Source organism: Agromyces humatus, assembly GCF_021228295.1.
Lineage (GTDB): Bacteria > Actinomycetota > Actinomycetes > Actinomycetales > Microbacteriaceae > Agromyces > Agromyces humatus.
The window spans coordinates 451,044-564,208 of record NZ_JAJQPD010000002.1 but is presented as its reverse complement, the minus strand read 5'-3'; the positions used below and the strand labels follow the sequence as shown (position 1 = coordinate 564,208).

Sequence of the window (113,165 nt, the reverse complement as noted above, 5' to 3'; positions counted from 1 at the left end):
GCAGAGGAGGTCGCGATCCCCGAACTCGCTGCGGCATAATCACAAACAGCTGATCCCGCACGGTGTCGAGAAACTCCACCACACAGCGGGACGTCACCGAAGTTGTGTGCTCTTCACCAAACAAGGAGGCCGCGAACTCGCCGATCGTTGTCGATCTCCGACATGGCGGCGACCCTGATGCTCGTCGACTTCCGCTCGGCCGCCTGATGACGGGTGTTCAGAAGTCGATCGTGTCACCCGGTTCGAGCGGGAGGTATTCGCCGCCTCCCTGCTCGGTCGCCCAGGCGAGCCGCGTGTTCGACAACGCCTTTCCGGCTTGCGAGAGCAGCATCTCGTGCGTCGGGAAGGCGCGACGCGGCGCGACCGCCTCGACATAGTCCATGGCCTCGCTGATCTTCATCCATGGTGCCGCCGCTGGTGCCGCGAGTACCTCGACCGCGACGCCCTCGGGTAGCGCGAACGAGTCGCCCCCGTAGTACAGCGCGTCGTTCACGAGCACGCCGACGTTGTCGATGACCGGGATCGACCGGTGGATGACCGCGTGCTTCCCGCCGAAGAATCGCAGTCGGAACGGTCCGGCCTCGACCTCGTCTCCGGCGTCGACGACCTCGACATCGAAGTCGGATGCCGCAGCCGCGACCCCCGCCGGACCGAATATCCGTACCGCCGTGTTCGCCTCGAGGATGCGACGGAGTTGGTCGGGAGTCCAATGGTCGTCGTGCTGATGGGTGATGACGACGGCCGCGGCGCCCGCGGACTCGGTGATCGGCGTCGTGAACTTGCCGGGGTCGATGAAGAGCAGGTCGCCCGAGTCCTCGATGACGAGGGCGGCGTGTTCGAGTTTCGTGAGGCGCATGCCTCGAGCCAACACCCGCGCGGCGACGCGGCGCAAGCCGTTGCCGGGCGCGGTCCCGCGTGCCTGCCAGAATCGCACCATGTCGCAATCGCCGAAGCGCCTCGTCGTCGCCGTGAACCCTGCGGCGTCGTTCGGGCGCAATCGGTGGGTCGGTGCAGCCGTCGTCGAGCGGCTCATCGCCGAGGGCTACGAGGTGTCGATGCTGCGCGAGGCGAACTTCGAGCTGCTGCGACGCGAGGCCGAGTCCGCGGTCGCGCAGGGCACTGACGGCGTCGTGGTGGTCGGCGGTGACGGCATGGCGTCGCTCGGCGTCAACCTCGTCGCCGAGACCGGGATCCCACTCGGCATCGTCGCGGCGGGCACCGGAAATGACCTCGCACGAGGCCTCGGCCTGCCGTTCGACGATCCCGCGGCGGCCATCGACGCGCTCGTCGACCGCCTCCGGCTTCCGTCGCGCCGTATCGATGCGGGGCTCATCCGCCATGGCGTGGGCTCGACGTGGTTCGCGTGCGTGGTCTCGGCGGGTTTCGACGCGGTCGTCAACGAGCGCGCGAACCGGATGTCGCGCCCGCGGGGGCCGAGTCGTTACACGCTCGCGATGCTCCGCGAACTCGCGACGTTCCGCCCGCGGCGGTACACGCTGACGATCGACGGCGCACGGCGCGAGCAGCGGGCGATGCTCGTGTCGGTCGCCAACAACTCATCGCTCGGCGGCGGCATGCGCATCGTGCCGCACGCCGACCTCGCCGACGGGTTGCTCGACGTGTTCATCGTGCATCCGCTCTCGCGAGCGCAGCTCATCGCCGTGTTCCCCAAGGTCTTCGCCGGCACGCACGTCGACCACCCCGCGGTCGAGTTCCTGACCGGGCGACAGGTCGTGATCGAGGCCGACGACGCCATCGCCTACGCCGACGGCGAGCGCATCGGCAAGCTCCCGATCGAGATCGAAGTCGTTCCCGGTGCGGTCGCGGTGTTCGGCTGACGACGACGGATGGTCCGGGGTGCGTCGATTTTGCGGAGGCAGCGGGCCTGTGTCATACTCTTCAAGTTGTCGATTCGGCCCCATCGTTTAGCGGCCTAGGACACCGCCCTCTCACGGCGGCAGCGCGGGTTCAAATCCCGCTGGGGTCACGCATGTGATTTCCGACAACACCTGAATGCCCTCGCTCCGGCGAGGGCATTCGGCGTTTCGGGGCGGGTCTCGCCCGCGACATCCGCCGCGATGCCGACGCGCGCTCAGCGCACCGTCTCGTTCCCGTGCTCAGCGCACACCCCGTGGCGTCGGATAGACTCGCGGATGCGAAGGGGAGTATCCCGCGGGGCAAGCGCCTCGACCCACGATCGTCAATACGAGCGCCGCTGTCGGCGCTCCGGTCGCGGGGGCCGTCACGGCGGAGCTGGGAGAGACTTTCGGACCTCCGCCGTCCCCGAATCCCCGAAAGGCTCCCTGTGCTCGAACTTCCCGTCTGGTTCGAAGTCGGATCGCTCGTCGTTCTGACCCTGATCCTCATCGCCGATCTGCTGCTCGTCATCAAGCGCCCGCACATCCCGTCGTTTCGCGAGTCGACCCTCTGGGTCGTCTTCTACGTGGTGCTCGCGCTCATCTTCTCCGTGCTGATGCTCGTGTTCGCGGGCGGCGAGTTCGCGGGGCAGTTCATCGCCGGTTGGCTGACGGAGTACAGCCTCTCGATCGACAACCTCTTCGTGTTCGTCATCATCATGGCGCGATTCTCGGTACCGAAGAAGATGCAGCAGGAGGTGCTCATGGTGGGCATCCTGCTCGCGTTGCTCTTCCGAGGCATCTTCATCCTGCTCGGCGCGCAGCTCATCGAGAACTTCAGCTGGGTCTTCTACATCTTCGGCGCCTGGCTCATCTGGACCGCGATCCAGCAGGCGTTCCTGCACCGCGAGGAGAACGCCGAGGAGAACGAGGGCGCACTCATCCGCATGCTCCGCAGGCGCGTGCGCATCTCCGACGACTACGACGGCATCAAGCTCAAGACCACGGTCGACGGCACCCGCATGTTCACGCCGATCCTCATCGTGTTCATCGCGATCGGCACGACCGACCTGCTCTTCGCACTCGACTCGATCCCCGCGATCTTCGGGATCACGCAGAGCGCGTTCATCGTCTTCACGGCGAACGTGTTCGCGCTCATGGGCCTGCGACAGCTGTACTTCCTCCTCGGCGGCCTGCTCGAGCGGCTCGAGTACCTCAAGTACGGCATCGCATTCATCCTCGCCTTCATCGGCGTGAAGCTCGTGCTGCACGCGATGCACGTCAACGAGTTGCCCTTCGTCAACGGCGGGCAGCCGATCGAATGGGCGCCTGAGATCTCGACGTGGGTCTCGCTCGGCGTGATCGTCGCGGCCATGGTCGTCGCCACCGTCGCGAGCCTCGTGAAGGCGCGTGTCGATGCGAACAGCCGCGGGCACAAGCTCATGGACGAGGTGCCGCACTTCACCGCTGAGGCCGATCGCGCCGACGAGGCCGACCGCGCCGAGCGATAGCCGTTCCACAGGGGGCCGCGAGCCCGCGCAGGAGTTGCTAGCGTGTATGGGCGACGCCGGCGGACACGCACCCAGTGCCGGCGTTCGGCAGAATGCCCCGACCCCGTGAAGGAGACCAGTGCCTGGTGACGTCGAGGGCATCGTCTCGCTGGCGCGCGGATCGGCACGCATCGCGCACTCAGCCCGCTCCGATGTCGGTCGCGTGCGCGCGGTGAACGAAGACGCATTCCTCGCCGAGGCCCCGGTGTACCTCGTGGCCGATGGCATGGGCGGGCACGCAAAGGGCGATGCTGCGAGCCAGGCGGTCGTGGCGACCTTCCAGCGGCACCTCGAGTCGGGGGTCCCGCCGACGCCCGCACAGGTGCTCGATGCGATCCACACCTCGAACGACGCGGTACGCGCGCTGAGCGACGAGGGCGAAGAGGGCACCGCCGTCGCCGGCACGACGCTCGCGGGCGTCGTGCTGGTCGACACCGGCGATGGCGTCGGATTCCACTGGATGGTCTTCAACATCGGGGACTCGCGCGTCTACTCGTGGGACGGCCGCCGGCTCGAGCAACTGAGCGTCGACCACTCCGCCGTGCAGGAACTCGTCGACGCGGGGCTGATCAGCCCCGATGACGCCGAGCGGCACCCGGACCGCAACGTGATCACGCGGGCGCTCGGTGCCGACGAGGTCGTCGACCCCGACATCTGGCTCATTCCGGCAGCCGGGCGGCAGATGTTCCTCGTGTGCTCCGACGGGCTCACGAAAGAGCTCGACGACGACCGGGTCGCGTCGATCCTCGCGGGCGACGCGGTGCACGCCGCAGGCATGGCCGGAGAACTCGTCGACGCGGCGCTCGAGCACGGCGGACGCGACAACGTCAGCGTCGTCGTCGTCGAATCGACGATCGGCGAGGGCGACGACGACGATGCCGATGCGACCCGCGACCGCGGACGCGAATCGGTCGAGACGACGAGGCCGCGAGGCGAAGGGGCCGCAGATGGCTGAATACCTGTCCGATGGATCGCGGCGACGCGTGGCCGGTGTGCGGCCGGGCGCCGTGCTGGTCGTCGACGGCGACCACGCCGCCGCGATCGTCGGCGAGCTGTGGCCGACGCTGTCGCCCGACTCGACGACCGCGGTGATCGAGCGGCTCACCGCGGGCGGGCTGAGCAGCACCCCCGACTTCGCGCTCGTCACGTGGACCGAGCACACCGCAGCCGGCGCAGTGCGCGTCCTCGTGCGGGGCGACTTCGAGGTCACCGCCGGGAGTGCGCGGATCTCAGGCGTCGACGTGTCGACGTGGACTGAGCGCCTGCTCGACGAGGCTGCCGAGTTCGAGATCGCGGCGCTCGGTGCCGGTGCCGGTGCCGGTGCCGTTGACGAGTGGAACCCGATCGTCGACGGCGTCGTGCCTGCCGGGCGCGTGGCCGTGCCCGCACGACCGACGTCATCCGCTCGAGCCGATGCGGCGGTGGCCGCGGCGGTGGCGGCGGTGGCGGCGCCGGTGATCAGCGCTGCCGGGACCCCGGCCATGCCGGCGCCGAACACGACCGCTGCCCTCTCGGCCCCGGTCATCGCACCCGCCGAGGTCGCGGCATCCGAGCACACGATCGCCCCCGTCGACGAAGCGACCGTGACCGACTTCATCGAGTCGATTCCCGCGCCGACGATCGCGGCGACGACGTCGAGCGATGAGGCAGCCCCGGGCGACCACGATGGGCTGACCATCGCGAGCGTCGACATCCGGCGGCTGCGTGCCGAGCGCGAGGCGGCGAAGCAGGTCGGTGACGCGACGCCTCTTTCCGCCGTCCGTCGCGAGAGCGCCGAACTCGCTGCACCGCAGCCGCAGCTGCGGCTGCCCGACGGCGCGATCGAGCCCATCGGCCACGAACTCGTGCTGGGCCGGGCGCCGAGCGTCAGCAAGGTCTCGGGCGGGCGGCTTCCGCGCCTCGTCACGATCGGGCACGGCGATCCCGACATCTCGCGCAGCCATGTGCGGCTGGCGCTCGAGGGCGGCACCGTCGTCGTCACCGACCTGCACTCGCGCAACGGCACGCTCGTCGTCGCACCGGGCAGGCCGCCCGTGAAGCTGCGTGCGGGGGAGCCGACGCCCGTGCTCATCGGCACGGTCGTCGACCTCGGTGGCGGCTGCACCCTCCAGGTCGTCGGCGCCTGATGCGCCGGGCACCGTCGTCACCACCGGAACTGCCCGGCTATACCTCGCACGGCCTGCTCGGCTCGGGCGGCTTCGCCGACGTCTTCCTCTACGAGCAGAAACTGCCACGGCGCAAGGTCGCCGTGAAGGTACTGCTCACCGAAGAACTCGGCCGCGACACACGGGCTCAGTTCGTCGCCGAGGCGAACCTCATGGCGCAGCTGTCGGCCCACCCGTTCATCGTCACGATCTTCCATGCCGACGTCTCGACCGACGGGCGCCCGTACTTCGTCATGGAGTACTGCTCGGGGCCGAGCCTCTCGGAGCGCTACAAGCGCCGGCCGTTCACGATCGAAGACGCCCTGCGCACCGGTGTGCGGCTCGCCGGCGCGATCGCCACGGCACACGGCGCCGGCATCCTGCACCGCGACATCAAGCCCGCGAACGTGCTGACGAACGCCTACGGGTGGCCGGCGCTCACCGACTTCGGCATCTCGTCGAACCTCGACGGCGAGCTCCCGGTGCACACCGTCACCGCCCCCGACGCCACGGCGACCGGGTCGGGTCAGTCGGCGGTGGGCATGAGCGTGCCGTGGTCGCCGCCCGAGATGTTCGAGGACGACCCGAAGCCCGACACCCGCAGCGACGTATTCTCGCTCGCTGCCACGGTGTACACGCTCGTCGCGGGACGCTCACCGTTCGAGATCCCGGGCAGGCCGAACGGCTCGCTCGACCTCATGGGGCGCATCGAGCGCGGCGCGATCACGCCCATCGACCGTGCCGACGTGCCGCGCAGCCTGACGGCCGTCCTCGCCAAGGGCATGGCCACGCGGCGCGACGATCGCTTCCCGAGCGCGGTCGAGTTCGCCCGGGCGCTGCAGCGCGTCGAACTCGAGCTCGGGTACGGGGCGACGAGCATCGAGGTGCCGAACCTCGCGACCTCGCGCGAGGCGTCCGCAGACGACGATGCGGCCGATGCCACCCGCGCGCGATCGGTGCGCACGGTCGAGGCCCAGTCGCCGCGCAGCTCGCCGATCGCGCCCACCCCGATCACTGCGCCGGCACCCGTCGACGACGACCGCACGCGTGCCAGGACTCCCCAGCAGATCGCGGCGCAACCCGTGACGGGCGCCGCCGTACCGGCATCCGCCACGCCGGTCGACGACGGCACCGTCGTGCGCGGGCGAGCCACGTCCGTCGGAGCCGACGCTCCCGCCGGCGATGCGCCCGACGCCACCGTGGTACGGCCGCGTCGGGCGTCGGCGTCGCCCGCGTCGCCGACCTTCACCCCGTCGCCCGTGGACCCCGGGTCACGCGACCAGACCGTTCCGCGGCGCTCGAAGATCGGGCTCATCATCGGTGCGGCAGCGGCCCTGGTCGTCGCAGGCGTGGTCGGGGTGTCGATCGCGATGTCGGGGAGCGTCGCGCCCCCGGCTGCCGAGACCGGGCCTGCATCGCCCGGCGAGGATGCCGTCATCGCCGCGACGGTTCCCGCGCCCACCGTCGAACCCGGCGCCGTGAGCGCAGACGGGACATCCGTCGCCTTCGCCGTTACGCATGACGGCGCCGAAGACGGCGACCGGTACCGTTGGAAGCGCGCTGACGGCAGCGGCCAGACCGAGGTGACCGAGGGGCCCACCATCACGGTGGCCGATGCGGGTGCGGCGAGCGTGTGCATCGACGTGCAGGTGCAACGCGGAAGCAAGACGTCAGAGCCGGTGAGGGGATGCTCCGGATGAGGCCGTTGAAGGTCGAGTACTGCGGCGAGTGGTACACCGTCGAGGCAGGGGAGCCATTCACCATCGGCCGCGAGTCCGACCTCACGATCGACGACAACCCCTACCTGCACCGCACGTTCCTGACGCTCTCGTCCGAGTACGGGCTCTGGTGGCTCGCGAACGTCGGGCAACTGCTCTCGGCGACCGTCTCCGACGCCACCGGCAGCGTGCAGGCGTGGGTCGCCCCCGGTGCCAAGCTGCCGCTGGTGTTCCAGACCGTGCACGTCATGTTCAGCGCCGGCGCGACCACCTACGACTTCACCGTGCACGCCGAAGAGGACTTCTACAACACCTCGCTCACGTCGACGAGCTCGGCGGGCAGCACGACGGTGCTGCCGGTGACGCTCACCACGAGCCAGCGTCAGCTCGTCGTCGCACTCGCCGAGAACCTGCTCGCCCAGCCGACCGCGGGCCGCGCCCCGGTGCCGAGCTCGGCCGAGGCCGCGGCGCGCCTCGGGTGGAGCATGACGACGTTCAACCGAAAGCTCGACAACGTGTGCGAGAAGCTCGACAAGCTCGGCGTCGAGGGGCTGCGAGGCGGGCGCGGCAAGCTCGCGACGAACCGTCGTGCGCGCCTCGTCGAGTACGCCGTGGCGACCCGGCTCGTGAGCGCCGATGACCTGGTGCTCCTCGACGGCGCAGGCGACGCCGACCCGTCTGCGGTGAACGATGCGTGAACACGCCCACGGGGAGACCTCCCCATTTCAGGGGACGAATGGCACATGTTAGGTTGAGGCCCGGCCCGCGAGTCTGAGTGGGCCCATCCGACGAGCCCTACCGACGGACGCCCCGGGAGACGATCTTGAGCCGATTCACCGCGTGGATCCGTGCGCGCAAATCGATCGCCTCGGGCACCTCCATCGCGGTGCTCGCGGGCGTGCCGCTGGGGTTCGCGGTGCTGCATCAGGGCTACCCCGTCACCGATCCCGAGCTGCATGCGCGAGAGGTCTGGGTGACGAACGCCGAAGACCTGCTCGCGGGCCGGCTGAACCGGCAGATCGAAGAGCTCGACGCGGCCGTGTCGACCGCATCGAACGAGATCGACGTGTTCCAGAACGGCAGCGACGCGTTCGTCTACGACCCGGGCGTGGGGTCGATCGAGCGCATCGACCCGTCGTTCACGACGCTTGTCGAGCGCATCGACGTTCCCCCGGCTTCGCAGATCGCGTACGGCGGCGACGTGCTGGCCGTGCTGTCGCCGAAGGGCGAGCTCTGGACCGTCGCCGCGGGCGACCAACTGTCGTTCGACTGGCGTGGCAGCGACCCGATCGCCGAGCTCGGCGGCGAAGGACGCGTCGCGGTCAGCCCGAAGGGCACGGTGTTCGCGACCGCCGAGGGCGGTTCGACGCTGCTGCGGTTCGAGCGCGGCGCCGACAAGCCTCAGCAGAGTGCGGTGCCCAAGCTCAGCGGGCACCAGCTCGCGGCGGTCGGCGAGCGCGCGGTCGTGTTCGATGAGGAGTCGAACACCCTCATCGTCGACGACCGCTCGATCGAGCTTCCCGACGGCGGGCTTCGGCTGCAGCAGTCGGGCGCCGACCACGAGGCCGCCTACGTCGCCACGGCTGCCGGCCTGCTCGAGGTGCCGCTCGGCGGCGGCGAGGTGCGAGAGCTCGAGAACGGGGCACCGGGGTCGACGACGAACGCGGCGGATGTCGCGGCGCCGGTGCAACTCGCCGGCTGCGTGCACGGCGCGTGGGCCGAGACCGGCCGCTACCTCGCCGCATGCGGCGGCGCCGAGCCGACGCTGCTCGACATCGAGCAGCCCACCGGCGGGTCGCGCCTCGAGTTCCGCGTCAACCGCGACGTCATCGTGCTGAACAACCTCACCAACGGCAACGCGTGGCTCGTCGACTCCGATCTGCGGCTCGTCGACAACTGGGAGGAGGTGACCCCTCCCGAAGAGAGCGAAGAGGAGGAGGGCGAGGAGAAGAGCTCGCAGCAGACCTTCGAAGACACGCTCGCCGAGCGCACCGACCAGAACCGGCCGCCGCTCGCCCGCGACGACGAGTACGGCGTGCGCCCGGGCCGCACCACGATCCTCGAGGTGCTCGAGAACGACACCGACCCCGACGGCGATGTGCTCACGGTCGCCTCGACGACCGACGTGTCCGAGGCCTCGGGCAAGCTCGAGCTCATCGACGGCGGGCGTGCGCTGCAGTTCTCGCCGGCCGAGGGCGCGGCAGGCTCGGTGTCGTTCCGGTACTCGGTCGACGACGGCCGCGCGGGCGTGGCCGAGGCATCCGTCAACGTGCGCATCGTTCCCGAATCCGAGAACGCGGCGCCCGTCTCGATCCGCTCGGGCGCCGTGAGCGTCGAGCAGGGCCAGAAGATCTCATACAACGTGCTCGCCGACTGGAACGACCCCGACGGTGACGACCTCTACCTCGTGAACGCGTCTCCGACCGGCGGTGACTCCGTGCGGTCGAGCCCCGACGGGTTCCTCACCTTCGAGCACAAGTCGGCCGAGCTCGGCCTCAAAGAGGTGAAGTTCACGGTCAGCGACGGCCAGACGACCGCCGCCGGCACCCTCATCGTCGAGGTGAAACCGGCCGGTTCGCTCAACCCCATCGGCACGCCCGACTTCGCCCAGGTGTTCGTCGGCGAGACCGAGCTCCTCGAGCCCCTCGCCAACGACCTGTCACCCTCGGGCGCTGCGCTCGAACTGCTCGGCGTCGAAGGCGTGCCCGACGGGGCATCCGTCACGCCGAACCTCGAACGCGGCACGATCGCGTTCTCGAGCGGCGATCCGGGCGAGTACATCTTCCTCTACAACCTCGGCGCCGGTGCCACCGTGAGCGTCGGCCTGCTGCGCGTGCAGGTGACCGAACCGCCCGAGGCCGCTCCCGCGCCGATCGCCGTGAAGGACACGGCATACCTGCGACCCGGTGAACCGCTGTCGGTGCCCGTGCTCGCCAACGACGTGTCGCCGTCGGGCCGGGTGCTCGCCGTGCAATCGATCGACGACACCGCGACTGAAGGACTGGTGTCGGTCGAGATCCTGACGAACACCGTGACGCGGGTGACCGCGTCGGCAGCCCTCGACCGGCAGTTGCAGTTCGCGTACACCGTCTCCGACGGCGTCAACTCGTCGACCGCGACCGTCACGGTCGTGCCGGTGCCGCCCCTGGTGAAGCACCAGCCGCCGGTGGCGATCAACGACGGTGTCAACGTGCGAGCCGGCGACATCGTGACCGTGCCGGTGCTCGCCAACGACTACCACCCCGATGCGGCCGCGCTGCACGTGCTGCCCGACCTCGCCGACACCGACGAGCTGGCGGGCCTCGCGTTCGTCGACGGCGACATGGTGCGCTACCAGGCGCCCGAGGAGCCCGGCGTCCACACCGCGGTGTACACGATCGGTGACGACTTCGAGCAGACGGCGCGCGCGACCGTGAGTTTCACGGTGGTCGCGCGCGATGCCGGCGAGAACCGCGCACCGCTGCCCACGCCGCTCACCTCGCGCACGTTCGCCGGGTCGGCGGTCAAGATCGACGTGCCGCTCGACGGTCTCGATCCCGATGGTGACTCGGTCATGCTCACGGGCATCACCGTCGCCCCGAATCTCGGTCGCGTGATCGAGCGAACGAGCACCTCGTTCACGTACGAGGCGTTCTCGGGCTCCGCCGGCACCGACGAGTTCTCCTATGAGCTGCGCGACACGCTCGGCGCCACCGCGACCGGCACGATCCGCATCGGCGTGATCCCGCGTCCGGCTGTGCAGCTGCCCCCGAAGGCCGTCGACGACTCGATCGAGATGAAGCCGGGGCGCACCGCATCGGTCGAGGTGCTGCTCAACGACTCCGATCCGAGCGGGTTCCAGCTCCACGTCGCCGACCTGCCCGAAGTCGACGAGGGGATCTCGGCCGAGATCCGCGACCGTCGACGGGTCGTGGTCGAGGCGCCCGACGCCGAAGGCGCCTACACGATCCGTTACGAGATCTCCAACGGCCACGGCGGTGCCGACACGGCGTTCCTGCAGGTCGCGGTCACCGAAGACGCCGTGATCCTGCCGCCGACCGCCGAAGACCAGGTCATCGAACCCGAGCAGGTCGTCGACGACACGCCCATCACGGTCGGTCCGCTGAACGACGCCACGAATCCCGGCGGCCTCGTCGAAGACCTCGCCGTCACCGTCGAGGGCCCGAACGCCGACCGCGCCGAGGTGCACGCCGACGGCACGATCGACGTGACGCCCGGTCGCCAGCGCTTCGCGGTCGCCTACCGGCTGACGAACGAGCTCGACGACCTCGATGCGATGGCGTTCGTGATCGTGCCGCCCGTGCCGAGTGGCGAAGACGAGCCGGTCGTCGAAGAGACGCAGAAGCCGAAGACCCCTGAGGAGCTCGCCGCCGAAGAGCGTGCAAAGTTCCCCGCACCGTTCCTCAAGGACATCGGCCAGGTCATCGTGCCGATGAACGGGCAGATCGAGTGGAGCGTCTCCGACCTCGTCGAGGTGCCGTCGGGCAAACCGGCCCTCGTCCTGACGGCGTCGTCGACCAACGCCCGCGAACCGGCTTTGGTCGACGGAACGACCCTGCGGTACGCACCCGCCCAGGACTATCGCGGAGAGGCGTCGATGACCTTCGAGGTCACCGACGGTGCGAACGCCGCCGACCCGATCGGGCGCAAGGCGCTGCTCACGATCCCGATCACCGTCGGCGACCCCGACTTCAACGACACGCCGCCGACATTCACCCCACGCTCCGAGACGCTCGAGGCCGGTGAGGCGCCGATCGAGCTCGACCTGCGCTCGTCGAGCGACCAGCCGAACCCCGACAACATCGAGCGCATCACCTACACGAACCTCGCCGGCATGACGGGTGACATCACCGCCGAGATCGTCGACGGCGCCACGCTGCGCGTGTCGTCGCCGCTCGGCGTGCAACCCGGCGCTGCGACGCGACTCACGTTCGACGTGAGCTTCAACGAGTTCACGGTGCCCGGCTACGTCGACGTCAAGGTCGTCTCGTCGACCCGTGCACTGCCGAAGGCGAACGACGACGGCCCCGTGTACATGCAGCGTGGTGAGACGAGCGACGTCGACGTGCTCGCGAACGACTTCAACCCGTTCGAGCAAGACGGAGTGCCGTTGCGCGTCGTCGCCGCGGCGATCGACCAGGTCGACGTCGGGTCGAACGCGTCGGTGAGCTTCACCGAGACCGGCATCACGGTGCGCACGGGTGCGGCGTTCACGGGCACGCTCAGCGTGATCTACCGCATCCAAGACGGCACGAAGGATGCCGCCCGCGAGACCCAGGGCCGCGTCACGGTCGTCGTGCGCGACGAGCCCGACGCACCGAACGCCCCGGTGGTCTCAGCGGCCGCGGGTACTGCGACCGTGCGCTGGGGTGCGCCGGCGACCAACAATTCGCCGATCACCCGGTACGAAGTGCAGTGGAACGGCGGCTCGCAGATGTTCGACGCCTCGGCGGTGGGCGTCGACCAGACCATCCGCGGACTCACCAACGGCACGACCTATCGATTCACCGTTCGCGCCGAGAACGGCATCGGGTGGAGCGCGCCATCGGGCGGTACGTCGGCGACGCCGTACGGGCGCCCGAGCGAGCCGCGCAGCCTCAGTGCGAACGCCGCCGGATACGCCCCCACGACCGTGAACGTCGACTGGAACGCCCCGAGCGACACCGGCGGCGGTGGCGTGCGCTACGAGGCGCGCATCGCGGGCGGCAACTGGAAGGACGTGAGCGGCACGTCCACCTCGTTCGGCGGCATCGGCGCGGGCACGCACCGTGTCGACGTGCGTGCCGTGAACAACAACGGCGGCGGAACGAGCGGCGTCGCGTCGGTCAACGTGGGCGTGCAGAACGCCCCGCCGCCGGTGCCTTCGGGATCGATCGGCAAGGGCGGAAGCCAGGCGTGCGACAGCGGCGGGGGCGGGTGCGCGAACGTGCGCATCACGTGGACGGATATGGATCCGGGCACGTACCGCGTGTATGCGACGGTCAACGGAGCCGGCGTCGGCAGCTACAGGGAGACCGTCACGATCGGCGCGAGTGGCAACAAGGAGCTCCAGAACCACCTCGGCAGGCGCCTGGCAGGGGAGACGATCGCGGTGCGCTTCGAGAACGTCAGCGGCGGCACCTCGCGCACCCTTGGTGCGATCAGCGGATCCCAGTGGAACAACATCGGCTACAACACGTGGTGAACACGCTCACCGACAGCCCTTCGAGCACAACCGACGACGAACGAGTGAACCTCTGACCCGATGATGCGACCCCGTGGGTTCGGCGGGCGGCGGTCGATCGCGACCGTCGCCTGCTTCGCGGTGCTCGTCGGAGGTCCGCTCGCCCTGGCCGTGTTGCATCAGGGGTTCCCGGTGACCGACCCTGAACTGCGCGCACGCGACGTGTGGGTGACGAACGCGGAAGACCTCCTCGCGGGCCGTCTGAACCGCCAGATCGAAGAGCTCGACGCCGCCGTGGCCGTCGGCTCGAACGAGGTCGACGTGTTCCAGAACGGCGACCACGTATTCCTCTACGATCGCGCGGTCGGGGCCGTGGAACGCGTCGACCCCGCATTCACCACGCTCGATGAGCGCATCGACGTGCCGATCGGGTCGCAGCTCGCCTATGGCGGCGACACGATCGCGGTGCTCTCGCCGAAGGGCGAGATGTGGACGGTTCCCGCCGCGGGAGAGCTCGCATTCGACCCCGCCGCGGAACCGGTGCTCGAGCTCGGTGCCGACAGCAGGATCGCCGTGTCCTCCACCGGAACCGTGTTCGCGAGCGACCCCGGCGAGCGGCGCCTGCACACCCTCCGCATCGAGGCTGAGCCGACGTCGGTCGAAGTGCCGAAGCTCGGCGAGCACGAGCTCGCGGCGGTGGGCGACGATGCAGTCATCCTCGACACCGAGGCCGATCAGGTCGTCGTTCGAGGTCGATCGATCGATCTCCCACGGCCCGGCGTGCGGCTGCAGCAGAGCGGCCCCGCGTCGGAGGATGCCTGGGTCGCGACATCCGCCGGTCTGATCGCGGTGCCGCTCGACGGCGGCGCGGTGCGCATCGTGCCCGCCGACGACGCGGACGACGCCGACACCGACAGCCGCGGGCCCACTGACTCGGGATCGGTTGCGGCGCCCGTGCGAGTCGATTCCTGCACGCACGGGGCTTGGGCAGCCGCCGCCCGCTACCTCGCCGCGTGCGACGACGTCGCCGCGCGAGCCGTCGCGATCGACCAGCCGACCACGGCCGGTCGGCTCGAGTTCCGCGTGAACCGCGACGTCATCGCCCTCAACAACCTCACGAACGGCGACGCCTGGCTCGTCGAGTCCGACATGCGGCTGGTCGACAACTGGGAAGAGGTCACGCCGCCCGAAGAAGGCGACGACGAGGAGGGTGAGGAGCAGAGCTCGCAGCAGACGTTCGAAGACACGCTCGCCGAGCGCACCGACCAGAACCGGCCGCCGCTCGCCCGCGACGACGCCATGGGAGCGCGTCCGGGGCGCGCGACGATCCTCGACGTGCTCGCCAACGACACCGACCCCGACGGCGACGTGCTGGTCGTCGAAGGAGTACCCGAGCTCGCCGAGTCCGCGGGGCGCCTCGACGCGATCGACGGCGGACGCGCGCTGCAGTTCACGCCTTCCGACGGTTTCGTCGGCACCGCCTCGTTCCGGTACGGCCTCGACGATGGCCGGGGCGGCCTGGCCGAGGCATCCGTCGACGTTCGCGTCGTTCCCGTGAGCGAGAACGCGGCGCCGACCGCGCTGCGTGCCGCGGGCATCACCGTCGAGCAGGGGCAACGACTCGGCACCAACGTGCTCGTCGACTGGATCGATCCCGATGGTGACGACCTGTCGCTCGTGTCCGCATCGCCGGTCGGCGGCGACACCGTACGGTTCAGCCCCGACGGACAGGTCACCTTCGAGCACCGGTCGGGCACGCCCGGCGCGAAGGAGGTGCAGTACGTCGTCTCCGACGGCACCGTCACGGCGACCGGCACGCTCGCCGTCGAGGTCGCGCCGTCGGGGAGCCTGAACCCCGTCGGCACGCCCGACTTCGTGCAGGCGTTCACAGGCGAGACGGTCGAGATCGAACCGCTCGCCAACGACCTGTCTCCATCGGGCGCCGCACTCGCCCTCGCGAGCGTCGACGAGGTGTCGGCCGATGCTCGAGCCGTGCCCAACCCCGAGCGCGGCACGATCGCGTTCTCGAGCGGCGTGCCGGGCTCGTACCTGTTCCTTTACGACCTCGCGGCGGGACCGGCGGTGAGCAGGGGCCTCGTCCGCGTCGAGGTCGTCGAGGCACCCGATGACGTGCCGCCTCCGGTCGCGGTGAAGGACACGGCGTACCTGCGGCCGGGCGAGCCCGTCTCGGTGCCGTTGCTCGCCAACGACGTCTCGCCCTCGGGCCGGGTGCTCGCAGTGCAGGCCGTCGACGACACCGCCGCCGAGGGTCTCGTCTCGGTGGAGTTGCTCACCAACACCGTCGCCCGCGTCAGCACGACCGAGGCGCTCGACCGGCAGCTGCGGTTCGCGTACACGATCTCGGACGGCGTGAACACCGCGAGCTCCACGGTCACCGTCGTGCCGGTCACGCCCCTCGTGAAGCACCAGCCGCCGGTCGCCGTCGACGATGTCGTCACGGTGCGCGCCGGTGATATCGCGCGGGTCGACGTGCTGGGCAACGACCACCATCCGGATGCCGCGACCATGCACGTCGGCGCCGAACTGAGCGACGCGCTCGTCGGTGAAGGACTCGCGTTCGTCAGCGGCGATTTCGTGCGGTTCCAGGCGCCCGAGCAACCGGGGGAGTACTCGGTGGTCTACACCGTGGGCGACGACTTCGAGCAGCATTCCCGGGCCTCGGTGAGATTCCACGTCGTCGGCGACGAGACCGAGAACCGCGGCCCGATCCCGACGCCGTTGACCTCGCGCACGTTCTCGGGCTCCGCGGTGAAGATCGACGTGCCACTCGACGGGCTCGACCCCGACGGTGATTCGGTCGTGCTCACGGGCATCTCGACTCCGCCCTCGCTCGGCCGCATCATCGAGCGCACGAGCACGCAGATCACGTACGAGGCGCTCGTGGGCAGCGGCGGAACCGACACCTTCGGCTACGAGGTGCGCGACACCCGAGGCGAGACGGCGATCGGCACGGTGCGCATCGGGGTGATTCCACGGCCGGCGGTGCAGTCGCCACCGGCGGCGGTCGACGATGTCGTCGAGTTGCGGCCGGGGCGCACGGCGTCGATCGAGGTGCTGCTCAACGACTCCGACCCGAACGGGCATGCAATCGAGGTCGGCGACCTCGGCGACGTCGACGCCGGCCTCGGCGCCGAGGTGCACGACGACCGACGCATCGTGCTCACCGCGCCCGACCGCGAGGGAAGCTTCTCGTTCCGCTACGAGATCTCGAACGGGCACGGCGGTGTCGACTCGGCGTTCGTGCAGGTGACCGTGAGCGACGACGCCGTCATCGCGCCGCCGACCGCGGAAGACCAGGTCATCGAGCCCGAAGCGGTCGTCGCGGGCGAGGCGGTCAACGTGCGCCCTCTGAGCGACGCGACGAACCCCGGCGGACTCGTCGACGACCTGACCGTGCGGGTCGAGGGCCCGAACGCGTCGCGGGCCGTCGTGCATGACGACGGAAGCATCGACGTCGAGCCTGGCTCGAAGCGGTTCGCGGTCGCCTACCGAGTGACGAACGAGGTCGACGACCTGAGCGCCATGGCGTTCGTCGTCGTCCCCGCGGTGCCCGACGGGGACCGCCCCGCTGAACTCGAGGAGCGTGAGAAGACGCCGGAGGAACTGCTCGCCGAGGAGCGTGCGAAGTTCGCCGCGCCCCACCTCAAAGACGTCGGAGACGTCGTCGTCCCGATGAACGGCAGCATCGGGTGGGATGTCGCGGAGCTCGTCGAGGTGCCGAGCGGCAAGCCCGCCACGATCCTCGCCGCGACGGCGATGCGTGCCGAGTCGTCGCCGTTCGTCGACGCCGAGACCTTGCGCTTCGTTCCCGAGCGGGACTTCCGCGGCGAGGCATCCGTCAGCTTCGAGGTGACCGACGGCGACGGGCCGAGCGACCCGGCCGGGCGCCGCGCGATCCTGACGATCCCCATCACGGTCGGCGACCCGGGATTCCGTGACACCCCGCCGACGTTCACGCCGCGATCCGAGATCATCGAGGCGGGCGAGGCCCCGCTCGAGATCGACTTGCGAGCGTCGAGCGATCACCCGAATCCCGAGATCATCGACCGGCTCGAGTTCACCGGGCTCGATGGTGCGAGCTCCGATGTCGACGCTGCGATCATCGACGGCTCGATCCTGCGGGTCTCATCGCCGATCGGGGTGCAGCCAGGAAACGGCGTGCGGCTCAGCTTCGACGTCGGATTCGACGAGTTCTCGGTGCCGGGCTATGTCGATATCCGGGTCGTGTCGTCCACGCGGCCGAAGCCGCGGGCCGTCGACGACGGTCCGCGAGAGATGGTGCGCAGCGCGACGCTCGCGATCCCGGTGCTCGACAACGATGTCAACCCGTTCGACCCCGACCGGCCGCTGCGCGTGATCGGCGCCGAGATCGACTCGAGCGGGGTCGGATCGAGCGCCACGGTGTCGCACACGTCGTCTGGCATCACCGTGCGTACCGGGCCGATCTTCAGCGGCACCCTCAGCATCATCTACCGCATCGAGGACGCGACGAAGGATGTCGCGCGCCAGGCTCAGGGTCGAGTGACCGTGATCGTGCGAGACCGGCCCGATGCCCCGACGATCACCGGTGTCTCCGACGGCGACGGCACGGTGAACCTGACGTGGCGCGCGAACGCGTCGAACAATTCGCCGATCACCGGCTACACCGTGTCGTACGGCACCTCGAGCCGGGACTTCCCGGCCTCAGCAGACGGCGTGCCGCAGACGATCTCGGGGCTGTCGAACGGCAGCCCATACACCTTCAGGGTCACCGCGACGAACGACAAGGGAGTCTCCGAGCCGTCCGCAGCGAGCCGCACCGCGGTCCCCTTCGGCAAGCCGAGCGCACCCGCGAGCGCCCGTCTCGACGCGTCGAGCGACGGCTCAGGTCGCATCACGATCTCGTGGACCCCGCCGGCGTTCGACGGCGGTCGCCCCGTGACGGACTACAACTGGCGCATGACCCTGAACAGCACGATGAGCGGATCGACGCCCGACCTCGGCCACACCGGTTCGGCGGCCATCGGCGTTCCGCATCGCTTCGAGGTGCAGGCGTGCAACGCCCGCGCGTGCGGTGACTGGACGGCGTCGAACATCGCGACCGCGACGGCACCCTGGACGCCGACGAACCACACCGTCGTTGCGACGGCGGCGTGTCCCGAGCCCGACTCGACCTACAACAACCCGCCGACGAACCTCGACCTCGGGTGCACCATGAACCCGGCCGGGCGCATCCCCGCCGGCAGCGTCATCGACGCCGTCTGCCGCTCGCAGCGCAACGGATCCGACTGGTTCTACCTGCGGCACGAGTCGGGTGTGTACAACGGCTGGTTCATTCGCGCGAGCGACACGAACCGGGCCGGACGGAGCGTGGCAGATTGCTGAATCGCATCGAATGCGCGGTGGGGAGACGTCCCCATTCGGGGGACGGCAGGCGCCGTGTTAGCGTGATTCGCGCGTCGTCCGTGGCGCCGCGACCGCGCGGTGGGGGCCGACCGTGACTCCCGGTTCAAAATGAAGTCGTTCGGCGTGTCCGTCGCGCCGCCAGCATGAGGAGACAACGAACGTGGCAGTGACCCAAGAACAGGCGCAGTGGTTCCAGGACGCCTTCTCGAAGCTCGTCGACAACATCGACCAGGCGATCCTCGGCAAGCGCGAGGTCATCGAACTCGTCGTCACCGCGCTGCTCTCCGACGGCCACGTGCTGCTCGAGGACTTCCCGGGCACGGGCAAGACCGTGCTCGCGAAGGCGCTCGCCAACACCCTCGACGGCACGCACTCGCGCATCCAGTTCACGCCCGACCTGCTGCCCTCCGACGTCACCGGCGTCACGATCTACGACCAGGGCAAGGGACACTTCGAGTTCCATCGCGGCCCGATCTTCGCGTCGATCGTGCTGGCCGACGAGATCAACCGCGCGAGCCCGAAGACGCAGTCGTCGCTGCTCGAGGTCATGGAGGAGGGCCGGGTCACCGTCGACGGCGTGAGCTACGAGGTGGGCAGCCCGTTCATGGTGATCGCGACGCAGAACCCCGTCGAGCAGGCCGGAACCTACTCGCTGCCCGAGGCGCAGCTCGACCGCTTCCTCATCAAGACGTCGCTCGGCTACCCCGACCACGACACCGCCGTGACCCTGCTGCTCGACTCGGCGAACCGCGCGCGCGCATCGAAGGTCTCACCGATCATCGCGGCGAGCTCGGTGACGACGATGGCGCAGTTGGCCTCCGAGGTCTACGTCGACGCGGCGGTGCTCTCGTACCTCAACCACATCGTCGCCGCGACGCGCGCGCACAAGGACTCGTCGCTCGGCGTCAGCATGCGCGGGGCGCTCGCGCTCGCCCGCACGGTGAAGACGTGGGCGATCGCGCACGGCCGCACCTACGTGACCCCCGACGACGTTCGCGACCTCGCCGTGCCGGTGCTCGCGCACCGCATCATCGTCGACCCCGAGTCGGAGTTCGCGGGCGTCGCCGCGGAAGACATCGTCTCGGGCGTGCTCGTCGACGTCGCGCCGCCGGCCTACCGGGCGGCATGACGGCCGAGACCCGTGCGCCCCGAGTCCCCTCGCAGGCGCGCATCGCATTCCGTGCCGCCGGGCGAGCGGTCGCGGCATCCGCTCGCTCCATCGGCGGCCGTCTGGCGGCGACGGCGAAACGGGTGGCCCGGTGGTCTGCGCCGGTCACCGGCGTCGTCTCGACGACCGGATGGCTCGTGCTGGGGGCCGTCGTCGTATCGTTCACCCTCGCGTGGGGCTTCGGCTGGGTCGAGTTCGCGTTCCTGGGTGCGACTCTCGCGGCCGCGCTGCTCGTCTCGGTGCCGTTCGTCTTCGGTCGCATGCAGTACCGGGTCGACATCGCACTGCAGCCGAGCCGCGTGGTGGCCGGCGAACGGGCGCTCGGGCAGCTCGTGGTCGAGAACGTCGGCAGCGCGCCGTCGATCCCGTCGCGGCTCGAACTGCCGGTCGGTGCGGGGCTCGCGGAGTTCGTGATCCCCGCGATCGCACCGGCCGCGCAGCACGAAGAGCTCTTCGCGGTGCCGACCAACCGACGTGCCGTGATCGTGGCCGGGCCGGCGGCGTCGGTGCGCGGCGACCAGCTGGGGCTGCTGCGTCGCGTCGTGCGGTGGACCGATCCCGTCGAGCTCTTCGTGCACCCGGTCACCGCGAGGCTCCAGCCCTCGGCTGCGGGGCTCGTGCGCGACCTCGAGGGCGAGGTCACGAAGACGATCACCGACAACGACATCTCGTTCCATGCGCTGCGCGCGTACGAGCCCGGCGATGCCCTGCGCAACGTGCACTGGCGCACGTCGGCGCGCACCGGCCAGCTCATGGTGCGCCAGTACGAGGAGACCCGGCGGTCGCAGCTCGTGCTGGCCCAGTCGACCGAACGTTCGCACTACGCGTCCGACGACGAGTTCGAGCTCGGCGTCTCGGTGCTCGCCTCGCTCGGCGTCCAGGTCATCCGAGACGGAACACGCCTCGACGTCGTCACCGAGGGCCGCAAGCTGCGTACCGCGACGCCGACCGTGCTGCTCGACGACACCAGTCGCATCGAGGCGGTGAGCGGTGCGTTCGACTCGCTGCGGGAGTTCGTGCGCGACGGCACCAAGCGGCTCGCGGCCCCCAGCATCGCCATCGTCGTGGGCGGTTCGGCCGTGCCCCTCGCCGAGTTCCGATCGGTCGAGACGGTGTTCGGCCCCGACACGCAGATGCTCGCGTTCCGTGTCGAGGCCGGCGCCGCCTCGCGCATCGCGAGCATCGCGGGCACCACCGTCATCACCGTGGGGTCGCTCGCCGACCTGCAGCGACTCGTGCGGAGGGTTCGTCCGTGAGCCGGCTTCCCCGCACCGTCATCACCGACCTCATCGTGCTGTCGGTGCTCTCACTGCTCGGCATCGCCGGGTACGAGACGAGCTTCGGCGACCTCAACTTCCTCGTCGCGGCCGTGGCCGGCATCGTCATCGGCACCGCCGCAGCCGTAGTCGGATCGCTGCTGCGACTCGGAGTCCTGACGACCGTGCTGCTGGGCCTGGCCGTCTACTTCGTGCTCGGCACGCCGTTCACGATGCCCGACCTGGCGCTGTTCGGCGTTCTGCCGAGCCTCGCGTCGCTCACCGGGCTCGCGCTCGGCGCGGTGTACGGCTGGGCCGATATCGTCACCATCGGCACACCCGTCGAGGCGCCCTACTACATCGCCGCGGTGCCGTACTTCGCCGCCTGGCTCGTCTCGATCGTCGGCGCGATGCTCGTCATCCGCTGGCTGCCGAAGCGCCGCACGGTGCTGCGCTCGAGTGTGCTGCTCATCGGCCCGGTACTGCTCTACCTCTCGGGCATCCTGCTCGGCACCGACGAGGCGTACCTCGCCGGCGTGCGCGGGGTCGCGTTCGCGACCATCGCCCTCGTCTGGCTCGCCTGGCGCCGCGGCGCCGATGTCGAGGCGAGCGGCGACGGCGCGAAGCGCCTGCGAGCGCAGAAGCTGCGCGGGTCGGCAGTCGTCGTCGCGGGGGCCGTCGCGATCGGGGCCGTGGCCGGATTCGCGGTGGCACCGGTCGCGCCCGAGCGCTTCGTGCTGCGCGACGAGATCGTGCCGCCGTTCGATCCCCTCGAGTTCCCGAGCCCGCTCGCCGGGTTCCGCAATTACACGAAGGACCTCGCCGAGGAGCCGCTCTTCACCGCGACCGGGCTCGAGCCGGGCGACACCGTGCGGCTCGCCGCGATGGATTCGTACACCGGTCGGCTGTGGAGCGTGGCCGGCCCCGGGGCATCCGCCGCCGACGGCGGCTACGCGATCGTCGGCGAGACGCTGCCCGAGCCAGACCTCGCGACCCTCGGCAGCTCACGTGAGGTCGAGATCTCGGTCGAGGGGTACGGTGACGTCTGGCTGCCCACGGTCGGGTACGGGTCCTCGCTGCGGCTCCTCGACGACACCACCGCGGATCGTGGGGGAGACCTGCGGTACAACGCGGCCGCCGGCACGGCGGTGCTGACGAGCGGCATCGGCGAGGGCGCCCGGTACCGACTCGAGGCGCGGGTTCAGCGGGAGCCCGACACCGAGCAGCTCATCGACACCCCGGTCGCGTCGCTCGACCTCACGCCCGTCGAGAACCTGCCCGACGTCGTCGCGGCGAAGGCCGAGGAGTACGCGGGCGAGGCGACGAGCCCCATCGAGCAGCTGCGCAACATCGAGCGGTCGCTGAAGACCAACGGATTCCTCAGCCACGGCCTCGCCTCCGATTCGGTCGCCTCGCGCGCCGGGCACGGCGCCGACCGCCTCATCGAGCTGTTCACGCGCACCCAGATGGTCGGCGACGAAGAGCAGTACGCGGCGGCGATGGCCCTGATGGCACGTCACCTCGGCTACCCGTCACGGGTGGTCATGGGGTTCGCGCCCGAGATCGCCGAGGGTGACGACGAGGTCGAAGTGCTGGGGGCCGACGTCACGGCGTGGGTCGAGGTGCCGTTCGAGGGCGTCGGGTGGATCTCGTTCCGGCCGACCCCCGACCAGGTCGACGTGCCGCAGGAGCAGACGCCGAAGCCGAAGTCCGAGCCCCAGCCGCAGGTGCGACAGCCCCCGCGATCCGAGCACGTCGAGGACGAACTGCTGACGACGGTCGAGATCGACGAGACCGACGACGAGGATCGCGATCGTCCGTTCCAGGTCCCGGCGTGGGTGTGGGTCACGGCCGTCGTCGTCGGCATCCCCGCCGCGATCGTGCTGCTGCCGTTGTTGTTCGTCGCCCTCGCCAAGCGGCGACGTCGCGCGAAGCGACGCAGTGGCCCGAATGATCGCGGTGCCGCAGGCGCGTGGGACGAACTCGTCGACCGGTACGCCGAGCTCGGGTTCGAGCCGCCCTCGAAGGCGACGCGCCTGCAGACCGCGCACGAGCTCGATCGCCAGCTCGTCGAGCAGGGCGTCGGCACAGCGACCGATGAGGGCCGGCCCCTGCGCCTGACAGCGCTGGCGGCGACGATCGATGGCGATGTCTTCGATGGTGAGTCGGTGAGCGATGAGGCGGTCGCGAAGCGGTGGACCGAAGCGGATGCCGCGGGCCACGCGGTCTCGGCCGCGGTCGGTCGCGTGCGCAGGATCGTCGCCCGATACCGGCTGCGTTCGCGGCGGTAGAGTGGTGGCGTGGTTGCGCCGGACTTCATCGTCCCCCCTCCGGGGCTCATCCCGAACGCGCCCGAACCGGCGACGCCGCCGACATCGACCGAGCCCGAGCGCACGGTCCGCGCGCCCGCGCGGGTGCTGCCGACCTTCACCCCCGTGCCCGCCGGCCCGCCAGCACCGACCCCAGCGGCATCCGCTTCGCCCGGCCCGTTCCGGCTGACCGGACCGGGAGGATTCGAGGTGCTGCTGACCCTGCCGATCGTGATCGGGCGCGACCCGGTCGCGGCCGGCGCTCACGCCGATGCCAGGCCGATCTCGGTCGTCGACCCGGCCCGCTCGGTCTCCAAGACCCACGCCGCCATCGACGCCCGCAACGGCGTCGTGACGGTCATCGACCTGCACTCGACCAACGGTGTTCGAGTGCAGCCACCCTCTGGCGCGCTCGTCGAGTCGTCGCCGGGCACGCCAACCGAAGTGGTCGACGGATCGACCCTGTACCTCGGCGAGCTCGGCCTGCGCGTGGACCGCCTCTCGATCGGCACGGTGTAACCTGAAGAGGTGCGCGTGCCACGACTTCTGCTTCGTCGCCGCGGCGGGGCTTCACTCTGAGGCCATCCCCGTCGCGGAGTCCGTCGTCGGCTGAACCGAGAACCTGAGGAAGACGAACGCATGAACGCACCCATCGACAGCGCTACGACCGCGCGGCCGCGCACCCTGGCCGAGAAGGTGTGGGACGCCCATCTCGTGAAGAAGGGCGAAGACGGCACCCCCGACCTGATCTACATCGACCTCCACCTCGTGCACGAGGTCACGAGCCCGCAGGCCTTCGACGGCCTGCGCATGGCCGGGCGCCCGGTGCGTCGTCCCGATCTCACGATCGCGACCGAAGACCACAACACCCCGACGCTCGCGATCGACCAGCCGATCGCCGACCCCACGAGCCGCATCCAGATCGAGACCCTGCGTAAGAACGCCGCGGAGTTCGGCATCCGCCTGCACTCGCTCGGCGACAAAGAGCAGGGCATCGTGCACGTCGTCGGCCCGCAGCTGGGGCTCACCCAGCCGGGCATCACCGTCGTCTGCGGCGACTCGCACACCTCGACCCACGGCGCGTTCGGCGCCATGGCGTTCGGCATCGGCACGAGCGAGGTCGAGCACGTGCTCGCCACGCAGACCCTGCCGCTCAAGCCGTTCAAGACCATGGCGATCAACGTCGAGGGCACGCTGCGCCCGGGGGTCACGGCGAAGGACATCATCCTCGCGGTGATCGCGAAGATCGGCACGGGCGGCGGTCAGGGATACGTGCTCGAGTACCGCGGCAGCGCCATCCGCGCCCTCTCGATGGACGGCCGCATGACGATCTGCAACATGTCGATCGAGGCGGGGGCGCGCGCCGGCATGGTCGCGCCCGACGAGACGACCTACGCGTACCTGAAGGGCCGCGCGCACGCGCCCGAGGGCGACGACTGGGACGCCGCGGTCGAGCACTGGAACACGCTCGCAACCGATGAGGGCGCGAGCTTCGACGCCGAGGTGTCGATCGACGCCGACACGCTCGAGCCGTTCGTGACCTGGGGCACCAACCCCGGCCAGGGCGTCTCGCTCTCCGAGGCCGTGCCCGACCCGGCGACGATCGACGACCAGCACGAGCGCGCCGCCGCCGAGCGCGCGCTCGAGTACATGGACCTCGCCGCGGGCACCCCACTCAAGGACATCAAGGTCGACGCGGTCTTCATGGGCTCGTGCACGAACAGCCGCATCGAAGACCTTCGCGCGTTCGCCTCCATCATCAAGGGCAAGCAGAAGGCCGAGGGCGTGCGCGTCATGGTCGTGCCCGGCTCCGCGCGCGTGCGCCTCGAGGCCGAGGCCGAGGGGCTCGACAAGGTCATCACCGAGTTCGGCGCCGAGTGGCGCTTCGCGGGCTGCTCGATGTGCCTCGGAATGAACCCCGACCAGCTCGCACCGGGCGAGCGTTGCGCCTCGACGAGCAACCGCAACTTCGAGGGCCGGCAGGGCAAGGGCGGTCGCACGCACCTCGTCTCACCGCTCGTGGCGGCGGCGACGGCCATCCGCGGCACGCTGTCGAGCCCCTGGGACCTGGGTCTCGATACGGGCCCGGCGGCACACTCGACCACCGAAGGGGAGGGGCACTGACCATGGAGAAGGTCACCACCGTCACCGGCGGCGCCGTGCCGCTACGCCGTTCGAACGTCGACACCGACCAGATCATCCCCGCCGTGTTCCTGAAGCGGGTCACGAAGACCGGGTTCGACGACGCGCTCTTCCACGAGTGGCGCAAGGACCCGGAGTTCGTCTTGAACCGCCCCGAGCACCAGGGTGCGAAGATCCTCATCGCCGGCCCCGACTTCGGCACCGGTTCGAGCCGCGAACACGCCGTGTGGGCGCTTCGCGACTACGGCTTCGACGTCGTCGTGAGCTCGCGGTTCGGCGACATCTTCCGGGGCAACTCGGGCAAGCAGGGCCTGCTCGCGGCGCAGGTCGCGTACGAAGACGTCGAGCGGCTCTGGGAGGTCGTCGAGGCCGACCCGGGAATACCTGTGACCGTCGACCTTGTTGCACGAACGGTGAGCACAGGTACGCTCACGGTCGCCTTCGACATCGACGACTACACTCGGTGGAGGCTTCTCGAGGGTCTGGACGACATCGGACTCACCCTTCGAGACGAAGAGGCCATCGCCGAGTTCGAGACGCATCGGGCGGCGTGGCGGCCGAAGACGCTCCCCATCAGGGAGCCGGCAGAATCAGGGAGTCTGTGAACACACTCGTGGATGACGCGAAGCAGCACGGTTCGGCCGTGGGACTGTCCGTCGATCGCATCACGATCAACGGCGGCAAACCCCTCCGCGGGCGGATCGAGCTCAAGGGCGCGAAGAACCTCGTCACCAAGGCGATGGTCGCCGCGATCCTCGGCGACACCCCGAGCGTGCTGAAGGACGTTCCGAACATCAGCGACGTGCGCATCGTGCGCGGCCTGCTCGAGGTGCACGGCGTGACCGTCAGCGCGGGTGCCGAAGAAGGGGAGCTCATCCTCGATCCTTCAGCCGTCGAGACGGCGCACATGGCCGACATCGACGCGCACGCGGGTTCGAGCCGCATCCCGATCCTGTTCTGCGGTCCACTGCTGCACCGACTCGGCGAGGCGTTCATCCCCGACCTCGGCGGTTGCCGCATCGGCGACCGCCCGATCGACTACCACCTCGAGGTGCTGCGCAACTTCGGCGCCATCGTCGAGAAGCTCCCGAGCGGCATCCGCATGTCCGCGCCGACCGGGCTGCACGGCGCCAAGGTCTCGCTCCCGTACCCGAGCGTCGGCGCGACCGAGCAGGTGCTGCTCACGGCCGTGCTCGCCGACGGCATCACCGAGCTCTCGGGGGCGGCCATCGAGCCCGAGATCATGGATCTCATCAACATCCTGCAGAAGATGGGCGCGATCATCACGGTCGACACCGACCGGGTCATCCGCATCGAGGGCGTCGACAAGCTCGACGGCTACACGCACCGTGCCCTCTTCGACCGCAACGAGGCCGCCAGCTGGGCGGCCGCCGCGCTCGCGACCGACGGCGACATCTTCGTCGGCGGAGCCCGCCAGGCCGAGATGCTCACGTTCCTCAACGTCTTCCGCAAGGTCGGCGGTGCCTTCGAGATCGAGGAGGACGGCATCCGATTCTTCCATCCCGGCGGCGAACTGAAGCCCGTCATCATCGAGACCGATGTGCACCCGGGGTTCATGACCGACTGGCAGCAGCCGCTCGTGGTCGCGCTCACGAAGGCGCACGGCGTCTCGATCGTGCACGAGACGGTGTACGAGCAGCGATTCGGCTTCGTCGACGCCCTCGTCGACATGGGTGCGTCGATCGACGTGCACAAGGAATGCCTCGGGGCGGGGGCCTGCCGGTTCGGGCAGCGCAACTTCCAGCATTCCGCGGTGATCTCGGGGCCCTCGAAGCTCTCGGGCGCCGACATCGAGGTGCCCGACCTGCGCGGTGGCTTCAGCCACCTCATCGCGGCACTCACGGCCGAGGGCCGGTCGACGGTCTCGAACGTCGGAATCATCGCGCGCGGCTACGAGAACTTCATCACGAAGCTCGAGCTCCTCGGAGCAGACTTCGAGCTCGAAGCATAATAGGGGAGTGCCACACGACGACAAGTCTCAGAACGCCTCCATGAGGCCACGTTCCGAGACCCGCCGCCCATCGTTCTTCTGGGTGCTCGCCGCGCTGGTGCTGCCGATTCTGAACCTTGCGGTCAAGTACCGGTTCCACCATCGCGAACGCCTGCCGCAGACCGGCGCCCTCGTGCTCGCCCCGAACCACTACAGCGAGATCGACCCGGTCGTCATCGGCGCCGCGACCTGGAAGCTCGGCCGTGCCCCCCGGTTCCTCGCGAAGGCATCGCTCTTCAAGAACCCGGTGCTCGGGTGGTTCCTGCGCACCTCCGGCCAGATCCCGGTCGAACGCGCGGGCAGCAAGAGCCACGCGGCGCTGCGCGCGGCCGAAGAGCTCGTCGAGAAGGGGCGCGTGGTGGTCGTGTACCCCGAGGGATCGCTCACCCGCGACCCCGATCTCTGGCCGATGCGCGGCAAGACCGGGGCGGTGCGCATCGCCCTCGAACGCGACATCCCCATCGTTCCGGTCGCCCACTGGGGCACGCAGGCGCTCATGCCGCGCTACGGCAAGAAGATCAGCCTGTTCCCCCGCAAGACGATCGACGTCATCATCGGCGAGCCGCTCGACTTGAGCGCCTACCGCGGCAAGCCGCTCGAGCAGTCGACCCTGCTGAAGGCCACCGGCGAACTCATGGACGCGATCGCGGCCCTGCTCGCCGAGGTCCGCCACGAGCAGGCGCCCGCCAAGCGCTGGGACCCGGCCGCTCACGGTCAGAAGGAGACCGGTCGACTTGAAGAGTAGAACCCACCCCCGCAAGGTCGCGGGCAAGCGCGTGGCCGTGCTCGGTGCCGGAAGCTGGGGCACGACGTTCGCGAAGATCCTCGCAGACGGTGGCGCCGACGTGGTCATGTGGGCCCGTCGCCCCGAGGTCGCACGTGAGATCCAGGAGGCCAAGCGCAATAGCGACTACCTCCCCGGGGTCAACCTGCCGTTGGGCGTTCGCGCGACGAGCCGACTCGACCTCGCCCTGGCCGGCGCCGAGCAGGTGTACGTGTCGGTGCCGAGCCAGTCGCTGCGCGACAACCTCAAGATGTTCGCCCCGCACCTGAACGCCAACGCGATCGTCATCTCGCTCATGAAGGGTGTCGAGAAGTCGAGCGGCATGCGCATGAGCGAGGTCATCGCCGAGGTGCTGCAGATCGACGAGTCGCAGATCGCCGTCATCTCGGGACCGAACCTGGCGCTCGAGATCGCGAAGGAGCAGCCGACGGCGGCTGTCGTGTCGTCGACGAGCCTCGAGACCGCCCAGGCCGTGGCATCCGTCGCCCGCAACAAGTACTTCCACTCGTTCGTGAACACCGACGTCATCGGCACCGAGTTCGGCGGCGTGCTGAAGAACCTCATCGCCGTGGCGATCGGCATCGTCGACGGTGCGGGCTACGGCGAGAACACCAAGGCGTCGATCATCACGAGGGGCCTCGTCGAGATGACCGACTTCGCCGTCGCGTTCGGTGCGCACCCCGAGACGCTCTCGGGTCTCGCCGGGCTCGGCGACCTCATCGCCACGAGCCAGTCGCCGCTCTCACGCAACAACACCGCCGGGCGGCTGCTCGGTCAGGGCTATCACCTCAACGATGTCGTGAACCAGATGCAGCAGACCACCGAGGGGCTCGCGTCGGTCGGGCCGATCCTCGAGCTCGCGCGGGCGAAGGGCGTCGAGATGCCCATCGTCGAGCAGGTTCGGCAGGTGCTCGCGGGCACCCTCGACCCGAAGGACATCGCGCCGCACCTCACGACCGACGACGAGCCGCAGGGCGAAAGGACCAAGGATGGACAAGCTGAGGGTGGTTCTGCTGTTCGGCGGGCGTTCAAGCGAGCATTCGATCAGCTGCGCCACGGCGGGCGGGGTGCTGGGAGCGATCGACCGTGACCGCTTCGAGGTGATCCCCGTCGGGATCACCCGCGACGGCGCCTCTGTGCTCGAGTCCGACGACCCGGCCCGCTTCGGTCTCGATCCCGCGCACCTGCCCGAAGTCGTCGACAACGGCACCCGGGTGCGATGGCCCGAGAGCGCGTCCTCGCGTGAGCTGACGGTGACCGATGGCTCTGGCGAGCGGTCGCTCGGAGACGTCGACGTGGTGTTCCCGATCCTGCACGGGCGCTTCGGCGAAGACGGGACGATCCAGGGCCTGCTCGAGCTCGCCGGGCTGCCGTACGTGGGCAACGGTGTGCTGGCCTCGGCGGTCGGCATGGACAAGCACTTCACGAAGACGGTGCTCGAGGGCGCCGGCATCGAGGTCGCGCCATGGGTCACGCTCACGCGGTCCGCCCTCGACGAGAACCCCGAGCTGTGGAAGCGCCGGGTGCACGGCCTCGGCCTTCCGGTGTTCGTGAAGCCGGCACGCGCGGGCTCATCGGTGGGCGTGACCAAGGTCTCCGATTGGTCGGCGCTGCACGACGCACTCGACATCGCGTTCGCCGAAGACCGCACGGTGCTCATCGAGGCGGCGGTCGTGGGTCGCGAGATCGAGTGCGGCGTGCTCGAGGGCCGACCCGGCGAGGGCGTTCAGGTGAGCGTCGCGGGCGAGGTCGTCGTGACCGGCCGGGACTTCTACGACTTCGACGCGAAGTACCTCGACGCCGCGGGCGTCGAGCTCATCTGCCCGGCCGACCTCGGTGACGGCGAGCTCTTCGAGCTGCAACGCATCGCGCGCCGCGCGTTCGAGGCGATCGGCGGGCAGGGACTCGCGCGCGTCGACGTGTTCCTCACGGGCGAGGGCTTCGTCGTCAACGAGATCAACACGATGCCCGGCTTCACGCCGATCTCGATGTTCCCGACCTGCTGGATGAACTCGGGGCTGAGCTACGCCGATCTCATCACCGAGCTCATCGAGGTCGGGTACGCGGCGGGGCGCCGCTAGCTCGTCAGCCGATGGCGTCCTCGATCGAGGCGCCGGTGGTCGTGCACTCGCCGGTGGCGGGGATGATCGAGACGGCAGGAGACAGCTCGGCGATCACGGTCGTCCCCGAGACCACCTCGTTGTCGACGAGCACCTCGACTGCGGGCGTCCTGCCGTAGGTCGTGAAGCGGAAGCGCGGGGCATCGGACTCGTCGATGACCCAATCGACTCCGTCGACGCTCACGCAGCGATCGGTCGTGGGCCCGGGGGGCGTGACCCCGCAGCGCAGCAGCACTGAGGCCGGTGATCCCCATGCACCGGTGCCCTGCGCGTTCGTCTCGCGCTCGGCCTGCTCGGCGGAGCTGCCGCTCGCGAGCATGTCGGGTAGGCGCACGCTGACGGCGGCGCAGTCGGCGCTTTCGGCATCGGCAGCGGCGTCCATGGGTACCACCGGGCTGCAGCCCGCGGTGGCGAGCACGATGCCGAGGGCGATGAGGGCGGTGGTGAGCCGCCGGCGACGGGCGGGCGTGACTGCGGGTTCCATCATCCTCAGCGTATCCGGCATTGGCATACGCTGAGCGGGTGTCCGACTCGATGAGCGCGCCCTCCGCATCCGTCGAGCCGTCGACCGTCGCCGAGCTCGGCGAGTCGGCGGTGCTCGCTCGTATCCTGCCGCGCCTCGCGCCAGGTGACTCCGCCATCCTCGGCGCCGGCGACGATGCCGCGGTCGTCCGCGCGGTCGACGGGCGTTTCGTCGTCACGACCGACTTCATGGTGCACGGTCCCGACTTCCGGCTCGCGTGGTCGACGCCGTTCGAGCTCGGCTGGAAGGCCGCCGCGACGAACCTCACCGACGTCGCCGCGATGGGTGCACGTCCGACGGCGCTCGTCGTCGCGATCGCCGCACCGCCTACGACGCCGGTCGCCGTGCTCGAGGGCATCGCCGACGGCCTGCGAGAAGGGCTCGCCCACCTCGCACCCGGGGCCGGCGTCGTCGGCGGCGACCTCTCGGCGTCCTCGGTGCTCACGATCGCGGTGACCGCGTTCGGAGATCTCGAGGGTCGCGCCCCGATCCTGCGATCGGGTGCGCAGGTCGGCGATGTGGTCGCACACGCCGGGGTGCGCGGCGACGCGGCGCGTGGGCTCCGCCTGCTGTTCGCCGAGGCCACGGATGCCTCGGGCGAGCCCGATCGCGAACTGGCCGCGGCCCTTCGTGCGCGGCATCCCGAGCTCATCGCGGCGCAACTCGCCCCGAGCCCGCCGGTGTCGGCGGGTGTGGCGGCGGCGCTGGCCGGCGCGAGCGCGATGCTCGACGTCTCCGACGGGCTCGCCCGCGATGCCCGCCGGCTCGCCGAGGCGAGCGGAGTCGGTCTCGACCTCGACTCCGCTCGCCTCGGCGACGACATCCGCCTCGCGCTCGCGGGCGCGGAAGACCACGGCCTGCTCGCCACGTTCCCGCCGCACGTCACCCTCCCCGCACCGTTCGATGCCATCGGCCTCGTGGTCGACGATGCCGGCAGGCTCTTCGTCGACGGTGCTCCCGTGGCCGCCGAGGGCTGGGACCCCTACGCCGGGTGGGACGGTCGCGCGGGCTGACCTGCCGCGGCATCGTCGGCCGCATCGGCGGCGGCCCACCAAAGGGCGGTCTCGCCGTAGTCGCGACGCCGGTCGGGTGAGATTCCCGCGGGCCACTCGGGCTCGGCGGAGCGCGAGCTGCGTTCGACCACGACGACGGCCTCATCGGCCAGTAAGGGGGCGAGCAGGGCGAGATCGTGAGCGAGCGCTGACTCGGGGAGATCGTACGGCGGATCGATGAAGACCAGGTCGAACGGTCCGCGGGTGCCCTCGAGATAGGCCGCGACGGCACGCTGCACTACGCTCACACGGGGCGCGCTGCCGTGCGCCCTCCGCTTCACGGCGTCGGCGTTGCGCCGGCAGATGTCGGCCGCCGCCTTCGCCCGTTCGACGAGCACGGCCTCGGCGGCACCCCGGCTCACGGCTTCGAGGCCGAGTGCCCCCGAGCCGGCGTACAGGTCGAGCACCGCCGCGCCGTCGATGGCGTCGCGCGCCTCGAGCGCCGAGAAGATCGCCTCGCGCACCCGGTCGCTCGTGGGGCGGGTGCCCGACCGGGGCACCTGCAGGCTGAGAGAGCCGGCGAAGCCGGCGATGATGCGCGTCATGCTTCCGGAAGCATAACGGGGGCCTCACCGCTGCCATGATGGAGGCGTGCCCGCACTGTTTGATGAAGAGACCGGCTCGACCGACACACTGCCCGCCGAACCGTCCAGGCACCGGGGGAGTGAACAGCAGCTGATCGACCGCCTCTGGGATTTCAGCGATCCGAAGGCGAGCGAGGAACGGTTCCGCGAGGCCGCCGACGATGACCTCCACAGCCCGCACCTGCGCGCCGTGTTGTCGACCCAGCTCGCCCGCGCGCTCGGCATCCAGCGACGCACCGACGAGGCGCACGCCGTGCTCGACGCGGTCGCCGCGACGACATCGGCACCCGGCGACCCAGAGTCCTACGCCGCCGAGTTGCGGGCGCGCGTGTCGATCGAACGGGGCCGCATCGCGGCATCCGATCGCAGGCCCGACGACGCCGTGCCCGAACTGACCCGCGGCGTGCGCGAAGCGGCGCTCGCGGGGTCGACCTTCCTCGTGCTCGACGCCCTGCACATGCTCGCCCTCAACGACGCCGGACACGAAGAGGAATGGGCCACCGAGGGGTTCGACGTACTCGACGGGTCACACGACCCCCGAGTGCTGCGCTGGGGGGTCGCGCTGCACAACAACCTGGGGTGGACCCTGCACGACTCGGGGCGGCTCACCGGTGCGCTCCTGCAGTTCGAGCAGGCCGTCGCAGCCGCCGACGCCTACGGCACCGCCGAGCAGCGTCATGTCGCGAGATGGTCGGTGGCGCGGTGCCTGCGCAGCCTCGGCCGCACCGACGAGGCGCTGGCGATGCAGCGCGAGCTCGCTGCAGCACGCCCCGACGACCGGTACGTGCTGGCCGAGATCGAGGCGCTGACGGCGGCGGAGCCTACGATCGAGGCATGACGGCGCGAGAGGCGGATGTCCCGGGCGAGGCGGTGCCGGGCAGCTACACGCTCGACACCAAGCTGTCGGGCGCGCTCGGCGGGCGCACCGCCCAGGCGTTCGAGCGGGCCTTCGGCCACCGCACGGTGGGCGACCTGCTCGCGCACTACCCGCGCCGGTACGCATTGCGCGGCGAACTCACCGCGCTCGCGAGCCTCCCGCTCGACGAGAACGTCACGATCGTCGCCGAGGTGCTCGAGGTCCGGGTGCGCGACATGCGCCAGCGCCGTGGTTCGATCGTCGAGGCCAAGATCTCCGACGGCACCGGCATCCTCACGCTGACGTTCTTCAACCAGAAGTGGCGCGAGCACGACCTCCGCCCGGGGCGCCGCGGCATCTTCGCCGGCAAGGTCGGCGACTACCGGGGCGCGCGCCAGCTGGCGCACCCCGACTACGAGCTCTTCGACGAATCGGTGCAGCCCGACGCGAACGATGCCGCCGCCAGGCGGTGGGTCGAGGCCCCGATCCCGATCTACCCGGCCACCTCGACGCTCGCCAGCTGGCAGATCGCGAAGTCCGTCGCATTCCTGCTCGACGGGCTCGGGGTCGTCGACGACCCGATCCCGATCGAGGTGCGCGCCGCTCGCGGCCTGCACGGTCAGCGCGATGCGCTCGAGGGGGTGCATCGCCCTGAACGCGAGGCCGACTGGAAGGCGGCGCGGCGCACGCTGCGATTCACCGAGGCGTTCGTGTTGCAGACGGCGCTCCTCGAGCGTCGGGCCGAGCTCCGCGCGCACCACGCCGTCGCACGTCGCCCCCGCGACGGAGGCCTCCTCGAGCGGTTCGACGCCGCCATGCCGTTCACGCTCACCGACGACCAGCTCGACGTCGGCGCCCAGATCTCCGACGACCTCGGGCACCCCGTGCCGATGAACCGCCTCGTGCAGGGCGAGGTCGGCTCGGGCAAGACCGTCGTGGCCCTGCGTGCCATGCTCGCCGTCGCCGACTCGGGTGGCCAGTCGGCACTGCTCGCGCCCACCGAGGTGCTGGCGGCACAGCACCTGCGCTCGATCGCCCGCATGCTCGGTCCCGAACTCGCGGTCGAACTCATGCCGACCCTCCTCACCGGCCAATTGCCGGCTGCCGAACGCAAGAAGGCGCTGCTGCGTGCCGCCGCCGGCCAGTCGCGCATCGTCGTGGGTACGCACGCCCTCATCGGCGACCAGGTGTCGTTCGCCGACCTCGGTCTCGTGGTCGTCGACGAGCAGCACCGGTTCGGGGTCGAGCAGCGCGAGGCGCTGCGCCTGAAGGGCGCCGAGCCGCCGCACGTGCTCGTGCTCACCGCCACACCGATCCCGCGAACCGTCGCGATGACGGTGTTCGGCGACCTCGACGTCTCGACCATCCGCCAGCTGCCGGCGGGTCGGGCCGGCATCGAGTCCCACGTCGTGCCGCTCGCCGAGCGGCCAGGGTGGCGGCCGCGCGTCTGGGAGCGGCTCGCCGAAGAGCTCGTGCTCGGCAGGCAGGGGTTCGTCGTGTGCCCCGCCATCGAGCCGAAGGTGGTCGAAGACGACGGCGAGAGCGAGGTGCCGGCCGATGTCGCGGGGCCCGCGACATCCGTGGCCTCGGTGCTCGCCGAGCTCGCGGCGCATCCGCGATTCGCCGACGCGCGCGTGGCGCCGTTGCACGGGCGCATGAGCGCCGACGAGAAGGACGGCACGATGCGCGCCTTCGCCGCCGGCGAGATCGACGTGCTCGTCGCGACGACGGTCATCGAGGTCGGCGTCGACGTGCCGAACGCGAGCGTCATGGTCGTCGTCGACGCCGAGCGATTCGGGGTGTCGCAACTGCACCAGCTTCGCGGGCGAATCGGCCGCGGAAGCGTGCCCGGGCTCTGCCTGCTCGTCACGAACGCGGTGCCCGGTTCGGTCGCGCGGCAGCGGGTCGAGGCGGTGGCGGCGACGCTCGACGGCTTCGAACTGGCGCAGGTCGACCTCGAGCTGCGCCAAGAGGGCGACGTGCTCGGCGCCGACCAGTCGGGCGGGCGGTCCTCGCTCAAGCTCCTCCGCGTGGTGCGCGACGGCGACGTCATCGCCGACGCCCGCGAGGTCGCCGAGACGCTCCTCGCGGGCGATCCGCGGCTCGCCGGGCATCCCGCGCTCGCCGCGGCCGTGCGCCGGCGCCTCGACGACGAGGCGAGCGGCTACCTGAGCAAGGGCTGAGACTGTGCCCGCGTGGGGCAACGGAGGCTGCCGGGCATTACGCTGGGCGTATGCAGCGGATCGCCGTCGTCCCAGGATCGTTCGACCCCGTCACGCTCGGCCATATCGATGTCATCGCACGGGCCGCGGGGCTCTATGACGAGTTGCACGTCGTCGTCGTGCACAACCCCGACAAGTCCGCGCTGCTGCCGATCGCGCAGCGCGTGTCGCTCATCGAGCGCTCGATCGCCGACGCCGGCATCGAGGGGCGCATCGTCGTCGCGTCGTGGAGCATGGGCCTGCTCGTCGACTACTGCACCGACGTCGGTGCATCGGTGCTCGTCAAGGGCATCCGCTCGCAACTCGACGTCGCCTACGAGACGCCCATGGCGATCGTCAACCGCCACCTCGCCGGGGTCGAGACGGTGTTCCTGCTCCCCGACCCGGCCAACGCGCACGTCTCGAGTTCCCTCGTTCGCCAGGTCGCCGCGCTCGGCGGCGACGTCGCGCCCTATGTGCCGACGGTGGTCGGAGACTACCTCCAGGCGGCGATGACCGCATGAGCGAGGCCATCGCAGCCATGGGCGGGCCGGGAACGGCGGTCGCGACCCTGAGCATCGACGACGTGGGCTCGCGCGCGGCGGCGATCGTGCAGAACGTCGAGGCCGTCATCGCCGGCAAGCGCGAGGCGATCACGTCGGCACTCACGGTGGTGCTCGCCGAAGGACACCTGCTCATCGAAGACGTTCCCGGCGTCGGCAAGACCATGCTCGCGAAGGCGCTCGCCCGCTCGGTCGACGCCACCGTCAGCCGAATCCAGTTCACCCCCGACCTGCTGCCCAGCGACGTGACGGGCGTCTCGGTCTTCGACCAGGCGAGCCGGCAGTTCGAGTTCAAGCGCGGCCCGGTCTTCGCGAACCTCGTCATCGGCGACGAGATCAACCGCGCCAGCCCGAAGACGCAGTCGGCGCTGCTCGAGTGCATGGAGGAGCGCCAGGTCACCGCCGACGGCACGACCTACCGGCTCGATGCGCCGTTCACGGTCGTCGCCACGCAGAATCCCGTCGAGATGGAGGGCACGTACCCGCTGCCCGAGGCCCAGCGCGACCGGTTCATGGCGCGCATCTCGATGGGCTACCCCTCGTCGGCCGACGAGCTGGCGATGCTCGCGACCCGTGAGACCTCGAGTCCGATCGACGATCTCACCGCGGTCGTCGGGCTCGACGATCTCCGGGCGATGATCAGCGCCGTGCAGCACGTGTTCACCTCGCAACCGGTCAAGGAGTACGCGGTCGAACTCGCGCGCACCACGCGCGACGACCGCCAGCTGCGCCTCGGGGCGAGCCCCCGTGCGACGCTCCAACTCATCCGCGCCGCGAAGGCACACGCGGCGATGCACGGCCGGGACTTCGTGCTGCCCGACGACGTCGATGCGCTCGCCGTGCCCGTGCTCGCGCACCGACTCATTCCCACGAGCCGTGCGCTCGGGAGCCATGACCGCGACAGCGGGCCGCTCATCGACGCCATCGTGCGCCGCATCGTGGGGGAGACGCCGGTTCCGGTCGGCAGCGCTCGAAGGAACTGATCATGAGGCGCCCCAGCTTCGCCCGAGTCGCCGCTTGGCCGCGACTCACGAGGCGTGGCGGCGCGCTCGTGCTCATGGGTGCCGTGCTCGTGGCGGTGTCGCTCTGGTTCGACCTGCGCGACATCCTGCTGCTCGCGTTCGTCGCCATCGCGATGCCGGTGATCGCCGCGGTGTTCGTCTCGCTGCGCCCGCCGAGGCTGGCGGTCTTCCGTACCTTCACTCCGGCGACCATCGCGGCGGGCACGTCGACCTGGGTGGCGCTCGCGGTGAAGAACCGCTCCAAGCGCACGTTCGACGGTGCTCACTGGCGCGACCGGGTGCCCGACGGCCTTGCAGCGCCGCCCGACGCGGTGCTGCCCGCCATCGGACCGTTCGAGCGGATGCTGCCGTCCGGTGACGACACCGTGCACCTCGAGTACCGCCTCCGCGTCTCACGGCGGGGCGTGTATGTCGTGGGTCCGTTGCGGGTCGGCCTCACCGACCCGTTCGCGCTCGCCCGCATCGATCGCGACGTCGGCAGTGCCCGCGAGCTCATCGTGACACCCCGCGTGACGCCGCTCGACGCCGCGCTCGGCACCGCGGCGAGCGTCGACGGCGTGCTGCACGGGTTGCAGCGTCGCACCCACCCGAACTCCGATGAGCTGATCGCCCGGGAGTACCGATACGGCGACCCGCTGCGCCGCGTGAACTGGGCGGCCACCGCACGGCGCGGCGAGCTGATGGTTCGCGAAGAGGAGCAGCGCGGCGACCCCGAGGCGCGCATCCTGCTCGACACGACGCTCTCGGCGCGCCAGCGCACGAGGCACGAGTTCGACGATCACGTGCATGCGGGGTTCGAACTGGGCATCGAGGTGGCCGCCTCGATCGGCGTGCACCTGCTCGACCTGGGGTACCAGGTGCGTTGCGACGCGGTCGCCGACCCTGCGCGCGGAGGCATCGCCTCGACGAACGACGGCGAGTACCACATGCCGGGCGGAGACCAGGGCATGCTCGAAGATCTCGCCCGCCTCGACTCGCCGACGCAGCACGACGCTCCTGAACGGCGTGCATCGACCGGAGGATCGTCGGCTCCGGCGCGAGCCCGCGAAGCGCGCATGCCCGGATTCGCGGTGCTCGTCGAGCCCGACGAGCACGACGCTGCGAACCTGGTCGCCCTTCGACCGGGGTTCGAGCCCGCGGTCGCATTCGTGACCGAGAGCACGTCGGCACGTGTCGTCGATGCGCTCGAAGCGGCCGACTGGCGCGTGGTGCGGGTGCGGCGGCCGACCGAGATCGGCGGAGCATGGTCGGGATCGGCTGTTCGCGGGCCAGGCCCGGCGGCGAGCACCGGTCGGATATCGGCGACCGCCGCCGCACGACCTCCCGCGAGTACCGGTCGCTCGAACGGGCACGATGGGCACGTCGATGAATCCTGACCCGATCGCGCTCTCACGCGGCCAGCGACTCGCGCTCACCGCTGCATCCTTCGCCCTGATCGCGGTGGCGACCATGGCGTTGGGGCCCCTCATCTCGGGCAGCGGCTGGTGGTGGATGTGCGCCTTCGTGGCGGCAGGCACGCTGTTCGGCGGAGCCGGCCTGCGGGCCATCCGGACTCCGGCGTCCCTCGTGCCGGTGCTCGAGCTCGTGATCCTGTTGCTGCTGCTGACCCTGCTGTTCGGAGGAACGACGAGCTTCGCCCTGATCGCGCCGACCACCGGCACGTTCACCGAGTTCGGGCAGCTGCTCGGCGGTGCCGAGCGCACCATCCAGCAGCAATCGGTGCCCGCGATCGCAGTGCCGGCGCTCTCGTTCGCCCTCGCCCTCGGCGTGGGCGTGCTCGCGGTCTGCATCGACATCCTCGTGCAGACGGTGCGCATGCCCGCCCTCGCCGCCGCGCCGGCGCTCGTGCCGATCCTCATCCCGGGGTTCATCATCGAGGCAGGAGCCGAGGCGCCGACGCTCGTGCTGGCCGCTGCGGCCTACCTGCTGCTGCTCCGCATCGACGTGCGCGTGCGACGGCGCGCACGTATCACGGAGGTCGACGAGGGCGACGACGCCGCCACGGTGATCTCTCCGGCGCGCGTGCCGATCGCCTCGACGCTCGGTGCAACGCTGGGGCTCGCGGGCACCGGTCTCGTCATCGCCGCCGTGCTCGCCGCCTCGACCCCGAGCATCTCGACGAGCCTGCTGCTCGGCACGGGGAACCCGGGCACCATCTTCGGACGCGGCGTCAGTCCGTTCATCGACCTGGGTCGCGACCTGCGCCGGCCCGATCCCAGCCCGGCCTTCCACTACTTCTCGCCCGACGGCGAGCGGCCCTACTTCACACTGCTCACGCTCGACCGATTCGAAGGGGCGACCTGGGGCGTGACCGACGACGCGATCGACGGTGACAACACGGTCGACGCGATGCCGCGGCCCGAGGGGCTCTCGAGCGAGGTCCGGGCCGATGAGCATCCGATCGACGTGACCATCGACGAGGTGCGCACGACCTGGCTGCCCGTGCCCTACCCGACGACACGGGTCGACGGTCTCCGTGGCTCGTGGTTCTGGGACGACGGTGCGCTCACGGTGCGCGGCATCGACGCGGACACCGCCGGGCAGCGCTACCAGGCGACCTGGCTCGAGGTCGACCCGACCCCCACGCAGTTGCGAGCCGCCGATCGCCGAGTGACCGATGAGCTCGCCCCGTTCCTGGCACTGCCCGACGACCTGCCGCAGGTCATCTCCGACACGGCGGCGCAGGTCACCGGCACTGCCCCCACGCCGTACGACGCCGCGGTCGCCATCCAGGCGTTCCTTCGTTCGCCCGACTTCGAGTATTCGACCGAGGCGCCCGTCGAAGACGGCTACGACGGCGGGGGATTCGACGTCATCGCCCAATTCCTCGAGCGCCGCGCCGGCTACTGCGTGCACTTCGCGTCGACGATGGCGGTGCTGGCACGCGAAGCGGGGATTCCGGCTCGCATCTCGGTCGGCTACACGCAGGGGAGCCCTTCGCAGGAACGCGTCGGCGGGCTGCAACGCATCGAGGTCGACTCGCACGACCTTCATGCGTGGCCCGAACTGTACTTCGAGGGCGTCGGATGGGTGCCGTTCGAACCGACGCCCGGCCGCGGACTGGTTCCCGACTACTCCCGACCCGGCGCCGGCGAGGGCGCCGGTCCGCCGGTTCCCCAGCCTGGCAGCGCCGCTCCGAGCGCGAGCGGCCGCGCCGAGGTCGACCCGGGCGGAGGGTTGACCGGCACCGGCGGCGGTCTTGCATTCGCCGAGAGCTGGTGGCTGCGCGGCGGCGTGATCGCGCTGCTCGTCGCCGCGATCCTGCTCGCGCCCGCCGCGCTTCGCGCGGGTCAACGTGCGAGTCGCTCGCGCCGCATCATGCGGGGTGAACGGCCGGCGGATGCCGCGTGGAGTGAGCTGACCGCGACCGCACGCGACCTCGGGGTCGACGTGGGGGTCTTCGACACCCCGCGTGCGGTTGCCGCGCGCATCGCCGATCGGGAGGGGTTCGCCGACGATGCGGCCAGGACGGCGCTGATCTCGCTCCGCGACGCCGTCGAACGGGAACGCTACGGTCCTGCGGGGCGCGCGGGCGCACCCGACACCGACCTGATCGACGCCCTCGACACCGCACGCGCCGTGCTCGCCGCCGACGAGCGACCGGTCGACCGGGTTCGGGCCGTACTCGTGCCCCGCTCGCTCGTCGATCGCGCACAGGCCGCGTTCAGCGAACGCCTATCCGCGGGCACGTAGAATCGTCGATCGTGGCCATCAAGCATTCTCCCTATCGCCTGAACGTCCGCGACCTCGTCAATCGTCCGGGCGAGATGCGCGACGAGCAGCTCACGATCGTCGTCGACGACGCGATGGGCGAGGGACTCGTCGCGGTCCGCGCCGATTCCGAGCTCGATCTCGAAGTCCGACTCGAGTCGGTTCACGAGGGCGTCCTCGTCACCGGCGAGGTCGATGCGACCGCCGAGGGGGAGTGCGGTCGATGCCTCATCGACATCACGCTGCCTGTCCAAGTCGAGTTCCAGGAGCTTTTCGCGTATCATTCTGGAGAAGCCATCGAGTATGAGGTTCAAGATGACCACGTGGATCTTGAATCACTCATCCGAGATGCGGTAGTGCTGTCACTGCCGTTCCAGCCGGTGTGCCGACCGGATTGCCCGGGTCTCGACCCCGAGACCGGGCTCCGACTGGCCGATCATCCGGAACTCGTCACCCCTGAGCACAGCGACCCCCGCTGGGCCGCGCTCGCGGGATTGCAGGCTTCCGTAGACAACGGCGCGGAACACGAATCCGGCGCTGCCCAGCAGAGAGAAGAGAGATAGTCATGGCGGTTCCGAAGCGGAAGCAGTCACGCGCCAACACCCACGCGCGCCGGTCGCAGTGGAAGGCCGAGGTCCCCACGCTCGTCAAGACCGTCGAGAACGGCAAGGTCACCTACAGCCTTCCGCACCGCGCGAAGGTCGTCGAGGACTCGGCGGGCACCCCGCTCTTCCTCGAGTACAAGGGCCGCAAGGTCGCCGACGTCTAGTCGGCCCGAGACGCACCGACGACCGGTCGTGACGCGAACGGAGCGCACGCAGGCTGAAGACCGCACGCTCGACGAACTGCAGCGCACGCTGCAGGTCGAGATCGATCCGGCGCTGCTGCAGCTCGCGCTCACGCACCGGTCGTTCGCGTACGAGAACGGCGGAATACCGACCAACGAGCGTCTCGAGTTCCTCGGCGACTCCATCCTCGGGCAGGCTGTCACGGTCAAGCTGTTCCGCGACCACCCCGAGCTCGACGAGGGCGAGCTGGCCAAGCGCCGCGCGAGTCTCGTCTCGAGTGTCGCGCTGGCCGAGGTCGGTCGCGCGATCGGCGTCGGGCCGTACGTGCGCCTCGGTCGGGGCGAGACGATGACGGGCGGCGCCGACAAGCCGTCGATCCTCGCCGACACCGTCGAGGCCATCATCGGTGCGGTGTACCTCGACGCAGGTGGCGATGCCGCGACCGGCCTCGTGTTGCGCCTCGTCGGCCCGCTCATGCAAGATCCCGCCCGATTCGGCGCGTCGATGGACCCGAAGACGAGCCTTCAAGAGATCGCCGCGCGCCGCGGCGCTCCGGCGCCGTCGTATGCGGTCGTCGAGAGCGGGCCCGACCACAACAAGCACTTCGTCGCCACGGTCAGCGTCGGCGATCTCGTCGAGGCGTCGGGCGAGGGCTCGAGCAAGAAGCAGGCCGAGATGGCCGCCGCGCTCGAAGCGTGGACCCGCCTGAACCCGTCACGCTGACGTGCCCGAGCTTCCCGAGGTCGAGGTGGTTCGCGCGGGACTCGCTCCCGCGGTGACCGGCGCGACGATCTCCGCGGTCGACGTGCTCGACGCGCGCGCGCTCACGCGGCACGATCGCACGATGGGCGCGTTCGAGGCGCTCGCCACCGGTGCCCGCATCGATGCAGCGGTGCGCCGCGGGAAGTTCCTGTGGCTTCCGATCGGCGGCGATCGCGCGATCGTGGGGCATCTCGGCATGAGCGGGCAGATCCTGCTCCGCACTCCCGACCACGCCGGCGACGACCGGCACGTACGCATCCGCCTGCATCTCGAGCACCCCGAGCACGGCGAACTGCGTGTCGACTTCGTCGATCAGCGAACGTTCGGGTCACTGGCGGTCGACCGACTCGTCGCGACGACCGATGGCGACGTGGCCGGGTTCTCGGCAGGCGTCACCGGCGAGTGGGCACGCAGCATTCCCACGCAGGTCGCCCACATCGCTCGCGACCCGCTCGACCCGGCGTTCTCCGATGCCGCGTTCGTCGCGTCGCTCGCGCGCCGGGCGAGCGGGGTGAAGCGCGTGCTGCTCCATCAGGGCGTCATCAGCGGGGTCGGCAACATCTACGCAGACGAGTCGCTCTGGGCCATGCGCCTGCATCCCGAGCAGCCTGCCTCGTCGATCAGCGCGCGACGAGCACATGAGCTCCTCGCCGCCGTTCGCGAGGTGCTCGCCAAGGCACTGGCCGAGGGTGGCACGAGCTTCGACGCCCAATACGTCAACGTCAACGGGGCATCCGGATACTTCGCGCACTCGCTGAACGCCTACGGGCGCGCCGGACTGCCGTGTCCGCGCTGCGGCACGCCGATGGTGCGCGAGCCGTTCATGAACCGCTCGTCGCACCGATGCCCGAGATGCCAGCGTCGGCGCACGCCGCGTCGCGCGGCGTCGTCGGGCTCCTGACCGGGGACCGCGATCGTCAGCCGCGCTGGAATTCGGCCGACATGCCGTGCGGCTCGAAGCCGAGCGCGATGTTGATGGCGAGCATGTGCGCGTTCTCGTCGGCATTCCACGTGTAGATCTTCGTGCGCTCGGGCGCGATCTCGCCGAGCCGAACGAGGTTCGCGAGCTTCATGCGCATGCCGAGGCGGTGGCCGCGATGGGCGGCGAGGACGAGCGTGTCGGACTGGTACGCGACGGTCTTTCCAGGAGGCAGCTCGAGCTCGGTGTATCCGGCGATCGAGCCGTCGGGTGCGACGGCGGCCTGCACGAGCAGGTTGCGTCCGCCGTCGATCGCCTGCGACTCGTGTGATCGCACTCGGTCGGCGTCCCACTGCTCCTCGTCGATCGTGAGGCCGCCGGCAGGCACGTCGAGCACCATCCGCGCGCGCGCCGCGGCGTAGCTGTCGACGAGCGCCTCGGGCACGTGGTCGATCCAGCCGACGAGACGATAGTCGGATGCCGCCGACTCGCGCCGGGCGGATTCGGTGCGGAATTCCTCCACGCGGCCGTCGATGTCGAGCGCACTCGAGCGTTCGAGTTGTCCGATGACATACCCGTGACGCGTGGCGAATCGCACGCTGGGGAGCTCGGCCGGGATCGTGGCATCGCCGTCGGGGGCGGCGAGCCGCGGACCCGGCAGGTCGAGCTGTGCGATCGGGTAGTCGACCCACCCCATGTAGGTGGACCTCCCGAGATCGGTGATCACGCGCTCGGCGTGCTCGAGCAGCCGGCTCCCGAGGCCCTGGCGTCGGTACGCCGAAGCGACCTCCACGATGACGGTGCCGGTCTTCGCCGCAGGGTCGCGCTCCCACCAGGTGATCGTGCGGCCGACGCATGCCCCGCCGTCCCATGCCGCGAACGCCTGCCGCATCTCGTACGTCTCGTCGCGGTACATCGCGAGCATCTCGGCGGGCGTGTACGCCAACCGGTCGTCGCCCCATCGCTCGACCTCGATGTCGATCGCGAATTCGGCGTAGCGCTCGAACTCGACGGACTCGCGGGTGCCGAGCCGGTCGGGGAAGGTGATCGGTCGGATCTCGACCGCCATGCGGCGCTCCTGTCGTCGGGTGATGTGCCGTTCGGGCAGCCCGCCAGAATATCGAGGCGTCGGGTTCGCGGCAAGGGGCGGCTTCGTCCGCGTACGGCGCGCGTGCGCTCGACCGGTGCGAACCTCGGATACCGTAGTCCGCAGCGTTCTCGCGGACAGGGGAGGGTGGGACGTGTATCTGAAGAGCTTGACGCTCAAGGGCTTCAAGTCCTTCGCACAGCCGACCTCGTTCGCGTTCGAACCGGGTGTGACCTGCATCGTCGGCCCCAACGGCTCGGGCAAGTCCAACGTCGTCGACGCCCTCGCGTGGGTCATGGGCGAGCAGGGCGCCAAGACGCTCCGCGGCGGCAAGATGGAGGACGTCATCTTCGCCGGAACGTCGACGCGCGGCCCGCTGGGTCGCGCCGAGGTGAGCCTGACGATCGACAACAGCGACGGCGCGCTGCCGATCGAGTACAGCGAGGTCACGATCTCGCGCACGCTGTTCCGCAACGGCACGAGTGAATACGCGATCAACGGCGAGCAGTGCCGCCTCCTCGACGTGCAGGAGCTCCTGAGCGACACCGGGCTGGGGCGCGAGATGCACGTCATCGTCGGACAGGGCCAGCTCGACCAGGTGCTGCGCGCCACGCCCGAAGACCGTCGCGGCTTCATCGAGGAGGCCGCGGGCATCTTGAAGCACCGGCGCCGCAAAGAGAAGACGCTGCGCAAGCTCGACGCGATGCAGGCCAACCTCACCCGTCTCTCCGATCTCGCCGGTGAGATCCGACGCCAGCTGAAACCGCTGGGCCGCCAGGCTGAGGTCGCCCGCGAGGCGGCCACGATCGCCGCCGTCGTGCGCGACGCCCGCGCACGGTTGCTCGCCGATGAGGTGGTCGGCCTCCGCCGCGCGCTCGAGCAGCACGGCCGCACCGAGCACGAACGCCACGCCGAGCGGCTGGGACTGCAAGACCAGCTCGAGCGGCACCAGGCCAAGGTCACGCGGCTCGAGGCGGCGCAGTCGGGCGACGACGTCGACCGTGCGAGGTCGACGAGCTTCGCGCTCGAGCAGGCGCAGGGCAACCTGCGCTCGCTCGATTCGCTCGCCCGGCAGCGCATCGCACTGCTCGAGAGCGCGTCCGAAGAGACGGATGCCTCGCCGAGCGTCACTCGCGAGATGATCGACAGCGCCGTGTCCGAGCTCGACGGCATTCGCGACGGTGTCGGTGCTGCGGCATCCGCCCTCGACGACGCCCATGAGGCGACCATGCGCCGCCGTTCGGAACTCGACACCGTCGACGAGGGCATCGCCCGCCAGAGCGCACTGGTCTCGGCCTACGATCTCGAGCTCTCGAAGCTCGCGGGGCAGGCCGACACGGCCGCGTCGAAGCTCGCCGCCGTGCGCGGCGAGGTGCTCCGCCACGAGAACGCCCTCGCAGCATCGGCCGAGCGCCGGTCGCGCGCCGCCGCCGCACTCGCCGAGGCAGAGACCGCCGCCGACACGCGCGAAACGGCCGAGACCGACCTCGATGAGGCCTACGAGCTCGCTCAGGCCGCGGTGTTCGAGGCCGAGGCCGAGATCGAGCGCATCCGCGACGAGCTGCACGGGCGAGAGCGCGAGCACGGTGCACTGGGTGCGCGCACCCAGGCGCTGTCGCTCGCACTCGACCAGAAAGACGGCTCGGCGGCGCTCGTGGCTGCCGGCATCGACGGTGTGCGCGGGTTGCTCGCCGAGGCGATGCAGGTGCAGCCGGGCTACGAGGCCGCCATCGCCGCGGCCCTCGGGTCGCTCGCCGACGCGGTACTCGTCGACGATCGCGACGCCGCCTTCCGCGCGCTCGACCGGGCCGAGACGGGGCAACTGGGCCGGGTTGCGCTGGCGCTGGCCGAGGCCGGGTCGAACGCGGCGCCTGAACCGCTGCCGACGTTCGACGGGCTCACCGCGGCGTCGGCCGTGGTCACCGCGCCCGCGGGCGTGCAGGGCCTGTTGGCAGAGGTGCTCATCGCCGACGATCTCGCTGCGGCCCGCGCTGCCGAGCAGGCGATCGCCGCGTCGACGCGGCCCGCCACCGTGATCACGAAGGACGGCACCGTCGTCGGGCGGTTCGTGCTGCGCGGCGGCTCAGGGCGGAAGCAGAGTCGCATCGAGCTCATCGCCGAGCGCGACCGCGCCGCGGCGCGCCTCGACGAGGTCCGCGCCGAGATCGAGCGCAGCCGGTACGAGCTCACCGAGCAGCGGCAGATCGTCGAGCAGTCGAAGGAGCTGTCCAAGCGCGCCCTCGCGGCGCTGAGAGAGTTCGACGCACAGCTCGCCCAGCGCACCGAGCAGCTCAACCGGGCGCGCGTGCAGGCCGAGGCGGCCGAGGCGGACTCCGAGCGGCTGCGGCAGGCCGCGGCCAACGCCGAGGAGCGCGTCGTCGACGCCGAGCGCGCCGCCGTGACGGCGAAGGAGGCCCTCGACGTCGTGCGGGCAACTCCTCGACCGGTGCTCGACACCGAAGCGCGCGAGGGTGCGCTCGCCGCGCTCGAGACGGCGCGTGAGGCCGAGGTCGAAGCGAAGCTCAGGCTCGAGACCGCGAAGGAGCGCGTGCGTGCCGAAGAGGTGCGCATCCGGGCGATGCAGGCGCAGTTCGACGCTGAGCGTCAGGCCGCCGCTGATGCCGCGCGCCGGGCGGTCATCCGTCGGGCGCAGCTGGAGGCGGCGCGCCGAGTGGCCGATGTGCTGCCGCAGGCGCTCGCATCGGTCGACGCGTCGGTCGCCGAGGCCCGGGTCGGGCTCGGGCGTGCCGAAGCCGAGCGCGCGAGCCGAAACGAGGAGCTGCAGGCGGTGCGACGCGAGGAGGCGGCGGTCAGGCAGCGCCTGCACGCCGTCACCGAAGACGTGCACGGACTCGAGCTGCGCATCTACGAGAAGAAGCTCCACATCGGCGGACTCGTCGAGCGCGCGGAATCCGAACTCGGTCTCTCCGAAGACGTGCTCGTCGCCGAGTACGGACCCGATCACGAGATCCCGCCTGAGGACGAGGCCGGCGAACCGAGGGCGTTCCAGCGTGACGAGCAGCAGCGCCGACTGGCCGCCGCCGAGCGCAAGCTCACTCAGCTGGGGCGCGTGAACCCGCTCGCGCTCGAGGAGTTCGCAGCCCTCGAACAGCGCCACCAGTTCCTCAGCGAGCAGCTCACCGACCTCGCGAACACCCGCAAGGACCTCATCACGATCATCGAGGAGATCGACACCAAGATGGAGGCGATCTTCCGCAGTGCGTTCGACGACACCCAGGCGGCGTTCGCCGAGGTGTTCCCGGTGCTGTTCCCCGGCGGATCGGGCAGCATCTCGCTGACGAACCCCGACGACATGCTCACGACCGGCATCGAGGTGAGCGTGAAGCCCGCCGGCAAGAAGATCGAGCGACTCTCGCTGCTCTCGGGCGGCGAGCGCTCGCTCGCGGCCGTGGCGCTGCTGATGGCGATCTTCAAGGCCCGCCCGAGCCCGTTCTACATCATGGACGAGGTCGAGGCGGCCCTCGACGACGCGAACCTCGGCCGACTGCTCTCGACCTTCGAAGACCTCCGCGACTCGAGCCAGCTCATCGTCATCACGCACCAGAAGCGAACGATGGAGATCGCCGACGCGCTCTACGGCGTCTCCATGCGCCAAGACGGCGTCTCCGCCGTCGTCGGACAGCGGGTCCGCGAGGACCGTGAAGCACGAGCGAGCTGACGAGCGGATGCCGCGTGGCACGGGGCATCCGTCACCGTAGGCTGGTGGCATGGCAGAACGCGCATCCTGGTCGCTCGGCGCGGCACTTCGCGGGGTCTTCGGAGCGAAGACGATCGATGAAGACACGTGGGACGACCTCGAGTCCGCGCTGATCCGCGCCGACTTCGGCCCGGCGGTCACCGAAGAGATGGTCGACGCCATCAGGGCCCAGGTCGAGCGGTACAAGACCACCGACCCGCGCGACGTGCAGCGCATGCTGCGCGAGAACGTCGAAGAGCGGCTGTCGAAGTACGATCCGACCCTGAAGCTCACCGAGCGGCCCGCGGTCGTGCTCGTGGTCGGCGTCAACGGCGTGGGCAAGACGACCACGATCGGCAAGTTCGCACGCTTCCTGCGCAGTTACGACCGCTCGGTCGTGGTCGGCGCCGCCGACACCTTCCGTGCGGCGGCCGTCGACCAACTCGCGACGTGGGCCGAGCGCGCCGGAGTCGGCATCGTCCGGCCCGAGCGCGAGGGCCAGGATCCGGCGTCCGTGGCCTTCCAGACGGTTGAGCAGGCCAAGCGCGACGGCACCGAGATCGTCATCATCGACACCGCCGGACGCCTGCACACCAAGGGCGGGCTCATGGACGAGCTCGGCAAGATCAAGCGCGTCGTCGAGAAGCAGGCGCCGATCAGCGAAGTGCTGCTCGTGCTCGACGCGACCACCGGGCAGAACGGCCTCGCGCAGGCCGAGGCGTTCATCGAGCACGGGGGAGTGACCGGGCTCGTGCTCACGAAGCTCGACGGCAGCGCGAAGGGCGGCTTCGTGCTGGCCGTGCAAGAGAAGACCGGCCTGCCGATCAAGCTCATCGGCCAGGGCGAGGGCATCGGCGACCTGACGGGTTTCACGCCGCATGTCTTCGCGCAGAAACTCGTGGGCTAGGGGGCATCGCATGTCGATCGAACATGACTACTTCGGACTCATCGGCGACTACTGGGCCGAACGCAAGGAGTACGGCGACCAAGACGTCGAGGTCGTGCTCGACGCGGACTCCGACCTCGTCTCGACGGCGGCGCTCGATGCGGCCGCCACGATGGTCGGGGAGCTCGAGCTCGTCGACGACGAGCTGCGCAACGTCTTCGTGGGGCAGCTCGACGGGCGCGGCCCCGTCACGAACTTCCTCGCGGCCGTGCTCGACGGCGAGGAAGCCGACGCCGCCGACGCGGCCATCACCCGCGAGTCCGGCGACCGGCAGATCGACGCCCTGCGCTCGTTGAGTCTCGTCCGCGTCGACCTGCGTCCCGACGCCGATCGCGACGGCGACGTGTTCGCCGAATTCGAGTACGGCCTCGCGCCCGAAGACACCGAGGCGCGACTCGTCGCCTCCATCGACATGGGGCGCGAGATCGTCGACGTCCGCTTCGACGCTTAGAATCGAAGGCACCATGGCAACCTTCGGAAACCTGTCTGACCGCCTCGCGGAGACGTTCAAGAACCTTCGCACCAAGGGCAAGCTCTCGGCATCCGACGTCGATGGCACGGTGCGCGAGATCCGTCGTGCCCTGCTCGACGCCGACGTCTCACTCGACGTGGTCAAGCAGTTCACCGCCCACGTTCGCGAACGCGCGCTCGGCGACGAGGTCAACAAGGCGCTGAACCCGGCGCAGCAGGTCGTGCAGATCGTCAACGAAGAGCTGGTGCGCATCCTCGGCGGCGAGCAGCGCCGCCTGCAGTTCGCGAAGAACCCGCCGACCGTGATCATGCTCGCCGGCCTCCAGGGTGCGGGTAAGACGACGCTCGCGGGCAAGCTCGCGAAGTGGCTCGTGAAAGACGGCCACACCCCGATGCTCGTCGCCGCCGACCTGCAGCGCCCGAACGCGGTGAACCAGCTGCAGGTGGTGGGCGGCCAGGCCGGCGTGCCGGTCTTCGCGCCAGAACCGGGCAACGGCGTCGGCGACCCGGTGCGCGTCGCCCGAGACGCCGTGAAGCAGGCCGAGCGGGCCCAGCACGACGTCGTCATCATCGACACGGCGGGTCGGCTCGGCGTCGACGCCGAGATGATGAAGCAGGCCGCGAACATCCGCAAGGCGACGAACCCCGACGAGGTGCTCTTCGTCATCGACGCGATGATCGGTCAAGATGCCGTCACCACGGCGAAGGCGTTCCAAGAGGGCGTCGACTTCACGGGCGTCGTGCTCTCGAAGCTCGACGGCGACGCGCGCGGCGGTGCGGCGCTCTCCGTGGCGTCCGTCACCGGGCGTCCCATCATCTTCGCGTCGACCGGTGAAGGACTCGACGACTTCGAGCCGTTCCACCCCGACCGCATGGCGAGCCGCATCCTCGACCTCGGCGACATCCTCACGCTCATCGAGCAGGCCCAAGAGGCCTTCGACGAGGAGGAGGCGCTGAAGGTCGCCGAGAAGCTCGCGACCGAGCAGTTCACGCTCGACGACTTCCTGGCGCAGATGCAGCAGCTGCGCGGCGCCGGCTCCATCAAGAAGATGCTCGGCATGCTCCCCGGCGCGGGTGGCATGAAGCAGCAGCTCGAGAACTTCGACGAGCGCGAGATCGTGCGCACCGAGGCGATCATCCAGTCGATGACCCCGGCAGAGCGCAAGAACACCAAGCTCCTCAACGGCTCGCGCCGACTGCGCATCGCGAAGGGCGCGGGCATGACCGTCACCGACGTCAACCAGCTCGTGCAGCGCTTCGAGCAGGCGGCGAAGATGATGAAGACCGTCGCGCGCGGCGGCATGCCCCAGATCCCAGGAATGGGCCCGATCCCCGGTGGCGGCGGCCACGGCGGCGGCAAACGCCAGGCCGCGAAGGCGAAGAAGAAGTCGTCGGGCTCCCGCTCGGGCAACCCCGCGAAGCGCGCCGCCGAGAATGCGGCGATCGCGTCGGGCGTCGCCCCCACCGATCACGGCTCGGCGCCCGCCGGTTCGGGGTTCGGCCTCGGCGCCGGCGCCGGCGCGGGCGCCGGTGCCAAGAACGCCCCGACCGAAGAAGAGCTCGCCTCGCTGCAGAAGTTCCTCGGCCGATGACCATCGGCGACGCCGAGTACCGAGACGCCGGCCTCGAGTTTCCCGTTGACTTCCTGTTCGGCTCCGCGACCGCCTCATACCAGATCGAGGGCGCCGCTGCCGAAGACGGGCGCGGCCCGTCGATCTGGGACACGTTCAGCCACTCGCCCGGCAAGGTCTGGAACGGTGACACCGGCGACGTCGCCGACGACCATTACCACCGCCTCGAGTCCGACCTCGACCTCATGTCCGACCTCGGCCTCGAGGCCTACCGATTCTCGATCGCGTGGCCGCGGATCCAGCCCACCGGACGCGGCCCCGCGAACGAGGCGGGGCTGGCGTTCTACGAGCGCCTGGTCGACGGGCTCATCGCCCGGGGCATCCGACCCATCGCGACCCTGTACCACTGGGACCTTCCGCAGGCCCTCGAAGACGAGGGCGGCTGGGCGAACCGCGCCACGGCCGAGGCATTCGCCGAGTACGCCCGCATCATGGGCGAGCGGCTCGGCGACCGCGTCGCCGTGTGGACGACGCTCAATGAGCCCTGGTGCAGCGCTTATCTCGGATACGGCTCGGGCGCGCATGCCCCAGGAATCATGGACGGCGCCAAGGCGCTGGGGGCCGTGCACCACCTGAACCTCGCGCACGGGCTCGCGATCGCCGCCCTACGCGAGGTGGTCACGAACGACCCGGGCTACTCGATCACTCTGAACCTGCACGTGATCCGGCCGCATGGCCCGACCGGCGCCGAGGCGGCGCGTCGCATCGACGGGCTCGCGAACCGCGTCTTCCTCGGTCCGTTGCTCGATGGCGAGTACCCGGCCGATGTCATCGCCGACACCGCCGACGTCACCGATTGGTCATTCGTGAAGCCCGGTGACACCGAGCTGATCCGCCAGCCGATCGACCTGCTCGGTGTCAACTACTACTCCACGGTCACGGTCGAGATGTGGGACGGCCGCTCGCCGCGGTCGAACGCCGACGGCCACAAAGACATGGGCGGCACCCCGTGGCCGGGTTCCGAGCACGTCGAGTTCCTCGTGCAACCCGGCCCCTACACGGCCATGGGCTGGAACATCGACCCATCGGGCCTCGAAGACCTGCTGGTGGCGCTGCACGAGGCCTACCCGGCTCTGCCCCTCATGGTCACCGAGAACGGTGCCGCGTTCGACGACGTCGTGACCGAGACGCCCGACGGACCGGCCGTGCACGACCTCGACCGCATCGACTACCTGCGGCGCCACTTCACAGCGGCGCATCGCGCCATGGCGCGTGGCGTCGACCTGCGCGGCTACCAGGTGTGGTCGCTCATGGACAACTTCGAGTGGGGCTACGGGTACTCGAAGCGGTTCGGCATCGTGCGCGTCGACTACGACACACTCGAGCGGCTGCCGAAAGACAGCGCGAAGTGGTACGCCGAGCTGATCCGCACGCGCGCGATTCCGGCCTAGCTGCTCGGTGAGGCAGGCGTGTGCGTCGGGGCGGAGCCCTCGCGGAGCTCCCGTGCGAGGTGCGCGACGACCGCGGTGAGATCACCATCGGCAGCCTCGGCGACCCGAAGCTGGCGCTGATAGCTCGCGCCGCCGTCGAGCGAGGCGCGCACGTGCTGCAGCTCGGCGGCGCAGCCGAGCCGGTCGGCGACGGGTGCGAGTGTCGTGAGGAGGTCGCGCAGGTCGTCGGCGACGGGTCGCTCGGTGCCCGCGACATCCGTGATCACCTCGGCGTCCATGCCGTAGCGGGCCGCGCGCCACTTGTTCTCGCGCAGGTACCAGGGCTGCAGCACCGTGAGCTTCTCACCCTCATCGAGCCTGGTGCTCATCCATTCGACGAGGCACTGCACGAGCGCGCCGATCGCGCCGATCTCGGCGGCGGTCGACACGCCGTCGCAGACCCTCACCTCGACGGTGCCCCAGCGGGGCGACGGACGGATGTCCCATCGCACCTCGCTGTGGTCTTCGATGACGCCGGTGCGGATGAGGTCGTCGACGTAGCGCTCGTAGGCCGCCCAGTCTGCGAGCGGGTACGGGAGTCCCGCCGTCGGCAGCTGCTGGAACATGAGGGCGCGATTCGACGCGTAGCCCGTCTCGACGCCCGCCCAGAACGGGCTCGACGCGCTCAGCGCCTGCAGGTGCGGCAGGTATGCGAGCAAGCCGTCGAGGATCGGCAGGGCCTTGTCGCGGTCTTCGATGCCGACATGCACGTGCACGCCCCAGATCATCATGTTGCGCCCCCACCATCGGGTGCGCTCGATGAGCTTGCGGTATCGGGCCTTGTCGGTGAGCTGCTGGTGGTACCACTGGCTGAAGGGGTGCGAGCCGCTGCAGATGAGCTCGTACTCGCCGAGCTCGTCGATGACGGCACGCACCTCGGCGAGCTGGCCCTCGAGGTCGGCCACCGTCGCGGCGACGGTCGTGTGCACGTCGCTGACGAGCTCGACGGTGTTCGTGAGGAGCTCGGAGGTGATGAACGGATGATGCTCACCGGGGCTTCCCTCATCGAGCACCTCGAGCACCCGATCAGCGACCGAGGCCAGTTCACCGGTGGCGCGATCGACGATGGCGATCTCCCATTCCATGCCGACGGTGGAGCGCGCGGAGCGCGCGAACTCGATGGCCATGGCCGCCCCCGTCCTCTCGGCGTGCGCCGATGTGGGGACATCATGGCACGTGGCGCCGACTCCGTGGGGGCGAAGTGTCGTCATGCGGCGCGGTCGTCGATCGATCGCCGACGGATGCCGCAGGTGTGCGATTCTCGTTTCGGCGCGGAATCTGCAAGAATGGTCAGTCGAGTTCCGTACCGCCCGACCCTCTATCCGGCGTGCGGAACCCCATAGAGCTTCCGCCGAGTGTGCACCCCACGCTCACGGCTGTCAGTTCGCTTACCTCACAACATTTTCAGGAGAATTGTGGCTGTCAAGATTCGTCTCAAGCGCCTCGGCAAGATCCGTGCGCCCTACTACCGCATCGTCGTCGCCGACTCGCGCACCAAGCGCGACGGTCGTGTCATCGAGGAGATCGGCAAGTACCACCCCACCGAGCAGCCCTCGTTCATCGAGGTCGACTCCGAGCGTGCCCAGTACTGGCTCTCCGTCGGCGCGCAGCCGACCGAGCAGGTCGCCGCGATCCTCAAGCTCACGGGCGACTGGGGCAAGTTCAAGGGCGACGAGAACGCCGTCTCGAAGGTTCAGGTGAAGGACGCCAAGGTCGCGTTCGTCGCCGACGAGAAGAAGAAGCCGGTGCTCAAGCCCAAGGCCGAGAAGCCGGCACCCAAGGCCGAAGCGGCGCCCGCCGAGGCCGAGGCCGAGGCCGCGACGGACGAGGCGTAGGCCTTGCTCCAGTCCGCGCTCGAACACCTCGTCAAGGGGATCGTCGATCACCCTGACGACGTGAAGGTCGTCTCCGCGTCGAGCGCACGTGGCGAGGTCCTCGAGGTTCATGTGAACCCCGAGGACCTCGGTCGCGTCATCGGCCGCGCCGGCCGCACCGCGAAAGCGCTCCGCACCCTTGTCACGGCCCTCGCCGACGGACGCCGCGTTCGCGTCGACGTCGTCGACACCGACGACTGACGTGGCCGACGCAGGCACGCAACTGCGGGTCGGCCGCCTCACCAAGGCGCACGGCCTGAAGGGCGCCATCAAGCTCGAGCTCTACACCGACGACCCCGAGCGTCGCTTCGTGCCCGGCGCGGAGTTCTCGCTGCAGGTTCCCGCGGGCTCGCCGTGGCACGGCAAGCACCTCACCCTGCGCGAGCTGCGCTGGTACAACGGCCATCCCGTCGGCTTCTTCGAGGGGGTCGACGACCGCACCGCGGCCGAGAGCCTCGCGAAGGCCATCCTCTGGGTCTCGCACACCGACGACGAAGCCGGCGAGCCCGACGCCTGGTACGACCACCAGCTCATCGGCCTCTCGGTTCTTCGTGACGGCGTGCGCATCGGCGAAGTCACGCACGTCGACCACCTGCCGGCCCAAGACCTGCTCATCGTCCGCGTCGATGCCGAGCGGGCGGGTGGCCGCGAGGTCATGGTGCCCTTCGTCGGCGCTATCGTGCCCGAGGTCGACCTCGAAGCAGGCACCCTCACGGTGACGCCGCCCGCCGGACTCTTCGAGGAAGTGGTCGACGAGGCCGCCGCCGCACCCGTCGCCGACCTGACCGAGCGCGCCGTCGAAGGCGAGCCCGAGGCATCCGACAGCGCCGACGATCGCGACGAGTAGCAGCACCGTGCGCGTCGACATCGTGACGATCTTCCCGTCGTTCTTCGACGTGCTCGACCTGTCGCTCCTCGGCAAGGCCCGCCAGTCGGGCCTCATCGAGATCACCGCACACGACCTGCGAGACTTCACCCACGACCGGCACCGCACGGTCGACGACACGCCCTACGGGGGCGGCGCCGGCATGGTCATGAAGCCAGAGCCGTGGGGCGAGGCGCTCGATGCGATCGTCGGCGACGGCGCATCCGATGCCCTGCTCGTCGTGCCGTCGCCGGCCGGCGAGCCGTTCACCCAGCAGCTCGCACGCGACCTCGCCGCAGAGCAGCACCTCGTGTTCGCGTGCGGTCGATACGAGGGCATCGACCAGCGTGTCGTCGACCACTACTCGACGCGCATGCGCGTGCGGCTCATCAGCCTCGGCGACTACGTGCTCAACGGCGGCGAGGTCGCCGTCATGGCGATGATCGAAGCGGCCGGGCGCCTCGTGCCCGGGGTCGTCGGCAACCCCGAGAGCCTCGTCGAGGAGTCGCACGAGAACGGGCTGCTCGAATACCCGAGCTATACGAAGCCGGCCGCGTGGCGCGGTCTCGACGTGCCCCCCGTGCTGCTTTCGGGCAACCACGGCGCGATCGCCGTCTGGCGGTACGAGCAGCAGGTCGAGCGCACCCGTCGCGTGCGGCCCGAGCTGCTCGACGACTGACGTCGTCGGCCCCGCGGCGTGAGGGACTCTTCACCTCCCCGAAACATGCGGGTGCGACCCGCGAAACACCCCGTGCATACCGTCGAAACCGGCGGCTGAGACCGGATACCGCCGGAATGAGCGGGGTCGCAGAGATGGTCGGGTCGACAGGTGCGATACTGCACGCCGAAGGGCTCGACAGCCACCCGATGCGGCTCGTCGCCGTGACCCACGGGCCGCCGTCGACCGAGAACCGCGAGGCGGTGATCCGGCTCGTCGACGGCGTGGCCTCCCTGCGGCCGGACCTCGAGGTGTCGATCAGCTTCGTCGATGCATCGAACGCCGATGTCGCGGCGATGCTCGCCGTCGGCGCCGACGCGGACGCAGAGGCAGACGCAGACGCAGACGACGTGATCGTGCCGCTCGTGCTCTCGGCCGGCTACCACGTGCGCACCGGCCTGTCGCAGGGGCTCGATCGCATCGGCGGCCGCACTCAGCTCGCAGCCGAGCTCGGCCCCGACGACCGCATCGTCTCGGTGCTCGCCGCACGGCTCGAAGAGGTCGGCCTCGACAGCGGCGACGCCGTCGTGCTCGCGGCAGCAGGGTCGAACGACCCCCGCGCCGTGCGCGAGTGCTTCGAGACCGCTCGCCGGCTCGCCCACCGGCTCGGGAGGCCCGTGACCGTGGGATTCATCGCCGCCGCGATCCCTCGGCTGCCCGACGCGATCGAGATGATCCGCGAGGTGCATCCCGGCGCACGGGTGGTCGTCGGCACCTACCTGCTCGCGCCGGGCACGTTCTACGATGCGGCGTCGGCGGCCGGAGCCGATGCGGTCGCCGCCCCGCTGCTCACGCCCGAGCGTGCGGCTCCGCGGGAACTGGTCGAACTCGTCATCGAACGCTACGGCGACGCCGCGCCCGAGTGATCGAAGCCGTTCCGATCAGGCCGATCACGGCATGAGGCTCGGCGTGCCGTCGGCCTCCGCGGCGCGCGAGAGCACCTCGGCGATGCGGCCCTTGCAACCGCCGCAGCCGGTGCCCGCACGGGTGTCGCGGCCCACGCACTCGACGGTCGTGTTGCCGCAGGCTGCGGACTCCTCGATGCGGCCCACGGTGACGCCGTTGCACCAGCACACCGTCGACGTGGGCGCGAACGCGTCGGCGTCGGCCGCGGGATCGTAGTCGGGACCGTCGAAGCGCAGCAGCAGCGAGCGGTCGGCCGGCAGTTCGCCGCGCCGCTCGAAGAGCAGGGTGAGCTCGGCGGCCGTGCGCGGCATGCCGACGCTCACGAAGCCCGTCAGTGCGCCATCGTCGGTGACCATCTTCACGTATCGCAGGTGCTCGGGGTCGGCCCATTGCGAGACGCGCCGCCTGGGGTACAGGGCATCGTCGTCCCACGGGTCGGCGGTGACGTCGCCGACGGCCACGACGTCGATGTGCTCGGCCTTCAGCATCACGATCGGCTCGCGCTCCGCCGGTACCCCGGCCGACGAGCGATCGGATGACCCGGCTCCGTCGTCGCGCCCGCCCGCGGCGGCGATCAGCCCGGCCTCGGCGGTCAGGGCGCCCGCCAGCCAGTCGGCCTGACGCCACCCCGGGCCGATGAGGCCCGAGGGTGCTCCGGGCAGCACCCGCTGGGTCGCGAGCTCCTCGGTGCGCTCCACGACCTGGGCGCAGTCGCCGATCGCGAAGATGCTCGGGTCGGTCCAGGACCTCAGGTCGGGGTGCACGACGACGCCGACGGCGGTGCGCAGTCCGGCGAGCGTCGCGAGTTCGTTGCGAGGGCTCACGCCGCACGACAGCACGAGGAGGTCGCCCCGCAGCTGCTTGCCATCGGCCGTGACGAGCATGTCGAACCGGCGGTTCCCCTGGTCGTCGGTGCGGAACGCCACCGCCTCGGCGCGGCTGTGCGCGATGACGGTGATGCCGGTGCGGCGCAGTGCGGCGCGCAGCACCTGCCCGCCACCGCGGTCGAGGTTGCGCGGCATCGGGTGCGGGCCGTGGTGCACCACGCACACCTGGGCGCCTGCGTGGGCGGCGGCGAGGGCCAACTCGAGACCGAGCACGCCGGCCCCGAGCACGATGATGCGTTTCCGGGCGCGAACGGCCTCGAGCACGCGCTCGGCGTCGGCGAGATCACGTAGGGCGGTGACGCCGTCGGGAAGGCCGTCGTCACGTGCGACGAGCGACGACCCGTACTTCTCGAGCGAGGCGAGGTCGCGGCGGTGCCGCTCGACGCCGTCGAGGGTCGGGACGTTGGCCCGCGACCCCGTCGCGAGCACGAGCCGGTCATAGAGAAGCTCGTCGCCGGTGGTGAGTCGCACGACCTTCGCGGCTCGGTCGATCGAGGTGGCTGCGACGCCGAGCAGCACGCGCGCACCGGCCTCCTCGGCGGTCTCGCGATCGCCGACGAGCATCGCATCGAGGTCGGTGTTGCCCACCGCGTACTCGGCGACGAGCACGCGGTTGTACGCCTCGACGTCTTCGCCGGCGATCACCGTGAGCTCGACAGCGCCGGTCTGCACCGACGGCAGCAGCCCCTCGACGAAGCGGGCGCCGACCGGGCCGTAGCCGACGAGGACGATCCTGAGTGCGCTCATGCGGGGGCTCCGGCTTCCGTGAGGCGCGTGACGCGCACAACGTTGGTCTTGAACTCGGGCATCGACGAGATCGGGTCGACCGCGTCGGACGTGAGCAGGTTCGCCGCCTGCCGGTCGCCGTAGTGGAACGGCAGGAACACGGCATCGGGCCGGATGTCGGTCGTGAGCTTGGCGCGCACGCGCACCGCGCCCCGCTGGTTGGCGACCTCGAGGTCGTCGCCTTCGCCGATGCCGAGCCGGTCGGCGGTCGCCGGATGCATCGACGCGACGGCCTCGGGCTGAGCCTCGAGGAGCTCTGGAACGCGACGCGTCTGCGCGCCGCTCTGGTAGTGCTCGAGCAGGCGCCCGGTGACCAGCGTGAGCTCGCCGTCGGCGGGCCGTGGTCGCGCGGACTCGCGCAGCGACACGGAGACGAGCCGCGCGAGCCCGTCGGGGTGCGCGAAGCGGTCGGCGAAGAGACGTGGCGTGCCGGCGCTGCCGCGCGGGTACGGCCAGAAGGCCGCCTCGCCGCGATCGAGCATGGCATAGTCGATGCCCGAGTAGTCGGCGATACCGCCCTCGGACGCAAGGCGGAGCTCCTCGAAGACCCGTTCGGGATCGGTGTCGAAGGCTGCCGTGCATTCGAGTCGGCGCGCGAGCTCGGCGAGGATCCACAGCTCGTCGCGCACCCCGGCGGGCGGGGTGGTCGCGCGGCGGCGGCGGATGACCCGCCCCTCGAGCGAGGTCATGGTGCCCTCCTCCTCAGCCCACTGCGTGATGGGCAGCACGACGTCGGCGAGGGCCGCGGTCTCGGAGAGGAAGAAGTCGCACACGACGAGGAGGTCGAGCCGTTCGAGGCCCGCCCGCACGGCGTCGACGTTCGGAGACGACACGACGATGTTGGAGCCGTGCACCATGAGTGCGCGCACGCCGCCGGGCTGCCCCAGCGATTGCAGCAGCTCCACGGCCGGCACGCCGGGGCCGGGGATGACGTCGGGGTCGACCCCCCACACCCGCGCCACGTGCGCGCGAGCCTCGGGGTCGACGATCTTGCGGTACCCGGGGAGCTGGTCGCACTTCTGGCCGTGCTCGCGGCCGCCCTGGCCGTTGCCCTGGCCGGTGAGCGTGCCGTAGCCGCTGCCCGGCCGGCCGGGCAGGCCGAGCAGCAGCGCGAGGTTGATCGCGGCCGTTGCGGTGTCGGTGCCGTCGACATGCTGCTCGACGCCCCGGCCCGTGAGGATGTACGTGCCCTCGCCCGACGCGAGCCGGCGGGCCAGCCGGCGCAGGGTCAGCGCGGCCACGCCCGTCACCGACTGCACGCGCTCGGGCCACCACGAGGCGACGCTGCGGCGCAGCCGATCGAATCCGACCGTGCGCGCGGCGACGTACTCGGCATCGAAGAGCCGCTCCGCGATGACGATGTGGATCAATCCGAGCAGCAGGGCGAGGTCGGTGGCGGGGGCCGGCTGCACGTACAGCCCCTTGCCGTCGTCGGTGAGCCGTGCGGTCGCCGTGCGGCGCGGGTCGACGACGACGAGCCCGCCGGCGGCCTGCGCCCCGGCGAGGTGCCCGATGAAGGGAGGCATCGTCTCGGCGACGTTCGTGCCGAGGAGCAGGATCGTGGAGGCCCCGTCGAGGTCCTCGAGGGGGAACGGCAGGCCACGATCGACCCCGAACGCGCGATTGCCCGCCGCGGCGGCTGACGACATGCAGTAGCGGCCGTTGTAGTCGATGCGGCTCGTGCCGAGCGCGAGCCGGGCGAACTTGCCGAGCAGGTAGGCCTTCTCGTTGGTGAGTCCGCCGCCGCCGAACACCCCGACCGCGTCGGGGCCCGTCTCCGATCGGATGTCGCGCAGCGAGGTCGCCACGAGGTCGAGCGCCTCGTCCCAGCTCGCCTCGTGGAACGCGCCGTCGGCGCCCCGCACGAGCGGGGCGCCGAGGCGTGAGGGTGCGCGGAGCAGCTCCGCCGAGGTCCAGCCCTTCTTGCACAGGCCGCCGCGATTCGTCGGGAAGTCGCGGCCGGCGACCGTCACGGGCGCGACGGCAGGTGCAGCGGCATCCGTCACGGCATCCGTCGGGGTGAGCGTCATCGCGCACTGGAGGGCGCAGTACGGGCAGTGCGAGTCGGCGGAACGGGTCATGCGGCCTCGATTCAGATCTGGTGTTCGCGCAGACGGCCGGACCGCACGTAGACGCCGTAGGTGATGAGGAGGAGCACCGCGTAGACGGCGATGAATCCGACGAACGCGCTGCTGTAGCCGCCCGTGGCCTGGAAGGACAGGTTGAGGGCCTGCGGGATGAGGAAGCCGCCGTACGCGCCGATCGCCGAGATGAGGCCGAGGGCGGCGGCAGCCTTGCGCTTCTTGGCGGCGTCGTCGCCGGATGCACGGAGGGCGAAGACGATCGGCACCATGCGGTACGTCGAGCCGTTGCCGACGCCCGCCGCCGCGAAGAGGAGGAGGAAAAGACCCAGGAACAGCCAGAAGTCGCCGAGCGGCAGCGTGAGCAGTACGCCGACGGTGATCGTCGCCATGGCCGCGAAGGCGACCATCGTGATGCGGGCGCCGCCGAACCGGTCTGCGAGCCGGCCGCCGAAGGGGCGTGAGAGCGACCCGACGAGCGCTCCGAGGAACGCCAGGGAGATCGACGCACCACCCACCGCGATGGCCGAGAACTCGGGGAACTGGTCGGCGATGAGCTTCGGGAACACGCTCGCGAAGCCGATGAACGAGCCGAAGGTGCCGATGTAGAGCACGGACATGAGCCAGAGGTGCGGCTCCTTGAGCGCTGCGGCGGAACCGGAGACGTCGGCCTTGGCATTCGAGAGGTTGTCCATGTAGCGGTAGGCGCCGAACATCGCGAGCAGGATGAACGGGATCCAGATCCAGCCGGCGACCGTCAGATTGAGGGTCGCGCCCGCACCGATCGTGATCGCGATCGGGACGATGAACTGGGCGACAGCGGCGCCGATGTTGCCGCCGGCCGCGTTCAGGCCGAGCGCCCAGCCCTTCTCCCGCTGCGGGTAGAAGTAGGTGATGTTCGACATCGAACTGGCGAAGTTGCCGCCGCCGAATCCGGCGAGGGCGGCCGCCGCGAGGAGCACGCCGAACGGCGTCTCGGGGTTCGACACGCACACGGCGAGCGCGATGGTCGGTGCGAGGAGCAGGCCGGCCGAGATGATCGTCCAGTTCCGGCCGCCGAACATCGGGACGAAGAAGGAATAGGGGATGCGAAGCGTTGCGCCGACGAGGCTCGGGATGGAGATGAGCCAGAAGATCTCGCCGGTGTCGAGGTCGAAGCCCGCCGCCGGCAGCGTCACGACGACGATCGACCACAGCTGCCAGACGACGAACCCGAGGAACTCGGCGAAGATCGACCAGTTGAGGTTGCGGCGGGCGATGGCGCGCCCCTCGGTGCGCCACTGCCCCTCATCTTCGGGGTTCCAGTGATCGATCCACCGGCCGGGCCTCGTGGCGAGGGCAGTCGTCGCGGGTGCGACGGTCCGGTCGTCCTGCGGGGGAGCGGTGCTGAGGGTCTCGGTCATCGGTGCCTCCGGGGTGTCGTCGCGGGTGGAGCGTGCTGCCGACGTTATTGGCGCCGTGTTTCCGCGACTCGGTCGGGTCGTAAACCCTGCGTCTCCAGCTGCTCACCCGAAGCGGCCTGGCGTGTGAGGTCGTCATCAGACATCGATCCGGTATCCCCGCTTGACGACCGTCGCGATGAGCCCGGGTACGCCGATGGTCTGGCGGAGCCGGCTCAGTGCCACTTCGAGTGCGTGCTCGTCGTTCGTGCCGGGAAGGCCGGCGGCGAGCCGATCGCGGGCGACGACCGATCCTCGCGCCTGCACGAGGGCGCGCAGGATCCCGAGCGCGACGGGCGCGAGCGCCACCCGGCGGTCATCGACGTCGACCACGGAACCGCGCAGCGCGATCGGTCCGTGTCGCGTGTCGAGGCGCACGACCCGCGCCGACTCCAGGTGCTCGCACACGAGCCGGATGAGCGCGCCCATGCGGAATCGTTCGGGCTGGAGCGGCATCACCCCGGCATCGATGAGCGGCGCGGAGGTGACAGGGCCGACGGCGGCCGCGACGACCGGCCCGCACATCGCGTCGATGAGGTCGTCGTAGCGCCCTCGCGCCTCGGCGGCGATGAACAGCGCGTGCACGGCGGGTGCGCTCGTGAACGTGATGCAGTCGAGACCGCCCGAGCACGCGGCGTCGATGAGGCGGTCGACCCGGTCGTCGGTCTCGTCGGTCTCGATCCACCGGTACGGTTCGACGGTGAGCACGCGGGCGTGCGCATCGTGCAGGCGCACGAGCTGCGACGGATTGAGGAATCCGTGCAGCTGCACGGCGATCGTGAGCCCCTCGGGATAGGCGGTGAGCACCTCGTCGATGAGCGACTCCGTGGTCTCCTCGGCGCTCATTCCGACATCGTTGAGCCCCGCCGCGCGGATCCCACCGCGCGCCTTCGGCCCGCGCACCAGGATCGCCGTGCCGGAGAGCGCCTCGACGAGGTCCTCACCGAGGCCCGCGGCATCCGCGACCTCGAACCACCGGCGCACGCCGTACGCGGTCGTCGCGAGCAGCACATCGGGCCGTGCATCGATGATCGCGCGCGTGTCGGCGATCACGGGATCATCGGAGATCGCGTTGGCCATGCGCAGCGTCGGCGCATGCAGCACGTGGGCGCCGCGGCGCGCGAGCGCGTCGATGAGGTCGGCTGAGCGGCGATCGCTCGTGACCCCGATGCGGAACCCGGCGAGCTGGTCGGGCCGGAATGCCGGCGGTGCCTCCATGAGATCAGTCACGTGGACACCGCCGCGAATCCCGCCGCTCGTCGCATGAGATCGGATGCCTCGGCATCGCCGTCATGCGCGAGGCGCACCACGTCGCCGACGACCACGATCGCGGGCGAGGTCACGTGCGCACGCCCGGCGGCGAACACGATGTCGGCGAGGGTGCCGATCGTCGTGCGCTGGCCGGGCTGGAATCCGCGCTCGACGATCGCGACGGGCATGTCGACCGACATGCCGTGCCGCGCGAGGCCGGCGGTGAGCGAGGGCAGCGAGTTCACGCCCATGAGCACGACGATCGTGCCGCCGAGGCCCGCGAGGTGGGTGAGCTCGTCATCGGTGAGCGGCGCGTGCCCCGACACGACGGTGAAGAGGTGGCTGATGCCGCGGTGGGTGAGCGGGATCCCGGCGGCGCCGGGGACGGCCACGGCGCTCGTGACACCCGGGATGACGTCGACCGCGATGCCGGCCCGGTGGCACGCGAGCACCTCCTCGCCCCCGCGACCCAGCACGTACGGGTCGCCGCCCTTGAGTCGCACGACGTGGCGGCCGGCGAGCGCGTGCTCCACGAGCAGTTCCTCGATCTCGTGCTGCGGAATCGCGTGGTGACCCGGGCGCTTGCCGACGTCGACGAGCTCGGCGGTCGGTGCGAGGCGGGTCAGGCCCTCGTACGGTGCGAGCCGGTCGTAGAGCACGACATCGGCCGCTTCGAGGGCGCGCACCGCGGCGAGGGTCAGCAGGTCCTCACGGCCGGGCCCGCCGCCGACGAGCGTCACCTGGCCGGTCATTCGCCGGCCCCCCGCACGGGGATCGTGGTTCCGGCGACGAGCACGGCCTCGCCGCGCTCGCGCTCCTCGGCGGTCGCGGGGCGGAACTGCCCGCGATCGTCGGCCACCCGTGCGATCGAGGGATCGGGCTGGTTCGGCGCATTCACGAACGAGCGGAATCGCCGCAGCCGCTCAGGGTCGGCGAGGGTCGCCGCCCACTCGTCCTCGTAGGTGTCGACGTGTCTGGCCATCGCCTGCTCGAGTTCGTCGGCGAGGCCGAGGGAGTCGTTCACGACGACGTCGCGCACATGGTCGAGGCCGCCCTCGATGTCCTCGATCCAGCGTGCCGTGCGCTGCAGGCGATCGGCGGTGCGCACGTAGTACATGATGTAGCGGTCGATGTAGCGCAGCAGCGTCTCGTCGTCGAGGTCGCTCGCGAGCAGCTGGGCGTGGGCCGGCTGGAATCCGCCGTTGCCGCCCACGTACATGTTCCAGCCCTGGTCGGTGGCGATGACCCCGACATCCTTGCCGCGCGCCTCGGCGCACTCGCGGGCGCAGCCCGAGACGCCGAACTTGAGCTTGTGCGGCGAACGCAGGCCGCGATAGCGCAGTTCGAGCTGCACGGCCATCGCCACCGAGTCCTGCACGCCGTACCGGCACCAGGTCGAGCCGACGCAGCTCTTCACGTTGCGCAGCGCCTTGCCGTACGCCTGGCCCGACTCGAACCCGGCGTCGACGAGCCGTCTCCAGATCTCGGGGAGCTGATCGAGTCGTGCGCCGAAGAGGTCGATGCGCTGGCCGCCGGTGATCTTCGTGTACAGGCCGTAGTCGAGCGCGACCTCGGCGATCACGGCGAGCTTCTCGGGCGTGATCTCACCGGCGGGGATACGGGGGACGACCGAGTAGGTGCCGTCCTTCTGCATGTTGGCCATGGCCCGGTCGTTGGTGTCCTGCAGGCCGCCGCGGCCGCCGTCGAGGATGTACGAACCGTGCTGCGTCGCCAGGATCGAGCCGATGACGGGCTTGCACACGTCGCAGCCGCGCCCGGTGCCGAGGCGCGCGATGATCTCGTCGAACGAGGCGAGCTCGAGCACCCGTACCGACTCGAACAGTTCCTGCCGGCTGAGCGCGAAGTGCTCGCAGAGCGCACGCGACGGGGTCACGCCCGCCTTCGTCAGCTCGGACTCGAGCAGCTTCTTCACGAGGGGCACGCACGAACCGCACTGGGTCCCGGCGCGCGTGCAGGCCTTCAGGGCGCCGAGCTCGGCGCAGCCGTCGTCGTGCGCCGCGTGCGCGCCGGTGACGGCGTCGCGGATGGTTCCGGCGGTCACGTTGTTGCACGCGCACACGAGGGCCGCGGCGGGCAGTTCATCTCCAGCGGGCGCCTCCATGCCCGATGCCGACAGATACGCGGCCGGCTCGCTCGACAGCTGCGTGCCGAGCAGCGGGCGCAGCGACGCATAGGGGGAGGCGTCACCGACGAAGATGCCGCCGAGCAGTGTCGTCGCGTCATCGGTCATGACGAGCTTCTGGTAGAGCCCGCGTGCCGGGTCGGCGTAGACGATCTCGAGTGCCTGCTCGGTGCGGGCGAGGGCATCGCCGAAGCTGGCGACGTCGACACCCGAGAGCTTCAGCTTCGTCGCATCGTCGACGCTCGTGAACTCGGCCGCGCCGCCGAGCAGCCGATCGGCCACGACCTCGGCCATCGCATTCGCCGGAGCGACGAGCCCGGTGCAGCGACCCTCGAAGCTCGCGACCTCGCCGATCGCCCAGATGCCGGGTGCCGACGTCGCGCACGACGTGTCGATCGCGGCGCCGCCGCGCGGGCCGAGCTCGAGCCCGAGTCCGCGCGCGAGTTCGTCGCGGGGGCTGATGCCGATCGCGAACACCACGAGGTCGGCCTCGATGTGCCGGCCGTTCGTGAGGTCGACGCCGACCACGGAGTCGTCCTCGACGACCACCGCCGACGGCCGAACGCCGAGGTGCAGCCCGATGCCCTGCCCGGCGATGATGCGGCCGAGCGCACGTCCGGCGCCCTCATCGAGTTGGGCGGACATGAGCCAGCCGCCCGAGTGCACGACGGCGGCGTGCGCGCCGAGCTTCGCGAGGCCGCCCGCTGCCTCGAGCCCCAGCAGGCCGCCGCCCGCGACGACCACGCGCGCCGGCCGGCCGTGTGTCGCAGCGAGGTCGCGCACCTCGGCGACGAGCGCGTCGACATCGTCGATCGTGCGATACACCCGGGCGTGGTCCCGCCCGGGAAGATCGGGCACCGGCGCGCTCGACCCGGTCGCGAGCACCAGATCGTCCCACGGCAGCACGAGGCCACCGGAGGTCGTCGCCGTGCCGGCCTCGCGGTCGATCGCGACGACCCGCTCGCCCGCGAGCAGCCGAACGCCGCCCTCGTGCCACATCGAGGTCGGCGCCAGGGTCAGGTCGGTCGCGACATCCGCCAGCCGTGTGCTCAGCGCGACACGGTCGTACGGAGCGTGCACCTCCTCGCCGACGACCGTCACCCGCAGGGTGCGGCCGCCGTCGCGGGCGTGCAGGCTGTCGGCGAGGCGGTGGGCGGCGGGTCCGCCGCCCACGACGACGACGTCGCGGACGCCGGATCCGGTGTGAGTGGTGTGGGTCATGGCGGCCCTCCGTGGCTCGATTGGCTGCGAGCGTACGGTCGGGCCGTTTCGGCCCTGTTACGACCACGTAACCGCGTCACACGTCGACCGCACACCGATCGGCCGGTCGTGTGAGCCGAGTTTCACGTCGTCGAAACAGGCGGATGTCCCGGGCGAAACAGCCGCGCCGTAATGTCGCTGCCACGACACGAGAGGAGCAGAGATGTCATTCACCATCGAACGCACCGCCGCCTGGAACCCCGCCTGCGAGGTCGACGAGCTCGAGCACGGCTGGGGCGAGGTCGCCCTCATGGGGGCGCAGCAGATCGCCCTCGTGCGTGTCACCGGCGACGAGGTGTACGCCGTCGACCACCACGACCCGCACACCGGCGCGCCGGTCATGGCGCGGGGCATCGTCGGGTCGCGCGGCGAGCGGCCGACCATCGCGTCACCGCTGCACAAGGAGGTCTACGACCTCGGCACGGGGGAGTGCTTCACCGACCCGTCGCTCGTGCTGCGCACCTACCGCACGCGCATCGTGGGCGGCATGGTCGAGGTGGAACTCGACGGCTGACGCACGCTCAGTCGCGCTGTGTGAGCACGATGGGGTCACCGTCGGTGATCGCGATCGTGTGTTCGGAATGGGCCCCGCGTGAGCCATCGGCGCTGCGCAGGGTCCAGCCGTCGGGGTCGGTGAAGATGCGGTCGGTCGTCTCGAGGAACCACGGCTCGATCGCGATGACGAGACCGGGCTTCAGCGGCAGGCCGCGCCCCGGCCTCCCGCTGTTGGCCACGTGCGGGTCGCCGTGCATCGTGCGGCCCACGCCGTGGCCGCCGAAATCGGTGTTGACGGCGTAGCCGGCGGCCTTCGCGATGTCACCGATGGCGCGTGAGATTTCGCCGATGCGGTTGCCGACCCGCGCGGCCGCGATGCCGGCCTCGAGTGCGCGCTGCGTGGTGTCGATGAGGCGCAGGTCGCCATCGCGCGGGGTGCCGACGACGATCGAGAGCGCCGAGTCCGAGACCCAGCCGTTCACCGATGCCGCGAAATCGAGGCTCAGCAGGTCGCCGTCGCGCAGCCGGTAGTCGAACGGCAGTCCGTGCAGCACGGCATCGTTCACCGAGGTGCAGATGACCTTGCCGAACGGGCTCGCGCCGAACGACGGGTGGTAGTCGATGTAGCAGCTCTCGGCGCCGGCCTTCCTGATCAGCTCGTGCGCGAGCGCGTCGAGCTCGAGCAGGTTCACGCCGACGCCGGCGGCGGCCGCGGTGGCTTCGAGCACGCTCGCCACGAAGCGGCCCGCGGGACGCATCTCCTCGATCTCGGCAGGGGTCCTCAGTTCGATCATGCCCATCCTCTCCGCAGTCCATTCTGTCGGCTCCGCCCTGAGTGAACACCCGGCTGACTCGAAGCCGCGGCCGCTAGCCTTGGCACATGCTCCTCCGGCGCCTCTTCTATCGCTGGCAGTTCATCGCGGTCATCGCGCTGCCGGTATGGCTTCTCGTGGGCTGGGCCGTGTTCGGCTCGGGCGGCTGGGGCACCCTGGGCCTCGCCATCGTCGTGCCCGTGGCGTTCGTCGCGCTCGGCATCGTGGCGCTCCTCGTCAACGCCCGACCGACGGTGCGCGCCGAGCGCGCCGCTTCATGGGTCGATGTCGGCGTGCTCGGCGCCTGGCATGCGGCCATCATCGCCACGGGCTTCTTCGGCTCCGGCGGCGCCTGGTTCGCAGTGCTCGCCGTCATCGGTGCGATCGCGGCGTTCTGGGTCTCGCTGTGGCAGCTCATCTCCGACGGGGCCAGGCGCATGAAGGCCTCGATGGACGAGTTCGAGCGACTCGCCGCCCAGCAGCCGGGCACGCAGGACGGGCCGGCGAGCACCGGCGAGCGCGGGTCGTCGCCGGGCTCGGGGCGCGACGACGACGACGGCGAGGTCATCATCGTGCACGAGCTGCGCGACTGACGCAGGGGTCGCGTACGGGACATCCGTTCGTTCGCTTTGCCTGACGGCACCCGGCATGGCAGAATGGACGATTGTGCCGCCGCAGAGCTCTGCCTCCGGGGAGCACGCGCAGCGCGATCGTTCATCGAATGTTCGCGCGGGCGGCACCAGACACTTCTATTCACAGATCCGCGTTCGACCGGTGGCGGGCGCAGAGAGCGAACCATCATGCACATCCTCGACCATGTCGACGCCGCGAGCCTGAGGTCGGACATCCCCGACTTCCGCCCCGGCGACACCGTCAAGGTGCACGTCAACATCATCGAAGGCACGCGTTCGCGCATCCAGGTATTCCAGGGCGTCGTCATCGGCCGTCAGGGCGAAGGCGTGCGCGAGACCTTCACGGTCCGCAAGGTCAGCTTCCAGGTCGGCGTCGAGCGCAAGTTCCCGGTGCACTCGCCGGTCATCGACCACATCGAGATCGTCACCCGCGGCGACGTGCGCCGCGCGAAGCTGTACTACCTGCGCAAGCTCCGCGGCAAGAAGGCCAAGATCAAGGAGAAGCGCGACAGCTGATCCGCCTCGCGCGAATCGCACCGACACGCGAACTCGAACCCGAGCTCCCCACCATAGACTGGTGGGGAGCTCGGGCGGTTAAATGACAGAAGAAGACACAAGCACGCGTATCGAACGCGCGGGCTCAGCATCGGCACGCAGGAAGCGCAGCACGCTGCTGTTCTTCCGCGACCTCCTCGTCATCTTCGTGGTGGCGGTGCTGGTGTCATTCCTCATCAAGACGTTCCTCATCCGATCGTTCTTCATCCCGTCGGCGTCGATGGAGCAGACGCTCGTGCAAGACGATCGCATCATCGTCAATCAGCTCGTTCCCGACCTCGCTCCCATCCAGCACGGCGACGTCGTGGTCTTCGAAGACCCGGGCGGGTGGTTGCCGGCGCGGGTCGACCCTTCGCAGCCGCCGCTCATCGCGGCGTTCGACTGGTTCCTCGCGTTCGTCGGACTCTCCGCGCCCGACTCGAACGATCATCTCGTCAAGCGCGTCATCGGCATGCCCGGCGACCACGTCGTATGCTGCAACGCGCTCGGGCAGATGAGCGTCAACGGGGTGCCGCTCGACGAGCCCTACGTGGCCCTTCCGCCCGGAACGACGAAGGTCTCCGAGCTCGACTTCGACGTCACGGTTCCCGACGACTCGCTCTGGGTCATGGGCGACAACCGCTACAACTCGAAGGACTCGCGCTACAACGGCGGAACCCCGCTCGAGGGGTTCGTTCCGGTCGACAACGTCGTCGGTCGCGCATTCGTGGTGAGCTGGCCGGTCTCGCACTGGGCGTGGCTCGACAACTACCCGGGCGTCTTCGCCGGTGTCGAAGAGGCGGCGGGCTGATGTCGCCCTCCGTCGTTCCCAACCTGCGGGTCGAGCGCGTGATGTTCGACGAGGGCGCGCCGCTCGTGCTCGCCTGCGATGAGGTGGGTCGGGGCGCGCTCGCCGGCCCCGTCGCCGTCGGCATGGTGGTCATCGATGCCGGGGTGCGCCGCATGCCGGCCGGCCTTCGCGACTCGAAGCTCATGACCGAGCCGCGCCGCGAGGCGATGGCACCACGGGCGGTCGCATGGGTGCGGTCGTGGGCCGTTGGCGAGGCGAGTGCGGCAGAGATCGACGAACTCGGCATCATGGCCTGCCTCGGGCTCGCCGGCGCGCGGGCGTTCGCGGCGCTCGAACTGCCGGTCGACGCGATCGACCTGCCGCTCATCCTCGACGGCAACCACGACTGGCTGAGCGGCGCCATCGCACACCGGGCCCGGGTCTCGACCCGCATCAAGGCCGACCGCGACTGCGCGTCCGTGGCAGCGGCATCCGTCATCGCGAAGGTGCACCGCGACGGCGGCATGCGCCGCGCGCACGAGGCCACCCCGCTGTATGCCTGGGACGAGAACAAGGGCTACTCGAGCCGCGCCCATTTCGCGGCCATCGACGAGCACGGCGCGAGCGACCTGCACCGCAAGACCTGGCTGCACGAGCGAGGGCCAGAGGCGCCGACGCTCTTCGACCTCAGCGTAGGATGAATCCCGATGGATGAGGACGAGTTCGAAGACTACGACCGCGAGGTCGAGCTGGCCCTGTACCGCGAATACCGTGACATCGTCGCGCAATTCAAGTACGTGGTCGAGACCGAGCGACGGTTCTACCTCGCGAACGAGGTCGAACTCGTGCGGCGCGACACCGAGCACGACTTCTACTTCGAGCTCACGATGAAAGACGTCTGGGTCTGGGACGTCTACCGCGCAGACCGGTTCGTCAAGGCCGTGCGGGTGCTCACCTTCAAGGACGTCAACGTCGAAGAGCTGGCCACGCGTGATTTCGAGCTCCCGAAGGAGCTCGCCCTCGACGAGTAGCGCCCGCTGCCCCACTCGTCCTCGACAGTCTGCGCCGGTCGCCGGTTCTGCACGGTGAGACCGCTGCGAGCCGGCCGACGGATGCACCTCCGCGACGCTGTTCGCGGAGGTGCACATGGCGCACAACGCGGAACTCGGTCGGCGCGGCGAACAGCTCGCGGTCGACCATCTCGAGGCACGGGGCATGTCGGTGCTCGAGCGCAACTGGCGATGCCGGCTCGGTGAGATCGACATCGTCGCCGAAGACGGCGGCGACCTCGTCTTCATCGAGGTGAAGACGCGTTCGAACGGCGACTACGGGCATCCGTTCGAAGCGATCACGCCCATCAAGCTCGCGCGGCTGCGGCGGCTGGCCATCGCGTGGTGCGAGGCGAGCGACTCGTCGGCCGCCGTGCGCATCCGCATCGACGCGGTCGCCGTGCTCGTCCCCGCCGAGGCTCCGGCGCTCATCGAGCACCTCGAGGGGATCAGCTGATGCCCGTCGCCCGCACCCGCTCGATCGCCCTGCTCGGGCTCACCGGCTCGATCGTCGAAGTCGAGGCCGACCTGTCGGCACAGCTGCCCGCGTTCATCATCATCGGCCTTCCCGACGCGGCGCTCGGCGAGGCGCGCGACCGGGTGCGATCGGCAGCGATCAACGCCGGCTGCCCGCTGCCGTCGCGCCGGCTCACCGTCAACCTGTCGCCTGCCGCGCTCCCGAAGCACGGGTCGGGGTTCGACCTCGCCATCGCGATCGCCTGCCTCGCCGCGGCCGGCGAACTCTCGCGTGAATCGGTCGACCGGGTCGTGCATCTCGGTGAGCTCGGACTCGACGGTCGGCTGCGCCCGATCGACGGCATCCTCCCGGCGGTGCTGGCGGCTGCGCGTGCCGGCCATGACACGGTCATGGTGCCGGCGGGCAATGCGACCGAGGCGGCGCTCGTTCCCGGAATCCGCGTGGTCGGGGTCGCCTCGCTGCTCGAGGCCGCGATCTGGCACGGCGGCGAGTACGAAGAACGCGAATTCGAGACGGTGCCGTCGGCGACGACGGCGACGGCCGCCGACACCGAAGCCGACATCCCCGGCGACCTCGCCGATGTGAGCGGCAACGACGACGCCGTCGAGGGCATGCTCGTGGCTGCCGCCGGCGGTCATCACGTCTACCTGCTCGGCCCACCCGGAGCGGGCAAGACCATGCTCGCCTCGCGACTGCCCGGAATCCTGCCCGATCTCGACGCCGACGCGGCGCTCGAGGTCGCCTCCATCCGGTCGCTCGCCGGAATGCGGCCCGCGGCGGGGCTCTCGTTCCGTCCGCCCTTCGAAGCGCCTCACCACACTGCGACCGCCGCGGCGATGGTCGGCGGTGGAAGCCGTCTCATCCGTCCGGGGGCGGCCGCGCGTGCCTCGCACGGGGTGCTGTTCCTCGACGAGGCGCCGGAGTTCCCGTCCGCCGTGCTCGACGTGCTCCGACAGCCGCTCGAGTCGGGCAGCATCGCGATCCACCGGGCGAATGCCGTGGCGAGCTTTCCGGCGAAGTTCCAGCTCGTGCTCGCGGCGAACCCGTGCCCCTGCGGGAACGACGGCACGGCCGAGTGCACGTGTCCGCCGATCGCCCGGCGCCGCTACCTCGGGCGCATCTCTGGCCCGCTGCTCGATCGCGTCGACGTGCAACTGCGGGTGCCGCGCATCACCCTGGCGGCACTGCGCGCGGCCGGCGAGAAGACCAGGCTGTCGAGCGTCGACGCACAGGCGAAGGTCATCCACGCCCGGGCAGTCGCCGCTGAGCGGCTTGCGGGCACACCATGGCGCACGAACGCCGAGATGCCCGGTCCCTGGCTCCGCGGCGCGGGTCGGCTCCATCCCGGCGGCCGCGCCGTCGCGGCGCTCGATCGATCGCTCGAACGCGGCGGCATCACGATGCGCGGCTACGACCGAGTGCTCAAGGTCGCCTGGACCCTGGCCGATCTCGACGGGTCGGCCGTGCCCCGCGCCGAGCATGTCACTCGGGCGCTGTTCTTCAAGAAGGGAATCGAGAGTTGAACACGATCCTCGGGCTCGCTGCCGAGCACCGCGACGTGCTCGCGGTGCTGCGGCCCCGCGTGGTGACCGACCTTCGCGAACTCCTCGAGCCGACCGCTCGCATCGTGCTCGGCGTGCTCGCCGAGCCCGGCGACGGCGTGCTCGGACGCGCGGTGTCGGTGCTCGGCGCCGTCGGGGCTGCCGACCTGCTGCTCGCGCAGTGCTCGGCCCGGGCATTCGTCGACACACTCGGCGAGGCCGGTGAGACGATCACGCCGAAGGAAGCCGACGACGGCCTCAAACGCTGGACGCCACGCATCGATTCGGCGTTCTTCACGCGATCGATCGGCCAGGCCGCCCGAGTCGGCGCGCGGTTCTTGATTCCCGGCGATGCCGAGTGGCCGGCCGGCCTGCATGAGCTCGACCGGCACGCACCGCTCGGTCTGTGGGTGCGTGGGCGCATCGACGTGCTCGCCGGCGGCTCGCCCTCGATCGCGCTCGTCGGGGCGCGGGCCGCGACCGGATACGGCGAGCACGTGACCGGCGAGGCGTCGGCCGGACTCTCCGATCGCGGGTTCGTCGTGGTGTCGGGCGGCGCGTACGGTATCGACGGCATGGCTCATCGCACGGCCCTCGCCAGCGACGGCACGACGGTCGCATTCCTCGCGGGCGGAATCGACCGGTTCTATCCGATGGGGCACGAGTCGTTGCTGTCACGCATCGCATCGAGCAACGGGGCGGTCCTCTCAGAGGTGCCGTGCGGCACCGCCCCGACCAAATGGCGCTTCCTCGAGCGCAACCGGTTGATCGCCGCGGCGAGCGACGCGACCGTCGTGCTCGAAGCCGGACTGCGGTCGGGATCGATCAACACCGCCGGCCACGCCTCAGCCCTCGGCCGGCCGCTCGGTGCGGTGCCCGGACCGGTGACGAGCCCCGCCTCGGCAGGATGCCACCGCCTCTTGCGCGAGTACGACGCGGTCTGCGTGGTCGATGCCGCCCAGATGGCCGAGCTCGCGATCGGCTCGGCCTCACCGACCCTCGAGGGGCTCGCTTCCGGCTGGGGCGGCGTGGGGGAGTCGCCCGACGGAGTGCGGGTGCTCGACGAACTCAGCACGCGCACGCCGCGCGAACTGGCCGAGATCGTGCAGCGCAGCGGTGTCGCCTCATCGAGGGTGATGTCGGTGCTCGGCGAACTCGAGGCCGACGGGGTCGTGGTGCGTCGCGAGGGGCGCTGGCTGCGTCGGCGCACTGCGTGACCCAGCTCGAGCGCGCGCCTCGCCCCGGTGCAACGGAGGCACACTCTAGGCTGACCGAGGGAGGGCGAGATGGTGCATCCACAACTCGGCAGGTATCCGGCGGCGAAGCAGGTGATCGCGCATGTGAGCGACACCCACCTGCTCGACGGCGGGGCCCCGCTCGGCGGGGTCGCCGACACGGTGAGCGCCCTCGCGCAGACGGCGCGCCAGCTCGAACGATTCGGCACCGCGCTCGACGCCATCGTCGTCACCGGTGACGTCGCCGACCTCGGTGAGGCCGACGCGTACGCGAGGGTGCGCGCCGTGCTCGAACCGCTCGCCGCCTCCGCCGAGGCGCATCTCGTCTGGGTGATGGGCAACCACGACGAACGCGGGCCGTTCCGACGCGATCTGCTCGACGCCCCGGCCGCCGACCCGGGGCCGGTGCACCACACGGTCGTGGTCGACGGGCTGCGCATCATCGCGCTCGACACGACGGTGCCCGGCTACCACCACGGCGAGCTCGACGACGTCGCCATCGCCTGGCTCGATGCCGCGCTCGAAGAGCCCGCGCCCAACGGCACGGTGCTCGCAATGCATCACGCGCCGATCGCGACCCCGGTCGCGCTCATGGACGTGCTCGAGTTGCGCGGGCAAGACGAACTGGCCCGGGTGGTGCACGACCGCGACGTGCGACTCATCCTGGGCGGGCACCTGCACTACCCGACGAACGGCAGCTTCGCCGGTATCCCCGTCGCGGTCGCAGGTGCGACGGCGTACACGATCGACGCCTCGGCCGGGCCGCGTGAACTCCTCGGTGTCGACGGCGCGCGGTCGTTCAATCTCGTGCACCTCTTCGACGAGGGTGTCGTGACCTCGGTCGTCCCCGTCGGCCGGTTCCGCACGGTCACGGCGCTCGGCGGCGACCTGCTCGCCGAGGTCGAAGCGCTGGCACCCGACGAGCGACTCGAACGGTTCTCACGCAAGCCCGTCGCCTGAGTCACCGCCGCGAAGCCGCCCCGGGTCAGCGCGCCACCGCGCCGTCGGGCCCCTGTGGGGGCAGTCTGAGAGTGTGAGCCTCGACGCGATCCTCGACGACTACCTCGCGCACGTCTCGACCGAGCGCGGGTACTCCAGCCACACCGTCGCGGCGTATCGCGCCGATCTGGCGGACCTGCTGTCCTTCGCCGAGCAGCGCGGCATCACGACCGTCGAGGGCATCGACCTCGCCGTGCTTCGCGACTGGCTGTGGGTCGCGACGGAGCGCGGTCTCGCGCGCGCCACGATCGCGCGGCGTGCGGCATCCGCTCGGGGGTTCACGCACTGGATGACCCGACGCGGCGATCTCGCGAGCGACCCCGGTGCGCGCCTCAAGGCGCCGCGAGCCCAGCGCACCCTGCCACGCGTCGTCGGCGTGCCCGCCCTCGACGAGGCATTCGCACGCCTCGCGGCGCGCGCGGGTGGCGACGACCCGGTCGCCGTTCGCGATCTCGCGATCGCCGAGTTGCTCTACGCGTCGGCGCTGCGCGTGTCGGAGCTCGTCGGCCTCGACCTGGGCGACGTCGACCGCCGCCGTCGCACCGTGCGCGTCACCGGCAAGGGCTCGAAGGAACGCGTCGTGCCCTATGGGGCTCCCGCCGCACACGCGATCGATCGCTACCTCGACTCGGCGCGACCCGTGATGCTGGTGGATCGCCCCGCGACGACGGCCGTCTTCGTCGGGGCTCGCGGCTCGCGGATGGGATCGCGCAGCGTCTACCGGCTCGTCGCCTCGATTCTCGAGCAGATCCCCGGCACCGGTCCGAGCGGGCCGCACGCCTTCCGGCACACCGCCGCGACGCACCTGCTCGACGGCGGCGCCGACCTGCGCGCGGTGCAGGAGTTCCTCGGCCACGCGAGTCTCGGCACGACGCAGATCTACACGCACGTCTCGGCCGAGCGGCTCAAGGAGAGCTACCGCACGGCGCATCCCCGCGCCTGAGCCCGACCGGATGAGAGGTCCGGGATCACTGCAACGGCAACAGCACGGCCCGCGGCAACCCGCCGAGGAACAGGAAGGGCGACACGTACTCGCCGTGCACGCGCACCCCGAAGTGCACGCAGTCGCCCGTGCAGTGCCCGCCCTGCGTGGCGGTGCCGATCACGTCGCCCGCGGACACTGGATCGCCCTGCGCCACCGAGGCCGCAACCGGTTCGATCGCGCTCACGACTCCGTCGCCGTGGTCGATCGCCACGACTCCACGGCCGGCGACCATGCCGGCGAAGCTCACGGTGCCCGGTGCGGCAGCGACGACCGTGGCGGCGGGTTCGACGAGCACGTCGATGCCGCGGTGCCCTGCCTTGTACGGAGTGGGCGGGGCGCGGAACGGCGAGATCACACGGATCGGCGGGGGAACGGGCCAGGTCCAGGAATCGGAGGCGCCGGAAGCGGCGATGACGACGCGGGCCTCCGGCCCCGATATTGCCGACACGGCGACCGGAGCGAACCCGAGCGCGCTCGCCGCGGGTGGGGAGATCGCGACCAGCCCGGCGCCGAGCGCGACGATCAGCACCGCGGCGGTGCCGAACTCGAGGCGACGCGCGAGGCGTGTGCGATGCACGGAACGGGTGGCGGAATCGGTCATGCGTCCGATGCTGGCCGGGGGCGGGGCATCCCCAGATCGAACGGGCGAATCTGTGGAGCCCGCGACCGCCCCTCGTGGTTGGGGAGGCCGAGTGCCGATGGTAGAGTATCGGGAGCACCTCGGCCTGCCGGGGTGACTACGCGTGCCATTCGGCCACCGACTCCACTCAGTCCCACTCCTCGCAGAGGGCGGAGCCGTGCCGGGCACCAGGGCTCCGCGCCGCCGGCGCGAGCGACAACTGAGAACAAAGGAGTACGGCTCATGGCCGTCGTCACCATCCGCCAGCTGCTCGACAGCGGCGTGCACTTCGGGCACCAGACCCGCCGTTGGAACCCGAAGATGAAGCGCTTCATCTTCACCGAGCGTTCCGGCATCTACATCATCGACCTGCAGCAGTCGCTCGCCTACATCGACAAGGCGTACGACTTCGTCAAGGAGACGGTCGCCCACGGCGGCACCATCCTCTTCGTCGGCACCAAGAAGCAGGCCCAGGAGTCGATCGCCGAGCAGGCGACCCGCGTCGGCCAGCCCTACGTCAACCAGCGTTGGCTCGGCGGCCTCCTCACCAACTTCCAGACGGTCTCCAAGCGCCTCGCGCGCATGAAGGAGCTCGAGGAGCTCGACTTCGAGGGCACCACGAGCGGCTTCACCAAGAAGGAGCTCCTCATCAAGAAGCGCGAGCTCGACAAGCTGCACAAGTCGCTCGGCGGCATCCGCAACCTTTCGAAGACGCCGTCGGCACTCTGGGTGGTCGACACCAAGAAGGAGCACCTCGCGATCGACGAGGCCAAGAAGCTCGGCATCCCCGTCATCGGCATCCTCGACACCAACTGCGACCCCGACGAGGTGCAGTACCCGATTCCAGGTAACGACGACGCGATCCGCTCGGTGAGCCTGCTCACCCGCATCATCGCCGACGCCGCCGCCGAGGGCCTCATCGAGCGTCACCAGAAGCCCGAGGCCGAGGGCAACGTCTCGGCCGTCGAGCCGCTCGCCGAGTGGGAGCAGGAGCTCCTCCAGGCCGGTGCCGAGACCACCCCCGCCCAGTCGTCGGCCGAGACCGAGAAGGTCGCCGAGGCTGAGGTCGAGGCGTCGGCCGAGGCCACCGAGGTCGTCGAAGAGGCAGCCACCGAGGTCGTCGAAGAGGCAGCCACCGAGGTCGTCGAAGAGGCCGCAACCGAGGTCGTCGAAGAGGCCGCGGCCGAGGCAGCTCCCGCCGAGTCCGAGGCTGTCGCCGACGACGCGGCCACCGAGTCCAAGTAAGCCCACGAGTCCAGGAGACGTCACACTATGGCCAACTTCACTCTCGAAGACGTCAAGACCCTGCGCGAGCGCCTCGGCACCGGCATGGTCGACACCAAGAACGCACTGGTCGAGGCCGACGGCGACCTTGAGAAGGCCGTCGAGCTGCTTCGCCTGAAGGGCGCGAAGGGCAACGCCAAGCGTGCCGACCGCTCGACCGCCGAGGGCCTCGTCGCCGCCGTCGACAACGGCGACGGCACCGCCACCCTCATCGAACTCGCGTGCGAGACCGACTTCGTCGCCAAGGGCGACAAGTTCGTCGCGCTCGCCGAGCAGGTGCTCGCCGACGTCGCAGCGGCGCGTGCCGAGACCGTCGAAGCCGGTCTCGCGGCTCCCGCCGCAGGCAAGACCGTCGCCGACGTGATCAACGAAGAGGCGGCGATCCTCGGCGAGAAGGTCGAGCTTCGTCGCATCCGCCTCGTCAAGGGCGAGCAGTTCTCGATCTACCTGCACAAGACGTCGAAGGACCTGCCCCCGCAGGTCGGCGTCGTGCTCGGCTACGCCGGCGCAGATGCAGACACCGCTCGCTCGGTGGCGCAGCACATCTCGTTCGCGAACCCCGAGTACCTCACGCGCGAAGACGTGCCGGCCGAGTCGGTCGACAAGGAGCGCGCGATCGTCGAGCAGATCTCGCGCGACGAGGGCAAGCCCGAGGCTGCCCTGCCGAAGATCATCGAGGGTCGCCTCGGTGCGTACTTCAAGCAGGTCGCGCTGCTCGAGCAGGACTACGCGAAGGACAACAAGCTGTCCGTCGCCAAGGTCCTCTCCGACGCGGGCCTCACGGTGAGCGACTTCGCTCGCTTCAAGGTCGGCGCGTAAGTCGGCGTGAGGGAGTCCGGATCGCATCTGCGATCCGGACTCCCTTTTCTGTGCGCGGATGTCGCAGCCGCGCTTCGGCCGCGACGCTCGGCACGAGACATCCGGAACCGGCTGCGCCATTCCGGGTGAACCACTAGTTTTGACACGGGCATTGGAAGAACGGGGTCGGCGATGACGGAACGCAAGCGCAGGGTGATGCTGAAGCTCTCAGGAGAGGCATTCGGTGGGGGAGCACTCGGGGTGAACCCCGATGTGGTCAGCGCGATGGCGCGCGAGATCGCCGACGCCGCCCGCACGGTCGAGGTCGCCATCGTCGTCGGCGGCGGCAACTTCTTCCGCGGCGCCGAGCTCTCCGAGCGCGGCATGGATCGCGGTCGCGCCGACTACATGGGCATGCTCGGCACCGTCATGAACTCGCTCGCCTTGCAGGACTTCCTCGAGCAGGCGGGCGCCGAGACCCGCGTGCAGTCGGCCATCTCGATGACGCAGGTCGCCGAGCCGTACATCCCGCGGCGCGCCGAGCGGCACCTCGAGAAGGGCCGCGTGGTCATCTTCGGCGCCGGAGCCGGCCTGCCGTACTTCTCGACCGACACGGTTGCCGCCCAGCGCGCCCTCGAGATCGACGCCAACGTCGTGCTCGTCGCGAAGAACGGCGTCGACGGCGTCTACTCCGACGACCCGCGTACGAACCCCGATGCGCACAAGATCGACCGCATCAGCTATCAAGAGGCGCTGCAGCGCGGCCTCAAGGTCGTCGACTCCACCGCGTTCAGCCTCTGCATGGACAACGGCATGCCGATGCAGGTGTTCGGCATGGAGCCGGCCGGCAACGTCACGCGCGCGATTCTGGGCGACGAGCTCGGCACGCTCGTCACGAACTGAAGGCTGACGCGCCACTAGACTGGCCGAAGTAGCAAACCGTAAAGGAGTTCCCGTGATCGCGGATGTACTTTCCGATGCCACAACCCGCATGCACAAGGCGGTCGAGGTCGCAAAAGACGACTTCGCCACCGTGCGCACGGGGCGGGCGAACCCCCAGCTCTTCCAGAAGATCATGGTGAGCTACTACGGCACGCCCACGCCGCTCGCACAGCTCGCATCGCTGCAGAACCCAGAGGCGCGCACGCTCGTCGTGACGCCCTATGACAAGGCCGCACTGAAAGACATCGAGCAGGCGATCCGCGACACCCCGAACCTCGGTGCCAACCCGTCGAACGACGGCAACATCGTCCGTGTCACGCTGCCCGAGCTCACCGAAGAGCGTCGCAAGGAGTACGTGAAGATCGTGCGCACGAAGGCCGAAGACGCGAAGGTCTCGGTGCGCAACATCCGCCGCAAGGCCAAGGACGACCTCGACGCACTCAAGGGCGAGGTCGGTGACGACGAGGTCGCGCGCGCCGAGAAAGAGCTCGAGCAGATCACCAAGTCCAACGTCGACGCGATCGACGACGCGCTCAAGCGCAAGGAAGCCGAACTCCTCGAGGTCTGAGGCACGATCATGTCGGGCGTCCCAGAAGAGGATCAGTCTGACGCCGGGGGCCACGAACGAACCGCGCGTGAGGATTTCAAAGCCCAGGTGCACGCGCGCAGGGCAGACATCGAGCGCCAGTTCGAGGCGTCCAAGGCGCAGTTCGACGAGGCGCAGCAGAAGATCGAGGCGCGCACCGGGCGCAACCTCATCGTCGCGATCCTGATCGGGCTCGCGTTCGGCGGTGTGCTGCTGCTGAGCCTGCTCGTGATCAAAGAGCTGTTCATGCTGTTCGCGATCGTCCTCGTGGGCTTCACGAGCTACGAGCTCGCCCAGGCCCTGCGCAAGGGCGGCTATCACGTGCCGCGCATCCCGTCCGCCGTCGTCGCGGTCGTGGCAGTGCCGCTCGCGTACTACGGGGGTGCTGGCGGACAGTTGCTGGCCGTGCTCGGCGGCATTGCGATCGTGGTGCTGTGGCGGCTCGCCGAGCAGGCGGTGCCCTCGCACCGCACCGGCGCAGGCGCACTGTTGCGCGATCTCACGGCCAGCGCGTTCGTCCAGGGCTATGTGACGTTGCTCGCGACGTTCACCGTCGTCCTCACGGCCGCTGAGGGCGGCCAGTGGTGGACTCTCGCCTTCATCGTGATCGTGGTCGCCGCCGACACCGGCGCCTATGCGTTCGGCCTCATGTTCGGCAAGCACAAGATGGCGCCGATCATCAGCCCCAAGAAGACGTGGGAGGGCTTCGCCGGCGGTGCCGGGGCGAGCCTGCTCGCCGGCGTGTTGCTCTCGACGCTGATGCTCGGCAACACTTGGTGGTTCGGCCTCATCTTCGGCGCCGCGATCTTCCTGAGCGCCACGCTCGGCGACCTCGCCGAGTCGCTCATCAAGCGCGACATCGGCATCAAGGACATGAGCTCGTGGCTGCCGGGCCACGGTGGGTTCCTCGACCGGCTCGATTCGATCCTGCCGTCCGCGGCGGTCGCGTACGGCGCCTTCCTCGTGTTCGGGTGAGCGTCGGTGATAATGGTGCGGTGGACTCCATCTTCCCGCACGCGCGCAAGCCGCGGCTCGGCTACAACACCGCCCAGGTAGAGGAGTTCCTCGAGGTCGCGCGGCGCGCCTACGACGGCAACCCGATCGCCGGCGACGCCCCGCTCACTTCCGAGAAGATCCGGCTGACGGCGTTCGCCATGCAGAAGGGCGGATACTCCACCTCGCACGTCGACGCGGCACTCGAGCGCCTCGAAGACGCGTTCGCCGCGCAGGAGCGGCAGGTCGCCTCTCGCCTGCACGGCGACGAGGCGTGGCTGCGCGAGGCTCGCACCACGGCGCAGGTCGTGTCGAACCGGCTCGCCAGGCCCGAATCCCAGCGCTTCGACCGCATGAATCCGGTCGTGCTCGGGTACAACGTGCGCGAGGTCGATCGCTTCGCCGACAAGCTCACGCGGTACTTCCGCGACGGATGGCCCATCTCGGTCGATGACGTCCGAACCGTGGTGTTCTCCACGCAGCGAGGGGGCTATCGCGAGGCGCAGGTCGACCTCGTCCTCGATGCGGTCGTCGACGTCATGTTGGCGGTTCGGTGACCTGCCGGCAGGCGTTCGCCCAGTGCCCGACGCGTCCGATACACTCGACGAATCGTGGGTAGGCATACAGGCGCAGGTGAGACGGCGGGAGCGCGGCCGTCGGCGCCGTCGTCTACCCGATCGAGTTCGCGCGGGGCGGTCAAGCAGGCGGTCACGGTGGTGTTCGCATTCTGTGCCGCATCGAGCTTCCTGCTCGTGAACATCGTCGATCCCTACAGCGGCGCCACGGCCTCACCCGATTTCGCGGCCGAGGGCGAACGTTTCGGCGGCCAGGCTGCGCAGTCGGTCGCGGCCGGCGGCGACTACGAGATCGCCGTCGGCGGCTCCGAGAACTACGTCGTCGAAGAGAAGCCCGAGCCGGTGGTCGAGCCGGCGTCGAGCGGTTCGGGCTGGGCACCGCCGGCGGTGACACCCGACCCCGGATCCGCGCAGGCCTACGCCGCCGGAGCGGTCGCGGCCCGGGGATGGCCGTCGTCGGAGTTCGATTGCCTCGTCGCCCTCTGGAACAAGGAGTCGGGCTGGCGCGTGAACGCCTATAACGCCTCGAGCGGCGCCTACGGCATCCCGCAGTCGCTCCCCGGTTCGAAGATGGCCTCCGCGGGCGCCGACTGGGAGACGAATGCCGGCACCCAGATCGAATGGGGGCTCGGGTACATCTCGGGCCGCTACGGCACGCCCTGCGGCGCCTGGGGGCACTCCCAGTCCGTGGGCTGGTATTGAGCTGAGCTGGGCTGAGCTGAGCTGAGCTGAGCTGGGCCGGCCGGTCATCGCCCGCGCCGTAGACTGATGACATGGCGCGCGCGAACCGATCACGGGGTCGGGCAGCTCGTGCACGTGAGGGGCATCCCGAACTCGATGTCGATCGGCTGACGTCGGGCTGGCGTCGCACCGAAGTGCGGTCGGGCCGCGAATGGAACGTGCAGCCCGTCTCCGAGGCGCAGGCCGTCAAGGCGTACCTGTGCCCGGGGTGCGGGCTCGATGTCGCTCCGGGCGTCGCCCACCTCGTGGCGTGGCGCGCCGACGGCGTACTGGGTGACGCCGCCGACCTCGCGGCGCGTCGGCACTGGCACATCCACTGTTGGAGGATCGGCGAACGATGAGCGGCACGAACGAACCAGTCGAGATCAGGGCGAGCGTCGAGCTCCCCGCGATCCGCGAAGAGATCGAGCTGCACACCTCCGACGGGCTCACCCTCGTCGGCGAACTGGCGACGCCCGTCGACCGGCCGCCCGTGGCCACCCTCGTGACGCTGCATCCGTTGCCGACCGCTGGCGGTTTCATGGACTCGCATATCATCCGCAAGGCGGCCGCTCGCCTTCCGGCGCTCGCCGACCTCGCGGTGCTTCGGTTCAACACACGCGGCACGACCTCGCCACGCGGCACGAGCGAAGGCTCGTTCGGGCAGGGCATCGACGAGCGAGCGGATGTCGCGGCGGCGATGTCGTTCGTCACGGCGCGCGCCCTGCCGCATCCGTGGCTCGTCGGGTGGTCGTTCGGCACCGAGCTCGCCCTGAAGTACGGGCTCGACCACGGCATCGACGGCGCCATCCTGCTGTCGCCCCCACTGCACCGCACGAGCGAGCAGGAGCTCGCGCGCTGGCACGGCGCGGGCCCCTCGCTCGTGGCGCTCATTCCCGAACACGACGACTACCTGAAGCCCGCAGAGGCCGCCGAGCGGTTCGCCGGGCTCCCGAAGCTGCGCCGCATCGATGTCGCCGGTGGCAAGCACCTGTGGGTCGGGGAATCGCAGACGAAGCGCGTGCTCGACGAGATCGTCGGCGTGGTGAATCCAGCGGCCCTGCCGTTGCCTGCGGTGTGGCCCGCGACATCCGATTCGCGGACCGGCTGATCTGGAGCGTCAGCGCTCGTTCTGGCGGGGGATGACGACCTGCTTGATGATGAGCAGTCCGGCAGCGGCCACCGGAATGGCGACGAGCGCGCCGAGGATGCCGCCGAGTGCGCCGCCGGCGAGGGCGGCGATGACGACGAGGGCGCTCGGGATCTTCACGGCACGGTTCATGATGCGCGGGCTCAGCACGTATGCCTCGACCTGCATGTAGATGATGTAGTAGATCGCGGCGACGAACGCGGTGAGTGGTGAACCGAGTCCGGGGATCAGGCACACGAGCACGATGATCACCGAGCCGGTCAATGTGCCGACCAGTGGCACGAGTGAGAACAGGAACGCGATGAACGCCAGCACCGCTGGGAACGGCGCGTTGATGATCGACAGGAAGATGAAGCTCAGCACGCCGTTCACGGCGGCGAGCGACGCCTGCCCGAGCACGAACCGCCCGACCGATTGCGTGATCTGCTCGGTGAGGTCGGCGAAGCGCTCGCGCTTCGATGCGGGCACGAGCTGGTAGGTGGCCCGCTTCATCGCGTTCAGTGATGCCGTGAAGTACAGCATCAGGATGAACACGACGATGACGGCGAAGATGCCGCTGCCGATCGCGAAGGCCACCAGCAGTACCCCGCCGGCGAGTTCGCTCAGCTTGTCGGGATTGGTGACGAACTCGGTGAGTCCCGTGGTGACCTGCTCGATGACCTCGTCGACCCGGATCTGCGGGAACTGCTGCTTCAGCGTGTCGATCCACTGCTGCGAGTTGACGCGCTCGACGATGCGGGGGATCTCCTCGACGAGCTGGCTGACCTGCTCGACGATGATCGGGGCGACGGCGAGCACGAGCGCAGCGACGAGCAGACCCACTCCGGTCATCACGATGACGATGGCGGCCCAACGCGGAAGCCCTCGGCGCTCGAGCCAGCTGATCGCCGGGTCGAGGCCGAGGGCCAGGAACAGTGCCGCACCGATGTAGGTGATGATCGTCGAGAGATTCGCGATCGAGGTGATGATGAGCAGGCCGACACCCACGCCGAGGGTGCCGAGCAACCCGATACGGAACGCGTTCTGGATCTTCATGGAACCGCCGCGCTCCCTTCGCCGGACTACTTCTTCGTGTCTGCCGCCACCTGCTCAGCCTGCGTGAGCACGCCGCGCAGGCTCTCGAAGTAGCCGGCGACCGCGTCGCGCTCGATCCTAATCTGCGACAGGCGGTCTTCGGCGTCAGCCACGAGGGCGCGAGTGCGCTCTTCGGCGTCGGCGATGAGCTTGCGCGCCTGGTCGTGTGCCGCAGCGATGCGCTCGCGTGCCTCTTCGTCGGCCCGGTCGCGAACCTGGGCGATCTCGGCGCGGCCTTCGGACTCGAGGCGGTCGGCCTCGGCGCGGCTCTCGGCGGTGCGGGCGACCGCGTCGGCGAGTTCGGCGTTGGCGTCGGCGAGGAATGTCTGGGTCTGGGCGACGGCGTCCTGATGGGCCACGAGCAGCTCCTGCTCGGCCTCGTCGCGCTTGGAGGTGAGCTCGGACTCGAGGTCGAGGCGGGCCTTCTCGATCTCGCGTTGCTGCCGGTTGACCTCGTGCGTGGTCTTCTTGCGCAGCGCGGTGAGCTGGTTGTCGAGGTCGATGCGTGCCTGCTCGGCCTCGGCGTCGAAGTCGGCGCGGGCCTGCTCCTGCTCGAGTGCCAGGTCGGCGCGCATCTGGTCGAGGTCGGCGGCGTGCTTGGCGCGAATGCGCTCGAGCTCGTGCTGGAGCTTCAGTCGGGCCGCCTCTGCCTCGCGCTCGAGGTCGACCGCGGTCTGCTCACGCTGCTCGACGAGCTCGGCGCGTGACGCCTCGAGCTCGCGGTCGAGGTCGGTGCGCGCCTGGTCGAGTTCGTGCACGAGCGCCGCGCGACGCTCGGTGATCTCGGCGTCGATGGCCGAGCGCGACTCGGCCGACTCGCGCTCGAGGTCGAGGCGCGCCTGCTCGGTCTCGGAGGCGAGGTCGATGCGCGCCTGCTCGGTCTCGCGCGCGAGGTCGGCGCGGGCACGGTCGAGCTCGATGGCGACCTCGGCGCGAGTCTGCTCGGTTTCCTGCGCGAGGCCGGCCGCCGTGGCCCGGGCTTCGTTCGCCTCGGTGTTGGCGGCGGTCAGGATCTCGGATGCCTTGCGCTCGGCTGCGGAGACCGCGGCGGACGACTCGCGCTTCGCGCTCGACCGCAGCTCAGCGGCCTCGGTGGTGACGGATCCCCGGATCGCGGCGGCGTCGCGAGCGGCGTCCTGGCGGAGCTGCTCGCTCGTCTCGTGTGCGCGTGCCACCATGTCGTCGGCCTCGGCGCGCGCGTTCTCGAGCATCCGGTTCGCCTGGGCGCGCGTCTCGGTGAGGGTGCGCTCGGCGAGCTCGTGCGCGTCGGAGCGCATGAGGTGCGCCTCGTCTTCGGCGGCGCGGCGGAGCTTCTCGGCGTCGATATCGGCCTGGGCGATGAGGCGCGTCGACTGCTCTTCGGCGACGCGGAGGGTGTTCTCGAGCTTGGTGCCGAGGCCGGAGAACGTGGGGCTGCCGACCTCTTCGAGCTCGGCGGTGAGCTCTTCGATGCGCGCGAGCAGCCGCTTGTTCTCTTTCGCGTTGTCGGCGGACTGCGTGTTCGCGTTGATGATGTCGCGACGAAGGGTGTTGAGCGCCTTGTCGACCTCATCTTTGTCGTATCCGCGGAACACCTGCGTGAACTCGGTCTCTTCGACGGCCAATTCTTCCTCCGGGGTCTGACCCGCGTTCGTGGGGGGCTCGTGCGGGATGTGTCCGATTGTACGGCGGATCGGCGGGATGCCCGGACACGGGATGCTCAGCCCGTGGTTAGGAGACTCCCAGACATCGCCGGTAGTGTGGAATGTCTTTTGTCGGCGCCGCTGGTGCGGCCTTTGGAGGTAGTTCGTGCGTTTCGTCTTCGCAATCGTGGCGTTCATCGCTGCGGCAGTGATGATCGGGCTCGGCATCGCCCAGCGCACGGTGTTCCTCGAACCCGATCGTGCGGCGTTGTCGGCCGAGTTCAGCGGGGAGACCGCGTTCATCGTGGTCGAACCCGAGGCGCTCGCGGCGCAACCCGGAAAGCAGACCATCTCGGCGTCGGGCAGCGACACGGTGTTCGTCTCGTACGGGCGCAGTGCCGACGTCGAGGCATGGCTCGGTGAGACCCCCTACCAGTCGGTGTCCTTCGACGCCGAGCGCGGTGAGCTCACGAGCGAGGTCGTGACGATCGCACCCGTCGACGACCCGCTGCCGACCGAGCCCGCCCCGGCGACCGTGACACCGACCCCGACCCCGACGCCAGAGGCAGATGTGGCGCCCGACCCCGAGGCCCTCGCCGCCGCGTCGCCGATCGGCTCCGACCTCTGGCTCGACGAGTTCACTGCCGAGCGCACGCTCACGACGACCGTCGACGTCCCCGAAGACATCTCGGTGCTGATCGCATCAGACGGGCTCAGCCCGGCACCCACCCTCGTCGAGCTCGACTGGCCGGTCGACGATGCCACTCCGATGGCCGGGCCGCTCCTGGCCGGCGGCGCCATCGTGTTCCTCGTGGGAATCGGCCTCGTGATCTCGGGCTTCGTCCACCATCGCCGCTCTCGGGGCCCTCGCCGCAACCTGCCCAAGGGGCCGCGCGGCAAGCTGCCCAGCGCGCCGAAGCCGCCGCGGCGCAATCAGGTCGCCGGTGGCAGGCGCGCGATCGGTCGTGCGAAGCGCATCGCGCTCGTGCCCGTGTTCCTCGTCCCCGCGATCGCCCTGAGCGCCTGTTCGGCCGACTACTGGCCGAGCTTCGACCAGGCAGACGCCCCCGCGACCTCGGCCCCTGCGACGCCGCCGGCGTCGGGTGAGCCGACCGAGACCGTCGAACCCGACGAGCCCACGGTCCAGCCGGCGGTCAGCGTCCCGCAGATGGAGCGCATCATGCGCCGCCTGGCCGTGTTCACGGGCGAGGTCGACGAGGCTCGCGATGCGACCCTCGCCGCAGAGCGGTTCACCGGCCCGGCGCTCGAAGCCCGCGCCGCGAACTACACCATTCGCGGAAATCTGCCCGATCACCCCGCACCGCCGGCGATCCCGGCTTCGCCCCTCACCCTGACCCTGCCGCAGCAGGTTTCGGGCTGGCCGCGCACGGTACTCACGATCGCGAAGAACGCCGACGACCCGACGATCGCTCCCACGGCGCTCGTGCTCGTGCAGGAGTCGCCGCGCGAGAACTACCACGTGCTCTACTCGATGGCGTTGGCGCCTGAGGCCGACGTGCCCGAGGTCGCGCCCGCCTCGATCGGCGCCGCCCCGATCTCACCCGAGTTCAAGGGCCTCGTCATGCCGACCGGGCAGGTCGCCGCGGCCTACGCCGATGTGCTGCTCAAGGGCGACGAGTCGGAGTTCGCAGCTGCGTTCGATCCCGAGGGCGACCTTCTGCGCGAGCAGCTCGGCGTCACCGGGCAGCAGGCGATCAACGACGGTCTGCCGGCCACGGCTGACGCGACGTTCTCGAACGCTGTCGGCGACAGCCCCACAGTCGCGCTGGCCACGAACGACGCGGGCGCGCTCGTGACCGTCTCGATCAACCAGACCGAGAAGGTCGTGCCGAACGACGGCGGTACCATCGGATTCGAGTCGGGCGCACCGGGTGCTGCACTCTCGGGCTTCACCGAGAAGAGCGCCAAGGGCGTGCAGCGCGAGATCGGCATCCAGTTGCTGTTCTACGTGCCCGGTGTCGGCACCGGCGACGAGAACCAGCAGATCCGGCTGCTCGGCTGGTCCGAGAGCCTCGTCGCAGCATCGGAGGTCCCATGACGAACGAGATTCCGCCCTCGGGCGCAGGCCTTCGTGGCGCGGTCGACCTGTCGGCCCTCGTCCAGCGGCAGCAGCAGGGGGCTGCGCCCGAGCACGGCGCGCACTCCACATCGGTGCCGGGCGATCAGGTCGTCTTCGAGACCGATGATGCGGCCTTCGGGCACACGCTCGAGCTTTCACGCACGGTTCCCGTCGTCGTCGCGCTCTGGGCGTCGTGGAGCGAACCGTCGAAGGTCCTGCTCGGTTCGCTCGAGCGGCTCGTGCGCGCCCGCGACGGCCGACTCGTGCTCGCTGCGGTCGACTCCGATCGCAGCCCGCAACTCGTGCAGGCCCTCCAGGCGCAGTCGATCCCGACCGTCGTGGCGCTCGTCGCAGGGCAGCCGGTACCGCTCTTCGCCGGTGTGCAGCCCGACGACGTGATCGGCCAGGTGTTCGACCAGCTGCTCGAACTCGCCGCACAGCACGGGGTCACCGGTCGCATCGAGGCCGGCGAGGCCGGCGCGGCCGGCGGCACTGAGGGCGCGAGCGCGGAGCCGGTCGAGCCGCCGCTGCCTCCGCTGCATCAAGAGGCGTACGACGCCATCGAGCGGGGCGACTACGACGCCGCGGCATCCGCCTATCGCACCGCGATCGCCCAAGACCCTCGCGACTCGCTCGCGACCGCCGGGCTCGCACAGGTGAACCTGCTCGGCCGGCTCAAGGGCAAGACGCTCGACGAGATCCGTTCGGCTGCGGCATCCGCACCCGACGACCTCGACGCTCAGCTCGACGTGGCCGACCTCGACCTCTCGGGCGGGCACATCGACGACGCCTTCGATCGTCTGCTGAACCTGTTCTCGACGCTCGACGCCGACGACAAGAAACTCGTGCGCGAGCGCATCGTCGAGATGTTCGAGGTCGTCGGCACCGACGACCCGCGGGTCGCGGCGGCCCGCCGTCGGCTGGCGAGCCTGCTGTACTGACGTTTCCGCAGTCTCGATTCGGCGCTGAGGCGCCTGCTCGACCGCGGCGGCGCTGACGCGCCTGCTCGACCGGCGAACTCAGTCGAGCGTGAACCAGACCGCCCCGAGCGGGGGCAGGGTGAACACCCCCGACGCGGGGCGCCCGGCCCACGGGGCATCCGTCACCTCGACGCCGCCGAGGTTGCCGACACCCGAACCGCCGAACTCCGTCGCGTCGGAGTTCAGTACCTCGCGCCAGCGCCCCGCGATCGGCAGGCCGACGCGGAAGCCGTCGTGCGGGCGCCCGGCGAAGTTCACGATGCACAGCAACGGGCGCCGTTCGCGGTCGTAGCGCAGGAACGCGATGATGTTCTCGGACGCCGCGCCGCCCTCGACCCACTCGAAGCCGGCTGAGTCGTCGTCGAGCTGCCACAGCTGCGGCAGCGATCGATAGCCGCGGTTGAGCGCGCCGACGAACTCGGCGAGTTGCTTGTGCGTCGGCTGGTCGAGGATCCACCAATCGAGGCCGCGCTCCTCGCTCCACTCGGACAGCTGCCCGAACTCCTGGCCCATGAACAGCAGTTGCTTGCCCGGGTGCGCCCACATGTACGACAGGTAGGCACGCACGTTCGCGAGCTGCTGCCAGTGGTCGCCGGGCATCTTGCGGATGAGCGAGCCCTTGCCGTGCACGACCTCGTCGTGGCTGATCGGCAGCACGAAGTGCTCGCTGAACGCGTAGAGGAACGAGAACGTGAGGTCGTTGTGGTGGTGCGAGCGGTACATCGGGTCTTTCGAGATGTACTGCAGGGTGTCGTGCATCCAGCCCATGTTCCACTTGTAACCGAACCCGAGCCCGCCCGAGCTCGTCGGCGCGGTCACGCCGGGCCATGATGTCGACTCCTCGGCGATCATGACGATGCCCGGGTTGCGCTTGTAGGCGGTGGCGCTGACCTCCTGCAGGAAGCCGATGGCCTCGAGGTTCTCGCGCCCGCCGTAGATGTTCGGCTCCCACTGTCCCTCTTCGCGCGAGTAGTCGAGGTAGAGCATCGAGGCGACCGCGTCGACACGCAGCCCGTCGACGTGGAACTCCTCGAGCCAGAACAACGCGTTCGCGACGAGGAAGTTGCGCACCCGGGGGTTGCCGTAGTCGAACACGTAGGTGCCCCAGTCGAGCTGCTCACCGCGCCGCGGGTCGGCGTGCTCGTAGAGCGGTTCGCCGTCGAAGCGGGCGAGGGCCCAGTCGTCTTTCGGGAAGTGCCCGGGCACCCAGTCCATGAGCACCCCCACGCCGGCCTGGTGCAGCCGGTCGATGAGGTACCTGAGGTCGTCGGGCGAGCCGTAGCGGCTCGTCGCGGCGAAGTACCCGGTGACCTGATAGCCCCAGGAACCACCGAACGGATGCTCCGCCAGCGGCATGAACTCGACGTGCGTGTAGCCCAGCCAGTCGAGGTACTCGATGAGCTCGTCGGCGACCTCGCGATATCCCTTACCGGGTCGCCACGAGCCGAGGTGCAGTTCGTAGATCGACATCGGCAGCTCGTGCGGGTTGGTGGCGGCTCGCCGCGACATCCAATCGCCGTCGCGCCATTCGTGGGAGCTTACGCTCACGACCGACGCGGTCGCGGGGGCGATCTCGGCCTGGCGGGCCATGGGATCGGCCTTCATGACCCACGCGCCCGAGCCGGTGAGGATCTCGAACTTGTAGATCGTGCCGGGCTCGAGGTCGGGCACGAACAGTTCCCACACGCCTGATGAGCCCATGCTGCGCATCGCGTGCCCGGCGCCGTCCCACCGGTTGAACTCGCCGACGACCCGCACGGCCCGGGCGTGCGGCGCCCACACGGTGAAGGCGGTGCCGCTCACGGCCCCGGCGACGCCCCAGTGGTCGCGATAGCGGGCACCGAGGCTCTTCCAGAGTTCTTCGTGGCGGCCCTCGCCGATGAGGTGCAGGTCGAGTTCGCCGATCGTCGGGGCGAAACGATAGGGGTCGTCGGCCGACCACTCGGTGTCGCCGTTGTAGTGGGCGATGACGCGGTAGTCGGTCGGTCCGAAGGCTCCCGCCCCGGCCCACACGCCGTGCCCGACGTGCTCGAGCGGCACGGGCGTGCCGTCGGCCAGCACCGCCTCGACGGAGTCGGCGAGGGGGCGTCGTGTGCGGATCACGGTGAACGGGCCGCGCTCCTGCGCGAGGTCGAAGCCGTGCTGCCCCAGCACCGAGTGCGGATCCGAGTGACGGCCCTCGGCGACCGCGGCGAGCACCTCGTCGGCGATGACGGGTGCGGCGACTGGTTCAGGCATGCGGGCCCCTTCTCACGTGCAGGATGTGCGCGGGGCGGGTGAACGCGTCGAGCCGCACGTAGTTCGACGCACCCCACTCCCAGACCGTACCGGTGACGAGGTCTTCGACCTCGAAGCGCGCGCCGGGCTCGAGCCCGATCTCGGCGAGGTCGAGGTGCACCGTCGTCTCGCGCACCGAGTGCGGGTCGACGTTCGCGACGACGATGATGGTGTCGTCGACGCCGGTCGGGGTGAAGCGGCCCTCGAGATGCTTCGAGTACACCAGTACCGAGTCGTCCTCACTGTGATGGAACCGGATGTTGCGGAGCTGACCGAGCGCCGGGTGGTCGGACCGGATGCGGTTCAGGATGCCGAGGTACAGCGCGAGCGATCGGCCCTCGGCCTCGGCCGCGTCGAAGTCGCGGGGCTTGTACTCGTACTTCTCGTTGTCGATGGCCTCTTCGGCGCCGGGCCGCGCGACCGATTCGAACAGCTCGAAGCCCGCGTACACGCCCCAGAGCGGTGCCGCCGTCGCGGCGATCGTCGCGCGCACCGTGAATGCCGCCGGCCCGCCGAACTGCAGGTACTCCGTCAGGATGTCGGGGGTGTTCACGAACAGGTTCGGCCGCATGAAGTCGGCGGTGTCCTGCGAGACCGACGTCAGGAACTCCTCGAGCTCCTCCTTCGTGTTGCGCCACGTGAAATACGAATACGACTGCTGGAACCCGACCATCGCGAGCGCCTGCATCATGGCGGGTCGCGTGAACGCCTCGGCGAGGAACACCACGCCCGGGTCATCCGCATTGATCGTCGCGATCAGCCGCTCCCAGAACCACAGCGGTTTCGTGTGCGGATTGTCGACGCGGAAGATGCGCACGCCCTGCTTCATCCAGTGGCGGACGATGCGCAGGACCTCGGCGAGGATGCCCTCGGGGTCGTCGTCGAAGTTCACCGGATAGATGTCCTGGTACTTCTTCGGCGGGTTCTCGGCGTAGCGGATGGTGCCGTCGGGCAGCTGCGTGAACCAAGCCGGGTGCTCGGCGACCCACGGGTGGTCGGGCGCGGCCTGCAGCGCCAGGTCGAGGGCGACCTCGATGCCGAGCGCGTTCGCGCGGCGCACGAACGCGCGGAAGTCGGCGAGCGTGCCGAGGTCGGGATGTACCGCGTCGTGGCCGCCGGCGCTGCCGTCGCGCGTCGCACCCCCGATCGCCCACGGCGAGCCGGGATCGTTCGGGCCGGGGTTCAGCGTGTTGTTCGGGCCCTTGCGGTTGGTGACGCCGATCGGGTGGATCGGGGGCAGGTACACGACGTCGAAGCCCATCGCGGCGACACCGTCGAGGCGGCGCATCGCCGTGCGGAAGGTGCCGCTCTTCCATCGGCCGTCTTTGAACTGCTTCGCGCCCTCGGAGCGGGGGAAGAACTCGTACCACGAACCGACACCGGCGCGACGGCGCTCGACGAGGATCGTGTGCTCGGGGGAGGCGGTCGTGAGGCGGGTGAGCGGGTCGCCGACGAACTCGGCGAGCAGCGGGTGGTCGACGAGGGCACGGCGTTCGGCGGCGGATGTCGCTGGGTCGCGCAGCGCCGCCGCCAGCGCGGTCAGCTTCGTGCGCGTCGCGCGGGCGCGCGTCTTCTCCGCGACCGCGCGATCGATGAGCCGCGCACCGATCTCGTACATGAGCTCGACGTCGACGCCCGCGTCGACCTTGAGCGCGGCGTCGTGCCGCCACGTGGCGATCTCGTCGTCGAAGCCCGTGACGTGCCAGCGCCACTCGCCGACCTCGTCGAGCAGCACCTTCGCCTCCCACCGGTCGGTGCCGGGTGCCATCGGCGCCATGCGCTCGCGACGCTCGACGCCCGAGGGGCTCATGATCACGAGCATCGCGCCCACCTGGTCGTGCCCCTCGCGGAACACGGTCGCCCGGAACGGCACGACCTCGCCCTCGAACGCTTTGGGGCGCCAGCGGGCATCGGGCAGGGCTGGGGTGAGCCGCGTCACGGGGATGCGGCCGGCGAGCACAGGGGCGGTCGTCACGGTTCGACCGTAGCGCGTTTGTGCGCGTTGAGCCTGTCGAAACCGGTGGCGATATGTCACTCGGGCGGCGAAGCTCATCGAGATTCCGCCCGGTGAGTCTCGCGTGGTCTGTACCCTCCGAATTGGGGGTAAGCGCTCACGATAGCTCTACAGTTGATACGAGCCGGTACCTGAGACAGGCATGGGTGAGTTCGGTTGCCGGGAGAACGATGCGCATACTACGAGGTCCTTCGGCGCGGCAGTGGAGCGGGCCGCTGTGGCCACTTTCGGCGACCTTGACCTTGTTGACGGTTGCCAGTGGTGTCGCGTATCTCGCGTCGGGTGCAACCGCCAACACAGTACCGGTTTGGCTCGCCATGTTGATGCTGTTGGCGTGTCTGAACTTTGTTGCAGTGATAGCGCTTGTATTCGCCTTCTTGGTCAAGGCGATTCGCGAATCAAAGCAGGGATACACCACGGCGGGTGGCTTGTATCCAGAGCTTCCGCTCGTTGACTCGAAGAGCGGCGAGGTGCTTGTCGAAGCGGTAGCGCGCGGCAGGCGAACGGCCGGTAGTCATGTCCGGTGAGGACTTCGGCAGTCGGATGGGTGAGGGCGGCTCCGTTCTCGTGCCACTCGATTCGTCGTTCGCGCGCTCACTCGCCATCGTGTTCGAGCATTCGCGGCAGGTAACCGAGGGCGTCAAGCCGCCGCACGATGAACGGGGCGAGCGGTCCCCGCGAGAGCGCCGTTCGGTAGAAGCGGGGACCGCGTTCATCGGCCGTGAGCAGGCCGCGGCCGAGTAGGCCGCGGATTGCGACTGAACGCTGTGACGGCGTGCCGGGCAGCGCGGGTGCCAAGTCAGCGGCCTTCACCACACCGGTGACCGCGGCGATCTGCAGTGCGGATGCTTCTTCGAGCGTGAGGCCGCCGCTCGCGCGAAGTGCATCGATCGCAGGGCTGAGCAGCTCTCGAGTCACGAAGTCGAAGTCCTGCATGCGCACGAGACGTTCGAGGTCTTGACGCAATCCGTGCACGAAGAACTCGCACCAGGCGAGCGTGCCGGTGCCTGACAGGTCGTCAGCAGCTTCGAGCGCCGCGTAGTAGCCGTCGCGGTCATTGCCGAACACCGCGGTCGGGTTGACGGCGCGGTAGCCGGGAATTGAATCGAAGCCGTTTCTGCGGAGCATCGCATATGTGAAGAGCCGCGAGACGCGCCCATTGCCATTCGTGAACGGATGGATCCAGACGAAGCGGTGGTGGGCGATTGCGACGTGGATCATCTGCTCGTGGGTCGGCATCTCGCGATTCGCGAAGTCGAGCAGTGCTGACATCTCTGCGTGCACGTACACGTGCGACGGCGGGGCGTGGGCTGAGTCGCTGATCGAGACCTCGTTCGATCGGTACTCGCCCGGGGTGCGATCTCCCTCGCGGGACAGGTCGCTCACAGCGATGCGATGCAACTCGCGAATCAGCACGTGGGTGATCGGCTGGGCAGCGTCGATCGAGTCGATGAAGTCGATGCCATCGAGGATGTTCATGATTTCGTGAAGGGAGTCGGTGGGCGACTCCTCGCCGGCATCGACCGGGCCGAGTTGGCTCAGCGCGTCGTATACGGTCGTGTGATTGCCTTCGATGCGAGCCGAGATCACGCTCATGACGACTCGGAACAACGCGTGCAATTCGACGAGCGTCTCGACGGGCGTGGTGCCAGTGCCGAGGTCGCCGCGAAGTCGTTCGATCGCGAACGCGTCGCGCACGAGTGCCGACCCGAAATCGACGGGTGGGAGCACGTACTTCTTGTCGATCACACGGATCCTAATTGTCGGCAGACGATTGACTATTTGTGATTCTGCCTGATTGAGTGCTGAAAAGACAGGGCCTAACACCCAGGGCATATCCGAAGTATTTGTCGTCTCGTTGGTGAAAACTTGTCCAACGCCTCCTTGAGGACTTGGCTGTCGCGCGATATCTTGCTGACCCCCCGTTCACACATTCGTCATGCACCGCCCATAGGGTTGACCCCGTGAAGCCGATCCGCAAGTTCACTGTTCGCGCCGTCGTTCCCGGCTCCCTGAGCGCGCTCGAGGAGCTCGCCGGCAACCTGCGCTGGTCCTGGCATGAGCCGACCCGGCGCCTGTTCGAGCACATCGACCCCGTGCTGTGGCGCACCTGCGAGCGCGACCCGGTCGCGTTCCTCGGCGAGGTCGATCCGGCACGACTCGGTGAGCTCGCAGCCGACGGCGGCTACCTCGAGTGGGCCGAGCGCGAGCGGGCGGGGTTGCGCGAGTACTTGTCCGAGCCGCGGTGGTTCCAGTCGCTCGGTGCCCGGGTGCCGGCCACGATCGCGTACTTCTCGCCCGAGTTCGGCATCACCGAGGCGCTGCCGCAGTATTCGGGCGGCCTCGGCATCCTCGCGGGCGATCACCTGAAAGCGGCATCCGATCTGGGGGTTCCCCTCATCGGCGTCGGGCTCTTCTACAAGTCGGGGTACTTCTCGCAGTCGATCTCGCCCGACGGCTGGCAGCAGGAGCGATACCCCGTGCTCGACCCCGATGGCCTGCCGTTGTCGGTGCTGCGCGATCCCGACGGCTCGCCCGTGCAGATCACGCTCGCGCTGCCCGACGGCGCGAGCCTGCACGCCCGCGTCTGGAAGGCCTCGATCGGGCGCATCACGCTGCTGATGCTCGACACCGACATCCCCACGAACACCGATGAGCTGCGTACGGTGACCGACCGGCTCTACGGTGGCGGCGGTGAGCACCGGCTGCTGCAGGAGTTGCTGCTCGGCATCGGTGGCGCCCGCGCGGTGCGGTCGTTCACCTCGCTCAGCGGCACGCCCGCGCCCGACGTATTCCACATGAACGAGGGGCACGCCGGGTTCCTCGGCCTCGAGCGCATCGCGACGTACATCGGCGAGGGGCTCACGTTCGCCGAGGCGCTGCAGCTCGTGCGCGCCGGCACCGTGTTCACGACGCATACGCCCGTGCCGGCGGGCATCGACCGGTTCGACCGCGGGCTCGTCGAGCGGTACCTGACGAGTTCTCTGCTCCCCGGCGTCGAGCCGGCCGATGCGCTCGCCCTCGGTGTCGAGCCCGGCGCCGACCCGGCGACGAGTGCATTCAACATGGCGGTCATGGGCCTGCGGCTCGCGCAGCACGCCAACGGCGTCTCGAAGCTGCACGGCCAGGTCAGTCGCCGCATGTTCGGCGACCTGTGGCCAGGCTTCGACGCCGACGACGTGCCGATCACCTCGATCACGAACGGCGTGCACGCACCCACCTGGACCGACCCGGCCCTGCTCGGCGTCGCCGAGTCGACCCTCGGAACGGGCGACACCGAGCACGCCGACTGGCGCAGCGACGCGCTCAGCGACGCCGAGTTCTGGAACGTCAAGCGCCGTATGCGCCTGCAGCTCGTCGAAGACGCCCGCGGACGCCTCGCGGCGGCGTGGAGCGAGCAGCACTCGGGCTCCGCGGCTCCGAAGTGGATCTCGAAGGTGCTCGACCCCGACACCCTCACCGTCGGGTTCGCCCGCCGTGTGCCGACGTACAAGCGGCTCACCCTCATGCTGCAGGACCCCGAGCGACTCAGGTCGATCCTCACCAACCCCGAGCGGCCCGTGCAGTTCGTGATCGCCGGCAAGTCGCATCCGGCCGACGACGAGGGCAAGCGGCTCATCCAGCAGCTCGTGCAGTTCGCACAGCAGCCCGAGCTGCGCGACCGCATCGTCTTCCTCCCCGACTACGACATCGGCATGGCGCAGGTGCTCTACCCCGGCTGCGACGTCTGGCTCAACAACCCGCTGCGCCCGCTCGAGGCATGCGGCACCTCGGGCATGAAGGCCGCGATGAACGGCGCGCTCAACCTGTCGATCCTCGATGGCTGGTGGGCGGAGTTCGCGGGTGACGACTACGGCTGGGTGATCCCTTCGGCCGATGCCGCCGGCGACGCCGGCGAACGCGACGCGCTCGAAGCGGCGGCGCTCTACGAGCTGCTCGAGCACCACGTGGCCACGCGTTACTACGAGCGCGACGGCGACGGCGTTCCGGTCGAGTGGGTGCGCCGCGTGCGGCAGACCCTTGCAACGCTCGCCCCCGAACTCGGCGCCGATCGCATGGTGCGCCAGTACGTCGAGGAGCTCTACCGGCCTGCCGCCGAGCACGCGGCCGTGATGATCGCCGACGACGCCCGCAGCGCCCGAGACCTCGCCGCATGGGCGGCGCGGGTGCGCGGCTCGTGGCCCAACGTGCAGGTCACGCACGTCGAGTCCGGTGGCGTCGACAGCCCGCACGTCGGCGACCAGTTGCAGCTGCGCGCCTACGTCGAGCTCGACGGGCTCTCCGCCGACGACGTCACCGTCGAGGTCGTCTACGGCCGCAGCCGTGCCGACGACACCATCGACGCGGTGCGGCGTGCGTCGCTCGCGCCGGCACCGGTGACGGATGCCGCGTCCGCGGCCGCCTCGTCGGGACCCCGCCTCTACACGGGCACCGTCACCCTCGATCGGGCGGGCGCGTTCGGCTACACGGTGCGGGCGGTGCCGCGGCATCCGCTGCTCCTGTCGACCGCCGAACTCGGCCTCGTCGCCGTCGCAACGTAAGCGCTAGCGGGAACGCGCGATCGGGGCGTACTGCCCGCCCGTGACCGCGATGAGGTCGTCGGGGGAGAGCTCGAGGTCGAGCCCCCGGCGTCCACCCGACACGAGGATCGTCTCGCAGAGGATCGCCGACTCGTCGAGCACCGTCGGCAGCGGGGTCTTCTGCCCGATCGGGCTGATGCCGCCGACGACGTAGCCGGTCTTGCGCTCGGCGACCTTCGGGTCGGCCATCTCGGCGCGCTTGGCGCCGAGCGCGTGCGCGAGCGCCTTGAGGTCGAGCTGCAGCGCCACGGGCACGATGCCGACCGCGAGCTCGCCGTCGATGGTCGCGAGCAGGGTCTTGAACACCCGCTCGGGTTCGACGCCGAGCTTCTCGGCGGCCTCGAGGCCGTAGGCCGCGGCGCGCGGGTCGTGGTCGTACGAACGTGCCGTGAAGGCGATGCCGGCCCTCGTCAGCGCGAGGGTCGCGGGGGTTGCCGCCGACGCCGCGGATGCGGCATCCGATCGCTTGGTCACGCCGGCGTTCCGTCGACGCGGAACAGCCGCATCGACGGTCCCTGGATCGTGACCTGCTCGCCCGGTGCGTGCTCGCCGCCCAGCCCGTAACTGGGCGACTCCTCGGCCGAGTCCCACAGGAGCGTGTACCCGGCGACGCCCCCGTGCGAGGGAAGGATGACCTCGGCGGCCGATTCGCTCGCGTGCACGACGAGCAGGATGCGGTTGAACTCCTCGAACTCGGGCGTCGACGCCGCGAGGAACTGCAGCGTCTGCTCGCCGGGGTCGTTCCAGTCGTCGATGGTCATCGTGCCGCCCTCGGCGTTGAACCAGTCCATCTGCGAGGCGTTCTTCGTGGTCTCGCCGAGCCGGCCGAAGTGTACCGGACGCAGCGCGGGATTCTCGGCGCGCAGTCGAATGAGGTGCCGCGTCGTCGCGAGCAGGTCGGGCCCGAACCGGGGGCGCTGCTCGGCGTCCCACGCCATCCAGGTCAGCGGCGAGTCGTGGCAGTACGCGTTGTTGTTGCCGCGCTGGCTTCGGCCGAACTCGTCGCCGGCGGTCAGCATCGGCACGCCCGCCGACAGCAGCAGCGTGCCGAGCAGGTTGCGGATGCTGCGCCGCCGCGCCGCGCGGATCGCCGGGTCGGCCGCCTCGCCCTCGACGCCATGGTTGTACGAGTTGTTGTTGTCGGTGCCGTCGCGGTTCTGCTCGCCGTTGCCCCGGTTGTGCTTCACGTCGAACGCGGTGAGGTCGGCGAGCGTGAAGCCGTCGTGCGCGGTGATGAAGTTGAGGCTCGCGAGCGGCCCGCGCTCGACCGAGAACGTGTTCGACGAGCCCGCAAGGCGGGTCGCGAACCGGCCGATGCCGCTGACGCCCGGGTCGCTCGCACGCTCGCGACGCAGGTCGCCCAGCCAGAAGTCGCGCATGCGGTCGCGGTAGCGGTCGTTCCACTCGCTGAAGCCCGTGGGGAAGTTGCCGGTCTGCCAGCCGCCGGGGCCGACGTCCCACGGCTCGGCGATGAGCTTCGAGGCGCTCAGCACGGGGTCGGCGAGCATCGCCTGCAGCAGCGGATGCTCGGGCGTGAACTGCTCGTGGTCGTCGCGGCCGAGCGTCGCGGCGAGGTCGAGGCGGAACCCGTCGACCTGCAGCTCGTCGGCGAAATACCGCATCGAGTCGAGCACGAGTCGCTGGGCGGGTTCGCGGCCGAAGTCGAGCGAGTTGCCGCACCCGGTGGTGTCGACGTAGCGCCCGTGCGCGTCGTGACGGTAGTAGGCCGCGTTGTCGATGCCGCGGAACGAGTACGTCGGGCCCTGACGGCCCTCTTCGGCGGTGTGGTTGTAGACGACGTCGAGGATGACCTCGAGCCCCGCCTCGTGCAGGCGCTTCACCATGCCGGCGAACTCGCGCCGCACGGCCGAGGCGCCCTCGGCCTGGGCCGCTGCCGACGCGTACGGCGCGTGGGCCGCGAAGAACGCGAGCGTGTTGTAGCCCCAGTAGTTGAGCTTGCCCTGTCGTACGAGCCGCTCTTCGGAGACGAAGGCGTGCACGGGCAGCAGCTCGACTGCCGTGACGCCGAGCCCCGTGAGGTACTCGAGCGATGCGTCGTGGGCGAGCCCGGCGTAGGTGCCGCGCAGCGGTTCGGGGATCGCGGTGTTGAGTTTCGAGAAGCCGCGCAGGTGCGCCTCGTAGATGACCGTGTGATCGAGCCGGGTGCGCGGCTTTACGACGCCGCCCCAGTCGAAGCCGGTCTCGGTGAGCGAGGCGAGCGCGACGCCGCGCCACGAGCCGTCGTCGGCCTTCGCCAGACCCCTCGCGTACGGGTCGAGCAGGGAATGCACGGGGTTGAACGCGTGGTCGAATCCGGCCGGCCCGTCGACGCGCAGGCCGTAGTGCGCGCCCGGCACGAGCGTCGCCGATGCCCCGCTCCACACGCCGTGCTCATCGCGGGTCAGGGGGGTGCGTTCGGCTGCCCAGTCGAGGTCGTCGGCATCGAAGATCACGAGGTCGACGGATGTCGCGTGCTCCGACCAGACGCGGATCGCACCGCCCTCTGCGCCGGTGCGAACACCGAGGTCAAGCAGGGGATCGGGCGCAGACATGGGTTCTACAGTAGGACACATGGTCTATCTCGACCACGCCGCCACGACCCCGATGCTGCCCGAAGCCATCGAGGCGCTCACTGCTGCCCTCGCGGTCGTCGGCAACCCCTCGTCGATCCACAGCGCGGGGCAGCACGCCAAGCGCCTGCTCGAGGAGTCGCGCGAGCAGGTCGCCGCGACGCTCGGCGCCGACGGCATCGAGGTCATCCTCACCGGCAACGGCACCGAGGCCGTCAACCTCGCGATCAAGGGCATCTGGTGGCAGCGACAGACCACTGCCCGCCGACGCATCCTCATGCCGGCAGGCGAGCACCACGCGACGCTCGACACCGTCGAATGGCTCGCACAGCACGAGGGTGCCGTCATCGACGAGGTCGCGGTCGACGACGTCGGGCGCGTGCGGCTCGACGCCCTCGAGTCGGCCCTCGGCGATGGGTCATCCGTCGCCCTCGTCACCATGCTGTGGGCCAACAACGAGGTCGGCACCATCCAGCCGGTCGAGCAGGTCGCCCGGCTCACCGCGCGAGCCGGCGTGCCGCTGCACGTCGACGCGATCTCGGCGTACGGGCAGCTGCCGATCGATTTCCACCGTCTGCGGCGAGTGACGGATGCCCCACGCGGCGTCGGTCTCGTCGCCCTCAGCGCCTCGGCGCACAAGATCGGCGGGCCGGCCGGCATCGGCGCGCTGGTGCTCGACCGCACGGCGGCCGTCGAGCCCCTCATCCACGGCGGCGGCCAGCAGCGCAAGGTTCGCTCGGGCACGCAGGATGTCGCGGCGGCGGCCTCGTTCGCGGCGGCGGCACGCGTGGTCGCCGCGCGTCTCGACGACGACGCGCCCCGCATGGCCGCGCTGCGCGACCGGCTCATCGCCGGGGCGCTCGCCGCGGTGCCGTCGGCTCGGCTCTCTGGCGACCCTTCGCCTGAGGGGCGGTTGCCCGGCAACGTGCACTTCTCATTCCCGGGCTGCGAGGGCGACTCGCTGCTGTTCCTGCTCGACGCCGCCGGCGTCGCGGTGTCCACCGGATCCGCGTGCCAGGCCGGAGTGCCCGAACCTTCGCACGTGCTCATGGCCATGGGCCGCACCGAAGCCGACGCCCGCGGCGCCCTGCGCATCACGATCGGGCACACGTCGACCGACGCCGACGTCGATGCCTTCCTCGCAGCGCTCCCTGCCGCGCACGCGCAGGCCACCCGCGCCGGCCTCGCGGCCCGTGCCACCTCGTTCGACCGCTGACCGCCGCCCACGCGGCATCCGCTCAGGCGAGCCTGCTTACACTGGAGTGGTGAAGGTTCTCGCAGCGATGAGCGGCGGCGTCGACAGCGCCGTCGCAGCCGCGCGCGCCGTCGAGGCAGGCCATGAGGTGGTCGGCGTGCACCTCGCGCTCAGCCGCAACGCCGGAACCCTGCGCACGGGCAGCCGTGGCTGCTGCACCATCGAAGACTCGATGGACGCGCAGCGGGCCGCCAACGTGCTCGGCATCCCCTACTACGTGTGGGACTTCTCGGAGCGGTTCAAGGCCGACGTCGTCGACGACTTCATCGCCGAGTACACCGCCGGCCGCACACCGAACCCGTGCATGCGCTGCAACGAGCGCATCAAGTTCGCCGCCCTGCTCGAGAAGGCGCTCGCGCTCGGCTTCGACGCCGTCGCCACCGGCCACTACGCGAAGATCGTCGAAGACGCCGACGGCCACCGCGAGCTGCACCGCGCGAGCGCCGAGGCGAAAGACCAGAGCTACGTGCTCGGCGTGCTCACATCCGAGCAGCTCGCGCACGCGTACTTCCCGCTCGGCGACACCCCGTCGAAGGCGCTCGTGCGCGAAGAGGCGGCACGCCGCGGACTGAGCGTGGCGCAGAAGCCCGACTCCTACGACATCTGCTTCATTCCCGACGGCGACACCAAGGGCTGGCTCGCCGACAAGGTCGGCACCGCGACCGGCGACATCGTCGACCGCAGCGGTGCCGTCGTCGGGTCGCACGAGGGTGCCCACGCGTACACGGTCGGCCAGCGACGCGGCATGCGTCTCGGCACGCCGGCCGCCGACGGCAAGCCCCGGTTCGTGCTCGAGGTGCGGCCGAAAGAGAACACGGTCGTCGTCGGCCCGAAAGCGGCGCTCGCAGTCGGGCTCATCGCGGGATCGCGGTTCTCTTGGGCCGGACTCCCGCCCGCAGACCCCGCGACGTCGTTCGACTGCGACGTGCAGATCCGCGCCCACGCCGACCCGGTTCCCGCGGTCGCCGTGCTCGTCGACGACGAGTTCGTCGTCACCCCGGAGCATCCGCTCGACGGCGTCGCACCAGGGCAGACCGCCGTCGTCTACGCCGGCACGCGAGTGCTCGGGCAGTTCACGATCGACCGCACCGTGAGTGCGGTACCGGTCGGCTGAACGCGACCGGCGCGCACGATGCCGCGCCGATTCGAGCGACGTCACGATCAGATCCCGGGGCGTCGTCTCCTCGCAGGCGGCTCGCTCCGACGGTGGGCTCGGCGCCCACGCCAGCTCATTCGACGTGACACACTGCTGACCTCGGCACCGACCGGGCACACCCAGTCGCGGCGTGACCGGTCCGCGTCCCTATCACTCTGCAGATGCGACGCAGCGGGCCGGAACCTCGACCCAGGGACCGCCTTCGCGTAGATTCGCGCTGGCGCTACCCCGGCGCCGAGCGAATGACGAGGAGAATCCGTGACCTACCCACGCGAAACCGTCGACCCGAACCGATATCACGCAGACCCGAACGAAGATCCGGCGGCGCCGTTCCGCAACTTGGCGCCCGCGCCCACGACGAGCCCGACGATGATCATCGAACCGCGACTCGACGACTGGGAGGACCCGGCCGTCTCCATCCCGCCCACCCGCGAGGAGGTCGTCGAACGCCAACGCGCTCGATTCGGCGGGCTGAAGGTCGGCTCGGCGTTCTTCGGGTGGCTCATCGCCACGGGCGTCGCGGCGATCGTCATCCTGGTGGTCGCCGCTACGGGCGTCGCGCTCGGGCTCGATGTCGCGCAGAGCCCGCGGGCATTGGCACGAGACATCCCACTCGACCCCGACGCAGTCGGCTGGATCAGCGTCGGGGCATTGCTCGCATTGCTGTTGGCAGCGTTCACCTGCGGCGGCTACGTCGCCGGGCGCATGGCACGCTTCAGTGGCGTCGCGCAGGGCCTCGCGGTCTGGGTCTGGGCCCTCGTGATCGCGCTCGTCGTGGTGCTCATCAGCGTCGTGCTGGGCGGCCGGACCGACATCCTCGGCTACCTGGACGTGCTCCCGCGGCTTCCCGTTCCCGACGATGCTCTGACGATCGCGACCATCATCGGCGCGGTCGTCGTCGCCATCGTGAGCCTCGGCGGTGCCATGCTCGGCAGCCTCGCGGGCGTCCGCTACCACCGCAAGGTGGATCGCGCCGGGTTCGAGGCGTAGCGCGCGTCCGCGACGCCGTCGGCGGTCGCCCGTAGGATGGCGCCTGTGAGCGACATCCCGACCGACTTCGAAACCGCACGTGCCGAGGCCGAGGCGCTCGCGGAGCGCATCGAGCGCTATCGAACCACCTACTACTCCGAGGGCGTGAGCCTCGTCAGCGACGCCGAGTACGACGTCGACTTCCATCGACTCGAGGCGCTCGAACGCGCCTTCCCCGAGCTTGCCGGGCAGGACAGCCCGACTCAGCAGGTCGGCGCGGCGCTGGTGTCGGCCGGGTTCCCGTCGCACGAACACGCCGAGCGCATGCTGAGCCTCGACAACGTGTTCACGCTCGACGAGTTCGCCGAGTGGGCGACGAAGGCACAGGCTGCCGCGGGGCGTGCCGTGCGCTGGCTCTCCGAGCTCAAGATCGACGGATTGGCGATCAGCCTCGCCTACCGCGACGGCGTACTCGAGACGGCGACGACCCGTGGCGACGGCCGGGTGGGCGAAGACATCACCGAGAACATCGAGTTCATCCCGGCGATCCCACGCCGGCTCGCTGGCGACGGCTTCCCGACCTTCTTCGAGGTGCGTGGCGAGGTCTTCCTTCAGCCGCACGACTTCCAGGCACTCAACGAGCGGCAACACCGGCTGCAGGCCGAGTTCGTCGCCGAGCAGCGCGAGAAGGGCCGGGCCGAAGACGCGATCCCGACTCGCTTCCCCGAGTTCGCCAACGCACGCAACACCGCAGCGGGCAGCCTCCGTCAGCGTCGCGAGAACAAGTCGGCGCCGCAACTCGAACTCATGCGAGATCGGCTCGGGCGGCTCTCGTTGTACCTGCACGGCATCGGCGCGTGGCAGAACCCGCCGGTATCGAGCCAGTCCGAGATCTACGGGCTTCTCGCCGGCTGGGGCCTGCCGGTGTCTCCGCACTCCCGCGTGTTCGACTCGGTCGACGAGGTGACCGCGTTCATCGCCGATCGCGGCGAGCATCGCCATGACGTCGAACACGAGATCGACGGCATCGTCGTGAAGGTCGACGAGCTCGAGCTGCACGCCGAGCTCGGCGCGACCAGTCGGGCGCCGCGATGGGCGATCGCATACAAGTACCCGCCCGAGGAGGTGCACACGAAGCTCCTCGACATCCGTGTCGGCATCGGCCGCACCGGGCGCGCGACGCCGTACGCGGTCATGGCGCCCGTGAAGGTGCAGGGCAGCACCGTCGAGCAGGCGACGCTCCACAATCAAGACGTCGTGAAGGCCAAGGGCGTGCTCATCGGCGACACCGTGGTCCTTCGAAAGGCCGGCGACGTGATCCCCGAGATCCTCGGCGCCGTCGAAGAGCTCCGCGACGGCACCGAGCGCGAGTGGCACATGCCCGAACGCTGCCCCGAGTGTGCAACACCGCTCCGCCCGATGAAAGAAGGCGACATCGACCTCCGATGCCCGAATGCAGAGTCCTGCCCCGCACAGGTGCGGGGGCGCGTCGAGCACATCGGGTCGCGGGGCGCGCTCGACATCGAGGTCCTCGGCGAGGTCACCGCCGCTGCACTCACGCAGCCGTCCGTGCCGTCCACCCCGCCCCTCGTCACCGAGGCGGGACTCTTCGACCTGACCGTCGACGAGCTCGTGCCGATCGAGGTCGTCGTCCGTGGCGCCGAGACGGGGGAGCCGAAGACCGACCCCGTCACTGGAGAGGAGGTCCGCCGTGCCCCCTTCCAGAAGGTGCGCATCACCTACCCGCCCGGCACCGACGAGCTGACGCCCACCGAGCGCCGGGCCCGAGGCATTCGCAAGAACCACCGCGAACTGCTCCCGTCCGAGGCGGCGACGAAGCTCGTTTCCGAGCTCGAGAAGGCGAAGACGAAACCGCTCTGGCGCATCCTCGTCTCGCTCAACATTCGTCACGTCGGCCCGGTCGCCGCGCGAGCGCTCGCCGACCACTTCGGCTCGCTCGACGCGGTCCGAGCCGCGTCTCGCGAGGAACTCGCCGAGGTCGAGGGCGTCGGCGGCATCATCGCCGACTCGCTGCTCGACTGGTTCGAGGTCGACTGGCACCGCGAGATCGTCGAGCGCTGGGCGGCCGCGGGGGTGCAGTTCGCGACCCCGGGTCATCCCGGCCCGGGGCGAGCGGCCGATGCCGACGGCGTCCTCGCCGGGCTCACGATCGTCGCGACAGGCAGCCTCGACGGCTTCACCCGCGAGGGCGCACAAGAGGCGATCATCGCGGCCGGCGGCAAGGCGGCCTCGAGCGTCTCGAAGAAGACCGACTTCGTGGCGGCGGGCCCCGGTGCGGGTTCCAAGCTCTCCAAGGCCGAAGACCTCGGCATCCGGGTGCTCGATGCGGCGCAGTTCGCGGTGCTCGTCAGCGAGGGGCCGGCGGCGCTCGACGGGTGAGGTGGCCGGTCGTCGACCCCGGCCCTACCGCCGGGTGCGCGAGGGGCCCGGCACGCGGCATCCGATGCCTCGACCCACCCCGATAGAATCGGTTGATCCCCACCACGAGACGACGGAGCAGCATGTCCGAAATCAGTGCAGAGCAGGTCGCACACCTCGCGAACCTCGCACGCATCGCGCTCACCGACGAAGAGATCGGGCACTTGACGACCGAGCTCGCCCAGATCATGCACGCGGTCGAGAAGGTGAGCGAGGTCGCCACGCCCGACGTGCCGCCGACCAGCCACCCGATCCCCATGCAGAACGTCTATCGCGACGACGTGGTCGGCGCCAGCGTGCTGAGTGTCGACGAGGCGCTCGCGGGCGCCCCCGAGCGCGACGGCAACCGCTTCGTGGTGTCGGCGATCCTGGGAGAAGAGCAGTGAGCGACGACCTGATCCGCCTGTCCGCCGCCGATCTCGGCGCCAAGCTCGCCGCCGGCGAGGTGTCGTCGGTCGAGGCGACCCGTGCGCACCTCGACCGCATCGCCGCCGTCGACGGTGCCGTGCACGCGTTCCTGCACGTCGCGGGCGAGCACGCGCTCGAGACCGCGGCCGCGGTCGACGCGAAGCGTGCCGCAGGCGACAAGCTCGGCCCGCTCGCGGGCGTGCCGATCGCGGTCAAAGACGTGCTCGTCACCAAGGGCATGCCCTCGACGTCGGGCTCGCGCATCCTCGAGGGGTGGATCCCGCCCTATGACGCGACCCCGGTCACGAAGGTGCGCGAGGCCGGCCTCGTGCCCCTCGGCAAGACCAACATGGACGAGTTCGCCATGGGTTCCTCGACCGAGCACTCCGCCTACGGTCCCACGCACAACCCGTGGGACCTCGAGCGCATCCCCGGCGGCTCGGGCGGTGGATCCGCGGCATCCGTCGCGGCGTTCGAGGCGCCGCTCGCGCTCGGCAGCGACACCGGCGGGTCCATCCGTCAGCCGGCGCACGTCACCGGCACCGTCGGCGTCAAGCCCACGTACGGCGCGGTGAGCCGTTACGGCTCGATCGCCCTCGCCTCGTCGCTCGACCAGATCGGCCCGGTCACGCGCACGGTGCTCGACGCCGCCCTGCTGCACGACGTCATCGCCGGGCACGACCCGCTCGATTCGACCTCGATCCCCGAGAGCTGGCCATCGATGGCCGAGGCGGTCAGGCGCGCGGATGTCTCCGGCCTGCGCATCGGAGTCATCAAGGAGCTCGACGGCGAGGGCTTCCAGGCCGGTGTCCGGCAGCGGTTCCACGAGTCGCTCGACCTGCTGGCGAAGCAGGGTGCCGAGATCGTCGAGGTCTCGGCCCCGCACTTCGAGTACTCGATCGCGGCGTACTACCTGATCCTTCCCGCCGAGGCGTCGTCGAACCTCGCGAAGTTCGACTCGGTGCGGTTCGGCCTGCGTGTCACGCCCGACGGCGGCGGCACGGTCGAGCAGGTCATGGCGGCCACGCGCGAGGCCGGTTTCGGCCCCGAGGTGAAGCGTCGCATCATCCTCGGCACCTACGCGCTCTCGGCCGGCTACTACGACGCCTACTACGGCAGCGCCCAGAAGGTGCGCACGCTCGTGCAGCGCGACTTCGACGCGGCCTTCGAGCAGGTCGACGTGCTCGCCTCGCCGACCGCACCGACGACGGCGTTCAAGTTCGGCGAGAAGCTGGCCGACCCGCTGTCGATGTACCTCAACGACATCGCGACGATCCCCGCGAACCTCGCCGGCGTTCCCGGCATCTCGGTGCCGGCGGGCCTGGCGCCCGAAGACGGCCTTCCCGTGGGCATCCAGTTCCTCGCGCCCGCGCGCGAAGACGCACGTCTCTACAACGTCGGCGGCGTACTCGAGCAGCTGCTCGAGGCCGAGTGGGGCGGTCCGCTGCTCGCAAGCGCCCCCGACCTCTCGACCCATGAGCTCACCGCGACCGAGGAAGGCGCACTCTGATGGCCCGCGCTGAACTGATGGACTTCGACAAGGCCCTCGAGCTCTTCGAGCCGGTGATCGGCCTCGAGGTGCACGTCGAGCTGAACACGACGACCAAGATGTTCTCGCCGGCTCCGAATCCCGCCAACTCGGCGTATCACGGTGCCGAGCCGAACACCCTCGTGTCGCCGGTGTGCCTCGGGCTGCCAGGCTCGCTGCCGGTGGTCAACGGCGACGCGGTTCGTTCGTCGATCTCGCTCGGTCTCGCGCTGGGCTGCTCGATCGCACCGTCGAGTCGTTTCGCGCGCAAGAACTACTTCTACCCCGACCTCGCGAAGAACTACCAGATCTCGCAGTACGACGAGCCGATCGCCTTCGAGGGATCGGTTCAGGTCGAGCTCGTGAACGGCCGTGTGTTCGACGTGCCGATCGAACGCGCGCACATGGAAGAAGACGCGGGCAAGCTCACGCACGTCGGTGGTTCGACCGGTCGCATCCAGGGCGCCGAGTACTCGCTCGTCGACTACAACCGCGCCGGCGTGCCACTCGTCGAAATCGTCACGAAGCCGATCTTCGGCGCCGAGGCCGACGCGCCCGAACTCGCGAAGGCCTATGTGTCGACCATCCGCGACATCGCGCTCTCGCTCGGCATCTCCGAGGCGCGCATGGAGCGCGGCAACCTGCGCTGCGACGCGAACGTGTCGCTGCGACCGCGCGGTGCCGAGCAGCTCGGTATCCGCACCGAGACGAAGAACGTGAACTCGTTCCGCTCGATCGAGCGAGCGGTCCGCTACGAGATCCAGCGGCAGGCGGCGATCCTCGCCAAGGGCGGCTCGATCACGCAGGAGACGCGGCACTGGCACGAAGACACGGGCACCACGAGCCCGGGCCGGCCGAAGTCCGACGCCGACGACTACCGCTACTTCCCCGAGCCCGACCTGCTGCCGGTCGTGCCGTCGGCCGAGCTGATCGAGGAGCTGCGGGCGGCGCTTCCCGAGCCTCCCGCCGCGCATCGGCGCCGGTTGAAGGCCGAGTGGGGCTTCACCGATCTCGAATTCCAGGATGTCGCGAACTCGGGCCTGCTCGTCGAGCTCGAAGAGACGGTGAAGGCGGGTGCGACGCCCGCCGCGGCGCGCAAGTGGTGGACGGGCGAGATCGCCCGCCTCGCGAACGCCGCTGGCCAGGATGCCGCGAGCCTCGTGATCCCCGAGCACGTCGCCGAGCTCGCGCAGCTCGTCGACGCAGGCACCCTCACCGACCGGCTCGCCCGACAGGTGCTCGAGGGCGTCGTCGCGGGCGAGGGGTCCCCGCAGCAGATCGTCGACGCACGTGGACTCGCGGTCGTCTCCGACGACGGAGCACTCATCGCGGCCATCGACGAGGCGCTCGCGTCGCAGCCCGACGTGCTCGCGAAGATCCGCGACGGCAAGGTGCAGGCCGCCGGCGCGGTCATCGGCGCGGTCATGAAGGCGATGCACGGCAAGGCCGATGCGGCGCGGGTGCGCGAGCTCGTGCTCGAGCGCGCCCAAGGCTGACGAGCAGGGCGTTACGGTCGCCATCGACGCCTTCGTGACCCCGGGGGCCCGAAGGCGGCCGCTACGGCGCCACGGTGCTCGGGTCGTCCGCGCGCCTGCGCGCAGGTAGTGGACCGAGGAGCAGCGCGGCGGCCGTGAGGACGAGTGCGCTCGATACCGCAACCGTGAAGTCGAGTCCGAAGACGATGACGACGAACGACGGGATCACCATGCACCCGGCCGCGAGCCCCGTCGACCAATCCGAGGCGCGGTATCCATGGGCGGACGGCGGGCGTTCCAGTCGACTGAGCAGGGGTGAGATCCCCGCGAGCACGCCGGCCATGACAACGAGGATCACGGGCCTCGTCAGCCACCATTCGGTCGAGCCGGCCGTCGGCGTCGGCAGGGGAGTGATCAGCAGCAGGCCGATGACGAGCACGAGCACGGGCACGTGCCACAGGTAGATCGTCATCAGCCGGGAGCCGACGATCGCCACGGCGACCCGTATGGGTCGCATGGCCGCGACGCGTTCCAGCGCGGGATATGCAAGCACCAGCAGGCACGTCTGTCCGACCGCCAGAGCGACGAGTGCGAAGTTCGGCGGATTGAGATTGTCCAGCATGTTGCCGGAGTATCCGACTCCGACGAGACCGGCGAGCAGCAGGTACGCGCCCAGACCGATCGCCGCGACCGTGGCGCGGGATCTGGCGCCGAACCATCCGTCTGCGATCCAGAAACCCAACTGCTGCGCGAACAGCCAGACGAACGTCATGTTCAGGAGGCCGAGCGGCTCGATGCCGGTGGCGACCCGCAGGACGTCGAAAGCCACCGCGCCCGCGGCCAAGGTCGTAAGCGTCCGCCAGCGGGCGCGGACGTGGAGGACCGCGAGCCCTGGGAGATACGCCTGCGCGAAGGCGTAGGCCGCGAGGAACCAGAGCGGCGACGAGACGCCGAGGGCGATGAGCCGGATCACTGCGGGATCAACGCCCGCAAGGTGCATCGAGAGCACGCCGAGCGCAAGCGCGGCGAACAGGGCGATCGACGGGCGAGCGAGCCTGAGGATGCGCGACCGGATGAAGTCGGCCGCCGTTCCACCCGAGGCCTCCAGGCGCTGCCACGCACCGATCCCGGCGAAGCCACCCACGACGAAGAACAGCGGCATGATCAGTGCGATCCACGTCACCGGACCGATCCAGTTCGTCTCGAGGAGCGTCTTCTCGACGACGAGTCCGCGGCCTGGAATGACCGCCGCGCCGATCATGAGCATGTGGCCGACGACCACCACGGCGACGCAGAGCACACGGACCAGATCCATGACGGGGTCACGTGCGGTTCCACCGAGCATGGCGGCGGCGGAATACGATGCGCTCGACTCGCTCACGGCCCCTCCGACAGGATCCGGCTGGCTTACTGCAAGTCTGACACGATCGCTCAGGAAAGACGCGGGAAATACGGCGACACGACGCGGTGCTCGCAGTCACTCACAGCAGGCTTGATGCTGGCGGCCATAGATTGGTCGTCCCCTGAACGATTGACGAGGACATCATGGGCTTCTTGGATCGACTCTTCGGCGGCGGCGATTCGCGTGACCAACGCACCGCACCGCCGGTTCCCCAGGCTCGACAGCTGAGCGATGACGAACTCGCCGTCGAGCGCTATCGGTACCTGCTGCGCACGGCGCCGCCCGAGTCGATCGAGGCCGTGCACACTGAGGCGTTCGCGAAGCTCACTCCCGAGCAGCGTCAGGCAGTCTACCGCTCGCTCGCCGAGCAGATGCCGCCCGGGGAACGGCTCGTCTCCGACGAGCCCAGCGCGCTCGCGCGCGCGGCGACGCGCGCCGAGCTGCGTTCGCCCGGCAGCATGGAGCGCGCCTTCAACGGTGCGAACGCCCAGGGCGGGCGGGCGCAGGGTGGCCCGTCGATGGGGCAGATGATCGGCAGTTCGATGCTCGGCACCATCGCCGGGGTCGTGATCGGGTCGGCGATCGCGCAGGCGTTCCTGCCCGACCCTGGCGCGTTCGAGGCCGGCGGCGACCAGGGTGGCGACGCCGGAGCGGGTGATTCCGGGTCAGCCGATGCCGGATCTGTCGATGCCTCAGGCGGCGACGGGGGTGGCGACTTCGGCGGTTTCGGCGACTTCGGAGGTGGCGACCTCGGTGGCGGCGACTTCGGCGGCTTCTGATCACTCGCGCTCTGCTGGGTGACGGTGGCAGCGGCTAAGGTCGCAGCATGAGCAAGCAGGACGGCTCGTCGCGCCAGGTGACCAGCGGCCCGGTCGACGATTCGGCGACCCCGATCCTGCATGTCGACATGGACGCGTTCTTCGTCTCGGTCGAGTTGCTGAAGCGGCCCGACCTTCGCGGCCAGCCGGTCCTCGTCGGCGGAACCGCCGGGCGCGGCGTGGTGGCTGCGGCCAGCTACGAAGCGCGCAGGTACGGCGTC

At 70.0% G+C, this 113,165-nt stretch carries 92 protein-coding genes and 1 tRNA gene (1 of these 93 only partly in view); 72 read left to right on the top strand and 21 right to left on the bottom strand.

The window, feature by feature from the left end; translation table 11 throughout:
* Positions 1-217: 217 nt before the first annotated feature.
* A complete protein-coding gene (locus LSF15_RS05245) occupies positions 218-856 on the bottom strand; it encodes an MBL fold metallo-hydrolase (protein WP_232497457.1) in 639 nt (212 codons plus the stop codon).
* 79 nt (positions 857-935) lie between these two features.
* On the opposite strand from LSF15_RS05245, the gene LSF15_RS05240 reads away from it, so the two are divergent.
* The 19 genes from LSF15_RS05240 (at position 936) to LSF15_RS05150 (ending at position 30,588) form a co-directional block, all read left to right on the top strand.
* Positions 936-1,838 carry a diacylglycerol/lipid kinase family protein gene (locus tag LSF15_RS05240; protein ID WP_232497456.1) on the top strand — a complete coding sequence of 301 codons (903 nt, stop codon included), beginning with the start codon at positions 936-938 and terminating at the stop codon, positions 1,836-1,838.
* Positions 1,839-1,914: 76 nt separating this feature from the next.
* Positions 1,915-1,987, top strand: a tRNA-Glu gene (locus LSF15_RS05235).
* A gap of 318 nt (positions 1,988-2,305) precedes the next feature.
* Positions 2,306-3,367: a TerC/Alx family metal homeostasis membrane protein gene (locus tag LSF15_RS05230; RefSeq protein WP_232497455.1), complete on the top strand. Its 1,062-nt coding sequence runs from the start codon at positions 2,306-2,308 to the stop codon at positions 3,365-3,367.
* 118 nt (positions 3,368-3,485) lie between these two features.
* Complete coding sequence (locus LSF15_RS05225) at positions 3,486-4,361, top strand: PP2C family protein-serine/threonine phosphatase (RefSeq protein WP_232497454.1); 876 nt, start codon at positions 3,486-3,488, stop codon at positions 4,359-4,361.
* On the top strand, positions 4,354-5,532 hold the full coding sequence (locus tag LSF15_RS05220) for an FHA domain-containing protein (RefSeq protein ID WP_232497453.1): 1,179 nt from the start codon (positions 4,354-4,356) through the stop codon (positions 5,530-5,532). Before LSF15_RS05225 ends, LSF15_RS05220 begins: the two co-directional genes overlap by 8 nt.
* A complete protein-coding gene (locus LSF15_RS05215) occupies positions 5,532-7,250 on the top strand; it encodes a serine/threonine-protein kinase (RefSeq protein ID WP_232497452.1) in 1,719 nt (572 codons plus the stop codon). Before LSF15_RS05220 ends, LSF15_RS05215 begins: the two co-directional genes overlap by 1 nt.
* Positions 7,247-7,966, top strand: coding sequence for an FHA domain-containing protein (locus LSF15_RS05210; RefSeq protein WP_232497451.1), 720 nt, complete (start codon positions 7,247-7,249; stop codon positions 7,964-7,966). Before LSF15_RS05215 ends, LSF15_RS05210 begins: the two co-directional genes overlap by 4 nt.
* A gap of 125 nt (positions 7,967-8,091) precedes the next feature.
* The gene (locus LSF15_RS05205) at positions 8,092-13,452 is read left to right on the top strand and encodes an Ig-like domain-containing protein (RefSeq protein WP_232497450.1); all 5,361 of its coding nucleotides are present in this window, start codon (positions 8,092-8,094) and stop codon (positions 13,450-13,452) included.
* Positions 13,453-13,512: 60 nt separating this feature from the next.
* A complete protein-coding gene (locus tag LSF15_RS05200) occupies positions 13,513-18,816 on the top strand; it encodes an Ig-like domain-containing protein (protein ID WP_232497449.1) in 5,304 nt (1,767 codons plus the stop codon).
* Positions 18,817-18,997: 181 nt separating this feature from the next.
* Complete coding sequence (locus LSF15_RS05195) at positions 18,998-19,966, top strand: AAA family ATPase (protein ID WP_232497448.1); 969 nt, start codon at positions 18,998-19,000, stop codon at positions 19,964-19,966.
* Entirely contained in the window at positions 19,963-21,261 is a 1,299-nt protein-coding gene (locus LSF15_RS05190; RefSeq protein ID WP_232497447.1) for a DUF58 domain-containing protein, read from the top strand. Before LSF15_RS05195 ends, LSF15_RS05190 begins: the two co-directional genes overlap by 4 nt.
* Complete coding sequence (locus LSF15_RS05185; RefSeq protein WP_232497446.1) at positions 21,258-23,552, top strand: transglutaminase TgpA family protein; 2,295 nt, start codon at positions 21,258-21,260, stop codon at positions 23,550-23,552. Before LSF15_RS05190 ends, LSF15_RS05185 begins: the two co-directional genes overlap by 4 nt.
* 9 nt (positions 23,553-23,561) lie before the next feature.
* A complete protein-coding gene (locus LSF15_RS19005) occupies positions 23,562-24,089 on the top strand; it encodes an FHA domain-containing protein (RefSeq protein WP_232497445.1) in 528 nt (175 codons plus the stop codon).
* Between the two features lie 120 nt (positions 24,090-24,209).
* Positions 24,210-25,694, top strand: a complete 1,485-nt coding sequence (gene leuC / locus LSF15_RS05175; RefSeq protein WP_232497444.1) for a 3-isopropylmalate dehydratase large subunit — start codon at positions 24,210-24,212, stop codon at positions 25,692-25,694.
* A 2-nt stretch (positions 25,695-25,696) separates the two neighbouring features.
* Positions 25,697-26,317, top strand: a complete 621-nt coding sequence (gene leuD / locus LSF15_RS05170) for a 3-isopropylmalate dehydratase small subunit (protein WP_232497443.1) — start codon at positions 25,697-25,699, stop codon at positions 26,315-26,317.
* Entirely contained in the window at positions 26,314-27,684 is a 1,371-nt protein-coding gene (gene murA / locus LSF15_RS05165; RefSeq protein WP_232497442.1) for a UDP-N-acetylglucosamine 1-carboxyvinyltransferase, read from the top strand. Before leuD ends, murA begins: the two co-directional genes overlap by 4 nt.
* A gap of 40 nt (positions 27,685-27,724) precedes the next feature.
* Positions 27,725-28,468 (top strand): lysophospholipid acyltransferase family protein, encoded by a 744-nt coding sequence (locus tag LSF15_RS05160; RefSeq protein ID WP_232497441.1) that lies wholly within the window; start codon positions 27,725-27,727, stop codon positions 28,466-28,468.
* Positions 28,458-29,597, top strand: coding sequence for an NAD(P)H-dependent glycerol-3-phosphate dehydrogenase (locus LSF15_RS05155; RefSeq protein ID WP_232497440.1), 1,140 nt, complete (start codon positions 28,458-28,460; stop codon positions 29,595-29,597). The genes LSF15_RS05160 and LSF15_RS05155 overlap by 11 nt, the downstream gene beginning before the upstream one ends.
* Positions 29,497-30,588, top strand: a complete 1,092-nt coding sequence (locus tag LSF15_RS05150) for a D-alanine--D-alanine ligase family protein (protein ID WP_232497439.1) — start codon at positions 29,497-29,499, stop codon at positions 30,586-30,588. The genes LSF15_RS05155 and LSF15_RS05150 overlap by 101 nt, the downstream gene beginning before the upstream one ends.
* 4 nt (positions 30,589-30,592) lie before the next feature.
* Here the strand turns inward: LSF15_RS05150 and LSF15_RS05145 are convergent, their stop codons facing one another.
* On the bottom strand, positions 30,593-31,111 hold the full coding sequence (locus LSF15_RS05145) for a DUF3515 family protein (protein WP_232497438.1): 519 nt from the start codon (positions 31,109-31,111) through the stop codon (positions 30,593-30,595).
* 50 nt (positions 31,112-31,161) lie between these two features.
* Between LSF15_RS05145 and thiL the strand changes: the two genes are divergently transcribed.
* On the top strand, positions 31,162-32,163 hold the full coding sequence (gene thiL, locus LSF15_RS05140; RefSeq protein WP_232497480.1) for a thiamine-phosphate kinase: 1,002 nt from the start codon (positions 31,162-31,164) through the stop codon (positions 32,161-32,163).
* Here the strand turns inward: thiL and rsmD are convergent.
* Positions 32,133-32,747 (bottom strand): 16S rRNA (guanine(966)-N(2))-methyltransferase RsmD, encoded by a 615-nt coding sequence (rsmD, locus tag LSF15_RS05135; RefSeq protein ID WP_232497437.1) that lies wholly within the window; start codon positions 32,745-32,747, stop codon positions 32,133-32,135. The two genes, thiL and rsmD, sit on opposite strands and share 31 nt — an antisense overlap.
* Before the next feature lie 46 nt (positions 32,748-32,793).
* Between rsmD and LSF15_RS05130 the strand changes: the two genes are divergently transcribed.
* Genes LSF15_RS05130 through mutM form a run of 10 tightly spaced genes read left to right on the top strand, consistent with a single transcriptional unit; the run spans position 32,794 to position 43,590 of the window.
* The gene (locus LSF15_RS05130) at positions 32,794-33,624 is read left to right on the top strand and encodes a tetratricopeptide repeat protein (RefSeq protein WP_232497436.1); all 831 of its coding nucleotides are present in this window, start codon (positions 32,794-32,796) and stop codon (positions 33,622-33,624) included.
* A complete protein-coding gene (locus tag LSF15_RS05125) occupies positions 33,621-35,825 on the top strand; it encodes an ATP-dependent DNA helicase RecG (RefSeq protein ID WP_232497435.1) in 2,205 nt (734 codons plus the stop codon). The genes LSF15_RS05130 and LSF15_RS05125 overlap by 4 nt, the downstream gene beginning before the upstream one ends.
* Positions 35,826-35,875: 50 nt before the next feature.
* Positions 35,876-36,367, top strand: coding sequence for a pantetheine-phosphate adenylyltransferase (gene coaD / locus LSF15_RS05120; RefSeq protein ID WP_232497434.1), 492 nt, complete (start codon positions 35,876-35,878; stop codon positions 36,365-36,367).
* Complete coding sequence (locus tag LSF15_RS05115) at positions 36,364-37,389, top strand: AAA family ATPase (RefSeq protein WP_232497433.1); 1,026 nt, start codon at positions 36,364-36,366, stop codon at positions 37,387-37,389. Before coaD ends, LSF15_RS05115 begins: the two co-directional genes overlap by 4 nt.
* Positions 37,390-37,391: 2 nt before the next feature.
* On the top strand, positions 37,392-38,804 hold the full coding sequence (locus LSF15_RS05110) for a DUF58 domain-containing protein (protein ID WP_232497432.1): 1,413 nt from the start codon (positions 37,392-37,394) through the stop codon (positions 38,802-38,804).
* Complete coding sequence (locus LSF15_RS05105) at positions 38,794-41,121, top strand: transglutaminase TgpA family protein (protein WP_232497431.1); 2,328 nt, start codon at positions 38,794-38,796, stop codon at positions 41,119-41,121. Before LSF15_RS05110 ends, LSF15_RS05105 begins: the two co-directional genes overlap by 11 nt.
* A gap of 8 nt (positions 41,122-41,129) precedes the next feature.
* On the top strand, positions 41,130-41,702 hold the full coding sequence (locus tag LSF15_RS05100) for a YceD family protein (protein ID WP_232497479.1): 573 nt from the start codon (positions 41,130-41,132) through the stop codon (positions 41,700-41,702).
* 2 nt (positions 41,703-41,704) lie between these two features.
* Positions 41,705-41,908 (top strand): 50S ribosomal protein L32, encoded by a 204-nt coding sequence (rpmF, locus tag LSF15_RS05095; RefSeq protein ID WP_106564619.1) that lies wholly within the window; start codon positions 41,705-41,707, stop codon positions 41,906-41,908.
* A 28-nt stretch (positions 41,909-41,936) separates the two neighbouring features.
* The gene (gene rnc, locus LSF15_RS05090; RefSeq protein ID WP_372459910.1) at positions 41,937-42,650 is read left to right on the top strand and encodes a ribonuclease III; all 714 of its coding nucleotides are present in this window, start codon (positions 41,937-41,939) and stop codon (positions 42,648-42,650) included.
* A 1-nt stretch (position 42,651) separates the two neighbouring features.
* On the top strand, positions 42,652-43,590 hold the full coding sequence (gene mutM, locus LSF15_RS05085) for a bifunctional DNA-formamidopyrimidine glycosylase/DNA-(apurinic or apyrimidinic site) lyase (RefSeq protein WP_232497430.1): 939 nt from the start codon (positions 42,652-42,654) through the stop codon (positions 43,588-43,590).
* Positions 43,591-43,606: 16 nt separating this feature from the next.
* On the opposite strand, the gene LSF15_RS05080 is transcribed toward mutM, so the two are convergent.
* On the bottom strand, positions 43,607-44,677 hold the full coding sequence (locus LSF15_RS05080; RefSeq protein WP_232497429.1) for a GNAT family N-acetyltransferase: 1,071 nt from the start codon (positions 44,675-44,677) through the stop codon (positions 43,607-43,609).
* A 172-nt stretch (positions 44,678-44,849) separates the two neighbouring features.
* Between LSF15_RS05080 and smc the strand changes: the two genes are divergently transcribed.
* From smc to LSF15_RS05055, 5 genes are read left to right on the top strand one after another with little or no spacing between them, the layout of a single operon-like run.
* Complete coding sequence (gene smc / locus LSF15_RS05075; RefSeq protein ID WP_232497428.1) at positions 44,850-48,374, top strand: chromosome segregation protein SMC; 3,525 nt, start codon at positions 44,850-44,852, stop codon at positions 48,372-48,374.
* A 49-nt stretch (positions 48,375-48,423) separates the two neighbouring features.
* Positions 48,424-49,299 carry a signal recognition particle-docking protein FtsY gene (ftsY, locus tag LSF15_RS05070; protein ID WP_232497427.1) on the top strand — a complete coding sequence of 292 codons (876 nt, stop codon included), beginning with the start codon at positions 48,424-48,426 and terminating at the stop codon, positions 49,297-49,299.
* A 10-nt stretch (positions 49,300-49,309) separates the two neighbouring features.
* Positions 49,310-49,789 (top strand): DUF2004 domain-containing protein, encoded by a 480-nt coding sequence (locus tag LSF15_RS05065; RefSeq protein ID WP_232497426.1) that lies wholly within the window; start codon positions 49,310-49,312, stop codon positions 49,787-49,789.
* 13 nt (positions 49,790-49,802) lie between these two features.
* A complete protein-coding gene (ffh, locus tag LSF15_RS05060) occupies positions 49,803-51,401 on the top strand; it encodes a signal recognition particle protein (RefSeq protein ID WP_232497425.1) in 1,599 nt (532 codons plus the stop codon).
* On the top strand, positions 51,398-52,831 hold the full coding sequence (locus LSF15_RS05055; protein ID WP_232497424.1) for a GH1 family beta-glucosidase: 1,434 nt from the start codon (positions 51,398-51,400) through the stop codon (positions 52,829-52,831). Before ffh ends, LSF15_RS05055 begins: the two co-directional genes overlap by 4 nt.
* Here the strand turns inward: LSF15_RS05055 and LSF15_RS05050 are convergent.
* On the bottom strand, positions 52,828-53,997 hold the full coding sequence (locus LSF15_RS05050) for a glutamate--cysteine ligase (protein ID WP_232497423.1): 1,170 nt from the start codon (positions 53,995-53,997) through the stop codon (positions 52,828-52,830). The two genes, LSF15_RS05055 and LSF15_RS05050, sit on opposite strands and share 4 nt — an antisense overlap.
* A 288-nt stretch (positions 53,998-54,285) precedes the next feature.
* Between LSF15_RS05050 and rpsP the strand changes: the two genes are divergently transcribed.
* The 5 genes from rpsP to LSF15_RS05025 all read left to right on the top strand — a co-directional run bounded on the left by rpsP (position 54,286) and on the right by LSF15_RS05025 (position 57,193).
* Entirely contained in the window at positions 54,286-54,705 is a 420-nt protein-coding gene (gene rpsP / locus LSF15_RS05045; RefSeq protein WP_232497422.1) for a 30S ribosomal protein S16, read from the top strand.
* Between the two features lie 3 nt (positions 54,706-54,708).
* A complete protein-coding gene (locus LSF15_RS05040; protein ID WP_056651189.1) occupies positions 54,709-54,945 on the top strand; it encodes an RNA-binding protein in 237 nt (78 codons plus the stop codon).
* A gap of 1 nt (position 54,946) precedes the next feature.
* Complete coding sequence (rimM, locus tag LSF15_RS05035; protein ID WP_232497421.1) at positions 54,947-55,591, top strand: ribosome maturation factor RimM; 645 nt, start codon at positions 54,947-54,949, stop codon at positions 55,589-55,591.
* A 7-nt stretch (positions 55,592-55,598) separates the two neighbouring features.
* Entirely contained in the window at positions 55,599-56,288 is a 690-nt protein-coding gene (gene trmD / locus LSF15_RS05030) for a tRNA (guanosine(37)-N1)-methyltransferase TrmD (RefSeq protein WP_232497420.1), read from the top strand.
* Positions 56,289-56,404: 116 nt separating this feature from the next.
* Positions 56,405-57,193: a sirohydrochlorin chelatase gene (locus LSF15_RS05025; protein WP_232497419.1), complete on the top strand. Its 789-nt coding sequence runs from the start codon at positions 56,405-56,407 to the stop codon at positions 57,191-57,193.
* A gap of 24 nt (positions 57,194-57,217) precedes the next feature.
* On the opposite strand, the gene LSF15_RS05020 is transcribed toward LSF15_RS05025, so the two are convergent.
* The 6 genes from LSF15_RS05020 to nirB all read right to left on the bottom strand — a co-directional run bounded on the left by LSF15_RS05020 (position 57,218) and on the right by nirB (position 67,041).
* Positions 57,218-58,867 carry an FAD-dependent oxidoreductase gene (locus LSF15_RS05020; protein WP_232497418.1) on the bottom strand — a complete coding sequence of 550 codons (1,650 nt, stop codon included), beginning with the start codon at positions 58,865-58,867 and terminating at the stop codon, positions 57,218-57,220.
* Positions 58,864-60,987: a molybdopterin oxidoreductase family protein gene (locus tag LSF15_RS05015; RefSeq protein ID WP_232497417.1), complete on the bottom strand. Its 2,124-nt coding sequence runs from the start codon at positions 60,985-60,987 to the stop codon at positions 58,864-58,866. Before LSF15_RS05015 ends, LSF15_RS05020 begins: the two co-directional genes overlap by 4 nt.
* 11 nt (positions 60,988-60,998) lie before the next feature.
* Positions 60,999-62,390: an MFS transporter gene (locus tag LSF15_RS05010; protein ID WP_232497416.1), complete on the bottom strand. Its 1,392-nt coding sequence runs from the start codon at positions 62,388-62,390 to the stop codon at positions 60,999-61,001.
* A 135-nt stretch (positions 62,391-62,525) separates the two neighbouring features.
* A complete protein-coding gene (locus LSF15_RS05005; RefSeq protein ID WP_232497415.1) occupies positions 62,526-63,656 on the bottom strand; it encodes a uroporphyrinogen-III synthase in 1,131 nt (376 codons plus the stop codon).
* Positions 63,653-64,429, bottom strand: coding sequence for a uroporphyrinogen-III C-methyltransferase (cobA, locus tag LSF15_RS05000; RefSeq protein WP_232497414.1), 777 nt, complete (start codon positions 64,427-64,429; stop codon positions 63,653-63,655). The genes LSF15_RS05005 and cobA overlap by 4 nt, the downstream gene beginning before the upstream one ends.
* Positions 64,426-67,041 carry a nitrite reductase large subunit NirB gene (nirB, locus tag LSF15_RS04995; protein ID WP_232497413.1) on the bottom strand — a complete coding sequence of 872 codons (2,616 nt, stop codon included), beginning with the start codon at positions 67,039-67,041 and terminating at the stop codon, positions 64,426-64,428. Before nirB ends, cobA begins: the two co-directional genes overlap by 4 nt.
* 202 nt (positions 67,042-67,243) lie before the next feature.
* Here nirB and nirD point away from each other — a divergent pair, with 202 nt between their 5' ends.
* Positions 67,244-67,594 (top strand): nitrite reductase small subunit NirD, encoded by a 351-nt coding sequence (nirD, locus tag LSF15_RS04990; RefSeq protein ID WP_232497412.1) that lies wholly within the window; start codon positions 67,244-67,246, stop codon positions 67,592-67,594.
* A gap of 7 nt (positions 67,595-67,601) precedes the next feature.
* Here nirD and map read toward each other — a convergent pair whose 3' ends face one another.
* Complete coding sequence (gene map / locus LSF15_RS04985; RefSeq protein ID WP_232497411.1) at positions 67,602-68,369, bottom strand: type I methionyl aminopeptidase; 768 nt, start codon at positions 68,367-68,369, stop codon at positions 67,602-67,604.
* Between the two features lie 86 nt (positions 68,370-68,455).
* Between map and LSF15_RS04980 the strand changes: the two genes are divergently transcribed.
* From LSF15_RS04980 to LSF15_RS04935, 10 genes are all read left to right on the top strand, one after another.
* Complete coding sequence (locus LSF15_RS04980) at positions 68,456-68,980, top strand: hypothetical protein (protein ID WP_232497410.1); 525 nt, start codon at positions 68,456-68,458, stop codon at positions 68,978-68,980.
* Between the two features lie 207 nt (positions 68,981-69,187).
* On the top strand, positions 69,188-69,535 hold the full coding sequence (gene rplS / locus LSF15_RS04975) for a 50S ribosomal protein L19 (RefSeq protein ID WP_232497409.1): 348 nt from the start codon (positions 69,188-69,190) through the stop codon (positions 69,533-69,535).
* 82 nt (positions 69,536-69,617) lie between these two features.
* Positions 69,618-70,364, top strand: coding sequence for a signal peptidase I (gene lepB, locus LSF15_RS04970; protein WP_232497408.1), 747 nt, complete (start codon positions 69,618-69,620; stop codon positions 70,362-70,364).
* Entirely contained in the window at positions 70,364-71,044 is a 681-nt protein-coding gene (gene rnhB / locus LSF15_RS04965; protein ID WP_232497407.1) for a ribonuclease HII, read from the top strand. The genes lepB and rnhB overlap by 1 nt, the downstream gene beginning before the upstream one ends.
* 6 nt (positions 71,045-71,050) lie before the next feature.
* Positions 71,051-71,374, top strand: a complete 324-nt coding sequence (locus tag LSF15_RS04960) for a DUF2469 family protein (protein WP_232497406.1) — start codon at positions 71,051-71,053, stop codon at positions 71,372-71,374.
* Positions 71,375-71,489: 115 nt separating this feature from the next.
* Positions 71,490-71,849, top strand: a complete 360-nt coding sequence (locus LSF15_RS04955; protein WP_232497405.1) for a YraN family protein — start codon at positions 71,490-71,492, stop codon at positions 71,847-71,849.
* On the top strand, positions 71,849-73,393 hold the full coding sequence (locus LSF15_RS04950) for a YifB family Mg chelatase-like AAA ATPase (protein ID WP_232497404.1): 1,545 nt from the start codon (positions 71,849-71,851) through the stop codon (positions 73,391-73,393). The genes LSF15_RS04955 and LSF15_RS04950 overlap by 1 nt, the downstream gene beginning before the upstream one ends.
* Complete coding sequence (gene dprA / locus LSF15_RS04945) at positions 73,390-74,628, top strand: DNA-processing protein DprA (protein WP_232497403.1); 1,239 nt, start codon at positions 73,390-73,392, stop codon at positions 74,626-74,628. Before LSF15_RS04950 ends, dprA begins: the two co-directional genes overlap by 4 nt.
* A 69-nt stretch (positions 74,629-74,697) precedes the next feature.
* Positions 74,698-75,606, top strand: coding sequence for a phosphodiesterase (locus LSF15_RS04940; RefSeq protein ID WP_232497402.1), 909 nt, complete (start codon positions 74,698-74,700; stop codon positions 75,604-75,606).
* Positions 75,607-75,679: 73 nt separating this feature from the next.
* Positions 75,680-76,588, top strand: coding sequence for a tyrosine recombinase XerC (locus LSF15_RS04935; RefSeq protein ID WP_232497401.1), 909 nt, complete (start codon positions 75,680-75,682; stop codon positions 76,586-76,588).
* Between the two features lie 25 nt (positions 76,589-76,613).
* Here the strand turns inward: LSF15_RS04935 and LSF15_RS04930 are convergent, their stop codons facing one another.
* Positions 76,614-77,231 (bottom strand): M23 family metallopeptidase, encoded by a 618-nt coding sequence (locus tag LSF15_RS04930; protein WP_232497400.1) that lies wholly within the window; start codon positions 77,229-77,231, stop codon positions 76,614-76,616.
* Positions 77,232-77,492: 261 nt separating this feature from the next.
* Here LSF15_RS04930 and rpsB point away from each other — a divergent pair, with 261 nt between their 5' ends.
* The 9 genes from rpsB (at position 77,493) to LSF15_RS04885 (ending at position 84,258) form a co-directional block, all read left to right on the top strand.
* Positions 77,493-78,494, top strand: coding sequence for a 30S ribosomal protein S2 (gene rpsB, locus LSF15_RS04925; RefSeq protein WP_232497399.1), 1,002 nt, complete (start codon positions 77,493-77,495; stop codon positions 78,492-78,494).
* 27 nt (positions 78,495-78,521) lie between these two features.
* Entirely contained in the window at positions 78,522-79,352 is an 831-nt protein-coding gene (gene tsf / locus LSF15_RS04920; protein WP_232497398.1) for a translation elongation factor Ts, read from the top strand.
* A 171-nt stretch (positions 79,353-79,523) separates the two neighbouring features.
* Positions 79,524-80,234, top strand: a complete 711-nt coding sequence (pyrH, locus tag LSF15_RS04915; RefSeq protein ID WP_232497397.1) for a UMP kinase — start codon at positions 79,524-79,526, stop codon at positions 80,232-80,234.
* 52 nt (positions 80,235-80,286) lie between these two features.
* The gene (gene frr / locus LSF15_RS04910; RefSeq protein WP_232497396.1) at positions 80,287-80,841 is read left to right on the top strand and encodes a ribosome recycling factor; all 555 of its coding nucleotides are present in this window, start codon (positions 80,287-80,289) and stop codon (positions 80,839-80,841) included.
* An 87-nt stretch (positions 80,842-80,928) separates the two neighbouring features.
* Entirely contained in the window at positions 80,929-81,834 is a 906-nt protein-coding gene (locus LSF15_RS04905) for a phosphatidate cytidylyltransferase (protein WP_232497395.1), read from the top strand.
* Positions 81,835-81,854: 20 nt separating this feature from the next.
* Positions 81,855-82,409 (top strand): DivIVA domain-containing protein, encoded by a 555-nt coding sequence (locus tag LSF15_RS04900; RefSeq protein WP_232497394.1) that lies wholly within the window; start codon positions 81,855-81,857, stop codon positions 82,407-82,409.
* 156 nt (positions 82,410-82,565) lie between these two features.
* Positions 82,566-83,129 carry an aggregation-promoting factor C-terminal-like domain-containing protein gene (locus LSF15_RS19175; RefSeq protein ID WP_232497393.1) on the top strand — a complete coding sequence of 188 codons (564 nt, stop codon included), beginning with the start codon at positions 82,566-82,568 and terminating at the stop codon, positions 83,127-83,129.
* Positions 83,130-83,200: 71 nt separating this feature from the next.
* On the top strand, positions 83,201-83,509 hold the full coding sequence (locus LSF15_RS04890) for an Rv1322 family protein (protein ID WP_232497392.1): 309 nt from the start codon (positions 83,201-83,203) through the stop codon (positions 83,507-83,509).
* Positions 83,506-84,258 carry an alpha/beta hydrolase gene (locus LSF15_RS04885; protein ID WP_232497391.1) on the top strand — a complete coding sequence of 251 codons (753 nt, stop codon included), beginning with the start codon at positions 83,506-83,508 and terminating at the stop codon, positions 84,256-84,258. Before LSF15_RS04890 ends, LSF15_RS04885 begins: the two co-directional genes overlap by 4 nt.
* Before the next feature lie 9 nt (positions 84,259-84,267).
* On the opposite strand, the gene LSF15_RS04880 is transcribed toward LSF15_RS04885, so the two are convergent.
* Both LSF15_RS04880 and LSF15_RS04875 read right to left on the bottom strand, forming a co-directional pair.
* The gene (locus LSF15_RS04880; RefSeq protein ID WP_232497390.1) at positions 84,268-85,332 is read right to left on the bottom strand and encodes an AI-2E family transporter; all 1,065 of its coding nucleotides are present in this window, start codon (positions 85,330-85,332) and stop codon (positions 84,268-84,270) included.
* A 26-nt stretch (positions 85,333-85,358) separates the two neighbouring features.
* Positions 85,359-86,975 (bottom strand): DivIVA domain-containing protein, encoded by a 1,617-nt coding sequence (locus tag LSF15_RS04875; protein ID WP_232497389.1) that lies wholly within the window; start codon positions 86,973-86,975, stop codon positions 85,359-85,361.
* A 184-nt stretch (positions 86,976-87,159) separates the two neighbouring features.
* Between LSF15_RS04875 and LSF15_RS04870 the strand changes: the two genes are divergently transcribed.
* Positions 87,160-89,052, top strand: coding sequence for a DUF8094 domain-containing protein (locus LSF15_RS04870; protein ID WP_232497388.1), 1,893 nt, complete (start codon positions 87,160-87,162; stop codon positions 89,050-89,052).
* On the top strand, positions 89,049-90,014 hold the full coding sequence (locus LSF15_RS04865) for a tetratricopeptide repeat protein (RefSeq protein WP_232497387.1): 966 nt from the start codon (positions 89,049-89,051) through the stop codon (positions 90,012-90,014). The genes LSF15_RS04870 and LSF15_RS04865 overlap by 4 nt, the downstream gene beginning before the upstream one ends.
* A 78-nt stretch (positions 90,015-90,092) precedes the next feature.
* Here LSF15_RS04865 and glgB read toward each other — a convergent pair whose 3' ends face one another.
* The 3 genes from glgB to LSF15_RS04850 form a co-directional block, all read right to left on the bottom strand.
* The gene (gene glgB, locus LSF15_RS04860; RefSeq protein WP_232497386.1) at positions 90,093-92,291 is read right to left on the bottom strand and encodes a 1,4-alpha-glucan branching protein GlgB; all 2,199 of its coding nucleotides are present in this window, start codon (positions 92,289-92,291) and stop codon (positions 90,093-90,095) included.
* A complete protein-coding gene (locus LSF15_RS04855; RefSeq protein ID WP_372459907.1) occupies positions 92,284-94,383 on the bottom strand; it encodes an alpha-1,4-glucan--maltose-1-phosphate maltosyltransferase in 2,100 nt (699 codons plus the stop codon). The genes glgB and LSF15_RS04855 overlap by 8 nt, the downstream gene beginning before the upstream one ends.
* Positions 94,384-94,938: 555 nt before the next feature.
* Positions 94,939-96,093, bottom strand: a complete 1,155-nt coding sequence (locus tag LSF15_RS04850) for a Fic family protein (RefSeq protein ID WP_232497384.1) — start codon at positions 96,091-96,093, stop codon at positions 94,939-94,941.
* A 215-nt stretch (positions 96,094-96,308) separates the two neighbouring features.
* On the opposite strand from LSF15_RS04850, the gene glgP reads away from it, so the two are divergent.
* Positions 96,309-98,885: an alpha-glucan family phosphorylase gene (glgP, locus tag LSF15_RS04845; protein WP_232497383.1), complete on the top strand. Its 2,577-nt coding sequence runs from the start codon at positions 96,309-96,311 to the stop codon at positions 98,883-98,885.
* Between the two features lie 3 nt (positions 98,886-98,888).
* Here glgP and ybaK read toward each other — a convergent pair whose 3' ends face one another.
* Both ybaK and glgX read right to left on the bottom strand, forming a co-directional pair.
* Complete coding sequence (ybaK, locus tag LSF15_RS04840) at positions 98,889-99,398, bottom strand: Cys-tRNA(Pro) deacylase (RefSeq protein ID WP_232497382.1); 510 nt, start codon at positions 99,396-99,398, stop codon at positions 98,889-98,891.
* A complete protein-coding gene (gene glgX / locus LSF15_RS04835; RefSeq protein ID WP_232497381.1) occupies positions 99,395-101,476 on the bottom strand; it encodes a glycogen debranching protein GlgX in 2,082 nt (693 codons plus the stop codon). Before glgX ends, ybaK begins: the two co-directional genes overlap by 4 nt.
* 19 nt (positions 101,477-101,495) lie before the next feature.
* Here glgX and LSF15_RS04830 point away from each other — a divergent pair, with 19 nt between their 5' ends.
* The 7 genes from LSF15_RS04830 to gatB all read left to right on the top strand — a co-directional run bounded on the left by LSF15_RS04830 (position 101,496) and on the right by gatB (position 110,745).
* Entirely contained in the window at positions 101,496-102,710 is a 1,215-nt protein-coding gene (locus LSF15_RS04830) for a cysteine desulfurase family protein (protein WP_232497380.1), read from the top strand.
* A 49-nt stretch (positions 102,711-102,759) separates the two neighbouring features.
* On the top strand, positions 102,760-103,863 hold the full coding sequence (mnmA, locus tag LSF15_RS04825; RefSeq protein ID WP_232497379.1) for a tRNA 2-thiouridine(34) synthase MnmA: 1,104 nt from the start codon (positions 102,760-102,762) through the stop codon (positions 103,861-103,863).
* Between the two features lie 300 nt (positions 103,864-104,163).
* Complete coding sequence (locus LSF15_RS04820) at positions 104,164-104,895, top strand: hypothetical protein (protein ID WP_232497378.1); 732 nt, start codon at positions 104,164-104,166, stop codon at positions 104,893-104,895.
* A gap of 36 nt (positions 104,896-104,931) precedes the next feature.
* Positions 104,932-107,274 carry an NAD-dependent DNA ligase LigA gene (gene ligA / locus LSF15_RS04815; protein WP_232497377.1) on the top strand — a complete coding sequence of 781 codons (2,343 nt, stop codon included), beginning with the start codon at positions 104,932-104,934 and terminating at the stop codon, positions 107,272-107,274.
* Between the two features lie 122 nt (positions 107,275-107,396).
* A complete protein-coding gene (gene gatC / locus LSF15_RS04810; protein ID WP_232497376.1) occupies positions 107,397-107,699 on the top strand; it encodes an Asp-tRNA(Asn)/Glu-tRNA(Gln) amidotransferase subunit GatC in 303 nt (100 codons plus the stop codon).
* On the top strand, positions 107,696-109,231 hold the full coding sequence (gene gatA, locus LSF15_RS04805) for an Asp-tRNA(Asn)/Glu-tRNA(Gln) amidotransferase subunit GatA (protein WP_232497375.1): 1,536 nt from the start codon (positions 107,696-107,698) through the stop codon (positions 109,229-109,231). Before gatC ends, gatA begins: the two co-directional genes overlap by 4 nt.
* Positions 109,231-110,745, top strand: a complete 1,515-nt coding sequence (gatB, locus tag LSF15_RS04800; RefSeq protein ID WP_232497374.1) for an Asp-tRNA(Asn)/Glu-tRNA(Gln) amidotransferase subunit GatB — start codon at positions 109,231-109,233, stop codon at positions 110,743-110,745. Before gatA ends, gatB begins: the two co-directional genes overlap by 1 nt.
* Before the next feature lie 61 nt (positions 110,746-110,806).
* Here gatB and LSF15_RS04795 read toward each other — a convergent pair whose 3' ends face one another.
* Entirely contained in the window at positions 110,807-112,105 is a 1,299-nt protein-coding gene (locus tag LSF15_RS04795; protein WP_232497373.1) for an acyltransferase family protein, read from the bottom strand.
* A 164-nt stretch (positions 112,106-112,269) separates the two neighbouring features.
* On the opposite strand from LSF15_RS04795, the gene LSF15_RS04790 reads away from it, so the two are divergent.
* Together LSF15_RS04790 and LSF15_RS04785 are read left to right on the top strand one after the other, a co-directional pair.
* Positions 112,270-112,905 carry a hypothetical protein gene (locus tag LSF15_RS04790; protein ID WP_232497372.1) on the top strand — a complete coding sequence of 212 codons (636 nt, stop codon included), beginning with the start codon at positions 112,270-112,272 and terminating at the stop codon, positions 112,903-112,905.
* 47 nt (positions 112,906-112,952) lie between these two features.
* Positions 112,953-113,165, top strand: partial view of a DNA polymerase IV gene (locus LSF15_RS04785; RefSeq protein WP_232497371.1) — the 5' end (the start) only. Its footprint extends 1,077 nt past the window's final position; 213 of the gene's 1,290 nt are visible here — the first part of the coding sequence; it begins with the start codon at positions 112,953-112,955; its stop codon lies beyond the right edge, outside the window.

Bases quoted from the DNA above. Each gene is read 5' to 3' on its own strand.
- LSF15_RS05245 (WP_232497457.1), bottom strand. From the start codon at position 856: ATGCGCCTCACGAAACTCGAACACGCCGCCCTCGTCATCGAGGACTCG.
- LSF15_RS05240 (WP_232497456.1), top strand. From the start codon at position 936: ATGTCGCAATCGCCGAAGCGCCTCGTCGTCGCCGTGAACCCTGCGGCG.
- LSF15_RS05220 (WP_232497453.1), top strand. From the start codon at position 4,354: ATGGCTGAATACCTGTCCGATGGATCGCGGCGACGCGTGGCCGGTGTG.
- LSF15_RS05215 (WP_232497452.1), top strand. From the start codon at position 5,532: ATGCGCCGGGCACCGTCGTCACCACCGGAACTGCCCGGCTATACCTCG.
- LSF15_RS05210 (WP_232497451.1), top strand. From the start codon at position 7,247: ATGAGGCCGTTGAAGGTCGAGTACTGCGGCGAGTGGTACACCGTCGAG.
- LSF15_RS05200 (WP_232497449.1), top strand. From the start codon at position 13,513: ATGATGCGACCCCGTGGGTTCGGCGGGCGGCGGTCGATCGCGACCGTC.
- LSF15_RS05190 (WP_232497447.1), top strand. From the start codon at position 19,963: ATGACGGCCGAGACCCGTGCGCCCCGAGTCCCCTCGCAGGCGCGCATC.
- leuC (WP_232497444.1), top strand. From the start codon at position 24,210: ATGAACGCACCCATCGACAGCGCTACGACCGCGCGGCCGCGCACCCTG.
- leuD (WP_232497443.1), top strand. From the start codon at position 25,697: ATGGAGAAGGTCACCACCGTCACCGGCGGCGCCGTGCCGCTACGCCGT.
- LSF15_RS05160 (WP_232497441.1), top strand. From the start codon at position 27,725: ATGAGGCCACGTTCCGAGACCCGCCGCCCATCGTTCTTCTGGGTGCTC.
- LSF15_RS05150 (WP_232497439.1), top strand. From the start codon at position 29,497: ATGGACAAGCTGAGGGTGGTTCTGCTGTTCGGCGGGCGTTCAAGCGAG.
- LSF15_RS05145 (WP_232497438.1), bottom strand. From the start codon at position 31,111: ATGGAACCCGCAGTCACGCCCGCCCGTCGCCGGCGGCTCACCACCGCC.
- thiL (WP_232497480.1), top strand. From the start codon at position 31,162: ATGAGCGCGCCCTCCGCATCCGTCGAGCCGTCGACCGTCGCCGAGCTC.
- rsmD (WP_232497437.1), bottom strand. From the start codon at position 32,747: ATGACGCGCATCATCGCCGGCTTCGCCGGCTCTCTCAGCCTGCAGGTG.
- LSF15_RS05125 (WP_232497435.1), top strand. From the start codon at position 33,621: ATGACGGCGCGAGAGGCGGATGTCCCGGGCGAGGCGGTGCCGGGCAGC.
- coaD (WP_232497434.1), top strand. From the start codon at position 35,876: ATGCAGCGGATCGCCGTCGTCCCAGGATCGTTCGACCCCGTCACGCTC.
- LSF15_RS05115 (WP_232497433.1), top strand. From the start codon at position 36,364: ATGAGCGAGGCCATCGCAGCCATGGGCGGGCCGGGAACGGCGGTCGCG.
- LSF15_RS05110 (WP_232497432.1), top strand. From the start codon at position 37,392: ATGAGGCGCCCCAGCTTCGCCCGAGTCGCCGCTTGGCCGCGACTCACG.
- LSF15_RS05105 (WP_232497431.1), top strand. From the start codon at position 38,794: ATGAATCCTGACCCGATCGCGCTCTCACGCGGCCAGCGACTCGCGCTC.
- rpmF (WP_106564619.1), top strand. From the start codon at position 41,705: ATGGCGGTTCCGAAGCGGAAGCAGTCACGCGCCAACACCCACGCGCGC.
- LSF15_RS05080 (WP_232497429.1), bottom strand. From the start codon at position 44,677: ATGGCGGTCGAGATCCGACCGATCACCTTCCCCGACCGGCTCGGCACC.
- ftsY (WP_232497427.1), top strand. From the start codon at position 48,424: ATGGCAGAACGCGCATCCTGGTCGCTCGGCGCGGCACTTCGCGGGGTC.
- LSF15_RS05065 (WP_232497426.1), top strand. From the start codon at position 49,310: ATGTCGATCGAACATGACTACTTCGGACTCATCGGCGACTACTGGGCC.
- ffh (WP_232497425.1), top strand. From the start codon at position 49,803: ATGGCAACCTTCGGAAACCTGTCTGACCGCCTCGCGGAGACGTTCAAG.
- LSF15_RS05055 (WP_232497424.1), top strand. From the start codon at position 51,398: ATGACCATCGGCGACGCCGAGTACCGAGACGCCGGCCTCGAGTTTCCC.
- LSF15_RS05050 (WP_232497423.1), bottom strand. From the start codon at position 53,997: ATGGCCATCGAGTTCGCGCGCTCCGCGCGCTCCACCGTCGGCATGGAA.
- LSF15_RS05025 (WP_232497419.1), top strand. From the start codon at position 56,405: ATGAGCGGGGTCGCAGAGATGGTCGGGTCGACAGGTGCGATACTGCAC.
- LSF15_RS05020 (WP_232497418.1), bottom strand. From the start codon at position 58,867: ATGAGCGCACTCAGGATCGTCCTCGTCGGCTACGGCCCGGTCGGCGCC.
- LSF15_RS05015 (WP_232497417.1), bottom strand. From the start codon at position 60,987: ATGACCCGTTCCGCCGACTCGCACTGCCCGTACTGCGCCCTCCAGTGC.
- LSF15_RS05010 (WP_232497416.1), bottom strand. From the start codon at position 62,390: ATGACCGAGACCCTCAGCACCGCTCCCCCGCAGGACGACCGGACCGTC.
- cobA (WP_232497414.1), bottom strand. From the start codon at position 64,429: ATGACCGGCCAGGTGACGCTCGTCGGCGGCGGGCCCGGCCGTGAGGAC.
- nirB (WP_232497413.1), bottom strand. From the start codon at position 67,041: ATGACCCACACCACTCACACCGGATCCGGCGTCCGCGACGTCGTCGTC.
- nirD (WP_232497412.1), top strand. From the start codon at position 67,244: ATGTCATTCACCATCGAACGCACCGCCGCCTGGAACCCCGCCTGCGAG.
- map (WP_232497411.1), bottom strand. From the start codon at position 68,369: ATGATCGAACTGAGGACCCCTGCCGAGATCGAGGAGATGCGTCCCGCG.
- LSF15_RS04980 (WP_232497410.1), top strand. From the start codon at position 68,456: ATGCTCCTCCGGCGCCTCTTCTATCGCTGGCAGTTCATCGCGGTCATC.
- rplS (WP_232497409.1), top strand. From the start codon at position 69,188: ATGCACATCCTCGACCATGTCGACGCCGCGAGCCTGAGGTCGGACATC.
- lepB (WP_232497408.1), top strand. From the start codon at position 69,618: ATGACAGAAGAAGACACAAGCACGCGTATCGAACGCGCGGGCTCAGCA.
- rnhB (WP_232497407.1), top strand. From the start codon at position 70,364: ATGTCGCCCTCCGTCGTTCCCAACCTGCGGGTCGAGCGCGTGATGTTC.
- LSF15_RS04960 (WP_232497406.1), top strand. From the start codon at position 71,051: ATGGATGAGGACGAGTTCGAAGACTACGACCGCGAGGTCGAGCTGGCC.
- LSF15_RS04955 (WP_232497405.1), top strand. From the start codon at position 71,490: ATGGCGCACAACGCGGAACTCGGTCGGCGCGGCGAACAGCTCGCGGTC.
- LSF15_RS04950 (WP_232497404.1), top strand. From the start codon at position 71,849: ATGCCCGTCGCCCGCACCCGCTCGATCGCCCTGCTCGGGCTCACCGGC.
- LSF15_RS04940 (WP_232497402.1), top strand. From the start codon at position 74,698: ATGGTGCATCCACAACTCGGCAGGTATCCGGCGGCGAAGCAGGTGATC.
- LSF15_RS04930 (WP_232497400.1), bottom strand. From the start codon at position 77,231: ATGACCGATTCCGCCACCCGTTCCGTGCATCGCACACGCCTCGCGCGT.
- rpsB (WP_232497399.1), top strand. From the start codon at position 77,493: ATGGCCGTCGTCACCATCCGCCAGCTGCTCGACAGCGGCGTGCACTTC.
- tsf (WP_232497398.1), top strand. From the start codon at position 78,522: ATGGCCAACTTCACTCTCGAAGACGTCAAGACCCTGCGCGAGCGCCTC.
- pyrH (WP_232497397.1), top strand. From the start codon at position 79,524: ATGACGGAACGCAAGCGCAGGGTGATGCTGAAGCTCTCAGGAGAGGCA.
- LSF15_RS04890 (WP_232497392.1), top strand. From the start codon at position 83,201: ATGGCGCGCGCGAACCGATCACGGGGTCGGGCAGCTCGTGCACGTGAG.
- LSF15_RS04885 (WP_232497391.1), top strand. From the start codon at position 83,506: ATGAGCGGCACGAACGAACCAGTCGAGATCAGGGCGAGCGTCGAGCTC.
- LSF15_RS04880 (WP_232497390.1), bottom strand. From the start codon at position 85,332: ATGAAGATCCAGAACGCGTTCCGTATCGGGTTGCTCGGCACCCTCGGC.
- LSF15_RS04865 (WP_232497387.1), top strand. From the start codon at position 89,049: ATGACGAACGAGATTCCGCCCTCGGGCGCAGGCCTTCGTGGCGCGGTC.
- glgB (WP_232497386.1), bottom strand. From the start codon at position 92,291: ATGCCTGAACCAGTCGCCGCACCCGTCATCGCCGACGAGGTGCTCGCC.
- LSF15_RS04855 (WP_372459907.1), bottom strand. From the start codon at position 94,383: ATGAGCTTCGCCGCCCGAGTGACATATCGCCACCGGTTTCGACAGGCT.
- glgX (WP_232497381.1), bottom strand. From the start codon at position 101,476: ATGTCTGCGCCCGATCCCCTGCTTGACCTCGGTGTTCGCACCGGCGCA.
- LSF15_RS04830 (WP_232497380.1), top strand. From the start codon at position 101,496: ATGGTCTATCTCGACCACGCCGCCACGACCCCGATGCTGCCCGAAGCC.
- ligA (WP_232497377.1), top strand. From the start codon at position 104,932: ATGGCGCCTGTGAGCGACATCCCGACCGACTTCGAAACCGCACGTGCC.
- gatC (WP_232497376.1), top strand. From the start codon at position 107,397: ATGTCCGAAATCAGTGCAGAGCAGGTCGCACACCTCGCGAACCTCGCA.
- gatB (WP_232497374.1), top strand. From the start codon at position 109,231: ATGGCCCGCGCTGAACTGATGGACTTCGACAAGGCCCTCGAGCTCTTC.
- LSF15_RS04790 (WP_232497372.1), top strand. From the start codon at position 112,270: ATGGGCTTCTTGGATCGACTCTTCGGCGGCGGCGATTCGCGTGACCAA.